The following is an 87,241-nucleotide window of genomic DNA, read 5'->3' as shown; positions in this document are numbered from 1 at the left end:
CTGCGCGGTGAGGTCAAGGACGTCCTGCTGCTCGACGTCACCCCGCTGTCCCTGGGCATCGAGACCAAGGGCGGCATCATGACCAAGCTGATCGAGCGCAACACCACGATCCCGACCAAGCGCTCCGAGACCTTCACCACCGCCGACGACAACCAGCCGTCGGTGCAGATCCAGGTGTTCCAGGGCGAGCGCGAGATCGCCGCGCACAACAAGAAGCTCGGCATGTTCGAGCTCACCGGCCTCCCGCCGGCGCCGCGCGGCATGCCGCAGATCGAGGTCACCTTCGACATCGACGCCAACGGCATCGTGCACGTCTCCGCCAAGGACCTCGGCACCGGCAAGGAGCAGTCGATGACGATCACCGGCGGCTCCGCGCTGCCGAAGGACGACATCGAGCGGATGGTCAAGGACGCCGAGGCCCACGCCGACGAGGACAAGAAGCGTCGCGAGGAGGCCGAGGCCCGCAACCAGGCCGAGACCCTCGTCTACCAGACCGAGAAGGTCCTCAAGGAGAACGACGAGAAGCTGCCCGGCGAGGTCAAGGACAAGGTCAAGTCCGCGATCGACGAGGTCAACGAGGCGCTCAAGGGCGAGGACGTCGCCGCCATCTCCGCCGCGGTGGAGAAGCTGGCCACCGAGTCCCAGGCCCTCGGCCAGGCGCTCTACGCCGACGCCGGTGCCAACGCGGCGGCGGGTGCCGGTGCGCCGGGCGCGGGTGCCGCGGACGACGCCGCGGGCTCGAAGGCCTCCGGTGCCGATGACGTGGTGGATGCCGAGATCGTCGACGACGAGGACGAGAAGAAGAAGTGACAGCGGACCGGTCCGAGATGTCGCGCAACGAAGGCGAGCAGGAGCCGGTGGTGGTCCGGGATCGGCGTCGCATCGACCCCGAGACCGGCCAGCGCCGGGCCCCCGCTCCGAACGGAGAAGAGGCGCAGGTGCCCGACAGCATCTCCGGCACCCTCGACGAGGCCGTCGCCGAGGCCGGGACGGCTGCGGAGTCCGACTCCGCCGCCGAACCGGCGCAGGGCGAGTCCGCCGGTCTGCAGCAGCAGGTCGACGAGCTCACCGCCGACCTCAAGCGGGTCACCGCGGAGTACGCGAACTACCGCAAGCGGGTGGAACGCGACCGCGAGTCGGTGATCGCCGGGGCCAAGGCCTCGGTGGCCGGTGACCTGCTGACGGTGCTGGACGACCTGGAGCGGGCCGAGGCGCACGGCGACCTCAACGGTGCGTTCAAGGCCGTGGCCGACAAGCTGGTCACGACGTTGAACTCGGCCGGTCTGGAAGCGTTCGGCGCGGAGGGCGACGAGTTCGACCCGTCCGTGCACGAGGCGGTGCAGCACAGCACCTCCCCGGAGGTGAGCGGCCCGACCGTGACCGCCGTGCTGCGTCGCGGCTACCGGTTCGCCGACCGGGTGCTGCGGCCGGCCATGGTCGCGGTGACCGACCACGAACCGGCGGCCGCCGCCGACGAGAACCAGGCCGAGCAGGGTTGATCAGGAGCGAGAGAGGAGGCGTCCGGTGAGCGCCAGGGAATGGCTCGACAAGGATTTCTACGCCGAGCTGGGCGTCTCCTCCGACGCTTCGGCGGACGAGATCAAGAAGTCGTACCGGAAGCTGGCACGGGAGAACCACCCGGACGCCAATCCCGGCAACGCCCGGGCGGAGGCGAAGTTCAAGTCCGTCTCCGAGGCCTACGGCGTGCTGTCCGACCCGGACAAGCGCAAGCAGTACGACGAGGCCCGTCGGCTGTTCGGTGCCGGCGGGTTCGGCGGCGGTGCCGGGCACGGCGGGTTCGGCGGGTTCGGTGGCGGCGGCCAGGGCGGCTTCGACATCGGTGACCTCTTCGGCGGTGCCGGTCAGGGCGGCGCCGGTGGGCTGGGCGACCTGTTCGGCGGCTTGTTCGGCAACCGCCGGCCCGGTTCGACCACGGCCAACCGGCCCAAGCGCGGCGCCGACGTGGAAACCGAGGTCCGCATCGACTTCACCGAGGCGGTGCGCGGTGCCACCGTGCCGCTGCGGCTGTCCAGCCCGGCGACCTGCCAGACCTGCCGCGGTTCGGGGGCCAAGCCGGGCACCCGGCCGCGCACCTGCGGAACCTGCTCGGGCACCGGGCTGGTCACCCGCAACCAGGGCGCGTTCGCGTTCAGCGAGCCGTGCCCGGACTGCCGCGGTCGCGGCCAGCTGATCGACGACCCGTGCCCGGACTGCGCCGGTGAGGGGGTCAGCACCCGCAGCCGCACGCTGACGGTGCGGATCCCGGCCGGGGTGTCCGACGGGCAGCGGATCAGGCTGGCGGGCCAGGGCGAACCGGGCAGGCAGGGCGCTGCCTCCGGTGATCTCTACGTGAAGGTGCACGTCAAACCGCACCGGGTGTTCGGACGTTCCGGTGATGATCTGACGATCACGGTGCCGGTGACCTTCCCGGAGCTGGCGCTGGGCACTACGTTGACGGTGCCGACGCTCGACGGGAAGGTCTCGCTGAAGGTCCCGGCCGGGACCAGCAGCGGCCGGACCTTCCGGGTGCGCGGCAAGGGAGTGGGCAAGAAGGACGGCAGCAGCGGGGATCTCCTGGTCGCGCTGCAGGTCGCCATCCCGTCCAAGTTGGACGACAAGGCGGCTGAAGCGCTGGCGGACTACGCGAAGGCGACCGCCGACCACGATCCGCGTCGGGACCTGAACGAGTTGCTCGGAGGGTAGTCATGGCCGGTCGCCGCACAACCGATCCGGGCTTCGGGTTCCCACCGGGGGCGGACGAGGACACGCCGATGTTCGTGATCTCGGTGGCCGCCCAGCTCTCCGGCCTGCACGCGCAAACCCTGCGCAGCTACGACCGGCTGGGCCTGGTGTCGCCCGGCCGGACGCCGGCGGGCGGCCGTCGCTACTCCCTGCGCGACATCGCGCTGCTGCGCGAGGTCCAGCGCCTCTCCCAGGAGGAAGGCGTCAACCTGGCCGGGATCAAGCGGATCATCGACCTGGAGAACGAGGTCGACGCGCTGCGCGCGAAGGTCCAGGAACTGGCGGAAGAGGTCGCCGCGGCGCACGTCGCGGCCGAGCAGGCGGCGGCCCAGATCCACGCCTCCTACCGCCGGGACCTGGTCCCGGTCCGCCAGGAGACCGCGCTGGTCGTCTGGAAGCCGAACCGCAAGAAGCGCTGACGAAGCCACGATCGCCCCACCGCCGGACCGAGGCGGTGGGGCGATCGCACGTCTGGAGCACGGTCAGGCGGCGTCAGTCGTTTTCGGCAGTGCGACTCGCCCTCGCACTGCCGTCCGGGACGAGGCCGGGACTCAGTCCAACGTGAACGGGTCGTAGCGGATTCGGTCGAGGGGCGTGCCCGCGACCAGCATCTGGGAGACCGTTGCGCGGAGCATCCCCGGCGAGCCGCTGACCAGGACGTCCCAGTCCTGCCAGGCGCCGAAGCGGGTGACGACCTCGGGGAGCGTGCCGTGCTCGACGCCGGTGATGTTCGGGTCGTCCTCCAGCACCGGCGTGATCGTCAGCCACGGGTTGTGCATCGCGATCCGCTGGAGGTTCTCCAGGTCGTAGAGGTCCTCGCGGGTGCGGCCGCCGTAGAACAGCTGGACGCGGGGGTTCTCGCCGTACTGGGCCAGCTCGTCGACGATCGCCCGCATCGGGGCGACGCCGGTGCCGCCGGCGATCATCAGCACGTCCGGGGAGGTCTCCCGGTCCACCGTCATCCGGCCCATCGGCGAACCGATCCGCCACTGGTCGCCGATGCGGGCGTGCCCGACCAGCGCGCGGCTCACCCAGCCGCCCTCCACCGAGCGGACGTGGAACTCCATGATCCCGTCCTCGGCGGGCGCGTTGGCCGGGGTCAGGTAGCGCCACAGCCGGGGCCGCTGCGGCACCTCCACGCTCACGTACTGCCCGGGCAGGTAGGGCACCGGGTGGTCGGTCTGGACGCGGATCACCGCGACGTCCCAGCTCAGCCGCTCGTGGTGGATGATCTCGCCGGTGTACCAGGCCGGACCGTCGTCGGCGGCGGCCGCCTCGGTCATGGCCGAGGCCATCACCGTGTAGGCCTCCGCCCAGGCCCGCTCGACGGTGTCGTTCCAGGCGTCGCCGGCGTGCTTCTTGATCGAGGCCAGCAGCGCGGTGCCCACCGCCTCGTAGTGGTCGGCGACCACGCCGAACTTGCGGTGGTCGCGGCCGAGCTGGTGCAGGAACGGCAGCAGCTCATCGGGCTTGTCGACCATCTGGATGACGTGCACGAGCGCCCGCAGCAGGCGGCTGCGCTGCACCTCCATGTTCACCGCGAACAGCTCGCGGGTGGCCGGGGAGAGGCTGAAGAGCATCCCGTAGAAGAACTTGGCGACGTCGTCGATCTGCGGTTCGACGACCTCGAAGCTCTCCCGGATCAGGCGGACCATCTTGCTCACACCTGATGAGGACGGCTCGTTCGGGGATGGTCCGGGGCTCAGTACGGCGTTCGCTGTCATGGTTCGGGTGCAGTCTTCTCCACGTTGGCGGCGGTACCCGGCACAGGTGCACCGCTACTGGCTTGCGTCCCCCGACACTGGGCCGACCCTAACCCGGGGCCTTGGGAACGTCTGCCTTGATGCCACTTTTGAGTGTTTCTTAACTACTACTCGTAGATAGTGCAATAACCGGTCGGGGGAACCTAGTATCCACCTCTGTGAGTGGAGAGGAAGGCGTGACACGGTGAGCCGCGTGAGCCCCGACCCGACCCCGAGCGGTACCGCCGATGAGGCGCTCTTAGCCCTGGAGCTGTCCGACGAGCCCGCCCGCAAGCCCTCCTGGCAGGGCACCACTCCCCTCCAGCACCACTCGTTCGACGCCGTGCCCCGCGACCCGTTCGTCGAGGAAGAGCACCAGGTGCAGCTGCCCGGTTCGAAGGGCGAGCACCTCCTCCAGCGGGCCTACGGCAGCGAGAAGCGCGCCCGCAAGTTCTACGACGACCAGGTCCTGGACCACCTCAACCCGCAGATGAAGGAGTTCATCGGGCGGATGGACATGGCCTTCATCGCCACCGCCGACGCCCGCGGCGAGTGCGATTCGAGCCTGCGCGCAGGCACGCCCGGCTTCATCGAGGTGCTCGACGACCGGCACGTCTGCTACCCGGAGTACCGCGGCAACGGCGTGCTGGCCAGCCTCGGCAACATCAGCGAGAACCCGCACATCGGCATCCTGCTGGTGGACTTCGTGACCGACCTGATCGGCCTGCACCTCAACGGCAAGGCCCGCATCGTCGAGGACGCCGACCTGCGCGCGATCCACCCCGCGCTGCCCGCCGACTTCGCCCGCGGCCGCACCCCCGAGCGGTGGGTCGTCGTGCAGGTCGAGGAGGCCTACATCCACTGCCGCAAGCACATCCCGCGGATGGTCCCGGTGCTGCGCCAGCGGAGCTGGAGCACCGACGACGGCAAGCGCAAGGGCGGCGACTACTTCGAGGCCAAGGGCACGCCGCGGCCCTGGCACCACGCCGAACCCGTCTGGGCCGGCTGATCGCCGGTGGGCCGCAGGAGTTCGAGCACGGCCTCCTAGAGTGGGGCGAAACGGACTACCGTGGGGCTTCATCGGTGCTGCGGGTGTGCCTTCGGCAGGTGGAGGCGCGGGCGGGAGAGCTGTGATCGAGCAGGACGAGGCGCGGGCGACCGACGGGGTGCGCGAGGAAGGCGTGGACCGGCGCTCCGCGGCGGAGACCGTCGAGCGCGAGCTGGTCATGATGTTCCGCCGCGCCCGCAACCTCTCCACCACGGTGGCGGCGCACGTGCACCCGGATTTGGACCCGGCCTCCTACAGCCTGCTGCTGATGATCGACGACGCGGGACCGCTGCGCGGCATGGACGTGGCCGGCCGCACCGGCCTCGACAAGTCGACGGTCAGCCGCCAGATCGCGACCCTGGTGGAGCTGGACCTGCTGGAGCGGGTGCCGGACCCGGACGACGGCCGAGCCCGCCGCATCCAGCTCTCCGACCTCGGCCGCGAACGCCTGGCCCAGGTGCGCGCCGAACGCCGCAAGCACCTGCACGGCCAGTTCGCCAGCTGGACCACTCAGGACCTCAAGGACCTGGCCCGCCTGCTGGCCAAGCTCAACGCGATGATGTGACGCCCGATCTCGTCCCGCGCGGGCGCCGAGACCCGGTTCCGCGCCGGATCGGCCCTGCTGGGCGCACCGTTTCCGCTGGTTGCAGGCCGTGAGTGTTTTGTGGGGCTATGGCACCCCAAAGTGCTCACGGGCGCTGACCAGGGGAAACGGAGCCGATCGCAGTGCCGTCGACCTCGCGGATGCGGCCCGCGGGCGGCTGGTCCTCGTTCGACGGGATGATCCGCTGCCGCACCGGCGGTCCTCCCGGTAGCGCGTCCTCGCGCGTCTCGACGAAGGCCGCTTCGTCGAGCTTGCGGGTGATCACCCGGCTCAAGACGGCCAGCGCGTGCTGCACCTCCAGGTGGTCCAGCCCGTCGATCTCGCCGGTCAGCAGCGGGCTGTCGCCGCTCAGCGTCGTCCACCCGTGATCGCGGCCCAGCCGGACGGTGATCGACTCGCCGGTCGGCAGTGCGACGACCACGTCGGCCCGCTCGGCCGCGGCGTCCCTGCCGCGGTGCAGCGCGGAGCGGTGGAGGTGGTCGGTCCGCTCGGCGAGTTCGTCGGGGTCCTGGCTCGCCGCCAGCTCGCGATGAGCTGCGCGGGTGATCGAGGCGCCCGTGTCCGCCAGCCCGTGCATCAGCTCGGTCCGCGTCCAGCCCGGGCCCTGGTCGGTGGGCGGGTCCAGGGCGTCGGCCACCGCTTGCAGGGCTCGGCCGGCGCTGGCGGTGATCTGGGCGAGCCCGTCGTCCGGCGCGCGGCCGTACGCCGGGCGGGCCACCGCGTCGACGAGCTGCGCGAGCGGGCGCACGGACTCCGCCTGCAGCGGTGCGCCCGGAACCGCCGTGCTGACCGGGTCTTGGGCGCGGGCCGAGGTGTCGATGTTCCGGGCTTTGAGGTCGGCGTAGATGGTGTCGCGCGAAACCCGCGCCAGCCGGGCGAGTTCCGCGACGTTGCGGGAGCCGCTGCGCCACGCGGCGGCGACGAGGTCGGCGCGCTCCTCGGCGAAGCGTTCCCGGCGATCCGCCCACCCGATGAGGGCGGAGAGGGCGGCGAGGCGTTCGGTCTCCCGGGCGTCTGACATGCCGGGATCGTATGTCGAAGCAGTCGACATGTCGAGTGACTCGACATCGGTGCTCGGGGTCACAGGCAGACAAGTTGCGTGCTACAACCAAATGAGGTTATGGTTGCGTGCAGCAACTAAAGGATTGGGTTCGCATGGGACCGACACTCGAGACCTGCGGTGAACTGCTCCGCCCGCTCCGGGCGTTGATGGGGCTCAAGCAGGTTGCTCTGCAACGGGGGTACTTCGGCGATCAGGAGGTGCCCTACGCCGCGGCCGGGTTGCTCGCCGAGCTCGTCTTCCGCGGTGAATGCCGGGCCTCCGACCTCGCCCACCACCGCATCGTCGACGCCTCCGTGGTGAGCAGGCAGGTGGGCCAGCTCGAACAGGCCGGCTTGATCAGCCGCCGACCCGACCCCGCCGACCGGCGGGTGTCGCTGCTGCGCGCCACCCCGGAGGGCGAGCGCGCGGTGGCCGAACTCGAACGCAGGAAGGCGGAGTGGATCGCCAACGCGCTGGAGGGCTGGGAGGACGCGAAGGTCCGCGAGCTCGGCCGGCTGCTGGGGGACGCCATGGACGACATCCGCCGCCACACGATCGACGAGGGGATCTGCCACGCAGACCCCGCTACCAGGGAAGGAACTCGATGACGAGCTCGACGGAGACGGTGCGGGACGCGCCGGCCCGACGGGATGCGCACGGGTCCGCCGACGAATCGCCGATGTCGCACCGGCAGATCATGGAGGCGATGTCCGGGCTGATGCTGGCGCTGCTGGTCGCCATCCTCAGCTCGACCATCGTGTCCAACGCGCTGCCGCGCATCATCGCCGACCTGAACGGCACCCAGGGCCAGTACACGTGGGTGGTCACCGCGATGCTGCTGACCTCCACCGCGTCCACCCCGATCTGGGGCAAGCTCTCCGACCTGTTCAGCAAGAAGCTGCTCTACCAGCTGGCCATCGTGATCTTCACGGTCGGCTCTGTGGCGGGCGGCTTCGCGCAGTCGATGGAGACGCTGATCGGCTTCCGGGCCCTGCAGGGCATCGGCATGGGCGGTCTGCAGGCGCTGATCCAGGTCGTGATCGCGGCGATGGTCTCGCCGCGCGACCGCGGCCGCTACAGCGGTTACATCGGCGCCACCTTCGCGGTGGCCACGGTCAGCGGCCCGCTGGTCGGCGGCGTCATCGTGGACACCGCCTGGCTGGGCTGGCGCTGGTGCTTCTGGGTGACCGTGCCGATCGCGGTGATCGCGTTCATCGTGCTCGGCCGCACGCTGAAGCTGCCGGTCATCAAGCGCCCGGTCAAGATCGACTGGTTCGGCGCGCTGTTCCTGGTCGGCGGCGTGAGCCTGCTGCTGGTGTGGGTCTCGCTGGCGGGCAAGTCGTTCGAGTGGTGGTCGGCGGAGACCGCGGCCTACGTCGGCGGCGGCGTGCTGGCGCTGATCATCGCGGTGATCATCGAGTCGCGGGTCAGCGAGCCGATCGTGCCGCTGCGGATGTTCCGCAACCCGACGGTCACGCTGGCCACCATCGGCACCGTCGCGGTCGGCACCGCGATGTTCGGCGGCTCGGTGTTCCTCGGCCAGTACTTCCAGATCTCGCGCAGCATGACGCCGACCGAGGCCGGGCTGATGACGCTGCCGATGGTCGGCGGGATGTTCCTGTCCTCGACCATCTCCGGCCAGGTGATCTCCCGGGTCACCGGCAAGATCAAGCCGTTCCTGGTGGCCGGGTCGGTCGTGATGGTCGCGGCGATGTGGCTGCTGAGCACCATGGACCACGAGACGAACCTGTGGCTGGTCGGCGTCTACCTGTTCCTGATGGGCACCGGCGTCGGCATGCTGATGCAGAACCTGGTGCTGGCGGTGCAGAACGCGACCAGCGCGCGGGACATGGGCTCGGTGACCTCGGTGGTCACCTTCTTCCGGACCCTGGGCGGTTCGGCGGGCGTCTCGGTGCTCGGCGCGGTGCTGGCCACCCAGGTGTCGGATTACATCGTGCAGGGCCTGGCCAAGATCCCCGGCGCCGCGCAGGCGGCGGGTGGCAGCGGCGGCGGCACGCTGAACATCGACGGCCTGCCGGAGCCGATCCAGGTCATCGTCCGGGCCGCCTACGGCGACGCGATCGGCGACATCTTCTTCATCTCCGCCTGCGTCGCGGTGGTCACCTTCGTGGCGGTGCTGTTCCTCCGGGAGACGCCGCTGCGGACCACGATCGACAGTCACGAGGAAAGGGAGGCGGTTGCGGTGGCCGCGCACGAGAACGCTGTGGACAACCCCACCCGCCCTGTGGACAACTCGGCCGCGACCAACGGCTCTCCGCAGGTGCCACTGAACGCCGAGCCTGTGGACAACTCTGTGGACAGGCGCTCCGAGGCCTGGTCAGAGCCGGTGGCGCCGCGTCGCTACGCAACCAACGGCAGGCATCTGGCCGGTGAACTCGGCGGTGCCGGGCTGCACGTGCACGGCACCGTGCAGGACTCCGCGGGCAGCCCGGTCGGCGGCGTGGTGCTCACCCTCACCGACGCCAACGGGCGGCAGGTCGAGCGGGCCCGCACCGACCAGGACGGGCAGTTCCAGCTGTCGGTGGCGCACGGCGGCACCTACGTGCTGATCGCCTCCGGCGGCAGCTACCAGCCCACCGCGTCGATGGTGGTGGTCGGCGACCGCCCGGTGCGCCACGACGTCCAGCTGCTCGGCGCCGGCCGCCTCGTCGGCCTGGTGCACGTCGGCGGCGTCGGCGTCGCCGGGGCGATGGTGGTGCTCACCGACGTGCGGGGCGAGGTCGTGGCCACCACGGCGACCGCCGCGGACGGGCACTACGCGTTCGGCGACCTGGTGGGCGGCTCCTACGCGCTGACCGTCACCGCGCCGAACTACCGGCCGGTGGCCAGCTCGGTCACCGTGGCCGACGGCGAGCAGACCACGGCGGACGTGGTGCTGCAGAGCGGCGCGCAGCTGACCGGCGTCGTCCGGTCGGCGAGCCTCGGCGTCGCGGTGCCGGACGCGCGGGTGACGCTGCTGAACTCCGGCGGTGCGGTCGTCGGCGCGGCCACCACCGACGTCGACGGCAACTACACCTTCACCGACCTGCCCGACGGCGAGTACACGGTGATCGCCACCGGTTATCCGCCGGTCGCCAGCTCGCTGCGGCTCGCGGGCGAGGCGAGCACGCACGACGTCGAGCTCGGCTACCCGGAGACCGACTGAGCGAACGGTGGTGGGGCCGCCGGCCCCGCCACCGCCCGATCTTCACGCTCTTAGGAGATGTTCTCGATGGATCTCGGCCAACAGCAGGCCGGTGGCGCCGGTGCGGTCACCGCGACCGTCCGCGGCGGTGACGGCTGGCCGGTCCCGGAGGCGGTGCTGACCGTCATCGACGGCACCGGCACCCAGGTCGCCCGCGTGCAGGGCGACGCGCAGGGCTCGGTGGTCGCCGCCGGGCTGTCCTCCGGCGCCTACACCGCGATCGTGACGGCGGTGGGGCACGAACCGGTCGCCCGCACCACGCTGGTGCACGACGGGACCGCCGCCACGCTCGGCGAGGTGGAGCTGCGCCGCGCGGGCGGCGCGGACCTGCCCGCACCGGGGCTGTGGCGGATCGACCCGGTGCACTCGTCGATCCAGATCACCGCCCGGCACCTGGGGATCAGCAGCATCCGCGGCCGGTTCAACGAGTTCGCGGGCGAGATCCGCATCGGCAACCCGGTCGAATCGTCCACTGTGGAGGCGGTGATCGCCGCGGCAAGCATCGACACCGGCAACGGGATGCGCGACGACCACCTGCGCACCGCGGACTTCCTGGACGTCGAACGCCACCCGGAGATCGCCTTCCGCTCCACCGCGCTGCGCCAGCGCGGCGGCGACCGCTGGGACCTGGACGGCGAGCTGACGCTGTGCGGGCTGACCCGCCCGGTGCGGCTGGACACCCGCTTCGCGGGAGTGGGCCCGGACCCGTGGGGCGGCACCCGCGCCTCGGCGACGGCGACCACCCAGCTCCGCCGCGAGGACTTCGCGATGAACTTCAACCAGGCCCTGCAAACGGGAATCGCGGCCATCGGCACGACCCTGAAGGTCGAGATCGACATCCAAGCCGCCCGCGAGGACTGAGTCCCCCACGAAGCCCGAACAGCCCGCGAGGACTGAGCCCCACGACGTCCAGACCGTCCGCGAGGACTGAGTCCCCGCAATTTCAATGGAACTTTTCCCTGCGATTTCAATGGAAGTTGCGCACGGTGTCGGTGTGTCGGGGTTCCGACACGCCGGGGGTGCGTCGGGTTTCGTGCAATTTCAATGGAAATCGGAGGTCTGATTTCCATTGAAATTGCGGAGCCTCCGGCGTGTCGGGGAATGACACGCCGGAGGCTCCGGGGTTTCGCGCCGTCAGCGGGAGCGCTTCGGGACGCCGGTCAGACCTTCTCCTCGGCCGCTTCGGCCCTCGGGACCTCGCCGTTGCGGAGCTTGGTCTTGAAGCTGGCCAGCTCCTTCTTCACCACCGGGATCAGCAGGTACAGGCCCGTGATGTTGAACAGCGCCAGCGCGAACAGGACCGCGTCGGCGAAGTCGAGCACGCTGCCCAGGGTCAGCACCGAGCCGACCACGGTGAAGGCGCAGAAGACCACGTTGTAGACGCGCTCCTGGGTCTTGCTCTTGCCGAACAGGTACAGCCACGCCCGCTGGCCGTAGTAGCCCCAGGTGATGATCGTGGAGATCGCGAACAGGGCGACCGCGACGGTCAGCACGTACGGGAACCACGGCAGCACGGTGGCGAAGGACTCCGAGGTCACCGTGACGCCGTCCGGGGTCTCGCCGCCGTTGAGCACGGTCTGCTGCGCGTCGGTCCAGAACTGGGTCTTGGCGATGACGATGGTCAGCGCCGTCATGGTGCAGACGATGACGGTGTCGATGAAGGGCTCCAGCAGCGCGACGATGCCCTCGGTGGCCGGGTCCCTGGTCTTCACCGCGGAGTGTGCGATCGGGGCCGATCCCAGGCCCGCCTCGTTGGAGAACGCGGCGCGCTGGAAACCGATGATCAGCACGCCGATCAGCCCGCCGAAGCCGGCCTCCGGGGTGAAGGCGCCGGAGATGATCTCGCCGATGGCGCTGGGCACCGTGTCGTAGTTGACGCCGATGACGATGAGGCAGGCGACGACGTAGATCACGCCCATGGTCGGCACCAGGCGGCTGGTGACCGCGCCGATGGACTTGATGCCGCCGATGATCACCGCGCCGATCAGCACCGCCAGCAGGATGCCGAAGATCAGCGCCGCGCCGTCGGAGCCGAGCAGCCCGTCGTCGCCGCCGGTGACGTTGCGCAGCTGCGCGAAGGTCTGGTTGGCCTGGAACATGTTCCCGCCTGCGATGGCGAAGAACAGGATCATGACCGCGGCGAGCACGGCCAGCACCTTGCCCAGCGTCACGCCGAACGCGTTCGGGAAGCGTTCGGCGATGCCCTTGCGCAGGTAGTGCATCGGGCCGCCGGAGACGGTGCCGTCCTCGGCGATCTCGCGGTAGCGCACGCCCAGGGTGCACTCGACGAACTTGGTGGCCATGCCGAGCAGGCCGCAGACGATCATCCAGAACGTCGCGCCTGCGCCGCCGACGGTCACCGCCACGCCGACACCGGCGATGTTGCCGAGGCCGACGGTGCCGGAAACGGCCGAGGCGAGCGCCTGGAAGTGGGTGATCTCGCCGGGCGCGTCCTTCTCGCTGTACTTGCCGCGCACCAGGTCGATGGCGAGCTTGAAGGAGCGGATCTGCACGAACCCGAACACGAGGGTGAACACCGCGGCGGCGATCACCAGCCAGGCCACGATCCACGGGAAGGTCACCCCGAAGACGGTGAGCTCGCCGAAGACGATGCCGGAGAAGCCCTCGGAGATCGGGTTGAAGACCGTGTTGATCGCGTTCTCGATGCCTGAGAGCGCGCCGCCCTCTTCGGCAGCCAGGACGATCCGGTCGTCCGGCGCTGTCGTAGTGGTCATGGCGCGTTAGCTAAATCGGGTGAAATGTCCCGGACAAGTCCCTAAAGGGGGGTTTGCCTAAAAGTGCAATCAGTTTGTGACGCGCGCCATGTTCCCGAGGTTGAGCGGAACTCGCTCAACTTTTCTCACGTTGACAGTGGTAGACAAGCCTGGGACAGGGCAGGATGGACCAGGCAGGAGCCATCGGCGACGAGGTGAGGAATGGACGCGTTCAACCCGACGACCAAGACCCAGCAGGCGATCTCCTCGGCGGTGCAGGCCGCGACCGTGGCCGGCAACCCGGACGTCAGCCCGGCGCACCTGCTCGGCGCGCTGCTCGCCCAGGGCGACGGGCTGACCGCACCGCTGCTGACCGCCGTCGGCGCCGAGCCCACCGCGGTGCGCCGCGAGCTGGAGCAGCTGGTCAACGCGCTGCCCGCGGCCAGCGGGAGCACGGTGTCCGCGCCGCAGCTGTCCCGCGACGCGGTCCGGTCGCTCACCCACGCCCAGCGGATGGCCACCGAGATGGGCGACGAGTACGTCTCCACCGAGCACCTGCTGGTCGGGCTGGCCGCCGAGGGCGGCCGCGTCGCCGACCTGCTGAAGAAGCACGGCGCCACGCCCGAGGCGCTGACCGACGCCTTCGGCAACGTGCGCGGTTCGGCCCGGGTGACCAGCCCGGATCCCGAAGGCACCTACAAGGCCCTGGAGAAGTACGGCCAGGACCTCACCGACCGGGCGCGCAAGGGCGACCTGGACCCGGTGATCGGCCGCGACACCGAGATCCGCCGCGTCGTGCAGGTGCTCTCCCGCCGCACCAAGAACAACCCGGTGCTCATCGGTGAGCCCGGCGTCGGCAAGACCGCGATCGTGGAGGGCCTGGCCCAGCGCATCATCGCCGGGGACGTGCCGGAGTCGCTGCGCGGCAAGCGCGTGGTGGCGCTGGACCTCGGTTCGATGGTGGCCGGGGCGAAGTACCGCGGCGAGTTCGAGGAGCGGCTCAAGGCGGTGCTCAAGGAGATCACCGACTCCGCGGGGCAGATCATCACCTTCATCGACGAGCTGCACACCATCGTCGGCGCCGGGGCCAGCGGCGAGGGCGCGATGGACGCCGGGAACATGATCAAGCCGATGCTGGCGCGCGGTGAGCTGCGCATGGTCGGCGCGACCACGCTCGACGAGTACCGCAAGCACATCGAGACGGACGCCGCGCTGGAGCGCCGGTTCCAGCAGGTGCTGGTCGGCGAGCCGAGCCCGGAGGACACCGTGGCGATCCTGCGCGGGCTCAAGGAGCGCTACGAGGTGCACCACGGCGTGCGGATCACCGACGGTGCGCTGGTCGCCGCCGCCACCCTGTCCGACCGCTACATCACCGCGCGCTTCCTGCCGGACAAGGCGATCGACCTGGTCGACGAGGCCGCTTCCCGGCTGCGCATGGAGATCGACTCGCGCCCGGTGGAGATCGACGAGGTCGAGCGCGCCGTGCGGCGGTTGGAGATCGAGGAGATGGCGCTGTCCAAGGAGGACGACCCCGCCTCCCTGGAGCGGCTGGCCGCGCTGCGCGCCGAGCTGGCCGACCGCCGCGAGAAGTTGTCCGGGCTGACCGCGCGCTGGCAGCAGGAGAAGGAGTCCATCGACAAGGTCCGCGACCTGAAGACGCAGCTGGAGCAGCTGCGCGGCGAGTCGGAGCGCGCCGAGCGCGACGGCGACCTGGGCAAGGCCGCCGAGCTGCGCTACGGCCGGATCCCGCAGCTGGAGAAGGAGCTCGACGCGGCCACCGCCGCGCAGTCCGAGCGCAAGGCGATGCTGCAGGAGGAGGTCACCGCCGACGACGTCGCCGACGTGGTGAGCTCCTGGACCGGCATTCCGGCCGGGCGGCTGCTGGAGGGCGAGACGGCGAAGCTGCTGCGCATGGAGGAGGCCCTCGGCGCCCACGTGGTGGGCCAGGCCGAAGCGGTGCGAGCGGTGTCCGACGCGGTGCGCCGCACGCGCGCCGGGGTCGCCGACCCGGACCGGCCCACCGGCTCGTTCCTGTTCCTGGGCCCGACCGGCGTCGGCAAGACCGAGCTGGCCAAGGCGCTGGCCGGGTTCCTGTTCGACGACGAGCGGGCGATGGTCCGCATCGACATGAGCGAGTACGCCGAGAAGCACTCGGTGGCCCGGCTGGTCGGTGCGCCGCCCGGTTACGTGGGCTACGACCAGGGCGGGCAGCTGACCGAGTCGGTGCGCCGCAGGCCCTACTCGGTGGTGCTGTTCGACGAGGTGGAGAAGGCGCACCCGGACGTCTTCGACGTGCTGCTGCAGGTGCTCGACGACGGTCGGCTCACCGACGGCCAGGGCCGCACGGTGGACTTCCGCAACACGATCCTGGTGCTTACCTCGAACCTCGGCTCGCAGGCGATCGCCGACCCGAACCTGTCGGAGCGGGAGCGCGACGACGCGGTCATGTCGGTGGTGCGCAAGCACTTCAAGCCGGAGTTCCTGAACCGGCTGGACGACGTGGTGGTGTTCCACTCGCTGTCCACCGACGAGCTGACGTCCATCGTGGACATCCAGGTCGATCACCTGGGCCGCCGCCTGGCGCAGCGCCGCCTCACCCTCGACGTCCAGCCGGCGGCGCGGGACTGGTTGGCGCTCAACGGTTTCGACCCGGTCTACGGCGCGCGCCCGCTGCGCCGCCTGGTCCAGTCGGCCATCGGCGACCAGCTGGCGCGCAAGCTGCTGGCGGGCGAGATCCGCGAGGGCGACAAGATCAAGGTCGACACCACCGACGACAGCCAGGGGCTGACCGTCACCGCAGCGGAGAGCTGAGGTCGCGGTGGAGGGCATCTTCCCCCGGAGGTGCCCTCCACCGCGGATCAGGTGAGGATCAGCGTTTTGCCGACCGCGGTGCGGTTTTCGACGGCCGCGTGCGCTTCGGCGGCGCGCTCCAGCGGGAACGTCTGCCCGATCAGCGGGCGGAGGGTTCCCGCTGCCGCCTTCGCCATCATCTGCTCCGCCCACCGCCGCTGGTGGGGGCCGAAGTCGAAGAGCTGCTCGATGCCGAGCACCTCGACGCCCCGCTGGCGCGCTTCCTCCGCGGAGATCTCGGTGGCCGAGCCGCTGGACGCGCCGTGCACGGAGAAGCGCCCACCGCGCGCCGTCACGCCGAACGCGGCGCGCCCGATCTGCCCGCCGACGCCGTCGAACACGACGTCGGGCCCCTTGCCGCCGGTCGCTTCGAGGACCTGCTCTGCCCAGTTCGGCGCGGAGTAGTCGACCACCGCGTCGGCACCGAGCTCCCGGAGCACACCGAGCTTCCGGTCTCCGCGCGCCGCGCCGACGACCCGCGCTCCCGCCTCGCGGGCGAGCTGCACCAGCAGGCTGCCCACGCCACCGGCCGCGGCTTCGACCAGCACCTGGTCGCCCGGCCCGATCGCGGCCCCCTCCACCAGCCCCTGCGCGGTGCTGCCGTCGCTGAAGAGCGCGGCGGCTTCGGGCAGGCCGAGGCCGTCCGGCACCGGGAACAGCTCGTCGGCCTCGGCGAGCGCCTTCTCGGCGAAACCCCCGGTGTCCCCGAGCTCGGCCAGCACGCGCCGGCCCAGCCACTCCCGGTCCACGCCGTCGCCGACCGCGCCGACCTGCCCGGCGACCAGTCCGCCCGGCACGTAGGGCAGTCGCGGCCGCTCGTGCCACTCGTCGACGCCGCGCCGGATCTGGGTCTCGACGAACGTCAAGCTCGCCACCGCCACGTCCACCACGACCTGTCCCGGACCGGCCACCGGATCCGGCGCCGAACCGGGCACCAGCACCTCGGGGCCGCCGAAGCGGATCACCTCGACCACTCGCATGTCCTTCGCTCCCTCCGCCCGCCGACGCGGACGACCAGAGCCTCCGCCTTCGAGCTAGGTCGAAGTCAAGCGATCACCGGTGCAGGTAGGTGGACACCACCGCGAGCGCGGCGAACAGCGCCGCCGTCGAGGCGAAGACGACCGTTGCCGCGGTGAGGCCGAAGAACGTGCTCACCACGCCCAGCACCACGCTGGGCACGCTGGCCGACAGGTAGGCCACCACGTAGATCAGCGCCGAGGTGCCCGCGCGGTGCTCGGGCGAGGCCAGGCCGGTCAGCATGCGCATGCCGCCCATGAACATCACGCCCCAGCCTGCGCCCAGGACCGCTGCGGCGGTGAAGAACACGACCGGCTGGTGCTCGACGGTCGAGGTCGCCACGCCGGCCAGGCCGAGGACCATCACCGGCCCGCCGATCCGCACCGCGCGACGAGCGTCCACACCGGACAGGACCAGCTGCGAGAGCCCGCCGAACCCGGCCAGCGCCGCGACCGCCGCACCGCCGATCAGGTACGGGCTGCCCTCGACCAGGCCCTTGGCCACCGACGGGCCGAGGGACATGAACATCCCGCCGACGATCCAGGACGCCAGCAGCGTGGTGGCCATGAGCGCGAACGCCAGGCCCTTGCCCGCCGGGAGAGCAGGCCGCTGCGGGCGAAGCACCTCGCGCAGCTTGCTGCGCTGGGCGACCGGTTCGGGCATCGCCAGCACGCCGGCGATCGCCACCGCGAGGCCGAGCACGAGCAGCAGGTAGCTGGTCAGCGTCGGGCCGGGCACGTACTGCACGAGCGCACCGGCGAGCAGCGACCCCAGCGCCATGCCGAACGCCGCGGCCACCCCGTTGAGCAGCGAGCCGTGGTTGGAACCCGGCCGCTGGAAGTCCAGCAGCGAGCCGCTGATCGCGCTGGTCGCCACGCCGGTGGCCAGGCCTTGCAGCGCCCGGCCCGCGTACAGCCAGCCGACGGCGGGCGCGAAGGCGAGCAGCAGCATCGAGACGATCTCCAGCACGAGCGCGACCAGCAGCACCGGTCGTCGCCCGATGTGGTCGGACAGCGAACCGAACAGCAGCAGCGCGGCCAGGATCGCCACCGCGTAGACGGCGAACACCTCGGTGAGCACCGTGGTGGTGAAACCCCAGCGCTGCTGGTAGATCGAGTACATCGGGGACGGCGCCGTGGACGCCATCAGGAACAGGGCGTAGAGCGCGCCGACGAACCAGAACGAAGCGGACCGGGACAAGCCGCCGCTGCGCGACCGCGGGCGGACGAGTTCCGTGGTGGTCATGGTTGCTTCCCATCCTAGGATGACCGGAACGGATGATTCCGCACCTGCCAACCCAGTAGCGGAACGGATCATTCCGCTCCGCAGGTATCCTGTGGCCCACGACACCCTGGTGTCGGATCACCGCTCAACCGCACCCCAGGGGACTGCGATGCAACCCAGCCACGAGGAACCGCGAAGCGCGAGCACGACTCCCATCGCAACCGCCGCTGAAAATAGTGGAGAGGCGGACAAGGGGGAGGCGGGGCAGCGCAGGCACGACGAGTACGACGATCGGGTCATCCGGGCGGCTCGCGACGTGTTCGCCGAGCAGGGCTTCGCCGCGCCGATGTCCGAGGTCGCCAAGCGCGCCGGCGTCGGTGTGGCCAGCGTCTACCGCCGCTACCCGAGCAAGCACGAGCTCGTCGAGCAGGTGCGCATCGCCGGTTTCCGGCTGCTGCTGGCCGAAGCCGAGCAGGCGCGCGCCGAGGAGTCCGACCCGTGGGAGGCGCTGGTCCGGTTCATGCGGCGGTGCCTGCGGGAGGGCTCGGGCATCGGCACGGTGCTGCCGCCGATGGATCCGCAGCACGTCTACTCGGACGAGTTCCGCGGCCTCCAGCGGCGCGTGCCGAAGGCGATCGAGGAACTCGTCTCGGCCGCCCAGCGGGCCGGTGAGCTGCGCGAGGACGTCGACTGGCCCGACATCCTCCTGCTGCTCAAGCACCTCAACCCGCGCCTGCCCGCCACCGAGCAGCGCCGCGCCGAGCTGCGCTCCCGCTACCTCGGCCTGGTCCTCGAAGGCCTGCGCCCCGGTGGGCCGGAGCTGCCCGGCCCGCCGCCGGACCGGGCGGAGTGGCAGGCGCTCTGCGACAACCGGGCGATCAGGTAGCGCTCGGTCGAGCCGCTGTCCTAGTTCGACCCACCCGCGCGCCCCGGCCCTCGCCGGGGCGTTCGTGCTGTTCAGGGACGGTTTTGCCGGTTGTGGTCGACAAAGATCGTCGTATGGTTATCCTATGGTCATAGGTTAATAGGGATTGGAGCGAGTGCTTGATCGAGTTCCGGGTCGACACGGGATCGGGCGTGCCGCCGTACCGGCAGCTCGTGCATCAGGTCGAGCACGCCCTCCGGCTCGGGCAGCTGCAGGTCGGGGACCGGCTGCCCACCGTCAAGGAACTCGCGAAGAACCTGGTCATCAACCCGAACACGGTGCTGAAGGCCTATCGCGAGTTGGAGCACAAGGGATTGGCCAAGGGCCGCCCGGGGCAGGGCACGTTCATCGAGCGGGCCCTGACCGGACTGCCCGCGGAGAAGCAGGCCGAGCTGCGCGCGGGCCTGGAGTCGTGGTTGACCGAAGCGCACCGCGCGGGCATGGACGCCGACGGGATCGCGGCGCTCGTCGCGACGGTGCTGGCCGAATTTCGCCTGGAGGAACGGACTTGAACGACATAGCGATACGAACCAGCGGACTGGGCAAGCGCTACCGGCAGAAGTGGGCGCTGCGCGGCTGCGACATCGAGGTGCCGGCGGGGCGGGTGGTCGGCCTGGTCGGCCCGAACGGCGCGGGGAAGTCAACGCTGATGAACCTCGCGGTCGGACTGCTGGCGCCGACCGAGGGAACGCTGGAGGTGCTGGGCCGCGAGGTGCGGGCGAACACCGTGCTGCACCGGGTCGCCTACATCGACCAGGAGCACACGATGTACCGGAACTTCACGGTGCGCGAGATGGTCAAGACCGGCCGCAAGCTCAACGCGCGCTGGGACGACCGGATCGCGTTCGACCGACTCGCCGAGCTGAACATCCCGCTGGACAGCCGGATCGGCGCGCTCTCCGGTGGCCAGCGCGCGCAGGTCGCGCTCGCGGTGGCGCTGGCGAAGGAACCCGAGCTGCTGATCCTCGACGAGCCGGTGGCCAGCCTCGATCCGCTTGCCCGGCGCGAGCTGATGAGCGTCCTGATGGAGGCGAAGGCGGACTCGGGCTGCACGGTCGTGCTCTCCTCGCACGTGGTCTCCGAGCTGGAGCGGCTCTGCGACTACCTGATCGTGCTCGACCGCGGTCAGGTCAAGCTCGCCGACGACATCGACGATCTGCTGGAGCAGCACCACCTGCTGGTCGGCCCGGCGGCCGCGGCGGCCGACGTCGCGGGGGTCGTGCACCGCGAGGACCGCGGGGACCGGGTCTCGCTGCTGGTGCGCGGTGACCGCCCGGCACCGGGTTCGCCGTGGGACGTCCAGCACGTCGACCTGGAAACGCTGGTCATGCACTACCTGAGCGCGGCGGCTCCGACGCGGTTGCGGGAGGTCGCCGCATGACCTGGCTGGCTTGGCGGCAGCACCGCCTGGGGCTGGCCGGGTTCGCCGCGGTCTTCCTCGGTGTGGCCGCGATCTACGGGTTCTCCGGGGCGCTCGACGCCGATGCCCGCACCGTCTACACCGCGGCCTCCGGGTTCTCGCGGCTGGTCAAGTTCGGCGAGGACATGAGCACCTATCTGCAGCCGCTGCCGCTGCTGGTCGGCATGTTCGCCGGTGCTCCGCTGGTGTCGCGGGAGCTCGAACACCACACCTTCCGCTACGCCTGGACGCAGGGGGTGTCCAGGGGGCGCTGGTTGCGCGGCAAGGTGATCCTGGTCGGCGGTGCGATCCTGGTGCTCAGCGCGCTGCTCTCGGCCGCGCACATGTCCTGGTTCGCGCCGATGGCCCCGGAGCGGGGCTGGTTCCAGCTGTTCAACCAGTCGATCCTGGTGTTCCCGGCGACCTGCCTGTTCACCTTCGCCCTGGGGATGGCGATCGGTGCGCTGGTCGAGCGGATCGTGCCCGCGATGGCCATCACGCTGGTCGCGGCCGGCGCGGTGTTCATCCTGTTCGCCGCGGTGCTGCGGCCGAACTACAGCACGCCCGTGGTCGTCTCCCAGCCGACCCTCGGCGGTGGCTCCCCGGAGGAGCTCGCCCGTTCCTACTACCTCGGCAGCAGCGTCCGCGGTGACCTGACGGAAATCAGCTACCACCCGGCCGACCGGTTCTGGACGTTCCAGTTCGTCGAAGCCGGCTGCTACCTGGCGCTGACCGCGGCCCTGCTGGCGCTGACCTTCTGGTGGCTGAGCCGCAAGCTCAGCTGAACCCCGTTCCGGGCGCAATCGAAAACCCTTACCAGGGCGCGGAAAACGCGTCCCGACGAATGCTGCCCGGAGAACTCTTACAAGGAGTTGCGCATGTTCTGGTTGACCTGGCGGCAACACCGGGTTGCCGTCCTGTCCACCGCCGCGGTGTTCCTCGGCCTCGCCGCGTGGTTCTTGCTGATCGGCAGCGGAACGCGGGGTTCGCTGGCACCGTCGGCGTTGTCCGACTGCATCGGGCTGCGTTTCGACTGCGGCGAGTGGCAGTCGTCGCTCATGCGGCTGCGCGACCTCGAACAGACCCTGCTGCCGCTGCTGCCCGCGCTGCTCGGGGTCTTCCTGGGCGCGCCGATGCTCTCGCGCGAGACCGAGCAGCGGACATTCCGCTACACGTGGACGCAGGGGATCACCCGCGGCCACTGGCTCAAGAGCAAGGTGTTCCTGCTCGGCGCCGTGATCGTGCTGCTCAGCACCGCCTTCTCGGGTGCGTACATGTGGTTGTTCGTCCCGGCCGTGCCCGACCAGGGCTGGTTCGACGCGTTCAACCAGGCGCTGCCGGTGTTCCCCGCGATGTGCCTGTTCGGCTTCGCGCTGGGGATCGTGGCCGGAGCGCTGACCCGGAAGCTGCTGGTGAGCATGGCGCTCGCGCTCGGCGGCTTCCTCGCGGTGTTCCTGCCGATCGTGATCTGGATCCGGGCCGCCTACCAGGCACCGCTGAGCATCCCGTTCGACGCGTACACCGCCGATGGCCAGAAGGGGTGGCTCGTCGAGTTCTACTTCCGGGACCGGGCCGGGGCCACCTACGACATCTGGGAAGCATCGCGGCAGGCCGGTCTGGACGTCTCCAGCGGTTTCGGTTCCGCGCAGCTCGAGCAGCTCGGCCGGGCCGGGTTCACCGAGTACGCGAGCTACCAGCCCGCCGACCGGTTCTGGACGTTCCAGCTCATCGAGACCGGGATCTACCTGTGGCTGACCGCCGGCTGCATCGCGCTGGCGTACTGGCTGCTGCGCCGCAAAACGCTGTGATGGAGAGAGGAAGAGGAATGCGAATTCGCACGTTGCTGGTCGCCGCCTTCGGCGCGGCGCTGGTCGGGGCTTCGACCGCCGGAACCGCGGGTGCCGTCGTCGGTGGTGGCCCCGCCGACGAGGCCTACCCGTTCATGGCGTCGTTGCAGATCCCGGGCGAGCCCCGATTCCACTGCGGGGCGACGCTGATCGACGAGGAGTGGCTGCTGACCGCCGCGCACTGCGTCGACTCCTTCGAAGCGGGCCAGCTGACCACCCGCATCGGCAGCCCGGACCGCACCGCGGGCGGTGAGGAGCGCGGGATCGCGGAGAAGGTCGTGCACCCGGACCACCGCAAGGAGTTCCTGGCGCAGTACGACTTCGCGCTGCTGAAGCTGGACCGGCCCGTCGACCTGCCCACCGTGGCGATCGCGGAGTCCGCGCAGCCGCCGGGCAAGGACGTCCGGGTGATCGGCTGGGGTCGTGAGTGCAGCGAGTTCGACTGCGGCACGACGCCGGTCTTCCCGCACCGGCTGAAGCAGTTCGACTCGGAGGTGGGCGCCGATACGGAGTGCCACGACACCGACGGCAGCGTCGACACCTGCGTGCGCGGGATCGGCGATGCGTCGGTGTGCAACGGCGACTCCGGCGGTCCGGCGTTGATCCGCAACTCGGCGGGGCGCTGGGAGCAGATCGGCATCACCAGCCGGTTCGGCGGCGCCGAACCGGAGCAGATCTGCGGTGACGAGCCCGACATCTTCGCCGACCCGGTCGCGGTCCGGGACTGGATCGGGCAGCAGCTCGGATCCTGACCCGCGCAACGCCCGGCCGACCCGGGGGCGGCCGGGCGTTTCCGCAGGTCAGGATCGGCCGATGGGGTGGTTCGGCGGTGGATCTCCAGGTGATCTTCGTCTTCGCCGGTGATCGGACTACCCTGCGCAGTGTGGGCATACCTGCGTGGCTCTGGTTCGTCGTCGCCGTCCTCGCCATCGGCGCGGGCGTGGCGCTGCTGATCGCTGACCGGTCGCAGCGCGTCTCGAACAACCGGGAGCGGCGGCGCTGGGCCGCGCTGCGCGGTTGGCAGTTCGCCGAGGCCGACCAAGTCCTGCCGACCCGCTGGGAGCGCGGTGCGCTCGCCCAGTACGGCAGCCCGACGGCCACCGACGTGGTCGCCGGATCGACCTTCACCGCCGACGGCCGCCGCCAGGTCTACGTGATGGACCTGACCGTCAACGGCCGGACGGCGACCGTGCTGGCGGGCATCCGCTGCCGCCGGTCGGTCCCCGCCACCATCGAGCTGTGGCTGCCCGACGTGCCGGTGCCCCAGGACTCCGAGCTGGACCTGCTCGGACCGGTCGGCTCCCGCTACGCCTTCGTCACCGAGGTGGCCGCGGCCCGGCCGCTGGTGACCCCGGACCTGGTCGACGCCACCGAGGAGATCGGCTCCGACGTCACCGTGGTGTGGCTGGAGGACGACTGGGTGCTGGCCGCCCTGGAGCCGGGCCACGCCGACCCGGCCCGCCTGGAGCGCCTGCTCCGCGACCTCGGCGACCTCGCCGACCTGGTCGACCCGTTCGACACCGACCCGAACGAGCAGGAGACCGCCGCGGAAGCCGAGTCCACCTCCACGGAGCACTCCACTCGCTGACCGCCGCTGTTTCGGCAGGTGGTGGGCCGTGCGCGTTTCGGGGCGTCATAGCACCCCAAACCACTCACGGAGGACGGCGCGGGTCGCACGGTAAGTTCGGGCGCATGCCTACCGCACTCGTCACCGGAGCCACCGCGGGGATCGGGCGCGCCTTCGCCCGCCGACTCGCCGCCGAAGGCCACGACATGGTCCTGGTCGCCCGCGACGCCGATCGGCTCGCCGAACTCGCCGACCGGTTGCAGTCCCGGCACGGGGTGCGCGCGGAGGTGCTCCCGGCCGACCTGGCCGACGCCGACCAGCGCGCGAAGGTCGAGCAGCGCCTCGCCGACGCCGAGCGGCCGGTGGACGTGCTGGTCAACAACGCCGGGTTCGGCACGGCGGGCAGCTTCGCGGAGACCTCGACCGCCGAGCTGCAGCGGCAGCTGGACGTCAACGCGGGCGCGGTGCTCGCGCTGACGCACGCCGCGGTGCCGGGCATGTGCGAGCGCGGCCGCGGCGACGTGATCAACGTGTCGAGCGTGGCGGGGTTCTTCCCGGTGGCGGGTTCGACCTACGGCGCGACCAAGGCGTACGTGACCGCCTTCTCGCAGGGCCTGTCGGTCTCGCTGACCGGCACCGGCGTGCGGGTCATGGCGCTGTGCCCGGGCTTCACCCAGACCGAGTTCCACCAGCGCGCCGGGCTGGAGATGGGCCGGCTGCCCAAGGCGTTCTGGCTGCAGGCCGACCAGGTGGTGCACGAAGCGCTGGCCGACCTCCGCAGCGGCAAGGACGTCTCGGTGCCGGGCGCGCAGTACAAGGCGCTGGTCGCCATCGGCCGCCTGGTCCCGCAGAAGCTCCAGCGGATGATCGTCGCCCGCACCGTCCCAGGCCGCACCTGACCACCTGCCCGGGTGACCTGTGTGCAATTTCAATTGAAATCGCATCGTCGATTTCAATTGAAGTTGCACGTCCCGTCGGCGTGTCGGGAACCCGACACACCGGCGGTGGGTCGGGATCCACGCGATTTCAATGGAAATCGGAGGTTTGATTTCCATTGAAATCGCGTTGCGGGCGGCGCGCCGGGACCGGCATGCACCCCCGCGAGCACCGGGCCGTATGCTGAAAACTCGTGGTCACAGTGGATGAACAGCAGCGCTCCGAACTCGCCCGCCTGGTCCAGGACATCGCCGTCGTGCACGGCAAGGTGACGTTGTCCTCCGGCAAGGAAGCCGATTACTACGTCGATCTCCGGCGCGCGACGCTGCACCACCGGGCGGCGCCGCTGATCGGCCGGTTGCTGCGCCAGCTCACCGCGGACTGGGACTACGTCGCCGTCGGCGGGCTCACGCTCGGCGCCGACCCCGTCGCGACCGCCATGATGCACGCCGAGGGCGCGCCCCTGGACGCCTTCGTGGTGCGCAAGGACGCCAAGGCGCACGGCATGCAGCGGCGCATCGAGGGCCCGGACGTCACCGGCCGCCGGGTGCTCGCGGTCGAGGACACCTCCACCACCGGCGGCAGCGTGCTGACCGCCGTCGAGGCCCTGCGGGAGGCGAACGCCGAGATCGTCGGCGTGGCGACCGTCGTCGACCGGGACACCGGCGCCCGCGAGAAGATCGAGGCGGCAGGCCTCCCGTACCGCTCGCTGCTCGGCCTCGCCGACCTAGGCCTGGCGTGAGCGGCCCGGGGCCAACCGAGTCCGGCCCGGGGGCCGACCCCGGCCTGCGCAACCGCACCCCAGAGGACCGTGACGCAGCCCAGCCACGCGAAACCGCGAAACGAGAGATCGCTCCCGAACGCGACCACCGCTGTGAATCGCAGGGCGGCGGGGCTATCGGGCCCACCGAGTGGGGCACCACGGTCGGTGTCGGCCCGTGGGAAGGCCCCTGGCCGACCGATGAGCGCTACGACCCCGAGCTGCTGGAGCACGGCGACCGGCGCAACGTGGTCGACCACTACCGCTACTGGCGGCGCGAGGCGATCGTCGCCGACCTGGACCTGCGGCGGCACGACTTCCACGTGGCCATCGAGAACTTCCAGCACGACCACAACATCGGCACCGTGGTGCGCACCGCCAACGCCTTCGCCGCGAAGGCGGTGCACATCGTGGGCCGGCGGAGGTGGAACCGGCGCGGCGCGATGGTGACCGACCGCTACCAGCACGTCCACCACCACCCGGAGCTCGCCTCGCTGCGCGAGTACGCGGCCGAGCACGACCTCGCGGTGGTGGCGGTGGACAACACCGCGGGCGCGGTGCCGATCGAGCGCACGGCCCTGCCGCGCCGCTGCGTGCTGCTCTTCGGCCAGGAGGGCCCCGGCCTGCGCGAGGAATCGCGGCTGGACGCCGACCTGGTGGTCTCCATCGCGCAGTACGGCTCCACGCGGTCGATCAACGCGGGCGTGGCGGCGGGAGTGGTGATGCACACCTGGATCCAGCAGCACGCGGATCCCGCTGCGGCCTGGTGATCGACCGGCGATGAGTTCGCGGCCCCCGGCTGGTCTACCCCGGTGAATTCGCCGTGATCAGGGAGGGGCCGACATGTCCGCCAACGCACTACCGCCCGTCGTCGACGCCGAGACCTGGCAGCGGCAGCTCGACGAGCTGCGCGCCCGGGAGAAGGCCGCGACCCGCGAGCTCGACGCGATCGCCGCGCAGCGCCGCCGCCTGCCGATGGTCGAGCTGCCCGACTACACCCTCGAGGGCGAGGACGGGCCGGTCCGGCTGGTGGACGTCTTCGACGGCAAGACGCAGCTGATCGTCTACAACCACATGTGGTTCCCGGGCCAGGAGTGGCAGTGCGGGGGCTGCACCATGTTCACCTCGCAGTTCACCCGGCTGGAGTTCCTGGCCGACTACGACGCCCGGTTCGTCATCGTCACCCAGGGCCCGATCGACGAGGCGCTCGCCTACAAGCGGCGCGTCGGGAACCGGATGACCTGGTACTCCACCGCGAACAGCCGGTTCGGGGAGGACGTGGGTGCGCCGCCCGGTGGAGGATTCGCGATCAACGTTTTCCTGCGCGACGGCGACACTGCCTACCGCACCTGGCACAGCAGCGGCCGCGGCACCGAGCAGCTCAGCCACACGTTCGCGCTGATCGACCTGCTGCCGTACGGGCGGCGGGAGGAGTGGCAGGACTCGCCCGCGGGCTGGCCGCAGGAGCCCGCCTACAGCCGGTGGCCCGGTTCGAAGGACATCGCGGCGCGCTACGGCGAGTAGGCCCGGAAAGCAGTCGCGCGGACCCGATCGGGATCGGATCCGCGCGACGGTGGCGACTCGGTCAGCTCGCGGCCTTGCGGGCCTTCTCGCGGCGGCCCTTCAAGTACTCGATGACGATCGGGATGACCGAGATGACGACGATGAGGATGGCCATCGCTTCGAGGTTGTCGCGGATCCACGGGATGTTGCCGAGGAAGTAGCCGAGCAGCGTCATGCTCACGATCCAGGCGACGCCGCCGATCGCGGAGAAGCTGAAGAACTTCTTCTGGTCCATCTGCGCGATGCCCGCGACCGCGGTGATGAAGGTGCGCACGATCGGCACGAACCGGGCCAGGATGATCGCCCGCGCGCCGTACTTCTCGAAGAACTCGTGGGTCTTGTCCACGTGCTCGCGCTTGAACAGCTTCGAGTCCGGCTTGTTGAACATGGCGGGCCCGACCTTGCGGCCGATCCAGTACCCGGTCACGTTGCCCACGAAGGCGCACAACGTCAGCAACGCGCAGACCAGCCAGATCGGGGTGTCGATCGCACCGGCCGCGACGAACAGGCCGGTGACGAACAGCAGGGAGTCACCCGGCAGGAAGAAGCCGATGAGCAGGCCGCACTCGGCGAAGATGATCAGGCACACGCCGATCAGGGCGAACGGGCCGAGCGACTGGACGATGTTCTCGGGGTTGAGCCAGTCCGGCAGCAGGGCCAGCGCGGTGGTGTTCGCGGCGGCGTTGACAATCGCGGGCAGTTCGGTCGTCACGGTCGCCAACGGTACCGCGAGGCCCTGGAGCCCGATCCGCGGGCGAGTGACCCGCCGTGCACGCACCACGTTCGGCCGATCACCCGGTGGAACGGCGAGGCCGGAGCGCGAGCACGTTCCGCGACGAGCTGAGGCGGCCGCCGGGCGTCAGATCCGCCCGGTCGTGCTCACCAGAAGTACCGGGCGGCGACGGTCATACCGGCCATGAGAACGCCGGTGACCAGCCCGAGGACCACGGCGAACACCAGCACGCCCACCACCGGCAACCGCTCCCGCCGCGGCGGCGCCGCAACCGGGCCCTGCGGCGCCGGGCCTTGCGGGGCCGAGCCCTGCGGGGCTGGGCCTTGCGGCGCCGGGCCCATCCCGGGGCTTCCCCCGGCCTGAGCGCGCAGCGCCGCGGACAGCAGGTGCTGAGGATCAGGAGAAGTCACTCCCCGAGCCTAACCACTCGGTCGACCAGGTCTCCGGACCCGAGGCCCGCAATTTCAATTGAAATCGGACCTCCAATTTCAATTGAAATTGCGCCGATCCCGGCGCACCACCGGTGTGTCGGGCACCCGACACACCGGTGGTGCGGCAAGTTCAATTGAAATCGGAGGTGCAAGTTCCATTGAAATTGCCGAGCCGTCGGCGTGTCGGGGTCCGACACGCCGACGGTCGCGCGGTCAGCGGGGATCGACGGCCCAGGTGCCGTCCTTGAGGACTCCGGTGAGCCGCAGGTCGGTGTCCAGGACCGCCAGGTCGGCCGCGAGGCCGGGCCGGATCGAGCCGATGCGGTCGTCGAGGCCGAGCAGCTGGGCCGGCTTGGTCGATGAAGCCGCCACCGCCGCCGGGACGCTCTGCCCGCCGGACTCGACCAGGTTGCGGAACGCCACGTCCATGGTCAGCGTGCTGCCCGCCAGCGAGCCGTCCGCCAGCCGCGCCTCCCCGTTGGCCACGGTCACCGGGAGCTTGCCCAGCTCGTAGGTGCCGTCCCCGGCGTCGGTGGCGCTGATGGCGTCGGTGACCAGCACCGTCCGCCCGGTGCCCGCGTGCGAGGCCGCCAGCTGCACGATCGCCGGGTGCAGGTGGACCAGATCGCAGATCAGCTCGACGGTCACCCGCTCGTCCTCCAGCAGCACCCCGATCGGGCCGGGCTCGCGGTGGTGCAGCGGGCGCATCGCGTTGAACAGGTGCGTGGCCACCGTCGCGCCGGCCTCCACCGCGGGCACCACCTGCGAGAGCACCGCATCGGTGTGCCCGACGGCGGCGATCACCCCGTGGTCGACCAGCTGGCGGACCGCCTCGACCCCGTTCGGCAGCTCCGGCGCCAGGGTGACCATCCGGACCGTTCCGCGACCCGCGTCCAGCACCTGCTGGACGGCGGAGGCCTCCGGGGCCCGCAGGATCGCCGGGTCGTGCGCGCCGCAGCGCGCCGAGGACAGGAACGGGCCCTCCAGGTGGATGCCGGCCAGCTCGCCGTCCACCACGAGGTCGCTGAGCGCGCTGATCTGCTTGGTGAGGTCGGGCAGCGGGGCCGAGACCAGGCTGGCCAGCATCGTCGTGGTGCCGTGCAGGCGGTGCGCGGCGATCGCGGCCCGCGCCTGGTCGACCTCGATGCTGGTGAACGAGCCGCCGCCACCGCCGTGGCAGTGGATGTCCACGAAACCGGGCACCAGCCACTGCCCGCGCAGATCCACGACCTCGCCCGCGGCGGTCGGTCCGGTGCCGACCTCGGCGATCTTCCCGCCGGAGATCCGGACCCAGCCCTGGTCCAGCACTCCGTCCGGGGTGACGACCTGCCCACCGGCGAGGATCAGTTCGGGAGCGTTCACTTTGTTCTCAACCCTTCCGTCGCCAGCAGCGCTGCCCCGAGGCAGCCCGCGGTGTCGCCGAGTTCGGCCAGTTCCAAGCGCGGGCGGCGGTGGTACGCCGCCAGCATGCCGTCGAGCCGGTCGCGCAGCGGCTCGGTGAGCAGGTCGCCGGCCTGCGCGAAGCCGCCACCGAGCACGATGCACTCGGGTGCGGCGATGGTGACCAGCACCAGCAGCCCCTTGGCCAGTGCGTCCACCGCTTCCTGCCACACAGCTTGCGCGTCCGGGTCGCCCGCGCGCACGGCCGACGCCACTTCCGCGCTGCTGCGCTCCACGCCGGTGCGCTCCTGGTAGCGGCGCGCCACGGCCGCGGAGGACGCCAGCGCTTCGACGCAGCCGGTGCGCCCGCAGCCGCAGGGCTCGCCGTGGCCGATGTCGACGTGCCCGAGCTCGCCGGCGAACCCGCCGCCGGAGTGCAGCTGCCCGCCGAACAGCAGGGCCGCGGCGATGCCGGTGCCGATCGGCAGCACCACGACGTCGCGCATGCCGCGCGCGGCGCCCAGGCGGGCTTCGGCGAGGCCGCCCGCGCGCACGTCGTGGCCCAGGCTCACCGGCAGGTCGATGCGCTCGGCGAGCATGTCGCGCAGTGGTACGTCGCTCCAGCCGAGGTTGGCCGAGTAGACGCCGATGCCGCGGTCCTCGTCGACAGCGCCCGGCACGACGACGCCGACGGCGTCCGCGGACGCGCCCACGCGCAGCTCGGCCACCAGCTCTGCCACGGCGGCCACCACCAGCTCCGCCGTCTCCGCGCCGTCGGCTCCGCGCGGTGTCGGGCGTCTCAGCCAGCGCAACGGCTCCGCGCGGTGCCGGTCGACGGCGACCAGCGCGGCCTTCATCTCGGTTCCGCCGACGTCGACGGCGATGGCGTTTGCGGTCACGCCGACGATCCTCCGCTACCGGACGCCTATTGGTCTACACCAAACGGGTGTGTTGTTCGCGGAAGGTTTTCGCGGACTTCCCGGGCCTCAACTGCCCATCAGCTTCTGCAGCGCGTCCAGCGCGCGGCTCGCGGTGGACTTCACCGTGCCCCGCGAAACCCCGGTGGCCTCGGCGATCTCCGCTTCGGACAGGTTGCCGTAGTAGCGCAGCACGAGGACCTCGCGCTGCCGCCGCGGGAGCTTCGCCAGCGACGCCACCACGGCCTGGTGCTCGGCGGTCAGCATCGCCAGCGACTCCGCCGAACGGGCGTCGGCCTGGTGCGGCGGCTGGTACTCGCGGGCCGTCTTGCGGCGGCGCAGGACCGAGCGGCTGCCGTTGACCACCGCGGTCCGCAGGTAGCCGATCGCCGCCCGCGAGTCGCGCAGGCCGGACCAGTTGCGGTACAGACCGGTGAACGCCTCCTGCACCACGTCCTCGGCAGTGGCCGGATCGTCGACCAGCAGGATCGCCAGCCGCACCATCCGCATGCGCTGCTGTCGGTAGAGGTCTTCCAGGGTCAGCGGAGCTGACTCGTCGGCCGCTGCGCCGTCCAATGTGCGCAGGTGGCCGAGGGTCTGCTCGACGCTCCGTTCGACTCCGCGTGAATCACCGGCCATGATCGGACAAGCTACCGGTTGTCCCCCGGTCGGTGTGGTCCGGCCGGGTAGCGTGCGCATCGATCGTGATCGGGAAGACGGAGGTTCGGCATGGCCAGGTTCGTGGTCGATTTGGTCTACGGCGAGGACCAGGAGCACCGCTTGCAGGTGCGCCCGGCGCACCGCGAGTACTGCCGCGAGCTGGCGGACCGCGGCGTGCTGCTGGCCGGTGGCCCGTTCACCGACGGCGCGGGCGCGCAGATCGTCTACGAGGCGGCCGACCGGGACGAGCTGAAGGCGGTCCTCGACGCCGACCCGTACACCGAGGCCGGGGTGATCGCGCGGACCACCGTCCGGGAGTGGGACGTCCTCGTCGGCGCCTGGCTGTAAGAACTGGTCTGACGAACTCGTTCTGCGTGGCGGTGCGGGTGGCGGAACCTCGGCGTCCGCCTGGACCGCGGGTGCCCGGCTTCAGGCATGACCGATGCACGGCGGCCGGGCCGTCCTCGCCAGGCGAACGCTGAGAATCCGCGGCGGTGCGAGCGCCGAGGGCGGGTCGAGCGGCTGCGCCGTTTCAAGATCAAAAACGATGACCCCTTCGGAGGGTGAAACCGCAGCGTGTGAGGATGTACACAGGATTCGTCCGGTTCTGAATCCTGTCACCGGCTTTCAAAACCGGCCCGGCTCGGGCACTGTGACGCGAAAGTGTGGCGCCGAGCCGGAACGGCCCGCTGGTGGCCTGCCGCGGCTCGTAGGATGCTGCGCAACTCCCCGTCACCAAGACTGAACTCCATGCGAGGAGGACGACCGATGCCCATCGCGACCCCCGAGGTCTACGCGGAGATGCTGGACCGGGCGAAGGCTGGCGAATTCGCCTACCCGGCCATCAACGTGACCTCGTCGGAGACGCTCAACGCGGCGCTGCGCGGGTTCGCGGAGGCCGAGAGCGACGGCATCATCCAGTTCTCGACCGGCGGCGCCGAGTTCGCTTCCGGCACCAAGGTCAAGGACATGGTCACCGGCGCCACCGCGCTGGCCGAGTTCGCGCACGTCGTCGCCGCGAAGTACCCGGTGAACATCGCCCTGCACACCGACCACTGCCCGAAGGACAAGCTGGACGGCTTCGTCCGGCCGCTGATCCAGATCAGCCAGGAGCGCGTCGACCGCGGCGAGAACCCGCTGTTCCAGTCGCACATGTGGGACGGCTCGGCGATCGACCTCGACGAGAACCTGGAGATCGCCCAGGACCTGCTGGCGGCCGCCCACAAGGCCAAGATCATCCTGGAGCTGGAGGTCGGCGTCGTCGGCGGCGAGGAGGACGGCGTCGCCAACGACATCAACGAGAAGCTCTACACCGCGCCCGGCGACTACGAGAAGACCGTGGACGCCCTCGGCAGCGGCGAGAAGGGCCGCTACCTGCTGGCCGCGACCTTCGGCAACGTGCACGGCGTCTACAAGCCGGGCAACGTCAAGCTGCGCCCGGAGATCCTCAAGCAGGGCCAGGACGTGGTGTCCGAGAAGCTGGGCCTGGCGGCCGGTTCCAAGCCGTTCGACCTGGTCTTCCACGGCGGTTCGGGCTCGCTGCTGGAGGAGATCCACGAGGCGGTCTCCTACGGCGTGGTGAAGATGAACATCGACACCGACACCCAGTACGCCTTCACCCGCCCGGTCGCGGACCACATGTTCAAGAACTACGACGGGGTCCTCAAGATCGACGGCGAGGTCGGCAACAAGAAGACCTACGACCCGCGCAGCTACCTCAAGGTGGCGGAGCAGGCGATGGCGGCCCGAGTGGCGCACGCCTGCGAGAACCTCAAGTCCGCGGGCCGCATGCTCGCCGGCTGACACCCAGCTCGTTCGACGGCCCGTCCGCCAGGTGCGGACGGGCCGTCGTCGCACCTGACAGGATTGGGCCATGACGAGGAACCTGTTGGAACCGCCGGAGACGCTGCTGCCGGAGAGCCCGGAGGCGCAGTCCGAGCTCGACGCGGGCACCGACCCGACCGTGGTCGCCGCGCACCACCCGGCCTTCAGCGCTGCTTGGGCCGCGCTCGCCGAGGGCGCGCTCGAGTCCGGCCAGAACATCGCCGCCTACGCCTACGCGCGCACCGGCTACCACCGCGGGCTCGACGCGCTGCGCCGCGCGGGCTGGAAGGGCTTCGGCCCGGTGCCGTGGCGCCACCAGCCGAACCAGGGCGTCCTGCGCTCCATCGCGGCGCTGGCGAAGGCCGCGCAGTCGATCGGCGAGGACGAGGAGTTCGACCGCTGCCGCCAGCTGCTCGCCGACAGCGACCCGGCCTCCCTCGAAGCCACCGGCCTGGCCTGATCCCCCGTTCGGTCGTCACCCGGGTACGGGTCGATTTCGGGCGAAATCGACGCAGGCCCGGGTGACGGCACCGTGAGCTGCGGAGTCGGTCGAGGATCACTGCCCTGGCGCTCGGATCGCGGGACGATCTGACGGACAATGTCCGGTGTGCACAGACTGCGCGAGGAAGTGACCCGGCGACTGCGCCGGCTGATGCGCACCGGCGTACCCATCGTGCAGTGCGCCGTCGCGGCCGGGCTCGCGTGGTTCCTGGCGCGGCACCTGTTCGGGCACCCGCAGCCGTTCTTCGCGCCGATCGCGGCGGTCATCTCGCTCGGCGTCTCGCTGGGCCAGCGGATGCGGCGCGCGCTGGAGCTGGTCGTCGGCGTGAGCATCGGGATCGGCGTCGGCGACGTGCTGATCTCGTTCATCGGCACCGGCACGTGGCAGATCGCGCTCGTCGTCGCGCTGGCCATGAGCACGGCGGTGCTGCTGGACAGCGGTGTCGTCATCGTGCTGCAGGCCGCCTCGTCGTCGGTGCTGGTGGCGACCCTGCTGCCGCCGGCGACCGCGGGCGGGCTGACCCGCATGCTCGACGCGGCGATCGGCGGCCTGGTCGGGTTCGTGGTCGCGGCGCTGCTTCCCGCCAACCCGCTCGCCGTGGCGCACCGCAACGGGCGGCTGGTGCTCGGTGCGCTGGCCGATGCGCTGCGCGGCGTCGCCGGGGCGGTGGCGCGGCAGGATCCCGAGATGGCCGGTGACGTGCTCGCGGACGCCCGCAAGAGCCAGAAGTCCGTCGAGGAGTTCCGCACCGCGCTGGAGGCCGGGCAGGAGATCGCCAAGTTCGCGCCGATCCGGTGGCGGCGGCGCCGCGACCTCGAACGCTACGAGACCGCCTCGACGCCCATCGACCGGGCTCTGCGCAACACCCGGGTGCTGGCCCGTCGCGCGCTGGCCGCGCTGCGCGACGGCGAGCCCGTGCCGCGTCCGCTGCCGGGCCTGCTGGAGGAGCTGGCGGGCGCGGTGGTGCTGCTGCGCGACGAGCTCGCCAGCGGCGTCGATCCGCTGCAGACCCGCGAGGCGGCCCGCTCGGTGGCGAAGAAGTCCACTGTGGAACTGCTCGGGGAGGGCGACTTCTCGATGCAGGTGGTCGTCATGCAGGTCCGCTCGATCGCGGTCGACCTGCTGCAGGCGACCGGGCTGAGCCGCACCGAGGCCACGGCAGCCCTCCCGCCGCTGTACCCCGAGCCCAGGGACTAGTTTGAGGCGGCTCAGCCCGCCCTCGGCGCTTGCACCGCCGCGCGGAACGAGCTCGCCGAGCAGTTCTAGGGCCGGTTCAGGACTGCTGCCAGAGCCGTGTGCAGGGCTTCGTGGTCGCGCGGGTCGTGCAGGTGGCAGTCCGCCGCGGAGATCCGGTACCACTCCTCGGCACCGGCGTAGCGGATCCACACCTCCACCGCTCCGTCGACGCACGTGGTGGCCAGATCCAGCGCACCGGTGATGACGCCGACCTCGTCGGTCATCACCCCACCCGGTGGCGCGGCGATGGACGAGCGCAGTTCCGGCATGGCCCTCTCCTCTCACGACCTCCCGATGATCGCGTCGAGCGCCGCGAGGTGCGACTCGTAGGCGCGGCGGCCCAGCGGCGTGGCGCTCAGCCAGGTGCGCGGGCGGCCGTCGACGTTGCCCTTGCGCACCTCGACGTAACCGGCGGATTCCAGCGTGGAGATGTGCTTGGACAGGGCGGAATCGCTGACCTCGACGGTGTCGCGGACGCGCCGGAACTCGGCCTGCTCGGCAGCGACCAGCAGGGTCATGATCGAGAGCCGGACCGGGGAGTGGATCTCGCGGTCGAGCAGGTGCCGGGGATGCTCCGGCCGGCTCACTTCGGACGGCCTTCGGGCGCGGCGATCTCGATCTTGCTCATCCCCGCAATCTCGCAACCGCTCGCCGGTGTGTCAAGCGGCGCCCGCCGGGTGAGCGGGCACCGCCGACCCGGCTCAGCAGCCGTCGAGGGCCTTCTGCAGCGCCGACTTCTCCGCGTCGGTGATGGTCAGCTCGTACTTGTGCTTGCTGCCGATCCACATCGAGGCGTACTCGCAGTGGTAGTCCGCCAGCGGCGGCATCCACTGGTCCGGCGTCTGGTCGCCCTTGGTCTGGTTGACGTTGTCGGTGACCGCGATCAGCTGCGGGCCCTCCAGGTCGTTGGCGAACTGCTGGCGCTTCTCCTGCGTCCAGTCCGCCGCGCCGGAGCGCCACGCGGCGGCCAGCGGCACCACGTGGTCGATGTCCACATCGGACGGCTGCGTCCAGGTGTCGCCGTCGTAGGGGCTGTACCAGCTGCCGGAGGTCGGGTAGCAGTCCGAGCCGACCTGCACGTCCTTGCCGTCCCGCTTGAGCACCGCCTCGCGGGTGTTGCAGTTGTCCGGGCCGTCGATCCAGTGCGGGAACTTCTCCCGGCTGTAGCCGTCCATCGAGCCCTCGGGGGCGACCTTGAGCTCGTCGAGCTGGGTCTTGGCGGTCGCCGGGTCCGGGATGCCCGGCGGCTCGGCGCCAGCCGGCGCGGCCAGGCCGAGCCCCAGAGCGGCCGCGAGCGGCAGGGCGGTCAGGGTCGCGCGCAACGTTCGGTGGCCTGTCATGGCTTCCTCCGCGTGGGCGTCTCGCCGTTGTCGGATTTCGACCATTGCCCACGCAGGTGGCCGGATCAATGCCAGTGCGTGGCCAGCGGGTGACTTGGCGTGAAATCGCCACCGATCGTGTCATCTTCTGGTGAATTTCGCACCGGCCTGGTTCCGGTAGCCGCTCCCCGAACGGGTGATCTCAGTGATTTCCCAGACATTTCACCCGCTATCGCGCGAACTGCAGGTCCTCGGTGTGCCGGTACCAAACCCACTTCTCCGCCGGGCGCGGGTGCCGCATGCCGTCGTGGACGACCGTCGCCGAGCGGAACGACGCCTGCACCGCGCGCCCTCGCGTCACCTCGCTGCGGCGGCGCAGCAGGCCGCGGCGCACCGTGGTCACCAGCAGCCCGTCCATCGCGGGGTCGAGCATCGCGTTCATCGGGTCCGGCGTGGACTCCGGCAGCGGCTCGGCATCCGGGTCCGGCGAGATGGTGATCTCCAGCGCGCTGCCGTTGAGCACCTGCTCGTCGTCGCAGTACACCTGACCGGTGATCGGCACGATCGTGCCTGCACCGAGCAGCACGCCGCCCGAATCGTCGCGGATCAGCGCGGACGGGCGCGGCGCGGCGGTCAGCGCGCGTTCGAAGTCGCCGGCCCGCAGCCCCCACAGCCGCGCCGCCGGGGAGTCGGTGACCGGCACGTAGCCCACCACCAGGTCACCCAATCGGTTCTTCCGGAGCAGGCGGAGCACTACCGAGGCGAAGTCGGCGTCGGTGCCGTGCACCACCAACCGCTCCGCGGTCTCGGCGAGCAGCGGATCCAGGTCCTGGCGGGTCGGGGTGACCGGCAGGTCGAACCATCGCACACCGTCACCGGACGGACGCGCTGCGCGGTCGACGTTTCCGCAGGACAATGCGGTCGTACTCACGTTTCGCTCCTGGTTTACCCTGATCGACCGGCATACCCCGTGGTGGGAGCGGGCGAAGCGTGCGGTCACGCTGGCTACCACCCAGTCCAGGTTGGAGTTTCACATGCCGGCGATCGTGCTGATCGGCGCCCAGTGGGGCGACGAAGGCAAGGGTAAGGCGACCGACCTGCTCGGCGAGCAGGCCCAGTGGGTCGTCCGCTACCAGGGCGGCAACAACGCGGGTCACACCGTGGTGCTGCCCGACGGGCAGGACTTCGCGCTGCACCTCATCCCGTCCGGGATCCTGACCCCGGGGGTGACCAACGTGATCGGCAACGGCGTCGTGGTCGACCCCGGCGTGCTGCTCGAGGAGCTGGCCGGGCTGGAGGAGCGCGGCGTGGACACCTCGCGCCTGCTGCTCTCCGCCGACGCGCACCTGATCATGCCCTACCACGTGGCCATCGACCGGGTCACCGAGCGGTACCTCGGCAAGAAGCAGATCGGCACCACCGGTCGCGGCATCGGGCCCTGCTACCAGGACAAGATCGCTCGCGTCGGGGTCCGCGCGCAGGACCTGCTGGACGAGAAGATCCTCCGGCAGAAGGTCGAGGCGGCCCTCGACGTGAAGAACCAGATCCTGGTCAAGGTGTACAACCGCCGCGCCATGGACGTCGACGAGGTCGTCGACACCGTGCTGGCGCAGGGCGAGAAGTTCGCGCACCGGATTGCCGACACCAAGCTGCTGATCAACCAGGCGCTGGAGCGCGACGAGACGGTGCTGCTGGAGGGCTCCCAGGGCACCCTGCTCGACGTCGACCACGGCACCTACCCGTTCGTGACCTCGTCGAACCCGACCTCCGGCGGCGCCTGCGCCGGCTCCGGCATCGGGCCGACGAAGATCGGCGCGGTGATCGGCATCCTCAAGGCCTACACCACCCGCGTCGGCGCCGGTCCGTTCCCGACCGAGCTCACCGACGAGGCCGGCGAGAACCTGCGCAAGCAGGGCGGGGAGTTCGGCGTCACCACCGGCCGCTCGCGGCGCACCGGCTGGTTCGACGCGGTGATCGCGCGCTACGCGACCCGGGTCAACGGCATCACCGACTACTTCCTGACCAAGCTGGACGTGCTGTCCGGGCTGGAGACCATCCCGGTCTGCGTGGCCTACGACGTCGACGGCGAGCGGGTCACCGAGATGCCGATGACGCAGACCGGCGTGCACCACGCGGTTCCGGTGTACGAGGAGATGCCGGGCTGGTGGGAGGACATCAGCGGGGCGCGCAGCTTCGAGGACCTCCCGGCCAACGCCCGCGCCTACGTCGAGCGCATCGAGGAGCTCTCGGGCTCCCGCGTCTCGGCGATCGGCGTCGGCCCCGGCCGCGACCAGACGATCGTCCGTCACACGATGGCCTGACCCGCCCAGGGGACTCCCGACTCCGCTCGGGAGCCCCTGGTCAGTCGCAATTTCAATGGAAATTGGACGTCTGATTTCCATTGAAATTGCACGTCCTGCGGCGTGTCGGCACCCGACACGCCGCAGGTGGCGCAAATTCAATGGAAATCGAAGGTCTGATTTCCATTGAAATTGCGTCAGCGGTTGCGCCAGGAGCTGTCGAGGGCGGCTTCTTGGAGGTCGAGTTCGCGGAGGACGCGGCGGAGGACCTCGTCGTCGAGGTTGCCCGCGTCGCGCTCGTCGGCCATCGTCGAGCGCTGGACCTCCAGGAGATCGCGGCGCAGGTCGGAGAAGCCCCGGCTGCTGGTGTCCTCGCGCTCGGCGGGCGTCCGGCCGACCTGCTCGGCCGCCGCCATGCCCTGGTGCTCCACCAGGGCCTTCATCCGGGTGATGATGCGGTCGAAGCGCTCCGGGTCGGTGTGCAGGTCCGCCGGCGTGAGTCCGTCCAGGTAGCGGAGCGCCGCGTTGGTCGCCGTCACCCGCGCTTCGGCTTCCTCGTGGTCGTCGCGGGCCGCCTCGGCCGGGTCGATGACGTCGAGCTTGCGGATCAGCCAGGGCAGCGTGGTGCCCTGCACGAGGATGGTGGCGACCGTGATCACCGACGCGACGAACTGGATCAGGTCCCGCGCCGGGAACGGTTCGCCGGTGCTGGTGGTGAACGGGATCGCGCCGGCCGCGGCGAGGGTGACCACACCGCGCATCCCCGCCCACGAGATCACCGCCGTGCGCCGCCACCGGCCGCCGGGCCGGTGGCCCGGGCTCAGCAGGTGCGACAGGCCGGGCAGGTAGTTCGAGCTGAACATCCACAGGATCCGGAAGCAGACCGTCGCGGCGAAGATCGCCAGCGTCGCCAGCAGCAGGGAGCTGATGTCGCGCCCGGAGGCGATCAGCGCGTCGACCACCGCCTTCAGCTGCAGCCCGATGTAGGCGAACACCAGGCTCTCCAGCAGCAGGTTGATCGAGGCCCAGACGGTGTGCTCCTGCAGGCGGCCTGCGGCGCGGGCGCGCGGCTGGTTGTGGCCGACGTAGAGCCCGGCGGTGACCACCGCGAGCACCCCGGAGCCGTACAGCTCCTCGGCCGTGAGGTAGGCGATGAACGGCACCAGCACGCCCAGGACCGTCGCGACCTGCACGTCCGGGATGCGGGTGCGCGCGGCTTGCGCGAGCACGCCGAACACCAGTCCCAGCCCGACGCCGAACACCACGGCCAGCACGAACACCAGCACGCCGTGCGCGAGGGTGGGCGTGGCCCCGACGACGGCGGCGATCGCCATCCGGTAGATCGTCAGCGCGGCGGCGTCGTTGATCAGGCTCTCGCCGCCGAGGATCGTCATGACGCCGCGCGGCAGCTTGAGCTGGCGGCCGATCGCGGAGGCGGTCACCGCGTCCGGCGGGGCGATCACCGCGCCGAGCACGATCGCCGAGGTCAGCGGCAGTTCGGGGATGAGCGCGTAGGCGAGCCAGCCGATCACGAACGAGGTGGCGATCACCTGCAGCACGCCGTGGTGCGCGATCTTGCGGATCTGGGCCCGGAAGTTCGTGTAGGAGCTCTCCAGCGCCGCGGCGTAGAGCAGCGGCGGCAGCACGACGGTGAGCAGCAGTTCCGGGTTGATGTTCAGCTCGGCGGTACCGGGGATCAGCGACACCAGCAGCCCGACCAGCACGAGCAGCAGCGGAGCCGCGATCTCGCGGCTGCGCGCCAGCGCGGTGACGAGCAGTGCGCCGACCAGCACGAGCAGCAGTTGAACCACCGGATGCCACCTCCGTCCACCATGGACAGGTTAGGCGGCGCCCGAACCGCACCGCTCGGCACCGATGCTCAGACCGGGCGCGCGTTTCGGCAGGTGGTGCCCCGTGAGTGCTTTGAGGTGTCATAGCACCTCAAAGCACTCACGGGGCCTGAGCAGCGGAAACGGAACCGCTGTCAGCGGCCTGCGGCGAAGTCGTCGCGGGCGACCACGGCGATGTCCGGGTGGTCGGCGAAGATCCCGTCGATGCCGGTCTCCAGCAGCGCGCGGAGGAAGCCGAAGACGTCGCCGAAGGCGGCCGGGTCCTCCGAGGAGCGGAAGTCCTTCGGCAGGAAGCTGTTCTCCGCCCGCACGGTGTAGGGCACGACCTCCAGGCCGGCCGCGTGCGCGTCGTCCACCACCGGCGTCGGCTCGGCCAGGTACCCGTCTTCCTTCACCGGCAGGATCACCCTGGTGTCCGGCCCGATGACGTCGGCGTAACCGGCGATCTCCTTCAGGCCCTCCGGCGTGACCAGGTCGGCGTAGGTGCGCGGGTCACCGGACTCGACGAAGTCCTGCGGGGCGCCGCTGTTGCTGATCAGCTGCACCAGGTCGACCTTCAGCGACTCGTTCAGCTCCTTGAGGTTGGCCACCTCGAAGGACTGCACCGCGACCTTGGCGTTCGGCCGGTTCAGCCCGTTGCGGGTCAGCGCCTGCACCACGCCGGGCTCCAGCGGCAGCCCGATCGAGGCGAAGTAGCTCGGGTGCTTGGTCTCCGGCGCCACGCCGATGTCCCGCTTCAGCTCGCGGGACAGCCGGGCGCGCAGGTCCAGGACCTCCTGGAACGTCGGCACCTCGTAGCGGCCGTCGTAGATGGTGTTGTTCGGCCGCACCTCCGGGATGCGCTCCTTGGCGCGCAGCGTCTTGAGCTCGGCCAGCGTGAAGTCCTCGGTGAACCAGCCGGTCAGCGTCTCGCCGTCGATGACCTTGGTGGCCTTGCGCTCGGCGAACTCGGGGCGGTCGGCCACGTCGGTGGTGCCGCCGATCTCGTTCTCGTGCCGCGCGACCAGCACGCCGTCCTTCGTCGGCACCAGGTCCGGCTCGATGAAGTCGGCGCCCATCCGGGCCGCCAGCTCGTAGGAGGCCAGCGTGTGCTCCGGGCGGTATCCCGAGGCCCCCCGGTGGCCGAAGACCGACACCAGTTCGGCGTCGGCCTGCGGGTTCGGTGCGGCGATCGCGGGCGCGGTGACCAGCCCGAGCGCCGCCGCGCCCGCGACGGACAGCGCCGTCAGGCGTACCCGAATCGTCAATGTGCCCTCCCGTGTTCCGCAGCGCGTCGATCAACGCTGCACATTCGGGCAAAACACTGGCCGCCGCAATCGACCATTCGCGCAAGCCGGTGCGACGTCCGGTCGACCGGCAGGTGAACGCCGGGTTGGACCCCGTGGGCGCTGTCGTGCGCCAGCGGGCGGCGCCCGGCGAAGCGGTCAGGTACCGCCGAGCGACCGCCCGAGCAACGCAACCACCACTAGGCCTATTGGCGGGGGCAGGTCCGGCGTGGCCTGTCGCACGCTCTACGCTGCGGTTCGTGCGAATCCTCGTGATCGGTGGTGGCGGCCGGGAGCACGCGATCGCCTTGGCCCTGTCCCGCGATCCCTCCGTCACCGCGCTGGCCTGCGCGCCCGGCAACGCCGGCACCGCTGCGCTGGCCGAGAACTACGGCGTCGACGTCGCCAAGCCCGCCGACGTGGTCAAGCTGGCCACCGAGTGGCAGGCCGACCTGGTCGTGTTCGGCCCGGAGACGCCGCTGGTCGCGGGTGCGTCCGACGCGGTCCGCGCGGCGGGCATCGCCTGCTTCGGCCCGTCCCGGGCGGCGGCCCGCATCGAGGGCTCGAAGGCCTTCGCCAAGGACGTCATGCTCGCCGCCGGCGTGCCGACCGCGCACAGCGAGGTGGTCGACAACCCCGCCAAGCTGGACGCCGCGCTGACCCACTTCGGGCCGACCTGGGTGGTCAAGGACGACGGTCTGGCCGCGGGCAAGGGCGTGCTGGTGACCAGCGACTTCGACGCGGCGCGGGCGCACGCGCTCAAGCTGCTCGACGGCGGTCACCCGGTGCTGCTGGAGTCCTTCCTGGACGGCCCGGAGGCCTCGCTGTTCTGCCTGGTCGACGGCACCGCGGTGGTGCCGCTGCTGCCCGCGCAGGACTTCAAGCGCGTCGGTGACGACGACGCGGGCCCCAACACCGGTGGCATGGGCGCCTACGCGCCGCTGCCGTGGGCCCCGGAGGGCCTGGTCGACGAGGTCGTGCGCACCATCGTGCAGCCGACCGTGGACGAGCTCGCGCGCCGCGGCACCCCGTTCTCCGGCCTGCTCTACGCCGGTCTCGCGCTGACCTCCAGCGGCCCGCAGGTGATCGAGTTCAACTGCCGCTTCGGCGACCCGGAGACCCAGGCGGTGCTGTCGCTGCTGAACACGCCGCTGGCCTCGCTGTTCAACGCGGTGGCCAACGGCACGCTCGCCGAGCAGCCGCCGCTGGAGTGGGAGTCCGGTGCCGCGGTGACCGTCGTGGTGGCCGCGGAGGGCTACCCGGGGCGGCCGCGCGTGGACGACGTGATCCAGGGCAGCGACGGGCAGGGCGTGCTGCACTCCGGCACCCGGCGCCGCGAGGACGGCGCGGTGCTCTCGGCGGGCGGCCGCGTGCTGTCGGTGGTGGCCACCGGCGAGGACCTGGCGGCGGCGCGCGAAGCGGCCTACCAGCGCGTCAACGGCGTGCACCTGCCCGGTTCGCACTACCGCACCGACATCGCGCTGCGCGCCGTGCGCGGCGAGATCACCGTTCCGACCGCCTGATCGATCGGACATTCCGGCGAAAACCGCCCGGTGGCAGGGAAAACCCGCCACCGGGCGGTTTTTTCTGGTGTTCTTGGAGTGAGTGTTCCAGTGGCTGGTTCGCGGCGGTGCCGGTGGCGGAACCTCAGCGCCCACCTGGACTGCACGACCGATGCACGGCGGTCGGGCTGCCCTCGCCAGGCGAACGCTGAGAACCCGCGGCGGTGCGAGCTGCGAGGGCGGTCATGCGCATGCGATCGCCTCCGGGCCGCGGCCTGCTGATCGCCGCGGCTGCGGCCGCTGACCAGGATGAAGGGCTCGGGGAACCGGGTGGAGGAGGGGTCGTGACGCAGGCTGGCTACAACTTGTCGGCGCTGGAGGACTGCCGCGCGGAGCTGGACGGCAAGGCGGGCCCGGTCGGCGCCGTCGGTGACGGTTTCGAGGGGCAGCACGTCGACGCCGCGATCTTCGGTGAGCTGGACGCCGCCGGTGATCTCGCCGCCGCGATCACCGCGCTGGACGCCGCGGGCAAGAAGCAGTTCGACGCCGCCGAGCAGCTGCTGCGCAGCGCCAGCGGCGCGCTCGACGCGGTGCGGAGCAGCGTCGACGAGATCGACCAGGCCAACGCCGAATCATTCCGATGAGGTCTCCGGCCTCGTTTCGCGTGGCGGTGCGGGTGGCGGAACCTCAGCGCCCGCCTGGACTGCGGGTGCCCTGACTGATGCATGACCAATGCACGGCGTCAGGGCCGTCCTCGCCAGGCGAGCGCTGAGAACCCGTGGTGGTGCGAGCTGCGAGGGCGGCTGCCGTCCACAGACAGGATGAAAAACGCTCACTGAAACTGGGGATCTGATGGGGATATCGGGAGAAGTGGCGGGCAAGCCCGGCGGTGGGAAGCTCGCCGAGCAGCTGCGCAAGATCGAGGACAGCAGGCCGGAGGACGTCCGCGCGATCGCTGCGCGCTGGCGCGACGCGGCCGGGCAGGCCGATGGCCACGGCAACGCCCTGGTGCAGACGGTGAACGGCCTCGACGGCGCGTGGGAGGGCGGCTCCGCGGACGCCTTCGTCGGCTACATGGGCAAGATCAACGACGGGTTCGGCAAGGCGCGCGAGGCGCTGCAGGCCTCCGCCGACGTGCTCGACCGCGCGGCTCAAGCGGTGCAGGTGGCGAAGGACGAGGTCAGCTCGATCGGCGAGCGGGCGCTGGCCGACGCGCGCCGCGCCGAGCAGGCGTACGAGAAGGAGATCTCCGGTGCCGACGATGCTGCCAAGGAGGCGGCGGCGAAGCGGCGCGACGAGACCATCGCGAAGGCCATGCAGGAGCACGCCGCGGAGGCCGAGGGCAAGATCTCCGAGGCGAACGCCGGGCTCAGCGCTGCGCTGGGTGAGCTGCGCAGCGCCGCGGCCGGGCTCGACGACGTGTTCTCCGCGCTGCCGAAGGCGGGCGAGCAGCCGTTCACGCCCGCCCAGGGCCGGAAGGTCGACTGGGAGATGACGATGCCCTCGGCGACGAATCCGCAGTCCGCGCCGCCCGGCGGTGAGTCCTCCGGCGGATCCGGTGGCTCCGGCTCCGGGGGCTCGGGCGGCGGCTCCGGCGGTGGCGAATCCGGTGGTGGCGGCGGCGGTGGCCTCGGGCCCAGCGGTGGCCCGCCCGCGGGCCCGCCGCCCGGCAACGTGCAGGAGTGGATCCGGGAAGCGATCAAGATCCTGCAGGCCAACGGCATCCCGGTCACCGAGGACAACATCGACGAGATCTGGACGATCATCCAGAAGGAGTCGGGCGGCGACCCGCACGCGATCAACGACTGGGACTCGAACGCGGCCAAGGGCACCCCGTCGAAGGGCCTGATGCAGTGCATCGACCCGACCTTCCAGGCCTACAAGCTGGCGGGGCACGACGACATCTGGAACCCGGTGGACAACATCATCGCGGGCGTCCGCTACACCTTCGACCGCTACGGCGGCTTCGACGGGCACCCCGGTCTGAAGTCCATGGCCCAGGGCGGCGGCTACCAGGGCTACTGATCCGGCGGGGGTTCCCGGCGCGCACCGCGTTTGACAGTCTGAACGCATGGTCGATCCTGCTGTTCTGGGCGTCGCGCAGCGCGCCGATGTGGCTCCTTTCCAGGTCATGGAGGTGCTGACCGCCGCGGCGGAGCGGCAGCGGGCGAAGGGCGACGTGGTGTCGCTGGCGGCGGGCCAGCCGTCCACGCCCGCGCCGCGCGCCGTCCGCGAAGCCGCCGCCGCTGCCCTCGAAGGCGACTCGCTCGGCTACACCGAGCAGCTCGGCCTGCGCGCGCTGCGGGAAGCCATCGCCGGGCACTACGGCGAGCTTCCGGTGCGGGCCGACGACGTGGTCGTGACCACCGGCGCGTCCGGTGCGTTCCTGCTCGCGTTCCTCGCCGCCTTCGACTCCGGGGACCGGGTCGCGCTGGCCCGCCCGGGCTATCCGGCGTACCGGAACATCCTGTCCGCGCTGGGCTGCGAGGTCGTGGAACTGCCGTGCGACGCGACGACGCGCTTCCAGCCGACCGTCGCGATGCTGGCGGAGCTCGACCGGCCGGTGGACGGGCTGATCGTGGCGAGCCCGGCGAACCCGACCGGCACGGTGCTCTCCGGCGCCGAGCTGGCCGAACTCGCGGAGTGGTGCGAGGCCAACGGCGTGCAGCTGATCAGCGACGAAATCTACCACGGGCTCAGCTACGGCGACCCGCTGCACTCGGCGTGGGAGTTCTCCCGCGAGGCGATCGTGGTGAACTCCTTCTCCAAGTTCTGGTCGATGACCGGCTGGCGGCTGGGCTGGATGCTGGTGCCGCCGCGGCTGCGGCGCGCGGTCGACTCCCTGACCGGCAACTTCACCCTCTGCCCGCCCGCGCTGTCCCAGCACGCGGCGATCGAGGCCTTCTCCCCGGACGCCCTCCGGGAGGCCGCCGGGCACGTCGAGCGGTACCGGCAGAACCGCGAGCTGCTGCTCGGCGGGCTGGAATCGCTCGGCATCACGCGGGTGGCCCCGGCCGACGGCGCGTTCTACGCCTGGGCGGACATCGGGGACCTCACCGACGACACCACGGCGTTCTGCCGCCGCCTGCTGGACGAGACCGGGGTGGCGGTGGTGCCCGGCGCGGACTTCGACCCGGAGCTGGGCAACCGCTACGTGCGGATGTCCTTCGCGGGCAGCACCGAGGACATCGCCGAAGCCCTCGACCGCCTGAAGGCCTGGCTGCCCACCACCCGCTGACCCGGCCGAGGCGTCGGTGACGCGGGATCCGGGGAGCCCTGAGATTTCCCGGGTGTGCGCGTCGGGTGGGACTAATCGGGCATCGGATCTGGCAGGCTTGGGATAACGAGTTGCTGCGGTCGAGCTGAGGTGCGTGCGATGTTGTGGAAGGTGATCGGCGGACTGCTGGTCCTGTGGCTGGTGATCTCGGTCGCGGGGGTCGTCATCAAGGGCCTGTTCTGGCTCGCGGTGATCGGCGGCGTCCTGTTCGTCGCGACCGCCGCGGTCGGCTGGGCCCGCGACCGCAAGAAGATCAAGTCCTAGCTCTCCCGCTCCACCCGGTGGAGTGGTGGGTGAAGGGCGCCTTTCACCGGCTTGGTCGGCGAAGGGCGCCCTTCATCGCGAGAATCACCTGGTCAGGTGGGTTTGGAGGAGTGAGCGGGCGGCTTCGGCGCCGGACCAGAGCTCCGCGCCCAGGCCTGCTTCGCGGGCCGCGTCGACGTTCTCCTGGCGGTCGTCGAAGAACAGGCAGTCCGCCGGTTCGGCGGCGAGGGTCTCCAGCAGGGCGCGGTAGATCCGGGCGTCCGGTTTCGCGAGCTTCAGGTCACCGGAGAACACCAGGTGCTTGAACAGCCGCGCCCAGTCGGTGCGCTCCACCGCGCGCCCGAACGACGCCGGGGCGTTGGACAGCAGGGCCAGCGCGACGCCCTGCTCGTGCAGGTCGTCGAGCAGTCGGCGCGAGCCCGGGTCGGTCTCCAGCCAGCCTTCGACGTCGGCGCTGGTCAGCCGCTCGGACAGGTCGGCGTCCACCTGTCGGCCCAGCCGCGCGCCCACCGACCGCCAGTAGTCCAGGTCGGGGCAGCCCCAGTCGTAGGCCTTGCGCTCGGCGAAGTACGCCGCCTCGAACGCCTCGGGGTCGGCGTCGAGCATCGCCGCGATCCCGGGCAGCGCCGCGGTTCGCCTGCTGATCACCTCGCCGTAGTCGAAAACGACCCAACGAACCACGTGCACCTCCTGGTCAGAGCCCGTTTGCCGAGGCGCGGACGGCTTCGCCGACGGCGCTCTCAGAGCCCGGCTTCCTCGATCCGGCGCAGTGCTTCCCCGATGTCGGCCTTGGTGACGTCGCGGTGCGTGACGAACCGGATCTGGCCGCTCATCGAAACCGCTCGCACGCCGATCGCCGTCAAGCGTTCCAGAGCGAGGCCCACGTCCGGCACCGCCGCCAGGACGATGTTGGTCTGCGGTGTCGTCACCGACCAGCCCTGCTCGGCCAGGCCCTCGGCGAGCAGCCGCGCGTTGTCGTGGTCGGTGGCCAGCGCGTCGATGCGGTCCAGCGCGACGAGCCCGGCCGCGGCCAGCACACCGCCCTGCCGGACGCCGCCGCCGAGCATCCGCCGCACCCGGCGCGCCTCGCCGATGAAGTCCGCGCCACCTGCGATGACGGACCCGACCGGAGCACCGAGTCCCTTGCTCAGGCACGCCTGCACGCTGTCCGCGCCGACGGTCAGCGCCGCGGGCGGCAGCCCGAGCGCGACGGCGGCGTTCCAGATCCGGGCGCCGTCGAGGTGGATGCGCAGGCCGCGCTCGCGGGCGGCGGCCGCCAGCTGCGCGTGCTCGTGCGGCGGCGTCACCGCGCCACCAGCGCTGTTGTGCGTGTTCTCCAGGCACAGCAGCGTCGTGCGCAGCGTGTCGTAGCTGGACTCGCCGTGCGCGCGCACCGTCTCCGGCGTCGGTCGGCCGGGCCCGGCGTTCCACTCCAGCGGTTGCGGCATGCCGCCGGCGAGCCAGGCGGCGGAGCCGAACTCGTAGGCCAGCACGTGCGCACCGCGCGGCGAGAGGAACCGGTCGCCGCGCTGCAGGTGCAGCATCAGCGAGATCAGGTTGCCCATCGACCCGCTCGGCACCCAGAGGGCGGCGGCGGTGCCGAGCAGCTGGGCGACGCGTTCCTCGAGGGCGCGCATCGTCGGGTCGTGGTCGAGCACGTCGTCGCCGACTTCGGCGGCCGCCATGGCCGCGGACATCTGTGCGTCGGGACGCGTGACCGTGTCGGAGCGGAGGTCGATCGGTGCCAGCTTGGTCACGAACGGATCACATCACACCGCACCCGGGGGAGGGCAACAGCCCGGCGCGGCCCGCTGCGGGGATTGCGGTATCAATCACGGGGTGGATTGCCGCTCCGGCGCGTGCAACGGTTGGACGCGGGAATCCCGTCCTGGACGTGCAAGCACTTGACGAGCGGAGAGTTCCGCGTGGACCAGCGCGAGGAGCAGGAGTTCGCGGAGTACTTCGCGGCTCGGCGGGAGGCGGTGCGTCGGATGGCGTACATGATGTGCGGTGACTGGCACCGCGCGGACGACCTCGCCCAGACCGCGTTCATCTCCCTGCACCGGCACTGGCGGAAGGTGCGCGACAAGGGCGCGCTGGACGCCTACGTGCGCCGGACCCTGACGCGGGCGGTGATCGACGAGTCCCGGCGCCCGTGGCGGCGGGAGCGGGCCGCGGAGGTGCTGCCGGACCGACCGGTGGACAGCCCGGACGTGGACGACTCGGTGGCGACCAAGCAGACCCTGCTCGCGGGGCTGCAGAAGGTGCCGCCGAAGCAGCGCGCGGTGCTGGTGCTGCGGTTCCTGGAGGGGCTGGACGTCGCGGGCGTCGCGGCGGTCATGCGGTGCAGCGAGGGCAACGTCAAGAGCCAGTCCGCCCGGGGTCTCGCGGCGTTGCGCGAGGCGCTGGGCGATCAGCTCGGTGATCTGCGGTCGGCGTGAGGAGGTGCGGGTAAGTGGACGAGCGCAAGCTCGAAGAGCTGTTTCGTGATTCGGTGCAGTCCGTTCCTCCGGCGTCGTTCGACGAGCACGACGTGGCTCGGGCGTCGCGGCGGATCACTGCTCGACGCCGGATGACGGCGCTCGGGGGAACGGTGGCGGTCGCCGCCGTGCTCGCGGGCGGAGTCGTCATGGTCATGCCACCGGAGTCGAGCGTCACCAGCAAGCAGGCGCAGCCCGAGGTCTCGACGGCCTCGCCGCGCAGCGAGGACGGGCCGGGCATCCTCACCGACCGCGGCGGTCGCTGCGGGCCGGACGCGCAGGTGGCCGCGGCGGTGACCAAGGAGCTGCCGGAAGCCGCGTCGACGGCGCCGGTGGCGGCCCCGGACTGCCCGTCCGGGGCGAAGGTGGCGTCCTTCGTGCTGCGCGAGGGTGCTGCGGCGGGCAGCGTGACGGTGATCGTGAGCCCGGCGGGCACGGTGCCGCCGGAGCAGTCGAAGACGGGCGACACGCGGCATCCCGACGGCACCGAGCAGTCCGTGCGGCAGGCGCGCAGCGGCAAGCTGGTCGTCGTGCGCAGCGACCCGGACGAGGGCTCCCCGGCGGCGCCCTACCGGACTCGGCTGCCCTCGATCGCCGGAGGCATCGCAGGCCAGTTCTGACCACGCTGAGCTGGGCCTTCGCCGCCGCGGAATCGCGCGGTGACGGGCCCCGCCCACGACCTGTCCGGTCATGCACCAGGCGGGCACCCGCGGTGCGGCCAAGCACCCAGGTTCCGCTAAGGACCAGGTGCGCAGACCGGCTGCCAACAGGCTCTTAGGATCGGCAGGCATGACAGCGGCCAGTACTCCGAAGGGCGAGCGGCGGCGGCAGGCGTTGGTGGTGGCCGCCGCGGAACTGCTCGTCGAGGGCGGTTTCGAGGCCGTCCGGCACCGCGCGGTCGCCGAGCGCGCCGGGTTGCCGCTGGCCTCCACCACCTACTACTTCTCCTCGCTCGACGACCTGATCGGCGCCGCGGTGGAGCACGAGTCGCGGCAGGAGCTGGCAGCGGGCCGCGCCCGCCTGGAGGAGCTCGCCGACCAGCCGCGCAGCACGGAGGCGGTGATCGAACTGCTGCTGGACATGCTGCTGGGCCGGGACTCGCGCGACGGCGGCGCCGAGGCGGTGCTGCTGCGCTACGAGCGGCTCGTCGGCTCGCCCCGCCGCCCCTACCTCGCGCCGCTGATGCGCGAGCTCGGCGCCGAGCTGCACGAGCTGCTGGCCGAGATCTTCGCCCGCAGCGGCGTGGAGGTCGGCCGGGAGCGGCTGCTCGAACTGATCGCGCTGGTCGACGGCACCGTGGTCAACGCGCTGATCGAGAGCGACCCCGACCCGCGCGGCGCGGCCCGCCGGATGCTGCGCTCTCAGCTCGGCTGAGCCACCCGGTAGAGCTCGGCGTAGGAGCCGCCTGCGGCGAGCAGCTCGTCGTGGCTGCCCAGCTCCACGATGCGCCCGTCCGACATCACCGCCACCCGGTCGGCGTTGCGCGCGCTGTGCAGCCGGTGTGCGATGGCGATCACCGTCCGGCCGTCCAGCAGCGTGGCCAGCGCCTGTTCGAGCTCCCGCGACGTGGCGTTGTCCAGCAGCGAGGTCGCCTCGTCCAGGACCACCGTGTGCGGGTCGGCCAGCAGCACCCTGGCCAGCGCGAGCTGCTGGGCCCGCGAGGCGGGAACGGGGTGGCCGCCCGCGCCGAGCACGGTGTCCAGCCCGTCCGGCAGGCTCCGCAACCACTCCTGCAGCCCGACGGCCTTCAGCGCGTCGGTCAGCTGGCCGTCGGTGAAGTCCTGGTCCGGCAGCGCCAGGTTGTCGCGGAGCGTGCAGGCGAAGATGTGCTGCTCCTGGGTCAGCAGCACCACCTCGCCGCGCAGCTGCTCGGGCGGCAGGTCGGCGATCTCGGTGCGGCCGAAGGCGACCGAACCGGAGGTCGGGCGGCTGATGCCCGCGATCAACCGGCCCAGCGTGGACTTGCCCGCACCGGACGGGCCGACCACGACCAGCCGCTGACCGGCGGGCACGGTCAGGTCGATGCCGTGCAGCACCTCGCGGTCCTCGCGGTAGGCGAAGCGCGCGTCGCGGACGACCAGGTCGCGCGATCCGTCGAGCTCCTGCCGCTCGGCGGCGGCGGTCGGCACCTGGTTGACGCCGAGGATCCGCTGCAGGGCGGTGTACCCGGTCTGCAGCTCCTCCAGCCGCCGGAACAGCTCGTCGAACGGGTTCGACATCGCCTGGGCGTAGAGCACGACGGTGATGACCGTGCCGATCTCCACCGATCCGCCCCAGTAGGCCCAGCCGCCGATCAGCAGGATCGCGCCGATCGGCAGCACGTACGACAGCTCCAGGCAGGGCAACCAGACGGTCAGCAGACCGCGGTGCCGGCACTCGGCCGTCACCGCGCTGTCGAGCGCCTGCTCGTTGCGCGCGATGCGGCGCCCGCCCAGGCGCAGCGCGGCGACGGTGCGCGCGCCCTCGACGGACTCGTGCGTGCTCGACTGGACGTCCGCCCAACCGGCCATGACCCGGCGCAGCGTCGGCAGCGAGCGCGGGTAGTACCACCGGGTGCTGAACACCATCAGCGGTACGGCGATGAGCATTCCGCAGGCCAGCAGCGGTGAGGTGAGGACCATCGCGGTGCCGGTCAGCAGCACGGTGATCAGCGCGGTGGTGATCTCCGGCGCGGCGTTGCGGATGGCGAAGTCCAGCCGGTCGACGTCGGTGGTCGCGCGGCTGAGCAGGTCGCCGGTGCCCGCGGATTCGACGGTGCCCAGCGGGAGGCGCAGCGCGTGCCCGACCACGCCTTCGCGGGACTCGGCCAGCAGGTGCTCGCCGAGCAGCGTCGCGCGCATCCGCGCGGCCCGCAGGAGCAGCGCGTTCGCCACGAGCACCACGAGGAACGCGCCCGCCAGCAGGTCGATGCGCTCGGTCGTGGTGCCCGCGACCACGCCGTCGACGATCCGGCCGAGGATCTGCGGCCCGACCAGGCCGACCACGGTGGCCAGGCCGAACAGCAGCATCATGGCGGCCAACCGGCCGCGGTGCGCTCGGAGCGTCTGCCACGCCCAGCGCCGGGCGGTGCGCCCGTCGGCCAACGGCAGCTTCACGTCTCCGCCCCCATGTCCAGCTTCCGGTCCGCCACCGATGTCCAGAGTGGACTCTGGCTGAGCACGATCGTGGTGCGACCGGCGCGGAACTCCTTGACCCGCGCCACGATCCGCGCCTCGGTGTGCGCGTCGACCGCGGACGTCGGCTCGTCCAGGATCAGCACGTCGGCGTCCGCGCACAGCGCGCGGGCCAGCAGCAACCGCTGCCGCTGCCCACCGGAGAGCGAGCGGCCGCGCTCGTCCAGCACGCCGTCGGCGGGCAGCGCGGCCAGCACGTCGTGCGCGTCCGCGGCGTCCAGCGCGGCGTCCAGGTCGACCCCGCTGCCGAGGTCGATCTCGGTGCGGACCGGGCCGGCGAACAGCAGGTCCTGGTTGTGCGCCAGCAGGATCCGCTGCCGGATCTCGTCCGGGTCGACCTCGCGCAGCGGCACGCCACCGGCGTGCGACTGCCAGGCCAGCCGTTCGGCGACGGCTTCGGCCCGCTCCCCGGCGTCGATGACGGTCAGCTCGCCCGCGGCGATCCGCGTCCCGGTGGCCTCGTCGAAAAGGTCCAGCGGCCCGGGCGGCAGCGCTCGCGGGTGCTCCGGTGCGGGCGGTTCCGGCCGCACCTGGAGCAGCCCCTGCGCGCGGCCCGCTGCGACCATGCCGCCGGCGAAGGTGTAGGCGGCTTCGGAGGCCGTGCGCACCGGGATGACCAGGAACGCCGAGACGCCGTAGAACGCGACGAGCTCGCCGACGCTGATCGTGCCGTCGAGCGCGAGGCGCGCGCCCAGCCAGGTCACCAGCACCGTGACCAGGCCGGTCAGCAGCACCTCCGCGCCGACCAGCCAGGACTCGATCCGCCCGGCCTCGATCCCGGCGGTGCGCACCCGCTGGCTGGCGGTGGTGAACCGCCGGTGGAAGCGGGGCTCGCCGCCGACGCCGCGCAGGATCCGCAGGCCGGAGACGATGTCCGCCGCCTGCGCGCTGACGTGCCCCAACTGCTCTCGTTGCACCTCTTCGCGACGGCGCAGCGGGCCCAGCAGCGGGCTGATGCCGAGCGTCGCCAGCGGCACGCCGACGAGCACCACCGTGCCGAGGAGCGGGGAGATCAGCAACAGCAGCACCGCCGCGACCGCGAAGGACACCAGCGCCCCGGTCGCCCGCCCGACCACCTCGAACACGTTGCCCACGCGGTAGATGTCCGAGGCGCCGATCGTGACCACCTCGCCGGCCCGGACCTTGCGCGTCAGCACGCCGCCCAGCCGCGTCACGTGCGCCAGCACGAGGCGCTGCGAGCCCGCCGCGCCGTGCAGCCAGATGGTGTGCGTCGTCCACTGCAGGGCACCCGCGGCGATCATCTGCACGAGGCCGAGCCCGAGCACCACCAGCGCCCAGCCCAGCAGCGTGCCGACCTCGTGCGGGCGGATGCCGTCGTCGACCGCGGCGCCGATGGCCAGCGGCATCAGCGCCGTCGGGAGCATCCAGAGCGAGCCGGCAGCGGTAGCGGTCAGCAGCAGTCCGGGCCGTTGTGCGAGCAGGGACCACAGGAAGCGGAGGGAACTTGCGGCAGCCATGGCCAGATCGACGTTAGCTCCCGGCAATTCCGATGGCGATCTCTTTTCCGGACGCGTCCCCGCCCGGCCGCCCGCCGGTGGATCCGGTAGTCAAAAGTCCCAGGTGGTTTCGGTGAACTCGCCTTCGGCGATGCGTTCGGCGCAGTCCGGGCACTTGTCGGTGATGGGCTTCGAGCGCGGGTCGCGGCCGATCGGGGTGGGCTGCGGGATCTTCAGCTCGGTCGCGCACAGCGCCGGGACGACCTGACCTGCGTACACCGCGCCGGGGCGCATGGTGGTGGCGTGCCGCTGGGCCAGGCCCAGCCCGACGATCCAGAACACGTCCTGCCGCTCGTCGCCGAACACGTCGATTTCCATGCTGTTGCGCCCTCGCTCCTAAGTCGCCGCTGACCAACGATATTGGTCTGGACGTTGCCATGGCCACCACCGCCGGAGGTATTGAGGTCCGCTTAAAGCGACGCACAGCCGGTTTTGCGAACCGGAGCGCTCCTTTCCCGCTTCGCATCCGAACGGGTGATCGACCGTGCAACCCCGCGCGGATCGGCTGCGTATAGAGCGGCGGGGCGCGGAAAGGGGACGAGCTCTATGCGAGCCGAACAGGAACGGGCGTTCCGCGAGTTCGCCGGGGAACGCGCGCTGTGGTTGCGCCGTTCGGCGTACCTGCTCTGCGGTGACTGGCACCTGGCCGAGGACCTCGTGCAGAACACGCTGCTCAAGCTCTACCGGGCGTGGCGCCGCGTGGACATGTCCACAGTGGATTCGTATGCGCGCCGGACCCTGCTGCGGGTGTGGCTGGACGAGCGCCGCCGACCGTGGCGCCGAGCCGAGCGGAACGACGTCGATCCACCGGAAACGGGCGACACCGCAGGCGATCCCGCCGTGCTCGGCCAGCGGGCGTGGCGCCGCGACACCGTGCTGCGCGCGCTGGCCGAGGTCCCGCCGCGGCAGCGCGCGGTGCTCGTCCTGCGCTACTGGGAAGACCTGCCGACGGCCGAAGTCGCCGCCGCGCTGGGGTGTTCCGAGGGCACGGTCAAGAGCCAGGCGTCGCGCGGGCTGCAGAACCTGCGCGCCGCGATCGCCGAGTCCGATCCGGACTTGGCCCGGGCGGCTGCGAAGAGGAGCCGGTGATGTCGGAAGAACTGCTGCGCGAGAGCCTGCGAGCCGCCGTCGCGGACGAACCGCCGCTGGGCGTCGACCCCGACGCCGTGGCCGCCGAAGGCAGGCGGCGGCAGCGCAGACGACGAGCCGTCATCGGCGCGGCGGTGGCCACCCTGATCGTCGCGGCGGGGGCGGTGGCGGTGCCCGGCACGATCGGTCAGCAGGACATCGCCCCGGCGGTGCCGCAGGTCAGAGCGATCGAACCGATCGACTGGCCGCCGGTGGGCGCGGTCCGAGTGGAGCTGTCCCAGGCGCAGCTGGTCGCGCAGGGCGAACAGATCGAGCGCTACCTCGACGAGGCGATCGTCCGCGACGTGCCCGGTGCTCGCGCCGTCGACGTCTCGCGCCGGGGGCCGGTCCAGATCCAAATCCCGTCGTCGGTCATCGTGTCCGCCCCGTTCGACCGGGCTGCGGTGGGAGGCCAGGACTGGCCGGTCCTGCTGTCCTTGCGGGTGTTCGCGCCGGGCGCGGTAGATCTCTCACCGGCGCAGGAGTGCGAGTCGTCGAAGCAGTTCGGTGCGCGCTGCTACCAGCACGTCCAGGACGACGGGTCCATCGTCCTGGTCCTCACGTCCCGCCCCGCCATGAGCGGGGGAGGCGAGAAGAACGAGGTCCGGCACTACCGGACGGACGGGACCGTGGTGATGGTCAACGCGTTCTTCAACCCCAGAGACCCGGCCACGGTCGCCGCGGTCGCCGAGCTGCGTGAAGGGCCGATGGATCTCGCCGAGCTGACCGCGCTGGCAACCGATCCGCGGTTCGCGCTGATCGGCTGAACACGCTGAGAGGAAACGAGATGAGCTCTTCAACCGCACGCCGCTCCGGACTGGCCGCCGCATTCGCGGTGACCGCGGCGCTGCTGGCCACGCCGGTCACCGCCGCTGCCGCCCCCGCCGACGTCCCGGACATCCAGTGGCCGCCGGTCGGCACCACGCCCCCGAACCACACTCCGGAGGAGATCGACCGGATCGCGACCGAGCTGCGGCAGCACGCGCAGGACGTCTTCCCGGACGTGGTGCCGCAGGCGGTGGGCCCGACGACGAGCAAACCGGAGGTGATCTTCGACGGCGCCCTCTACGGCAACACCGAGTTCCGCGTTGCGGAGGGCCGCACGGCGGTGACCTACCAGTACAACGCGCCGGGCGTCTTCTACAAGTCACCGAAGCAGACCTGCGAGCAGGGCAATCTCGCGCTCTGCGAAGGCACCCTGCTGGACGACGGTTCGGTGCTGCTGCACCAGATCTACCCGGAGGCCGCCGACGACCCGTTCCGGGTGGCCACGTCGACGCACTTCAAGCTCGACGGCAGCGTCACGATGGTCAGCAGCTACAACTACGACCCGATCCTCGACGACCAGCAGGACCCGAACCCGCGGCCGGAGGTCGCGGTCCCGTTCGACCAGCTCGACGTGCTCGCCACCGACCCCGAACTCGCCTACCGCTGACCGGTGCGCCGGGTGGCGGTTCCGAGCGGAATCGCCACCCCTCCTGGCGGCACCCGGCGGGAGGTGGGGTGGGCCGAACGGCGGCAATGCGCCGGTATCCTGCGTGTTCGTGACGGTCAAGCCCAGCATTCCGAACGTCCTCGCCGCCCGCTACGCCTCGCCCGAGCTGGTCGAGCTGTGGTCGCCGCAGCACAAGATCATCCTGGAGCGCAAGCTGTGGCTCGCGGTGCTGCGCGCCCAGGCCGACCTCGGCATCGAGGTCCCCGAGTCGGCGCTCGCCGACTACGAGCGGGTGCTGGAGCAGGTCGACCTGGACTCCATCGCCGCGCGCGAGCGGGTCACCCGGCACGACGTGAAGGCCCGCATCGAGGAGTTCAACGCCCTCGCCGGTCACGAGCAGATCCACAAGGGCATGACCTCCCGGGACCTGACCGAGAACGTCGAGCAGCTGCAGATCCGCCGCAGCCTGGAGCTGGTGCGCGACCGCACCGTCGCGGTCCTGGCGCGGCTGGGGCAGCTCGCCGCCGAGCACGCCGAGCTGGTGATGGCCGGGCGCTCGCACAACGTCGCCGCCCAGGCGACCACCCTCGGCAAGCGCTTCGCGACGGCCGCCGACGAGCTGCTGGTCGGCTTCCACCGGCTGGAGGAGCTGCTCGCCCGCTACCCGCTGCGCGGCATCAAGGGCCCGGTCGGCACCGCGCAGGACATGCTCGACCTGCTCGGCGGCGACGCCGGGAAGCTCTCCGAGCTGGAGCGCCGGGTCGCCGGGCACCTGGGCTTCGGCCGGACGCTGACCAGCGTCGGCCAGGTCTACCCGCGCTCGCTGGACTTCGAGGTGCTGTCCGCGCTGGCGCAGCTGGCCGCCGCGCCGTCCAACGTGGCCACCACGATCCGGCTGATGGCCGGGCACGAGCTGGTCACCGAGGGCTTCAAGCCCGGCCAGGTCGGCTCCAGCGCGATGCCGCACAAGATGAACACCCGGTCCTGCGAGCGGGTCAACGGCCTCGCGGTGATCCTGCGCGGCTACGTCTCGATGACCGGCGAGCTGGCCGGTGACCAGTGGAACGAGGGCGACGTGTCCTGCTCGGTGGTGCGCCGGGTGGCGCTGCCGGACGCGTTCTTCGCCTTCGACGGGCTGCTCGAGACGTTCCTGACGGTGCTGGACGAGTTCGGCGCGTTCCCGGCGGTGGTGGCCCGCGAGCTGGACCGCTACCTGCCGTTCCTGGCGACCACGAAGGTGCTGATGGCGGCGGTGCGGGCCGGTGTCGGCCGGGAGACCGCGCACGAAGCGATCAAGGAGAACGCGGTCGCGGTGGCGCTTGCCATGCGCGAGCAGGGCGCGGAGCGCAACGACCTGCTCGACCGGCTCGCCGCCGGCGACCGCCTGCCGCTGACCCGCGACCAGCTGGAAGAGCTGCTGGCGGACCGCCTCGCCTTCACCGGCGCGGCGGCGGCCCAGGTCGGCGAGGTGGCGGCGCAGATCGAGGAGATCACCGCCCGCTACCCCGAGGCCGCGGCCTACCGCCCCGCCGACATCCTCTGAGCCCCGTCGTGAGCGCTTCGGGTGGCGCCCCGAAGCGCTCACGACCAGTGGGCGTTGAAGAAGTCCAGCTCGCAGCGGGTGGCCTGCTGGAACAGGCGCAGGCAGCGGGCCCGTTCGCGCTCGTCCAGCTCCGCGCCCACCCGGTCCAGCTCGCCGCGCAGCCAGCGCACCCACGCCTGGAAGTCCGGGTTGTTGTGCAGCGTGATCCACTCCGCGTGCACGAAGTCGTCCGGCAGCGCATCCGGCGCGCGCACGGCCCACTCGAGGTAGGACCACTCCGCGACGGTCAGCACCGTCAGGACCTCGGCGTAGCTGCCGCGCTCGTTGGCGTCCTGCATCAGCTCCCGGAACGCCACCGTCGCCTCGTCCAGCTCCGGGCGCACCCGGTCGGACTCGCCGACGTCCAGCGCGTCGAACGCGCGCCGGAAGTAGGTGTTCTCCTCGCTGGTGACCACTCCGACGCTTCCCGCGATCGCCAGCCGGGAGGAGTAGCGGTCGGCCTTGGCGATCCCGGAACCGAGCAGCGCCAGGAAGTCGTCCACGAACTGGAAGTCCTGCACCAGGTAGGAGCGCATCGCATCGGCCGGCACCTGCCCGGTGAACAGGGCCTGGGTGAACGGGTGCTCGATCACCCCCGTCCAGTCGGGCTCGCTGCGCTGGCGGAGCCAGTCGGTGAAGGTCTCGGTCACGGAAGTCCTCCTGTCCGCCGGGCGTCCGGCGTGGTGCGTCCACTACGCCACGCCGCGGCTGTCCTCGCCAACTCGTACCACCGGCGGGAGCCCGCGGACTGGTGGGGGAGAATCAGCACGTGGTTGCACTCGCCGATTACCCCCAGATCGCAGCGGGCAAGGTCCGCCAGCTGCACGCCGTGGACGACGAACACCTGCTGCTGGTCGCCTCCGACCGCCTCTCGGCGTACGACCACGTGCTGGACACGCCGATCCCGGACAAGGGCCGGGTGCTCACCGCGATGAGCGTGTACTGGTTCGAGCTGCTCGCCGACCTGGTGCCGAACCACCTGGTCAGCGCGGACGACCCGCGCATCCCCGGTGAGGTGCGCGGTCGCGCGCTGCTGGTGCGGCGGCTGGAGATGCTGCCGGTCGAGTGCGTCGCGCGCGGCTACCTCACCGGCTCCGGGCTGGCCGACTACCAGCGCACCGGTGCGGTGTGCGGGGTCGAGCTGCCCGCCGGGCTGGTCGAGGCCTCGCAGCTCCCGCAGCCGATCTTCACCCCGGCCACCAAGGCGGAGCTCGGCGACCACGACGAGAACATCAGCTTCGACGCGGTCGCCGCGCAGCTGGGCGCGGAGCGCGCCGAGCAGCTGCGCGAGGTGACGCTGCGGGTGTACGAGCGGGCGGCGGAGCACGCGCGCGGCCGGGGCGTGATCCTGGCCGACACCAAGTTCGAGTTCGGCCTGGCGCCCGACGGTTCGCTGGTGCTGGGCGACGAGGTGCTGACGCCGGACTCCTCGCGCTACTGGCCCGCCGACGGCTACCGGCCGGGCCAGGTCCAGCCGTCCTTCGACAAGCAGTACGTGCGCAACTGGCTGACCTCGCCGGCCTCCGGCTGGGACCGCGCCTCGGACACCCCGCCGCCGTCGCTGCCCGCCGACGTCATCGCGGCAACCCGCGACCGCTACGTCGAAGCCTACGAACGCATCACCGGCCGCTCCTTCGCCGACTGGCCCACCCCAGCCGCCTAACCCTCCCAACCCAATCAACAAACCCCACCCCCAACCGGGCGCTGACCCCCGGCCGGACCCCGACTCCCTTCATCCGGGTGTCGGCTCCTTCGGCCGGGTGCCGACTCCCCGGCCGGGTGCCGACTCCCCGGCCGGGTGCCGACTCCCCGGCCGGGTGCCGGTGGGGTGCAATTTCAATTGAAATTGGCGGTCTGATTTCAATTGAAATTGCGGGAGACACCGGCGTGTCGGGTGGCGACACGCCGGAGGAGTGCAAGTTCCATTGAAATTGGATGTTCAATTTCAATTGAAATTGCGTGGGGTGACTTGTGTTGGGGTGGTGGGTGGGGGTTGGGTTCGGTGTGGAGGTTCTCCGGATTTGCGCCGGGGGGTCATCTCGTCGTCAGGTGGCGGACATCCGGAGCGGGCGCAATGAGTCCTCGTGAGCCCGCCGCTGGTGGTGTCGTTGTCCGGACTCGACGTCCAGGTGCTGGACCGGTGCGTCGAGTTCGGCGCCGACCTGGACCGGCGCGCCGTGCCGTTGTCGCTGCTGATCCCGCCGCGCCCCGCCCCGCCGAGTGCGGTGCTGGACTGGATCGCCGGGCGGGTGGCCGGTCGTGACGTGGTGAGCCTGCACGGATTCGCCCGCACCGCGCCGGGACTGCGGGCCCGGCTCGCCCCGGCCGCCGGGCTGCCCGCGCACGAGGCCGGGCTGCACCTGGTCGCCGCCGCCGCGGTCCTGGAACGGCTCGGACTGCGGACCAAGACCTTCATCCCGACGCGGTGGTTCGGATCGCCGGGCACCATCACCGCACTGCGGCGGCGCGGTTTCTCGGTGTGCGCGGACGCGATGGCGGTGCGGGAGCTCGCCACCGGCAGGGTGCACCGGGGACGCATCCGCATGATCGGACCGGGTGAGCGCGCCGAGCCCTGGTGGTGCCGCGCACTGGTGCTCGGCGCCGGGCGGGCGGCCCGGCTGGGACGTCCGGTGCGGCTCGCGGTGGACTCCGCCGTGCTGCGCAAACCCGCTGCGCGGCAAGCGGTTCTGGACGCGATCGACCTGGCGCTGCACCACGGCGCGCGACCGGTCACCTATGCCTCGTTCGGAGCGCCCGGCGGACTGTGAAGGCCGATGAGGATCCCTTCATCGGGCCTTCAGGGCCGCCTCACGCTCGGCACCGAAGCTGGTTTCAGTCAAGGAGAGAGCCGAACGAGAGGCGGAACGATGCGGACGATGAAGCGGACCTGGCTGGTGGCGGGCGCGGCGGTGGCGGTGCTGGGACTCGGCGGCACGGGCGTGGCGCTGGCCGGCGCGGCGGAGCAGGCCCCGGCCCCGGCACCGCTGCCCACGGCCCCGGCGCAGGTGCCGAACCCCGACCAGCCGGCCCCCGTGTGCGTCGACGACGACCTGGACGACCAGTTCGACGACCGGGACGACCGGTTCGACGACCGGGACGACCGGTTCGACGACGATCGCGACGACCGGGACGACCGCTTCGACGACTGCGATGACCAGTTCGACCACGACGACGTCGATGACCACGACGACGCGGACGACCGCGACGACGTGCACGACGTCGACGACCGCGACGACGACTGAGCCGCGGCGACCGCTCAGAGGCCGGTCGGGGTGCCCTTGGTGAGGACCTCGACCGCCGTGCCCTCCGGGCCGAGCTGCTCGAACATCCGGTAGTGCATCTGCGGCACGGCCAGCACCGCCTCGTGGATCGGCACCGCCGTCCGGGGCGCCACCGCGCGCAGGAAGTCGATCGCCTCGGAGAGCTTCAGCCACGGCGCCGCGGTCGGCAGGCCGAGCACGTCGATGCGCTGCTCCGGCACGAAGAACGAGTCGCCGGGGTGGTAGAACGCGCCGTGGTCTACGACGTAGCCGATGTTGTCGACCACCGGGATGTCCGGGTGGATCACCGCGTGCTCGCCGCCGACGACGTTGACCGCCGCGCCGCCCAGCTCGATCGCGTCACCGGGCCGGGCGGTGGTCGCCGACAACCCGCGTTCGGCGATCGACGCCGCCGAACCCGGGTCGACCACCAGCCGGGCGTCCGGGTTGGCCGCCAGCAGCGCGGGCAGCCGCTCCAGGTCGAGGTGGTCGGGGTGCTGGTGGGTGACCAGCACGGCGTCCAGCTCGCGCAGGCCCTCGAAGTCCGCGGAGAAGGTGCCGGGGTCGATCAGCAGTCGCGCCGATCCGGTCTCGACCAGCACGCACGAGTGTCCGAAGTGGGTGATCTGCACGGTGTTCCTCCTCGAGAGCCGGTGCCCCGACCACTCTCGCACTCCTCACCAGAGCCGGTGCGGCAGCGTGCCGAGCAGCTCGGTCTCCTCGACCGGGGTCAGCCCGGCCTTGCGCTCGCGGTCGACGCCGCGCGTGCGCTCGCTCTCCAGCGCGGCCGCCACCGTCTCGGCCAGCGGCCGGATGCGCAGCCCGGCGGCCAGCGAGGGCGCGGCGTCGTGCGAGGCGAAGCCGTCGTAGCCGTCCGGGATCCACAGCGGCAGCGACTTCGGCCCGCTCCAGCGCTGCACCCCGGCTTCGTCGAGCGCCTCGGGCGCGACGGCCGCGAGCTCGGTACCGGCCGGCGCGACGACCCGGGCGATCTCCTTCAGCAGCGCGTCCAGCGTGGTGGCCGGGCCGATGCCGTCGAAGGTGCCCGCGAGGCCGCGCTCCGCGGCGGTGACGATCCAGTCGGCCAGATCGCGCACGTCGATGTGCTGGGACGGCGTGCCGGGCGTGTCCGGCACGAGCACCCGCCCGCCGCGCGACATCCGCAGCGGCCAGTAGCCGAAGCGGTCGGAGGGATCGTTCGGCCCGGTGATCAGGCCGGGGCGGACCACGAACGCGCGCTCGCCCATCGCCTCCCGCACCGCGTTCTCGCAGGCCACCTTGATCCCGCCGTAGGACTCGGGAGTGCTGGTGTCGGCGGAGTCGGTGATCGGCTCCAGCAGCGGCGCGTCGACGCTCTGACCGGTCGCCGCGTTGTTCGCGTAGACGTTGATCGTGGACACGAACGTCCAGTGCCCGGCGTCCACGGCCTCCAGCGCCTCGCACACCCACCGGTAGTTCCGCGCGACGTCGACGACCGCGTCGAACCGCTGCCCGGCCAGTGGGCCGAGCCCCTCCGCCCGGTCCACGACCACCAGCTCCGCGCCGTCCGGCACGTCGCCGCTCGTGCCGCGCGCCGCGCAGACGACGTCGTGCCCGCGCTCCAGGGCCGCCGCCGCGACGGCGTGCCCGACGAAGACCGTTCCACCCAGGACCAAGATCCGCATGGCCAGCACACTTCCGGAAAAACCCGGGCGGGGCGACGGATCTCGCTACCGGTGAACGCCGTGAGCGCTTCGGGGCGTTCCGGCGCCCCGAAGCGCTCACGACCCGCGCTCAGCCGGTGACGGTGATGGTCATCGTCGGCCCGGCCCCGCCGCCGATGCGGGTGTGCACCGAGTACTGCCCGGGCGGCACGTCGGCGATGGTCGCCACCGCCTCGGCGACGCCGTCGCGGTCGGCGACGACCTCGGCAAGGCCCTCGTCGGCTCCCACCGGGTGCTCGCGGTTGCGCACGAACGCGGCGGAGGAGATCCAGCTCACGCCCTCCAGCCCGTGGTCGAGCCGCATGACCAGCGTGTTCCCGGCCCGGACCTGGGACTTGTCGGCGGTGAACCGCGGCTGCTCGGCGACCCGGACCGCCTCGGTGCTCGGCGCGGCGGTGGCCGGGACGGTCGTGGTCAGGGCGAGTCCGGCGAGCAGCGCCGCCCCCAGCAACGTCTTGAATGTGCGCATCGGAATGCGTTCCCCTCAGTGACTTTCGATCAACACCGGGCACCTCCCCTCGGCGCCCTCCCTGATAGACGGCATTCGGGGCCAAAGGTTTAAACAATGCGTGAAATTTGTGACGGAAGACACAGCGCGGGTAGGATGTGGTGAGCCACACCGCACCCGCCGCCCCTGCCCGGCACGGTGAACTCCCAGCTCAGTTACGCTGCGCCAGTACTGCTGGCCATCCGCCGGGGTCCTGGCGGATCTGCACTGAAACCGGGAGCAGCACCCGTGGCCCGAGTCGTTGTCGACGTCATGCCGAAGCAGGAGATCCTCGACCCGCAGGGGCAGGCGGTGGCCAATGCGCTGCCGCGGCTCGGGTTCGAAGGGATCGCCGAAGTCCGCCAGGGGAAGCGTTTCGAGCTGGAGGTCGCCGACGACGTCGACGACGACACGCTCGCCAAGATCGCCGAAACGCTGCTGGCCAACCCGGTCATCGAGGACTGGACCGTCCGGCGGGTGGACGCGTGAGCGCGAAGATCGGCGTCATCACCTTCCCCGGCACCCTCGATGACGTCGACGCCGCCCGCGCGGTTCGCCGCGCCGGTGCCGAGTCCGTCGCCCTCTGGCACGCCGACCACGACCTCAAGGGCGTCGACGCGGTGGTCGTGCCCGGCGGCTTCTCCTACGGCGACTACCTGCGCTGCGGCGCGATCGCCAAGTTCGCCCCGGTGATGGCCGAGGTGGTCGAGGCCGCCCGCAAGGGCATGCCGGTGCTCGGCGTGTGCAACGGCTTCCAGATCCTGTGCGAGTCCGGGCTGCTGCCCGGCGTGCTGACCCGCAACGCGGGCCTGCACTACGTCTGCCGCGACCAGTGGTTGCAGGTGGAGAACAACAGCAGCGCGTGGACCACCCGCTACGAGGCCGGTGCCGAGCTGCTGATCCCGATCAAGCACGGCGAGGGCAACTACATGGCCGACGAGGCCGTCCTCGACGAGCTGGAGGGCGAAGGCCGGGTGCTGTTCCGCTACGCGGGCGAGAACCCGAACGGTTCGCAGCGCGGGATCGCGGGCATCACCGACGCGCGCGGCCGGGTGGCGGGCATGATGCCGCACCCCGAGCACGCGATCGACCCGCTGACCGGCCCCACCGACGACGGCCTCGGCATGTTCCTGTCCGTTCTGGATGCACTGGTGGCAGCGTGACCAACATCGACACCGTCGAGCAGGCGAAAAGCACTCCCGAGACCGACCAGCCGTACCGCGAGCTGGGGCTGAAGGACGACGAGTACGCCCGGATCCGCGAGATCCTGGGCCGCAGGCCGACCGACGCCGAGCTGGCCATGTACTCGGTGATGTGGAGCGAGCACTGCTCCTACAAGTCGTCGAAGGTGCACCTGAAGTACTTCGGCGAGACCACCACCGACGAGATGCGCGCGAAGATGCTCGCGGGCATCGGCGAGAACGCCGGCGTGGTGGACATCGGCGACGGCTGGGCGGTGACGTTCAAGCTGGAGAGCCACAACCACCCGTCCTACGTCGAGCCGCACCAGGGCGCGGCGACCGGTGTCGGCGGCATCGTCCGCGACATCATGGCGATGGGCGCGCGCCCGGTCGCGGTGGCCGACCCGCTGCGCTTCGGCCCGGCCGACGCGGAGGACACCAAGCGGGTGCTGCCCGGTGTGGTCTCCGGTGTCGGCAGCTACGGCAACTGCCTGGGCCTGCCGAACATCGGCGGTGAGGTCGTCTTCGACGAGTGCTACAGCGGAAATCCGCTGGTCAACGCCATGTGCGTGGGCGTGATGAAGGTCGAGGACCTGCACCTGGCGCACGCCAGCGGCAAGGGCAACAAGATCATCCTGTTCGGTGCGCGCACCGGGCTGGACGGCATCGGCGGCGTGTCGGTGCTGGCATCGGAGACCTTCGACAGCGACGAGACCGGTGCGGGCCGCAAGAAGCTGCCGAGCGTCCAGGTCGGCGACCCGTTCGCCGAGAAGGTGCTCATCGAGTGCTGCCTGGACCTCTACCACGCCGGCCTGGTCGTGGGCATCCAGGACCTGGGCGGCGCGGGCCTGTCCTGCGCCACCTCGGAGCTGGCCTCGGCCGGTGACGGCGGCATGCGCGTCGACCTGGACCAGGTCCCGCTGCGCGCCACCGGCATGACGGCCGCCGAGATCCTCTCCAGCGAGTCGCAGGAGCGGATGTGCGCCGTGGTGGAACCGTCCAACGTGGACGCGTTCCTGGAGGTCTGCCGGAAGTGGGACGTCACCGCCACCGTGATCGGTGAGGTCACCGACGGCGAGAACCTGGAGATCTACTGGCACGGCGAGCTCGTGGTGGACGTGCCGCCGCGCACCGTCGCGCACGAGGGCCCGGTCTACGAGCGCCCGGTCGAGCGGCCCGCCGAGCAGGACCTGATCGCCGCGGACAGCGCGAGCACGCTGGCCCGCCCGTCCACGAAGGACGAGCTGCGCGAGACGATCCTGCGGATGGCGGCCTCGCCGAACCTGTGCTCCCGCGCGTGGGTCACCGACCAGTACGACCGCTACGTCCGCGGCAACACCGTGCTGGCGCAGCCGTCGGACGGCGGTGTGCTGCGCATCGACGAGGAGACCGGTCGCGGCATCGCGATCTCCACCGACTGCAACTCCCGCTACACCCGGCTCGACCCGTACGCGGGCGCGCAGCTGGCGCTGGCGGAGGCCTACCGCAACGTGGCGACCACCGGTGCGACGCCGGTGGCGGTCACCAACTGCCTGAACTTCGGCTCGCCGGAGGACCCGGGCGTGATGTGGCAGTTCCAGCAGGCGGTGCGCGGTCTGGCCGACGCCTGCCAGGAGCTGGGCATCCCGGTGACCGGCGGCAACGTCAGCTTCTACAACCAGACCGGCTCCAAGGCGATCCTGCCGACGCCGGTGGTCGGCGTGCTGGGCACGATCGACGACGTGACCCGCCGCATCCCCACCGGCATCGGCGGCGAGGACGGCGAGACGCTGCTGCTGCTCGGCGAGACGCGCGAGGAGTTCGGCGGCTCGGAGTGGGCTCGCGTGGTGCACGACCACCTCGGCGGGGTGCCGCCGAAGGTCGACCTGGCGCGGGAGAAGCTGCTGGCGGAGATCCTGGTCGCGGGCTCCCGCGACGGCATGATCTCGGCGGCGCACGACCTCTCCGAGGGCGGCCTGGCGCAGGCGCTGGTGGAGACGGCGCTGGTCGGCGAGTGCGGTGCCCGCGTGGTCCTGCCCGAGGGCGCGGACCCGTTCGTCTGGCTGTTCTCCGAGTCGGCGGGTCGCGTCCTGGTGGCGGTCCCGCGCAGCGAGGAGACCCGCTTCACCGACATGTGCACGGCCCGCGGTCTGCCGTGGTCCAAGGTCGGTGTCGCCGACGCGGGCGAGAAGTCCCTGGACATCCAGGACGTCGCGAACATCCCGCTGCCGGAGCTCCGCGAGGCCTGGGAGGGCACCCTCCCCAAGCTGTTCGGCTGATCCTCTCCACGGCGAAGGGCCTCTTCGAGTCGCCTCGAAGAGGCCCTTCGGCTCACAGGCGGGTGAGGTCGAAGGCCTCCGCGCGGGCGGTTCCGTCGTAGCCGCCGGCCGGGGCCGGGAGGTCGAAGAGGGCGCCCAGGGTCGGGGCGACGTCGACGGTCCGGGCTTCGGCCGCGGACGTGCCGGTGCGGATCGCCGGGTGGCCGCCGGTGATGAAGAACGGGATCGGTTCGGTGGCCGGGTGGCCGTGGTTGCCCGGGATCGGGTTGGAGACGACCTCCGGGTCCGCGAAGCGCCAGCCCGGTTCGCAGTAGACGACCAGGTCGCCCGCCTCGGGCCCCAGCCGGAGCTCGGCCGGATCGTGGGCGGAGTGGACGCCTTCGGTGGCCGCGGCCAGTTCTCGGAGCCGGGTCACCGCGGCTCCGCGCTCTGCCGCCGGGCCGGTGAAGTACAGCAGTTCCGCGCCGCCGTTCGGCGCGATCCGCACGCGGCCGGTCAGCAGCGGGTCGTTCTCCACCGCCCTGCTCAGCGAGATCACCCGGTGCGCCCACGACCAGTCCATCGAGTGGTCGGCGCAGATCAGCAGCACGCTGGAGGACCAGCGGTCGGTGCGGACGAGGTGGTCGACGAACCGGCCGACCTGCGCGTCGGCGGAGGCCAGCGCCGCGGCGCGGGCGGCCCGCAGCGTGGTGCCGGTCAGGTCGGCGTGGCCGAGCCGGTCCACGTCGCCGAAGTTGGCGAACACCAGGTCCGGATCGGAACTGTCCACCATGGACACCAGCGCGCTCGCGGTGAAGATGTCCGGGGCGTGCCCGCTGATCGGGACGATCGGCCGCGGCTCCCACCGCACGCTGGCCCGGGTGCCGAAGATCCCGTGCAGGTACTCCTTGCTCAGCACGCTGCCGGTGACCTTCCCGCGGGCGTGCAACCGGTCCAGCAGCGTGTCGAACCGCAGGTCCGACGCGCGGTCGAGGGTGCGGATCTCGCCCTGCGCCGCGTCGTAGACCGAGTTCGCGGGCACGCCGGAGCGGTCCGGCCGCACGCCGCTCATCATCATCACGTGGTTCGGGATCGTCTCCATCACCGGCAGCGACCGGGCCTGCGGGAAGGACGTCCCGGCCTCGCGCAGCTCGTGCAGGCGAGGTGTCAGGTGCGGGGTGATCTCGTCGGGCGAGCAGCCGTCGACGACCAGCGAGTAGACCCGCAGCGGCTTGTCGCCGCCGGATGCCCACGCGGTGGGAGCCGCGGCGGACAGCAGCACGCCGGTGCCTGCGACCTGGAGGAAACTGCGTCGGTCGAGGGAAGTCATCGCACGGGCTCCTGCACCTGTTCGATCTGCTGGGTTCCGGTGCGCACTGCGTAGGAGGTCGAGTGGTGCGCGGCGCTGTCCGGGGCGGTGCGGTCGGTGAGCGCGTACCAGTCCATCTGCGCCCGTTGCGGGGTGAGGTCCAGGACGCAGAAGCCGTGCGAGTCGAGGTCGACGTGCTTGATGTGCGGGTTGTTCACCCGGATCGCCCCGACGATCGCCCGCGAGGCGGTCTGCGGCCGGACGCGCAGGATGTCGTCGATGTTGTCGCTGGTCACCGACGTGCAGACGAACTCGACGCCGACCGATTCGCGGTCCAGGGGATAGCTGCGGGTCGAGCTGGGCAGCTCCGCGGCCCACGCGGAGTGGATGTCGCCGGTCAGGAAGACGGTGTTCCGGATGCCGTGGTCGCGCAGCACCGCGAACACCGCGTCGCGGTCGGCGGTGTAGCCGTCCCACTGGTCGAGGTTCAGCGGCAGGCCTTGGACGAGCGGGGTGCCGGTGAGCTCGCCGAGTGCCCGCCGCCGCTCGATCGACAGCGTGGACGGGAACCGGACCGGCGCGATCATCACCGGGTTGCCGATCAGCTTCCACTGCGCCCGCGACCGCGCGAGTCCGCTGGTCAGCCAGCGCAGCTGCGCGTCGCCGGTGATGGTGCGCGCCGGGTCGTGGACGTCGTGGTCCAGCCTGCTGCCGACCTGCTCGCTGCGGTAGGAGCGCAGGTCCAACATGGACAGCTCGGCGAGCGCGCCGAAGGCGAACCGCCGGTAGAGCACGCCGCCGGGCTCGTAGCGCACCGGCATCCACTCGGCGTACGCGCGCTGCCACGCCCGCTTCCGGTCCGCGTAGGAGCCTTCAGCGCCTTCGGTGTGGTTCTCCGCGCCGTCGGCCCAGGCGTTGTTGGCGGACTCGTGGTCGTCCCAGGTCGTGATGAACGGGACGCGCGCGTGCAGGGCCTGCAGGTCGGGGTCGGTCTTGTACTGGGCGTGCCTGCGCCGGTAGTGCGGCAGCGTGATGACCTCGGTCGGCGGGTCGTGCGGCCGCACCACGACGTCGCGCGCCTGGTACTCGCCCGGGGCGTACTCGTAGAGGTAGTCGCCGAGGTGCAGGACGGCGTCGAGGTCGTCGCGGTCGGCGAGGTGGCGGTACGCCGAGAAGTACCCGGCCTGCCAGTTCGAGCAGGACACCACGCCGAAGCGCAGCCGCTCCACGGAGGCGCCGAGCGCGGGAGCGGTGCGCGTCCGCCCCACCGGCGAAACCGCGCCCGCAGCCCGGAACCGGTACCAGTACCAGGTGTCGGGTGCCAGGCCCGCGACGTCGACCTTGACCGTGTGGTCCCGCGCGGCGCCGGTCGTCGTGCTCCCGCTCGCCACCACTCGCCGGAACCGCGGATCGGTGGCCACCTCCCACCCGACGGCGCAGTCCGGGCCGATGCCGGAACCGGGAGACGCGCTCGGGCCGGGGGTGACCCGGGTCCAGAGGATCACGTTGCTCGGGGTGGGATCGCCGGAGGCGACCCCGTGGACGAAGACGTCCGACGGGGCGGCCACCGCGACCTCGGCGCTGCTCAGGGCGATGGCGGCCACGCCACCGGCTTTGAGCAGGGTTCGACGGCGAAAGCTCACCCTAGAAACGTGATGGATCTTCGCCTTTTTGCACACCCCGTCCGGCACAACGTTGCGGATTCGTTCGGCGGGCGGTGTCCGGACCGGAATCCGGAATTCACCGCTGCGTCAACGACTCGCGGAGCGCGATCGGGAGCGCGCGGAGAGTCGAGTCCGATGTGCGTGTAGCGGAACTGCGGCCAGAGATCGCGCCACGGCATGTTCGGGTCTTCGGCGAGCCAGATCGGAGCGCCCCGGTTGATGGCGCCAGGCCCGCTCCACAGTGGACACGCGCTCGACGCTGCCGAAGTGGCGGCGCAGCGATTCCTCGTCGAACCCGACGAAGAGCGCGGTGCGCGTTCCTTCCGGCGGGGAGCCGAAGTACCAGTGCCCGCGACTGCCGCTGTACACCTCCGGGATGCCCGCGGCCGGTCCGAAGTGCTGGATCGCGCTCGCCGTCCATGGCCAGCGCCAGCAGCGGCTGCTGGTCGGCGTACCGCCAGGCCAGGTGGTCGCCGGCGGCGCGGAAGTACAGCTCGTCGCCGAAGTAGCCGTACTGCGAAGCGGCGATCGCGAGCACTGCGGGAGCACGCCGGAGATCAGCAGGACCGGCCTCATCGCCAGCGGCGCGGGTGTTCGCGGAACGGCGCTGAGCGGCGGCCTGAGCCCGATCGCCTGCTGTTGTCCGTGCATGATCGTTCAAACGCACGTGGGCGGCGAACGGGTTTCCGCGTGCGAGCCGGGGCCCACCGAGCGGCCCTCCCGGCGGGCATTTTCGGCGGACCAGCTGGTCAGCGGCCCCTCAGCGGGCTGCGGCCGCCCAGCCCTCCGGCAGGACGACGTCGTGGTCGGGGCTCGTGGTGATGCCGTCGTTGCGCACTTCGCCGCGGAAGGTGGTGCCGGACATGTCGACGTCGTGCTCGAAGCACGCCTCGCGGAAGTCGGCCTCCCCGTGGAACTCGGCGCCGGCCATCGACAGCGCGTTGCCGAAGCGGCTCTTGTCGAACTTGGTCGTGCCGGTGAACCGGGTGCGCCGGAAGGTCGCCCGGCCGCTGAACTCGGTGCCGGGGAACCAGGCCAGCTGGTGGAAGACCGCGTCGTCGCAGCGGAACCGCCCGTACAACCGGCCGGGCCCGATCGTCGCGGCGGTGAACCACACCTTCCCGTGGAACTCGCACCGGCTGAAGTTGTTGTCGCTGAACAGGCGTCCGTAGCGCAGCGTCAGCGTGCCGATCTTGCGGTCGCTGAGGTCGAAGTACTCCAGCGTCGCGCCGGTCAGGTCCAGGTCGTAGGCCGGAGCGTCGGCGTCGTCGACGCGCGGCAGCAGCTCCTCGATCAGCCGTTGAGCCGTCAGCCGCACCTGCAACTTCCGCTCGGCGTTGTTCCTGGCCGATCGATCGGGCCAATCGCCCCCGTAGCGCGGGTGCTCGAAAGGACGGCGCAGGTAGGAGCACAGGACGTCGAGCACGGTCTGGGTGTAGTCGGGGCGGTTGCGGGCGAGCCCGGCCAGCGCGTGCAGCGCGCCGACGCGGACCTGGTCGGTCTCGTGCCCGAGCAGCTCGATCGCGCGGGCGAAGCGCTCGTCGGCGATCCGGTCCCGGTCCAGCTCCACGCGCCGGTCCTCCAGCTCGTACCGCTCGCGTTCGACCTGCTGCCGCTGCTCCTCGGTGCGCCGCCGCCGGTCGTTGAGCCACAGCGCGTAGAGCGCGACGACCGAGCCCGCGGCCAGCCCACCGGTGCGCAGGGCGTCGGCGCCGGTGGTGCGCGGGTCGAAGACCAGCAGAGCGGCGCTCACGCCGAGCAGCACCACCACCGCGATGGCGATCGTCGCGACCAACCAGATCCTGCGCTCACGCATGCGCTTCCTCCTGCTGGTGCGAGATGCGCGCTCGGTTCGGCGCGGCCAGCGGTTCGAGCTCCCAGCCCTCGGGGAGGGCGTTGTCCACAGCCGCGTTGACCTCGGTGTTGTGCAGCGCAACCCCGGGTATCGGCGGCTTCGCCCTGAGATCGACCCCGTGGTCGAAGCGCGCCCTGCGGAGGTCGCAGGGCGCGAAGAAGGCCGCCTGCTCGAAGGAGACGTGCTCGGCGAACCGCGCCTCCTGCAGGTTCACCTCCGCGTGGAACTCCGCGAGCTCGAAGCCCACCGGCGCACGGCTCTTCGCGCAGGTCAGGATCAAGCGGTCGTGGAACACGGCCTTCCCGGCCTGGAGCGGGTGCAGGAACGTGGCGTCGTGCAGGTCGACCTTGCCGTGGAAGACCGCGCCCTCCAGGTTCGTCCGGTGCCGGAACCGGCACGCTTGCGCGTCGAGGCGGCCGACGACCCGGCCGGACAGGTCGAAGCGGTCCATGGAGGCCGCCGCGATGTCGAGGTCGTAGCGGGGCGGGTCCACCTCGTCGGTGGTCGGCAGCAGCGACACCACGAGCTTGCTGGCGGTCTGCCGCACCGTCCGCTCGCGCTGCAGCTCCTCGGGGATCTTGCCCGGCACCGGATCGCCCGTCCACTTCGGATGGTCGAACGGGCGGCGCAGGTACGAGCACAGCACGTCGAGGACCGTCTGCGCGTAGTCCGGGTTGTTGCGCGCCAGCCCGGCGAGCGCGTGCAGCGCGCCGACGCGCACCTGGTCGGCCTCGTTGCCGAGCAGCTCCACCGCCCGCGCGAAGCGCTCGTCGGCGGCCCGGACGTGGTCCTGCGCGGTCCGCCGGTCCTCCAGGGCCTGCCGCTGCTGTTCGAGCGCGTAGCGCTCCCGGTCCAGCTCCTGGCGCTGGGTCTCCAGCTCCTGCCGCTTCTCCTCGGTGCGCCGCCTGCGGTCGTTGAGCCACAGCGCGTACAGCGCGACGACCGAGCCCGCGGCCAGTCCACCGGTGCGCAGGGCGTCCGCACCGGTGGTGCGGGCGTCGAAGACCAGCAGGGCGATGCTGACGCTGACCAGCACCACCACCGCGATGGCGATCGTCGCGACCAGACCGATCTTGCGCTCACCCATGCGCGTGATTCTGCCCGGCGCCGCCGCGGTTCTGGGCGCGCACGGGAGAACCCGCGGTGCCGTCGGGAGCGGCACCGCGGGTTCCCGGAGGTCAGCCGTTCGCCAAGGCCTGCAAGCGGTCGTAAGCGCCGTTGAAGGTGTTCTTGTCGATCGGCGAGGAGGTGTACTGCCAGATCGTCCAGATGCCCCAGTTGTACGGGAGCTGGCCGACCGTGCTCGCGTAGCGGGCGACCCACAGCGGGTTGGTCGAGCTGAAGTCGCCGTCCACGCACTGGTTCCACCAGCTGGTGGAGGTGTAGATGACGGGCCAGCGCCCGGTGCGCGAGTGGTAGGTGTCGCTGAAGTCCTTGATCCATGCCGTCATCTGGCTCTTGGACTTGCCGTAGCAGGTCGAGCCGTACGGGTTGTACTCCATGTCCAGCGCGCCCGGCAGGGTCTTGCCGTCCTTGGACCAGCCGCCGCCGTTGTCCACGAAGTAGTTGGCCTGGGCCGCGCCGCTGGAGCGGTCCGGCAGGGCGAAGTGGTAGGCGCCGCGGATCATGCCCACGTTGTAGGAACCGTTGTACTGCTGGGCGAAGTACGGGTTCTTGTAGCTGGTGCTCTCGGTCGCCTTGACGTAGGCGAACCGCATGCCCTGGTTGTACCAGGACTTCCAGTCCACGTTGCCCTGGTGGCTGCTGACGTCCATGCCCGCCACCGTGGCCAGCGGCGCGATCGCAGGCACGGCCTGCTCCTCGCCGCCCTCGTGCTTGCGGATCTGCGAGCCCATCGGCGTGTCGGTGACCGGTTCGGTGCTGGTCTGGCCCATCGCGGAGTCCCTTCCGGGAAGGGGAGTGCTGGCCAGCGCGGGCGCGCACAGGAAGAGGGCACCTGCGCAGAGCACCGATGTTAAGGAGAACAGGCGTAATCGGCGACCACGTCCACTCGGACGGTTCATCGGGGCCTCCATGGTGTTGGTTGCGCCGCGTCGTCGGGGGACTGCGCGGCTTGCCCCGGAAGTGTCGCGAATCGTTTTCGTAAGAAGTAGATCCTGTGTTAGTTTTTAACCGGATTGGCTCAATCCGGACAGCTGAGGGTGAACTGCTGGCCACCGACGGGTAGTTCAACGCCGTGCACAACCTCTCGGCCGGGCTGAGCGTCAACACCAGCAGATCGATCATGACAGCCGTACTCGAGCGATCACGTGGTTGCGGACGGTAATCGATCGTCGTGTGAACCACGCGGATGGCCTGCTCGGATGAGGTTACGGCTTACCCCGGGTGCCGCACATGATGTTCGACCGCCGGACCGATCCGGTCGTATGCTCCGAACGAGAACGGGCGAGGCGAGTACGAGTGGAGGGCGCCCCAGGCATGACTGGCTGGACCGCGCCGGTGCCAAGCGCTCACGAGGTGACCGCCGAGGTGAACCGAGCCGACCGACGCCGCTTCGCGGCGGCCTGGGCGCACGTGCTCATGGGTACCAGCTACGTGCCCATGACCAGCGCCGAGATCGAAGGCCGCCTGTACGGCTACACGGACCGAATGGTCGATGCGCTGCTCAGCGACCCGTTCGACGCGGCGGCCGCGCGCGAGGTGGGCGTGGACCTGGTCGCCGTGCACTTCACCAGCGCCGAGTCGCTGGCCCGTACGGTGAACCTGATCGGCGAGGAGATGCTCGACGCCCTCGGGCTGGACAGCAGTCCCAGCTGGCGCAACCGGGTCGCGGCGCTGCAGGGCGCCCTGTGCTCCGGGTTCGTGCAGGCCGCGCGCAAGCGCACGCTCGACGAGCAGGAAGCCATCCGGCAGGCCGTGCTCGACGCCCGCGACGCCGTCGAGCAGGCGCTGCGCACCAGCGAGGCGCGGTTTCGCGCGATCTTCGCCGAGGCCGCCATCGGCATCGGCATCGGCGACATGGGCGGCCGGATCCTGGAGGTCAACGACTCGCTGACCCGGATCATGGGCCGCTCCGGCGAGGAACTCCGCACCATGCTGGTGTCGGACATGATGCACCCGGCCGACCCGGACAGCGTCTGGCGGATGTACCAGGAGCTGGTCCGCGGCGAGCGCGACCAGTTCCGGGTGGAGAAGCAGTTCATCCGCCCGGACGGCAACACGGTGTGGACCGAGATGATCGTGTCCCTGGTCCGCGGCGAGGACGGCCTGCCGCTCTACCAGGTGGCGCTGATCGAGGACGTCACCGACCGGCGGATGCTGCAGGAGCGGCTGCGGCACCAGGCGATGCACGACCCGCTGACCCGGCTGCCCAACCGCGCGCTGTTCCTGGAGCGGCTCACCGACGTCCTCCGGCAGGACGAACCCGGCGCCCGGGTCGCGCTGTGCTACATGGACCTGGACGGCTTCAAGGTCATCAACGACAGCCTCGGCCACCACGTCGGCGACGACCTGCTGGTCGCGGTCGCCGACCGGCTCGCCGCCGTGGTGCACGGCGACGACCGGCTCGTCGCGCGGATGGGCGGCGACGAGTTCGTCATCCTGCTGCAGAACTCGCGGAACATCGGCCAGGCCGTGGACGTCGCGAACATGGTGCTGAACGCGCTGGAGGAGCCGTTCCGCGTCGGCGGCCACGAGCTGTCGGTGGGCGCGAGCATCGGCATCGTGGAGCGCCCGGTGCCCGGGCAGACCGCCGCCGAGCTGATGCGCGACGCCGACGTGACGCTGTACTGGGCGAAGGCCGAGGGCAAGGGCCAGTGGGCGCTGTTCGACCCGGAGCGCAACGCCACCGAGGTCGCGCAGTTCCACCTGTCGGCGACGATGCCCGCCGCGCTGGAGCGCGAGGAGTTCTACGTCGACTACCAGCCGCTGATCGGCCTGCGCGACCACAACGTGGTCGGAGTGGAGGCGCTGGTCCGCTGGCAGCACCCGGAGCTCGGGCGGCTCGGCCCGGACAAGTTCATCGGGCTGGCCGAGGAGACCGGCCTGATCGTGTCGCTGGGCCGGTGGGTGCTGCGGCAGGCCTGCCTGCAGGCCCGGCGCTGGCAGGACCGGTTCGGTTCGGCGGCGCCGTTCGTCAGCGTCAACCTGGCGGTCCGGCAGTCGCGCGATCCGGCGCTGGTCAACGACGTGGCGGCGATCCTGGCCGAGACCGGGCTGGAACCGTCCCGGCTGCAGCTGGAGCTCACCGAGAGCGCGATCATGGGCACCGCCGACGAGCCGCTGGACGCGCTGCGCGCGCTGTCCCAGATGGGCGTGCGGATCGCCATCGACGACTTCGGCACCGGCTACTCGAACCTGGCCTACCTGCGCCACCTCCCGGTGCACGAGCTGAAGATCGCGGGCTCGTTCATGGAGGGGCTCCGCGACGCGGAGCGGGCCGACCCGGTGGACGCCCGCATCGTGTCGACCCTGGTGGACCTGGCGCACGCGCTCGGCCTGACGGTCACCGCGGAGGGCGTGGAAACGCTGGCCCAGTCCCGCCGGATGGCCGACATCGGCTGCGAAACCGGCCAGGGCTACCTCTTCGCCAAACCCGGCTCCCCGGCCGACATCACCCGGTTCATCGCCGACAGCCTGGACTGAGCCGATGCCCTGGCAGTGGCGGAAGTTCCGCAGCTGACCAGCCGGAACCGGTGCGTCAGGCGGATTTTCCGTTCCGCCTGCTCCGCTGGGCACGGGTGAGGCCGCCGTAGAGGACCGCAGCCGAGTTCACCAGGGCGAGGTGGCTGAAGGCCTGCGGGAAGTTGCCGGTGAAGGAACCGGTCTCGGCGTCGTACTCCTCCGCGTACAGGCCGACGTCGTTGGCCAGCGCCACCAGCTCGCCGAACAGCTTCTCGGCCTCGTCGCGGCGGCCGATGCAGGCCAGCGCGTCGACCATCCAGAACGAGCACGCCAGGAACGCGCCCTCGCGGCCGGACAGGCCGTCGACCTGGTTGCGGGCCGCGTCCGGCGTGTAGCGGTCGACCAGCACCCCGTCGTGCTGGAGCTCGCGCTGCACGGCATCCACCGTGCGCACCACGCGCTCGTCGTCGCCGGGCAGGAAACCCACCGACGGCATCAGCAGCGACGACGCGTCGAGCGCGGTCGCGCCGTAGTACTGGGTGAACGCGCCGCGCTCCGGATTCCACGCCTGCTCCAGGACTTCCGCGTGCACCTCGTCGCGGATCTCCCGCCAGCGGCGCACCGGTCCGGGCAGACCGTCCTCCTCCGCGGCGCGCACCGCCCGGTCGAAGGCCACCCACACCATCACACGGGAATGCGTGAAGAACCGGTCGGGCCCGCGCACCTCCCACATGCCGCGGTCCGGCCGCCGCCAGATCTTCTCCAGGTGGCGCAGCATCCCGCGCTGCAGCGCCCAGGTCTCCTCGTGCTCCGGCAGCCCGCGCTCCCTGGCCAGGTGCAGCGAGTCCATGACCTCGCCGTAGACATCGAGCTGGAGCTGCCGGAAGGCCGCGTTGCCGAAGCGCACCGGCCGGCAGCGGCGGTAGCCGGGCAGCCAGTCGGCCTCCCACTCCAGCAGGTGCCGCTCGCCGCCGATGCCGTACATGATCTGCAGGTCGGCCGGGTCACCGGCGACCGCGCGCACCAGCCAGGCGCGCCAGGCCTCCGCCTCCGAGGAACAGCCGAAGTCGTCCAGCGCCAGCAGCACCAGGGTGGCGTCGCGCAGCCAGCAGTAGCGGTAGTCCCAGTTCCGGTCGCCCGGCACCGCTTCCGGCAGCGAGCTGGTCGGCGCCGCGATGATCCCGCCGGTCGGCGCGTAGGTCAGCGCCTTGAGGGTGGCCAGCGAGCGGTACACGGCGTGCGCGTGCGGCCCGGAGTAGCAGATCTTCGTGGTCCACTCCCGCCAGAACTCCTCGGCGTCGCGGACCTCCTGCTCCGGGTCGACCGGCGCGGGCAGCTCCTCGGCGTCCGGGGACCACTGCATCACCCACGACAGGGTCTCCCCGGCGCGCACCGTGCGGACCAGCTCGTGCGCCCGCTCGCCCTCGCAGCGCTGCGGCAGGACGTCGCCGCGCAGCACCGCGGTGTGCGGTCCGGCGATGGCCAGGATGAACTCGTCGAGCACCGGATCGCTTTCGCGCACCCGGCGCACCCAGGGCACCGCGTCGCCGTAGGCGAACCGCACCACCCAGCGCATCCTGACGTCGACCTCGCCGGAGATGCCCTGCACGACCCGCACCAGGCACGGCTGGGCGCGGTGGTAGTGCTCGTGCGGCGGCATGCAGTCGATCAGCCGCAGCACCCCGTCGTCGGTGTGGAAGTCGGTCTCCAGCACCAGCGAGTTCGCCCGGTACCGGCGGCGCACCTCGCGGACCGGGGAGCTCGGCGCGATCTGCCAGTGGCCGTCCCGGTCGCTGCCGAGCAGCCGGCAGAAGCAGGACGGCGCGTCGAACCGGGGCAGGCACAGCCAGTCGATCGAGCCGTCCTTGCCGACCAGGGCCGCGGTGCGCAGATCGGAAAGCAGGGCGTAGTCCTCGATCGCCCCTGGGCGGCCGTGCTGCTGATCCCGGTTCACCCAGCCGAGACTAGGCACATCCCCGGGTGATCACAGTTCCGCGGAGTCCGCGGTGGCTGGCTTGCTCGGCAGGAGCGGGCGAGGAGCGCGTGGCAGCTGCGGGATCACGCCCGTTCGGCGGCGGTCTGCTCCAGGACGCTGTGCGGGATGATCGCCTGGACCGCTTCGTGCAGGTTGATGCCGAGCGCGAGGCCGTTGAGCAGCTCCGGCAGCGCGCTGCCCGGGACACGGCGGAAACCCGGCCAGTCGTCCGGCACCCGACCGGCGGAGGTGCACGCCGGGAGCAGCTGGCTGCCGTCGGACATCTCCGCGGTGTAGAGCATCTGGTCCTCCGCGCTCGGCGCGTAGAGCAGCAGCTCGGCGTCGAGGATCGCCGCGGGCAGCGCGGAATCGGACATCCGGCCTTCGGCGATCTCGACCAGCACCCGCTCCAGCTCGTTGGTCGGCTCCGGCCGCTCGGTGACCATCGCGGAGGGCTGGTAGCGGTCGTTGACCTGGAACTCCTCGTCGATCTCGCCGTCCGGGCCGATCCGGTAGGCGCCCACGATGCCCTCCGGCGGCACCTCGCCGCCGTCCGCGGCGTAGCCGGGATCGGTGATGTAGAGCCAGCTGTTGGGGTTCTGCTCGGCGTGCGCGCGCATCTCGTCGGTGATCGGCGGGACGGGCAGGGCGGGTTCGGACATCGCGGGCTCCGTGCTGTTGATCGTCGCGCCCAGCTGCTGCCGGGCACTCCCCGAGGGTGCCACCCGGTCCGGGACCAGCCGTTGTCGAGGTGCCGTCGCGGCCGGTCCGGGTGGAGACTGGCGGAGGGTTTCGGGGAGGGGAGGCGGCGATGATCGGTCAGCGGGAAGCGTTGCGGATGTTCGGGTGCGAGGTGTTCGACCCGGCCGGTCATCGGATGGGGATCGTCGGCCAGCTGTTCGTCGACGACGACACCGAGCAGCCCGCCTGGGTCACCGTCCAAACCGGACTCTTCGGCACCAACGAGAGCTTCGTGCCGCTGGCGGGCGCCGCCTTCGACGGCGACACGCTCACCGTCGCGGTGGACCGGGAAGCGGTCCGGCTGGCGCCCCGCGTCCTGCTCGACCAGGGCGATCTGCCGCCTGCGCAGGAGCGCGCGCTCTACCTGCACTACGGGCTGGTCCCCGACGGCGCCGCCGACGATCTCGGGCCGGAGCACGCGGAGGCGGCCAGCCTCCGGTTGCGCCGCTGGGTCGCCGCCACCTGATCGTGGTTCCGCTGCTCACTCCGTGAATACGACCTGAGCTCACCCGACGCGCTCAATATCTGGGAAACAAGGATGTAACGGTAATTTCACCGCGCCCGCCGCTGTTCGCGGCGGGCGCGATTTTGCCTGCTCATTCCCGGTAGGCCAGGCAGAGATGGGAATTCGTTCACCCCTCCGCCCGATTGTGTGGCGACAAATCGCCAACATCACCCGTACGAGTGTTTTCCCTGGTTACGTTCCGCCGTGAAACACCTTCGCTCGGCCCCACCCGAGCGCATTTGAAGGAGGGGACACATGAGGAAGCTGCTCTACGGCACCGGGGCAGGCGTTGCCGCAGCGGCGCTCGTGTTCGCCGGAGCTCCCGCCGGCGCACAGCCGCAGATCGACCTCGCACCGCTGATCCTGCACCCGCAGGCCAAGGTGGCGAGCGCCGACGACGCGGACGTCTACATCGTCAACCTCAAGAACGACATCGCGGCCCAGGGTGTCGCCGAGGAGCTCGGCGTTCAGGCCCGCAACGTCTACGACTCGGCCCTCAACGGGTTCTCGGCCAAGCTGAGCCCCGAACAGCTGGAGAAGGTCCGCGCCAGCGCCAAGGTCGAGAACGTCTCGCAGAGCTACCGCATCCAGGTCGAGCCGGCCAAGAAGCAGGCCGTCGAGTCCTGGGGCCTGGACCGGATCGACCAGCCGGACCTCCCGCTGGACGGCAACTACGCCCCGTCCGGCTCCGGTGAGGGCGTCACCGCCTACATCATCGACACCGGCATCGACCCGTCGCACCCCGACTTCGGCGGTCGTGCCGAGGTCGGCTTCGACGCCCACGGCGGTGACGGCACCGACAAGCAGGGTCACGGCACCCACGTCGCCGGCACCATCGGCAGCACCACCTACGGTGTTGCCCCGGGTGCGAAGCTGGTCGGCGTCAAGGTGCTCGGCGACGACGGCAGCGGCACCACCGAGCAGGTCGTGTCCGGCATCGAGTGGGTCGCCGAGAACGCCAGCGGCCCGTCGGTGGCGAACATGTCGCTGGGTGGCCCGAAGGACCCGGCGCTGGACGAGGCCGCGACCAACCTGGTCAACAAGGGCGTCTTCCTCGCGGTGGCCGCCGGCAACGAGAGCCAGGACGCCGAGAACGTGTCCCCGGCCAGCGCCGAGGGCGTGTTCACCACGGCCGCCTCGGACGAGAACGACGGCTCCGCGGAGTTCACCAACTTCGGCGCCAGCGTCGAGGGCTACGCCCCCGGCGTGGACATCGTCTCCACCGTCCCGGGCGGTGGCACCGAGGCCCTGAGCGGCACCTCGATGGCCAGCCCGCACGTGGCCGGCGTCGCCGCGCTGTTCCTGCAGGCCAACCCGGACGCGGCTCCCGCCGACGTGATCTCCGGGCTGCAGGGCCAGGCCGCCACCGGCAAGATCCAGAACGCGCCGTCGGGCACGATCACCGACCTGCTGCAGATCGGCGAGCTGTGATCCGGTAGCACGATGCGAACCGCGGGCCCTTCCTGACGATGATCGGGAGGGGCCCGCGTCGCGTCCGCTGCTGCATTCGGGGGACGCCGGGGTGCGGCCGAACGGGGTCAATCCAAGGTCGCTGCGCGCCATCGTGCGAAAGTCGGTTCCAGCGATCGTTCCCGGTGGTTACGTTGCCATCAACGGGGGTGTTCAGTGTCCATTCGCGGTGCCGGTGCTGATCGGTGCTGCCGGGGCACACGAGGAGGGGTGTGCCGTGCTTCCCGGATACACCGAGGACCTGGCCCATGCGTCGACCGCGGTCGACGAGCCGACGAGGGAGACAGCGGCCACCGAGCCGCTCACCGAACGGGCTGTGCAGGCGCAGGTCGCGTCGGTCGCCCGCGCCGCCCGGGCGCAGTCCGGCAACGGCGGCGTGCTGCAGGTGGTGCACGGAGCCAAGCGGGTCGGTTGGGCTGCTTATGAGCTGCAGCGCAACGCCGCGCACCTGGTCCAGGGCGTGGCCAAGCCGCCGTACGTGACGACCGGCCCGCTGGACTCGCTGGAATCCCGCAAGCTCGCCGAAGGCGTGCAGTACCAGGTGCTCTACGACCGTTCGGCGCTGGCGCTGCCGCCGCAGCTGGACATCACCACCAAGCTGGTCGCGCAGGGCGAGCAGGCGCGGGTGATCCACGTCGCGCCGACGAAGCTGATCATGGTGGACAACGAGATCGCGCTGATGCCGCTGACGGTGAGCGAGAACACCGTGGAGAGCGCGGTGGTGGTGCGCAGCTCGGCGATGCTGGCCGCGCTCGGCCGGATCTTCGAGGACATGTGGCGCTTCGCGGCGCCGTTCACCGCGGCTCAGGACCTGTCCGGCCAGGAGATGCAGCCCACCGAGGAGGAGCGGTGGATCCTGTCCCTGCTGGCCTCGGGCGCGACGGACGACACGATCGGCCGGCTGATGGGCTTCAGCGCCCGGACCGCGCACCGCAGGGTCCGCGAGCTGATCGCCCGGCTGGGCGTCGAGACCCGCTTCCAGGCGGGCATGCAAGCGGTCAAGCTCGGCTGGTTATAGGTTTCCGCTGGTCAGCTGCCGTGAGTGCTTTGGGGTGTCATAGCGCCCCAAAGCACTCACGGTCTTTGACCAGCCCGGACGGAGCTCCACGAGGGGCCGTCGGGGCGCTTTCGTAGGCTTGCCGCATGGCCAGCCGACGTGCCGTTGATCCCGCCGAGATGCGCGAAGCCGTCGTCGCGGTGCAGCCCTGGCTGGACGACGACGCGCAGCGCCCCGCCAGGCCCGAGCTGGCCGCGGCGGTGCGCCTGAGCCTGCGCACGCTGGAGCAGATCGCGCCGGGCAACAGCGTCGAGGTCCGCGTCCCGCCGTTCGCCGCGGTGCAGTGCGTCGCGGGTCCCCGCCACACCCGCGGCACCCCGCCCAACGTCGTCGAGACCGACGCGCGCACCTGGCTCCAGCTCGCCACCGGCCGCCTGACCTGGCCCGAAGCGCTCGACCGAGGAACCCTCACGGCCTCCGGGACCCGAGCCGACATCTCCCAGTGGCTCCCGCTGCTCCGAATCGACACCTGATCACCGACACCGAGTCACGCCGGGGCGACCCGCGGCGATGAGACGGTCGCCACCACTGGGCTGGCGTTCGGCGGGTTTCCCGCTGTTTACACTGAGGTGCAACTCCGGCTTCGTCCTTCAGGGAGTTCTCGGTGGTCACCGACCGGCCCGAACCGGCCAACGCAAGCGCCCGCGCGGACCTCTCCGGTCCCGCCGGCGATCCGATCGAACGAGACGTCCCCCGCGAGGAGTGCGGCGTCTTCGGCGTGTGGGCTCCTGGCGAGGAAGTCGCCAAGCTCAGCTTCTACGGTCTCTACGCCCTCCAGCACCGCGGCCAGGAAGCCGCCGGGATCGCCGTCGGCGACGGCTCGCAGGTGCTGGTCTACAAGGACACCGGGCTGGTCAGCCAGGTGTTCACCGAGCAGACCCTGGCGTCGCTGCGCGGCCACGTCGCGGTCGGGCACGCCCGGTACTCCACGACCGGCGGCGGTACCTGGGAGAACGCCCAGCCCACCTTCCGCACCACGGTCACCGGCAGCGGCCTGGCGCTCGGCCACAACGGCAACCTGGTCAACACCGGTGAGCTGCTCGACCGCATCAACGCCGAGGGCGTGGACACGGTGTCGGCCAACAGCTCCTCCCCGGCCAACGCCTGCGACCGCGCCACCACCGACTCCGACCTGGTCACCGGGCTGCTCGCGGCGCGCGCCGCGGACCTCGGCGTCGAGCAGGCGGCGATGGAGCTGTTCCCGACGCTGCGCGGCGCGTTCTCGATGGTCTTCTGCGACGAGGAGACGCTCTACGCGGCGCGCGACCCGCACGGCGTGCGCCCGCTGGTCCTCGGCCGCCTCGAACGCGGCTGGGTGGTGGCCAGCGAAACGGCCGCCCTGGACATCGTGGGCGCCTCGTTCGTCCGCGAGGTCGAGCCCGGCGAGATGCTGGCCATCGACGGCGACGGCCTGCGCTCCCAGCACTTCGCCAACCCGAAGCCCAAGGGCTGCATCTTCGAGTACGTCTACCTGGCCCGCCCGGACACCACCATCGCCGGCCGCTCGGTCAACGGCGCCCGCGTGGAGATCGGCCGCCGGCTGGCCAAGGAGCACCCGGTCGAGGCCGACCTGGTGATCCCGGTGCCGGAGTCGGGCACGCCCGCGGCGATCGGCTACGCGCAGGCCTCCGGCATCCCCTACGGCCAGGGCCTGGTGAAGAACTCCTACGTGGGCCGCACCTTCATCCAGCCCTCGCAGACCATCCGCCAGCTCGGCATCCGGCTCAAGCTCAACCCGCTGCGCGAGGTGATCCGCGGCAAGCGGCTCGTCGTGGTGGACGACTCGGTGGTGCGCGGCAACACCCAGCGCGCCCTGGTCCGGATGCTGCGCGAGGCGGGTGCCATCGAGGTGCACGTGCGGATCGCCTCGCCGCCGGTGAAGTGGCCGTGCTTCTACGGCATCGACTTCGCCTCCCGCGCCGAGCTGATCGCCAACGGCCTGGACATGGACGGGGTGCGGCGCTCCATCGGCGCGGACAGCCTCGGCCACGTGTCGCTGGACAGCCTGGTCGCGGCCACCGAGCAGCCCCGCACCCGGTTGTGCGCGGCCTGCTTCGACGGCGAGTACCCGATCGAGCTGCCGGACGACGCCAAGCTCGGCAAGTACGTGCTGGAGGGCCAGTCCGAACGGGGCGTGGCGGGCCCCGCCGAACCGGTGCTGCCGGTCGGCTACGGCGCCGCCGAAGCACTGCAACGGCCCTGATCCGCCCGCAACAGCCCCCGAGGTTCGCCGTCGACGCGTAGCGTTGTCCGTGCTACACATGCGCGTCCGGCGAATCTCAAATCGCACCAGAATGTGGAGCCAGTCGTGTCCGAAGACCTGCTCGCAGGGTCTGCCCAGCCCGAGAGCCCGAAAGCCACCTACGCCGCTGCGGGGGTGAGCATCGAGGCCGGTGACGAAGCGGTCGAGAAGATGCGCCCGTGGGCGCAGCGCGCTACCCGGCCCGAGGTGCTCGGTTCGCTCGGCGGCTTCGCCGGCCTGTTCCAGCTCAAGCTCGACCGCTGGAAGGAACCGGTGCTGGCCTCCTCCACCGACGGCGTGGGCACCAAGCTCGCCGTCGCGCAGGCGGTCGACAAGCACGACACGGTCGGCATCGACCTCGTCGCGATGGTCGTCGACGACCTGGTGGTGTGCGGTGCGGAGCCGCTGTTCCTGCAGGACTACATCGCCGTCGGCAAGGTCGTGCCGGACCGGATCGCCGAGCTCGTCAAGGGCATCTCGGAGGGCTGCGTGCAGGCCGGCTGCGCGCTGCTGGGCGGCGAGACCGCCGAGCACCCCGGGATGATGGCGCCCGGCGAGTACGACATCTCCGCCACCGGCGTCGGCGTGGTCGACGCGGACTCGATGCTCGGCGCGGACAAGGTGCGCCCCGGCGACGTGGTGATCGCGATGGGCTCCTCCGGGCTGCACTCCAACGGCTACTCGCTGGCCCGGCACGTGCTGCTGGACATCGCCCGGATGCCGCTGGACGGCCAGGTCGAGGAGTTCGGCCGCACCCTCGGCGAGGAGCTGCTGGAGCCGACCCGGATCTACGCCAAGGACTGCCTGGCGCTGGCCGCCGAGGCGGGCGTGCGGACGTTCGCGCACGTCACCGGCGGTGGCCTGGCGGAGAACCTGGCGCGGGTCATCCCGGCAGGCCTGACCGCGGTGCTGGATCGCGGCAGCTGGACGCCGGCGCCGGTGTTCCGGATGATCGCCCAGCGCGGCCGCGTCGAGGCCGAGGAGATGGAGCGCACCTTCAACATGGGCATCGGCATGGTCGCGGTGGTGACGGCCGAGGACGTGGACCGCGCCCTGGCGGTGCTCACGGCCCGCCACGTCCCGGCCTGGGTGCTCGGCGAGATCGCCAAGCAGCCCGCGGTCGAGGACGCCCGCGAGGAGGACCGCGTGATCCTGCGGGGCAACCACCCGCGGTTCTGATCCCGAACGCCGGGCGCGGCTCCTCGGACACCGTCCGGGAGCCGCGTTCGCATTTCACCCGGCCGGGCGGGAATCCCCGGAGCAGCCGGTTCGTTGTACGGGGAGCCGGCGTGCGCGCGTGCCCCCGGGCCCCAACCAGAGCCTGCGAGGAATACCGTCCGGCTGGAGCCTCACAGCGCCATCCGCCGAGAGGCGGCCCGCGCACGCCGGCGTCTTCCTGTGTTCTTCCGGGCTCGTCCTGCGTGGCGGTGCGGGTGGCGGAATCTCAGCGCCCGCCTGGGACTGCGAGTGCCCGACTTCATGCATGACCACGGCGGCCGGGCCGTCCTCGCCAGGCGAACGCTGAGAACCCGCGGCGGTGCAAGCTGACAGCGTGAGCTGTGCGCCTGCGGCGCACGCGACACCTTCCGATCGGTGAGGGTCATGCGTCGCGGTCGGCCGTCCAAGGCTGGAACCTCAGCGCCCGTCCACGCGCACGGCCGGTGGAACCTGTCCAACGCAACGAGCCGAGCGGTGCTTCACCGCTCGGCTGTTGACGTGCCCGAGGAGTAGACGCACGTGAGTGGCGCCACCGGTTTCCCGGCGACGCCACTCCCGTGAGCTCCTCCTATGTGGGACTCCGCGAGTTCGTCAATTCCCACCTTTTCGGCAAGACGAACGACTTGCGACGCATCCGTTCACCGAGCGCGCAGCGTTCAGCTGCCGTCCTCGGTGGAGATGTGCTTCAGCGTCGGCCGTAGTCGTAGTCGTCATACCCGTCGTCGTGCGAGTCATCGCGGTCCTCGTTGGACCACTCGCCGGACTCCGGGACGGACAGCTCTCGCTGCAACGCCTCGATGTCCATGGACGGGGAACTGTACTTCAGCTCGCGGGCCACCTTCGTCTGCTTGGCCTTAGCCCGGCCGCGCCCCATGGCTCGACCCCCTCGCACAGGGTGTGCGGGGCGGACAGGGGAAAGTCGGCCCCGCATGATCTCGACAACTTTTCCTGTAACTACCGTACCGTGTCGAGGCGGTTGAACGCGACGTGGTGCCGGGTCTGAGTGGCCGTGTCTTGGGTGACGTCGCCCTCCCCACCGTTTTCCGACGTCCGCGAGTCGCCGGAGGACCCGCTCGGGCGGTCTGGCACGATGCAGCTGTGCCTGAGCCGTTCGTCGCCTATCTGAGGGTGTACGAGCCCTTGTCGTCCTTCGACGCACCGCTGCACGAGGAGCTGGCGGCGGTGGTCGAGCGAGGGCCGGTCGACCCGTTCGACGCCGGTCTGCGGGAGCAGGGCGTCTGGCTGCGCAGCCAGCTCGCCGCACCGCCGCGCCTGCTGCCCGGCGAGAACGCCGACGGCGAGGTCCAGGGCGTCGGAGACGTGCTGGTGCTCGATCCCAAGGAAGTGCCGAGCGGGCCCGCGGCCACGGTCGGCCCCGGGCCGCTGGTGTGCCCGCTGGACCTGCGCGGCCGGTCCGCGGCGGCGCTGGTCGGGTTCCTGGGCGACTCGGAGCTGCCGCTGCGCACGGCGGCGCTGACGGTGCCGGTGGAGCAGGCCAAGGTGCGCGCCAGCGCGGTGGTCAGCGAGCTGGCCGGTGGCGCGGTGCACGTGCTGTCGTCGACCTGGACCGTGCCGCTGCCCTGGTTCGTGCTGGTGGACCCCGAGGAGCGGTGCGTGTTCACCGAGCCGGACCGGCGCCGGGTGTGCTGGCGGGTGGCGATGGCCGACGCCCGCCGCCGGGTGGCCCGGGCGCACTCGATCGCCCGCCAGTCGATCGGCGATGACGGGCCGACGCGGATCCTGCGCGAGACGGGCCGCTGGCTGGAGCGCTTCCACCCGCACTCGGCGGTGGA

Annotated in this window: 85 protein-coding genes and 1 pseudogene (1 of these 86 only partly in view); 52 read left to right on the top strand and 34 right to left on the bottom strand. The window is 71.2% G+C overall.

Annotated elements, in window-relative coordinates:
* The 4 genes from C4T78_RS27225 to C4T78_RS27210 all read left to right on the top strand — a co-directional run.
* On the top strand, positions 1–810 hold an 810-nt coding region (locus C4T78_RS27225; protein ID WP_181138264.1), incomplete at its 5' end, for an Hsp70 family protein.
* A 17-nt stretch (positions 811–827) separates the two neighbouring features.
* Positions 828–1,499, top strand: coding sequence for a nucleotide exchange factor GrpE (gene grpE, locus C4T78_RS27220; RefSeq protein WP_235863889.1), 672 nt, complete (start codon positions 828–830; stop codon positions 1,497–1,499).
* Between the two features lie 25 nt (positions 1,500–1,524).
* Entirely contained in the window at positions 1,525–2,703 is a 1,179-nt protein-coding gene (gene dnaJ, locus C4T78_RS27215; protein ID WP_093358300.1) for a molecular chaperone DnaJ, read from the top strand.
* A 2-nt stretch (positions 2,704–2,705) separates the two neighbouring features.
* Positions 2,706–3,161 (top strand): heat shock protein transcriptional repressor HspR, encoded by a 456-nt coding sequence (locus C4T78_RS27210; RefSeq protein WP_093358298.1) that lies wholly within the window; start codon positions 2,706–2,708, stop codon positions 3,159–3,161.
* Between the two features lie 132 nt (positions 3,162–3,293).
* Here C4T78_RS27210 and C4T78_RS27205 read toward each other — a convergent pair whose 3' ends face one another.
* Positions 3,294–4,397 (bottom strand): FAD-binding oxidoreductase, encoded by a 1,104-nt coding sequence (locus C4T78_RS27205; protein WP_093358327.1) that lies wholly within the window; start codon positions 4,395–4,397, stop codon positions 3,294–3,296.
* 430 nt (positions 4,398–4,827) lie between these two features.
* Here C4T78_RS27205 and C4T78_RS27200 point away from each other — a divergent pair, with 430 nt between their 5' ends.
* Both C4T78_RS27200 and C4T78_RS27195 read left to right on the top strand, forming a co-directional pair.
* Complete coding sequence (locus tag C4T78_RS27200; RefSeq protein ID WP_374703907.1) at positions 4,828–5,493, top strand: pyridoxamine 5'-phosphate oxidase family protein; 666 nt, start codon at positions 4,828–4,830, stop codon at positions 5,491–5,493.
* Between the two features lie 121 nt (positions 5,494–5,614).
* Positions 5,615–6,097 carry a MarR family winged helix-turn-helix transcriptional regulator gene (locus tag C4T78_RS27195; RefSeq protein ID WP_093159055.1) on the top strand — a complete coding sequence of 161 codons (483 nt, stop codon included), beginning with the start codon at positions 5,615–5,617 and terminating at the stop codon, positions 6,095–6,097.
* 124 nt (positions 6,098–6,221) lie between these two features.
* Here C4T78_RS27195 and C4T78_RS27190 read toward each other — a convergent pair whose 3' ends face one another.
* Positions 6,222–7,157, bottom strand: coding sequence for a hypothetical protein (locus C4T78_RS27190; RefSeq protein ID WP_093358296.1), 936 nt, complete (start codon positions 7,155–7,157; stop codon positions 6,222–6,224).
* Between the two features lie 134 nt (positions 7,158–7,291).
* Between C4T78_RS27190 and C4T78_RS27185 the strand changes: the two genes are divergently transcribed.
* From C4T78_RS27185 to C4T78_RS27175, 3 genes are all read left to right on the top strand, one after another.
* Positions 7,292–7,786 (top strand): MarR family winged helix-turn-helix transcriptional regulator, encoded by a 495-nt coding sequence (locus C4T78_RS27185; protein ID WP_093159061.1) that lies wholly within the window; start codon positions 7,292–7,294, stop codon positions 7,784–7,786.
* A 71-nt stretch (positions 7,787–7,857) separates the two neighbouring features.
* Positions 7,858–10,344 carry an MFS transporter gene (locus C4T78_RS27180; RefSeq protein WP_491572064.1) on the top strand — a complete coding sequence of 829 codons (2,487 nt, stop codon included), beginning with the start codon at positions 7,858–7,860 and terminating at the stop codon, positions 10,342–10,344.
* A 66-nt stretch (positions 10,345–10,410) separates the two neighbouring features.
* Positions 10,411–11,244 carry a YceI family protein gene (locus tag C4T78_RS27175; protein ID WP_093358292.1) on the top strand — a complete coding sequence of 278 codons (834 nt, stop codon included), beginning with the start codon at positions 10,411–10,413 and terminating at the stop codon, positions 11,242–11,244.
* A gap of 299 nt (positions 11,245–11,543) precedes the next feature.
* On the opposite strand, the gene C4T78_RS27170 is transcribed toward C4T78_RS27175, so the two are convergent.
* Complete coding sequence (locus C4T78_RS27170; protein ID WP_093358289.1) at positions 11,544–13,118, bottom strand: alanine/glycine:cation symporter family protein; 1,575 nt, start codon at positions 13,116–13,118, stop codon at positions 11,544–11,546.
* A 201-nt stretch (positions 13,119–13,319) separates the two neighbouring features.
* Here C4T78_RS27170 and clpB point away from each other — a divergent pair, with 201 nt between their 5' ends.
* A complete protein-coding gene (clpB, locus tag C4T78_RS27165; RefSeq protein WP_093358287.1) occupies positions 13,320–15,908 on the top strand; it encodes an ATP-dependent chaperone ClpB in 2,589 nt (862 codons plus the stop codon).
* 47 nt (positions 15,909–15,955) lie between these two features.
* On the opposite strand, the gene C4T78_RS27160 is transcribed toward clpB, so the two are convergent.
* Together C4T78_RS27160 and C4T78_RS27155 are read right to left on the bottom strand one after the other, a co-directional pair.
* Positions 15,956–16,927, bottom strand: coding sequence for a zinc-binding dehydrogenase (locus tag C4T78_RS27160; protein ID WP_093358283.1), 972 nt, complete (start codon positions 16,925–16,927; stop codon positions 15,956–15,958).
* Positions 16,928–17,000: 73 nt separating this feature from the next.
* On the bottom strand, positions 17,001–18,209 hold the full coding sequence (locus C4T78_RS27155; protein ID WP_093358281.1) for an MFS transporter: 1,209 nt from the start codon (positions 18,207–18,209) through the stop codon (positions 17,001–17,003).
* Between the two features lie 148 nt (positions 18,210–18,357).
* Between C4T78_RS27155 and C4T78_RS27150 the strand changes: the two genes are divergently transcribed.
* From C4T78_RS27150 to C4T78_RS27100, 11 genes are all read left to right on the top strand, one after another.
* Positions 18,358–19,074 (top strand): TetR/AcrR family transcriptional regulator, encoded by a 717-nt coding sequence (locus C4T78_RS27150; protein ID WP_093358279.1) that lies wholly within the window; start codon positions 18,358–18,360, stop codon positions 19,072–19,074.
* A 158-nt stretch (positions 19,075–19,232) separates the two neighbouring features.
* Entirely contained in the window at positions 19,233–19,625 is a 393-nt protein-coding gene (locus C4T78_RS27145) for a GntR family transcriptional regulator (RefSeq protein WP_093358276.1), read from the top strand.
* Entirely contained in the window at positions 19,622–20,494 is an 873-nt protein-coding gene (locus C4T78_RS27140) for an ABC transporter ATP-binding protein (protein WP_093358274.1), read from the top strand. The genes C4T78_RS27145 and C4T78_RS27140 overlap by 4 nt, the downstream gene beginning before the upstream one ends.
* The gene (locus C4T78_RS27135) at positions 20,491–21,297 is read left to right on the top strand and encodes an ABC-2 membrane transporter-related protein (RefSeq protein WP_093358271.1); all 807 of its coding nucleotides are present in this window, start codon (positions 20,491–20,493) and stop codon (positions 21,295–21,297) included. Before C4T78_RS27140 ends, C4T78_RS27135 begins: the two co-directional genes overlap by 4 nt.
* 93 nt (positions 21,298–21,390) lie before the next feature.
* Positions 21,391–22,320 carry an ABC-2 membrane transporter-related protein gene (locus C4T78_RS27130; RefSeq protein ID WP_093358269.1) on the top strand — a complete coding sequence of 310 codons (930 nt, stop codon included), beginning with the start codon at positions 21,391–21,393 and terminating at the stop codon, positions 22,318–22,320.
* 17 nt (positions 22,321–22,337) lie between these two features.
* Complete coding sequence (locus tag C4T78_RS27125) at positions 22,338–23,111, top strand: S1 family peptidase (protein ID WP_093358265.1); 774 nt, start codon at positions 22,338–22,340, stop codon at positions 23,109–23,111.
* A gap of 131 nt (positions 23,112–23,242) precedes the next feature.
* Positions 23,243–23,947 carry a TtfA family protein gene (locus tag C4T78_RS27120; protein ID WP_374703904.1) on the top strand — a complete coding sequence of 235 codons (705 nt, stop codon included), beginning with the start codon at positions 23,243–23,245 and terminating at the stop codon, positions 23,945–23,947.
* A gap of 104 nt (positions 23,948–24,051) precedes the next feature.
* Positions 24,052–24,825: an SDR family NAD(P)-dependent oxidoreductase gene (locus C4T78_RS27115; protein ID WP_093358263.1), complete on the top strand. Its 774-nt coding sequence runs from the start codon at positions 24,052–24,054 to the stop codon at positions 24,823–24,825.
* 230 nt (positions 24,826–25,055) lie between these two features.
* Positions 25,056–25,604: an orotate phosphoribosyltransferase gene (pyrE, locus tag C4T78_RS27110; RefSeq protein WP_093358261.1), complete on the top strand. Its 549-nt coding sequence runs from the start codon at positions 25,056–25,058 to the stop codon at positions 25,602–25,604.
* Positions 25,605–25,711: 107 nt separating this feature from the next.
* On the top strand, positions 25,712–26,392 hold the full coding sequence (locus C4T78_RS27105; RefSeq protein WP_093358321.1) for a TrmH family RNA methyltransferase: 681 nt from the start codon (positions 25,712–25,714) through the stop codon (positions 26,390–26,392).
* Between the two features lie 73 nt (positions 26,393–26,465).
* The gene (locus tag C4T78_RS27100; protein WP_093358259.1) at positions 26,466–27,146 is read left to right on the top strand and encodes a DUF899 domain-containing protein; all 681 of its coding nucleotides are present in this window, start codon (positions 26,466–26,468) and stop codon (positions 27,144–27,146) included.
* Positions 27,147–27,207: 61 nt separating this feature from the next.
* Here the strand turns inward: C4T78_RS27100 and C4T78_RS27095 are convergent, their stop codons facing one another.
* The 5 genes from C4T78_RS27095 to C4T78_RS27075 form a co-directional block, all read right to left on the bottom strand.
* Positions 27,208–27,897 (bottom strand): DedA family protein, encoded by a 690-nt coding sequence (locus tag C4T78_RS27095; protein WP_235863886.1) that lies wholly within the window; start codon positions 27,895–27,897, stop codon positions 27,208–27,210.
* A gap of 167 nt (positions 27,898–28,064) precedes the next feature.
* A complete protein-coding gene (locus C4T78_RS27090) occupies positions 28,065–28,328 on the bottom strand; it encodes a hypothetical protein (RefSeq protein ID WP_093358254.1) in 264 nt (87 codons plus the stop codon).
* 234 nt (positions 28,329–28,562) lie between these two features.
* The gene (gene nagA / locus C4T78_RS27085) at positions 28,563–29,711 is read right to left on the bottom strand and encodes an N-acetylglucosamine-6-phosphate deacetylase (RefSeq protein WP_093358252.1); all 1,149 of its coding nucleotides are present in this window, start codon (positions 29,709–29,711) and stop codon (positions 28,563–28,565) included.
* Positions 29,708–30,628, bottom strand: a complete 921-nt coding sequence (locus C4T78_RS27080; RefSeq protein ID WP_093358250.1) for an ROK family protein — start codon at positions 30,626–30,628, stop codon at positions 29,708–29,710. The genes nagA and C4T78_RS27080 overlap by 4 nt, the downstream gene beginning before the upstream one ends.
* An 87-nt stretch (positions 30,629–30,715) precedes the next feature.
* Entirely contained in the window at positions 30,716–31,285 is a 570-nt protein-coding gene (locus tag C4T78_RS27075; protein WP_093358248.1) for a SigE family RNA polymerase sigma factor, read from the bottom strand.
* A gap of 90 nt (positions 31,286–31,375) precedes the next feature.
* On the opposite strand from C4T78_RS27075, the gene C4T78_RS27070 reads away from it, so the two are divergent.
* The 4 genes from C4T78_RS27070 (at position 31,376) to C4T78_RS27055 (ending at position 34,829) form a co-directional block, all read left to right on the top strand.
* Positions 31,376–31,654, top strand: a complete 279-nt coding sequence (locus C4T78_RS27070) for a YciI family protein (protein WP_093358247.1) — start codon at positions 31,376–31,378, stop codon at positions 31,652–31,654.
* Positions 31,655–32,074: 420 nt separating this feature from the next.
* Positions 32,075–33,109, top strand: a complete 1,035-nt coding sequence (gene fbaA / locus C4T78_RS27065; RefSeq protein WP_093358246.1) for a class II fructose-bisphosphate aldolase — start codon at positions 32,075–32,077, stop codon at positions 33,107–33,109.
* 70 nt (positions 33,110–33,179) lie between these two features.
* Complete coding sequence (locus C4T78_RS27060; RefSeq protein ID WP_093159117.1) at positions 33,180–33,590, top strand: DUF3151 domain-containing protein; 411 nt, start codon at positions 33,180–33,182, stop codon at positions 33,588–33,590.
* A gap of 138 nt (positions 33,591–33,728) precedes the next feature.
* On the top strand, positions 33,729–34,829 hold the full coding sequence (locus C4T78_RS27055; RefSeq protein ID WP_177247816.1) for an FUSC family protein: 1,101 nt from the start codon (positions 33,729–33,731) through the stop codon (positions 34,827–34,829).
* Between the two features lie 65 nt (positions 34,830–34,894).
* Here C4T78_RS27055 and C4T78_RS27050 read toward each other — a convergent pair whose 3' ends face one another.
* The 4 genes from C4T78_RS27050 to C4T78_RS27035 form a co-directional block, all read right to left on the bottom strand.
* A complete protein-coding gene (locus tag C4T78_RS27050) occupies positions 34,895–35,137 on the bottom strand; it encodes a hypothetical protein (protein WP_093358245.1) in 243 nt (80 codons plus the stop codon).
* Between the two features lie 12 nt (positions 35,138–35,149).
* Positions 35,150–35,455: a winged helix-turn-helix domain-containing protein gene (locus C4T78_RS27045; RefSeq protein WP_235863885.1), complete on the bottom strand. Its 306-nt coding sequence runs from the start codon at positions 35,453–35,455 to the stop codon at positions 35,150–35,152.
* 114 nt (positions 35,456–35,569) lie between these two features.
* Positions 35,570–36,208: an HNH endonuclease family protein gene (locus C4T78_RS27040; protein WP_093358244.1), complete on the bottom strand. Its 639-nt coding sequence runs from the start codon at positions 36,206–36,208 to the stop codon at positions 35,570–35,572.
* A gap of 208 nt (positions 36,209–36,416) precedes the next feature.
* Positions 36,417–37,118 (bottom strand): hypothetical protein, encoded by a 702-nt coding sequence (locus tag C4T78_RS27035; RefSeq protein WP_235863884.1) that lies wholly within the window; start codon positions 37,116–37,118, stop codon positions 36,417–36,419.
* Between the two features lie 103 nt (positions 37,119–37,221).
* Here C4T78_RS27035 and C4T78_RS27030 point away from each other — a divergent pair, with 103 nt between their 5' ends.
* A complete protein-coding gene (locus tag C4T78_RS27030) occupies positions 37,222–38,508 on the top strand; it encodes an adenylosuccinate synthase (protein WP_093159127.1) in 1,287 nt (428 codons plus the stop codon).
* 176 nt (positions 38,509–38,684) lie between these two features.
* On the opposite strand, the gene C4T78_RS27025 is transcribed toward C4T78_RS27030, so the two are convergent.
* Positions 38,685–40,298, bottom strand: coding sequence for a Na+/H+ antiporter (locus tag C4T78_RS27025; RefSeq protein ID WP_093358242.1), 1,614 nt, complete (start codon positions 40,296–40,298; stop codon positions 38,685–38,687).
* 173 nt (positions 40,299–40,471) lie between these two features.
* The gene (locus tag C4T78_RS27020) at positions 40,472–41,578 is read right to left on the bottom strand and encodes a glycerophosphodiester phosphodiesterase (RefSeq protein ID WP_093358314.1); all 1,107 of its coding nucleotides are present in this window, start codon (positions 41,576–41,578) and stop codon (positions 40,472–40,474) included.
* A 284-nt stretch (positions 41,579–41,862) separates the two neighbouring features.
* On the opposite strand from C4T78_RS27020, the gene purD reads away from it, so the two are divergent.
* The 5 genes from purD to C4T78_RS36550 all read left to right on the top strand — a co-directional run bounded on the left by purD (position 41,863) and on the right by C4T78_RS36550 (position 46,645).
* Positions 41,863–43,125, top strand: coding sequence for a phosphoribosylamine--glycine ligase (purD, locus tag C4T78_RS27015; protein WP_093358241.1), 1,263 nt, complete (start codon positions 41,863–41,865; stop codon positions 43,123–43,125).
* Between the two features lie 323 nt (positions 43,126–43,448).
* Positions 43,449–43,748, top strand: coding sequence for a hypothetical protein (locus C4T78_RS27010; RefSeq protein ID WP_093358240.1), 300 nt, complete (start codon positions 43,449–43,451; stop codon positions 43,746–43,748).
* A 208-nt stretch (positions 43,749–43,956) separates the two neighbouring features.
* The gene (locus tag C4T78_RS27005) at positions 43,957–45,129 is read left to right on the top strand and encodes a WXG100 family type VII secretion target (RefSeq protein WP_093358239.1); all 1,173 of its coding nucleotides are present in this window, start codon (positions 43,957–43,959) and stop codon (positions 45,127–45,129) included.
* A 46-nt stretch (positions 45,130–45,175) separates the two neighbouring features.
* On the top strand, positions 45,176–46,342 hold the full coding sequence (locus tag C4T78_RS27000) for an aminotransferase class I/II-fold pyridoxal phosphate-dependent enzyme (RefSeq protein ID WP_093358238.1): 1,167 nt from the start codon (positions 45,176–45,178) through the stop codon (positions 46,340–46,342).
* Between the two features lie 138 nt (positions 46,343–46,480).
* Complete coding sequence (locus tag C4T78_RS36550) at positions 46,481–46,645, top strand: hypothetical protein (protein WP_170210241.1); 165 nt, start codon at positions 46,481–46,483, stop codon at positions 46,643–46,645.
* Between the two features lie 84 nt (positions 46,646–46,729).
* On the opposite strand, the gene C4T78_RS26995 is transcribed toward C4T78_RS36550, so the two are convergent.
* Entirely contained in the window at positions 46,730–47,326 is a 597-nt protein-coding gene (locus tag C4T78_RS26995; RefSeq protein ID WP_093358237.1) for an HAD family hydrolase, read from the bottom strand.
* A gap of 59 nt (positions 47,327–47,385) precedes the next feature.
* Positions 47,386–48,402 carry a threonine aldolase family protein gene (locus C4T78_RS26990; protein ID WP_093358236.1) on the bottom strand — a complete coding sequence of 339 codons (1,017 nt, stop codon included), beginning with the start codon at positions 48,400–48,402 and terminating at the stop codon, positions 47,386–47,388.
* A 168-nt stretch (positions 48,403–48,570) separates the two neighbouring features.
* On the opposite strand from C4T78_RS26990, the gene C4T78_RS26985 reads away from it, so the two are divergent.
* The 3 genes from C4T78_RS26985 (at position 48,571) to C4T78_RS26975 (ending at position 50,499) form a co-directional block, all read left to right on the top strand.
* Positions 48,571–49,086: a SigE family RNA polymerase sigma factor gene (locus tag C4T78_RS26985; RefSeq protein ID WP_093358235.1), complete on the top strand. Its 516-nt coding sequence runs from the start codon at positions 48,571–48,573 to the stop codon at positions 49,084–49,086.
* A 14-nt stretch (positions 49,087–49,100) separates the two neighbouring features.
* Positions 49,101–49,745 (top strand): hypothetical protein, encoded by a 645-nt coding sequence (locus C4T78_RS26980; RefSeq protein WP_093358234.1) that lies wholly within the window; start codon positions 49,101–49,103, stop codon positions 49,743–49,745.
* A 169-nt stretch (positions 49,746–49,914) separates the two neighbouring features.
* Positions 49,915–50,499 carry a TetR/AcrR family transcriptional regulator gene (locus C4T78_RS26975; protein ID WP_093358233.1) on the top strand — a complete coding sequence of 195 codons (585 nt, stop codon included), beginning with the start codon at positions 49,915–49,917 and terminating at the stop codon, positions 50,497–50,499.
* Here C4T78_RS26975 and C4T78_RS26970 read toward each other — a convergent pair.
* From C4T78_RS26970 to C4T78_RS26960, 3 genes are all read right to left on the bottom strand, one after another.
* Positions 50,487–52,220, bottom strand: a complete 1,734-nt coding sequence (locus tag C4T78_RS26970) for an ABC transporter ATP-binding protein (RefSeq protein ID WP_093358232.1) — start codon at positions 52,218–52,220, stop codon at positions 50,487–50,489. The two genes, C4T78_RS26975 and C4T78_RS26970, sit on opposite strands and share 13 nt — an antisense overlap.
* Positions 52,217–53,776, bottom strand: coding sequence for an ABC transporter transmembrane domain-containing protein (locus tag C4T78_RS26965; protein WP_093358231.1), 1,560 nt, complete (start codon positions 53,774–53,776; stop codon positions 52,217–52,219). The genes C4T78_RS26970 and C4T78_RS26965 overlap by 4 nt, the downstream gene beginning before the upstream one ends.
* A gap of 90 nt (positions 53,777–53,866) precedes the next feature.
* Entirely contained in the window at positions 53,867–54,133 is a 267-nt protein-coding gene (locus tag C4T78_RS26960; RefSeq protein WP_177242095.1) for a hypothetical protein, read from the bottom strand.
* A 228-nt stretch (positions 54,134–54,361) separates the two neighbouring features.
* Between C4T78_RS26960 and C4T78_RS26955 the strand changes: the two genes are divergently transcribed.
* From C4T78_RS26955 to purB, 4 genes are all read left to right on the top strand, one after another.
* Positions 54,362–54,904 (top strand): RNA polymerase sigma factor, encoded by a 543-nt coding sequence (locus tag C4T78_RS26955; RefSeq protein ID WP_093358230.1) that lies wholly within the window; start codon positions 54,362–54,364, stop codon positions 54,902–54,904.
* The gene (locus C4T78_RS26950; protein ID WP_093358229.1) at positions 54,904–55,710 is read left to right on the top strand and encodes a hypothetical protein; all 807 of its coding nucleotides are present in this window, start codon (positions 54,904–54,906) and stop codon (positions 55,708–55,710) included. Before C4T78_RS26955 ends, C4T78_RS26950 begins: the two co-directional genes overlap by 1 nt.
* Before the next feature lie 20 nt (positions 55,711–55,730).
* On the top strand, positions 55,731–56,378 hold the full coding sequence (locus C4T78_RS26945; RefSeq protein WP_093358228.1) for a hypothetical protein: 648 nt from the start codon (positions 55,731–55,733) through the stop codon (positions 56,376–56,378).
* Positions 56,379–56,487: 109 nt separating this feature from the next.
* Entirely contained in the window at positions 56,488–57,921 is a 1,434-nt protein-coding gene (gene purB / locus C4T78_RS26940; protein WP_103908167.1) for an adenylosuccinate lyase, read from the top strand.
* 38 nt (positions 57,922–57,959) lie between these two features.
* Here the strand turns inward: purB and C4T78_RS26935 are convergent, their stop codons facing one another.
* Positions 57,960–58,610, bottom strand: coding sequence for a TenA family protein (locus tag C4T78_RS26935; protein WP_093358227.1), 651 nt, complete (start codon positions 58,608–58,610; stop codon positions 57,960–57,962).
* 119 nt (positions 58,611–58,729) lie between these two features.
* Here C4T78_RS26935 and C4T78_RS26930 point away from each other — a divergent pair, with 119 nt between their 5' ends.
* The 3 genes from C4T78_RS26930 (at position 58,730) to C4T78_RS26920 (ending at position 61,202) form a co-directional block, all read left to right on the top strand.
* Positions 58,730–59,623, top strand: coding sequence for a phosphoribosylaminoimidazolesuccinocarboxamide synthase (locus tag C4T78_RS26930; RefSeq protein WP_093358226.1), 894 nt, complete (start codon positions 58,730–58,732; stop codon positions 59,621–59,623).
* Positions 59,624–60,044: 421 nt separating this feature from the next.
* Complete coding sequence (locus C4T78_RS26925; RefSeq protein WP_093159169.1) at positions 60,045–60,728, top strand: DUF2334 domain-containing protein; 684 nt, start codon at positions 60,045–60,047, stop codon at positions 60,726–60,728.
* 108 nt (positions 60,729–60,836) lie between these two features.
* Positions 60,837–61,202 carry an ATPase gene (locus C4T78_RS26920; protein ID WP_177247815.1) on the top strand — a complete coding sequence of 122 codons (366 nt, stop codon included), beginning with the start codon at positions 60,837–60,839 and terminating at the stop codon, positions 61,200–61,202.
* 14 nt (positions 61,203–61,216) lie between these two features.
* On the opposite strand, the gene C4T78_RS26915 is transcribed toward C4T78_RS26920, so the two are convergent.
* From C4T78_RS26915 to C4T78_RS26905, 3 genes are all read right to left on the bottom strand, one after another.
* The gene (locus C4T78_RS26915; protein ID WP_093358224.1) at positions 61,217–61,852 is read right to left on the bottom strand and encodes an MBL fold metallo-hydrolase; all 636 of its coding nucleotides are present in this window, start codon (positions 61,850–61,852) and stop codon (positions 61,217–61,219) included.
* A gap of 45 nt (positions 61,853–61,897) precedes the next feature.
* A complete protein-coding gene (locus C4T78_RS26910) occupies positions 61,898–62,884 on the bottom strand; it encodes an NAD-dependent epimerase/dehydratase family protein (RefSeq protein ID WP_093358223.1) in 987 nt (328 codons plus the stop codon).
* 109 nt (positions 62,885–62,993) lie between these two features.
* On the bottom strand, positions 62,994–63,392 hold the full coding sequence (locus C4T78_RS26905) for a hypothetical protein (RefSeq protein ID WP_093159177.1): 399 nt from the start codon (positions 63,390–63,392) through the stop codon (positions 62,994–62,996).
* Positions 63,393–63,659: 267 nt separating this feature from the next.
* Between C4T78_RS26905 and purS the strand changes: the two genes are divergently transcribed.
* Genes purS through purL form a run of 3 tightly spaced genes read left to right on the top strand, consistent with a single transcriptional unit; the run spans position 63,660 to position 66,849 of the window.
* Positions 63,660–63,899, top strand: coding sequence for a phosphoribosylformylglycinamidine synthase subunit PurS (gene purS, locus C4T78_RS26900; RefSeq protein ID WP_093159179.1), 240 nt, complete (start codon positions 63,660–63,662; stop codon positions 63,897–63,899).
* Positions 63,896–64,573: a phosphoribosylformylglycinamidine synthase subunit PurQ gene (gene purQ / locus C4T78_RS26895; protein WP_093358222.1), complete on the top strand. Its 678-nt coding sequence runs from the start codon at positions 63,896–63,898 to the stop codon at positions 64,571–64,573. Before purS ends, purQ begins: the two co-directional genes overlap by 4 nt.
* The gene (gene purL / locus C4T78_RS26890; protein ID WP_093358221.1) at positions 64,570–66,849 is read left to right on the top strand and encodes a phosphoribosylformylglycinamidine synthase subunit PurL; all 2,280 of its coding nucleotides are present in this window, start codon (positions 64,570–64,572) and stop codon (positions 66,847–66,849) included. The genes purQ and purL overlap by 4 nt, the downstream gene beginning before the upstream one ends.
* 52 nt (positions 66,850–66,901) lie before the next feature.
* Here the strand turns inward: purL and C4T78_RS26885 are convergent, their stop codons facing one another.
* The 6 genes and pseudogenes from C4T78_RS26885 to C4T78_RS26860 form a co-directional block, all read right to left on the bottom strand.
* On the bottom strand, positions 66,902–68,158 hold the full coding sequence (locus C4T78_RS26885; protein WP_093358220.1) for an alkaline phosphatase family protein: 1,257 nt from the start codon (positions 68,156–68,158) through the stop codon (positions 66,902–66,904).
* Positions 68,155–69,780 (bottom strand): alkaline phosphatase D family protein, encoded by a 1,626-nt coding sequence (locus C4T78_RS26880; protein WP_235863883.1) that lies wholly within the window; start codon positions 69,778–69,780, stop codon positions 68,155–68,157. Before C4T78_RS26880 ends, C4T78_RS26885 begins: the two co-directional genes overlap by 4 nt.
* Before the next feature lie 436 nt (positions 69,781–70,216).
* Positions 70,217–70,377, bottom strand: a pseudogene (locus C4T78_RS37455) (ArnT family glycosyltransferase); the annotation flags it as partial.
* 184 nt (positions 70,378–70,561) lie between these two features.
* Positions 70,562–71,617, bottom strand: a complete 1,056-nt coding sequence (locus C4T78_RS26870) for a pentapeptide repeat-containing protein (RefSeq protein WP_093358218.1) — start codon at positions 71,615–71,617, stop codon at positions 70,562–70,564.
* The gene (locus tag C4T78_RS26865) at positions 71,610–72,743 is read right to left on the bottom strand and encodes a pentapeptide repeat-containing protein (RefSeq protein ID WP_093358217.1); all 1,134 of its coding nucleotides are present in this window, start codon (positions 72,741–72,743) and stop codon (positions 71,610–71,612) included. The genes C4T78_RS26870 and C4T78_RS26865 overlap by 8 nt, the downstream gene beginning before the upstream one ends.
* A 91-nt stretch (positions 72,744–72,834) precedes the next feature.
* Complete coding sequence (locus tag C4T78_RS26860; RefSeq protein WP_093358216.1) at positions 72,835–73,551, bottom strand: lysozyme; 717 nt, start codon at positions 73,549–73,551, stop codon at positions 72,835–72,837.
* A 595-nt stretch (positions 73,552–74,146) separates the two neighbouring features.
* On the opposite strand from C4T78_RS26860, the gene C4T78_RS26855 reads away from it, so the two are divergent.
* The gene (locus C4T78_RS26855) at positions 74,147–76,261 is read left to right on the top strand and encodes a putative bifunctional diguanylate cyclase/phosphodiesterase (RefSeq protein ID WP_258958364.1); all 2,115 of its coding nucleotides are present in this window, start codon (positions 74,147–74,149) and stop codon (positions 76,259–76,261) included.
* A gap of 55 nt (positions 76,262–76,316) precedes the next feature.
* On the opposite strand, the gene C4T78_RS26850 is transcribed toward C4T78_RS26855, so the two are convergent.
* Positions 76,317–78,194 carry a glycoside hydrolase family 15 protein gene (locus C4T78_RS26850; RefSeq protein ID WP_093358215.1) on the bottom strand — a complete coding sequence of 626 codons (1,878 nt, stop codon included), beginning with the start codon at positions 78,192–78,194 and terminating at the stop codon, positions 76,317–76,319.
* 104 nt (positions 78,195–78,298) lie between these two features.
* Positions 78,299–78,877: a type VII secretion system-associated protein gene (locus tag C4T78_RS26845; protein WP_093358214.1), complete on the bottom strand. Its 579-nt coding sequence runs from the start codon at positions 78,875–78,877 to the stop codon at positions 78,299–78,301.
* A gap of 149 nt (positions 78,878–79,026) precedes the next feature.
* Between C4T78_RS26845 and C4T78_RS26840 the strand changes: the two genes are divergently transcribed.
* The 6 genes from C4T78_RS26840 (at position 79,027) to purM (ending at position 85,409) form a co-directional block, all read left to right on the top strand.
* Positions 79,027–79,422 carry a PRC-barrel domain-containing protein gene (locus tag C4T78_RS26840; protein WP_093358213.1) on the top strand — a complete coding sequence of 132 codons (396 nt, stop codon included), beginning with the start codon at positions 79,027–79,029 and terminating at the stop codon, positions 79,420–79,422.
* A gap of 294 nt (positions 79,423–79,716) precedes the next feature.
* Positions 79,717–80,892 (top strand): S8 family peptidase, encoded by a 1,176-nt coding sequence (locus C4T78_RS26835; RefSeq protein ID WP_093358212.1) that lies wholly within the window; start codon positions 79,717–79,719, stop codon positions 80,890–80,892.
* Between the two features lie 256 nt (positions 80,893–81,148).
* Positions 81,149–81,949 (top strand): helix-turn-helix domain-containing protein, encoded by an 801-nt coding sequence (locus tag C4T78_RS26830; protein WP_093358211.1) that lies wholly within the window; start codon positions 81,149–81,151, stop codon positions 81,947–81,949.
* A gap of 125 nt (positions 81,950–82,074) precedes the next feature.
* Positions 82,075–82,461, top strand: a complete 387-nt coding sequence (locus C4T78_RS26825) for a sterol carrier family protein (protein ID WP_093358210.1) — start codon at positions 82,075–82,077, stop codon at positions 82,459–82,461.
* Between the two features lie 203 nt (positions 82,462–82,664).
* A complete protein-coding gene (gene purF / locus C4T78_RS26820; protein WP_093358308.1) occupies positions 82,665–84,191 on the top strand; it encodes an amidophosphoribosyltransferase in 1,527 nt (508 codons plus the stop codon).
* A gap of 105 nt (positions 84,192–84,296) precedes the next feature.
* A complete protein-coding gene (gene purM, locus C4T78_RS26815) occupies positions 84,297–85,409 on the top strand; it encodes a phosphoribosylformylglycinamidine cyclo-ligase (RefSeq protein WP_093159215.1) in 1,113 nt (370 codons plus the stop codon).
* 724 nt (positions 85,410–86,133) lie between these two features.
* On the opposite strand, the gene C4T78_RS26810 is transcribed toward purM, so the two are convergent.
* Entirely contained in the window at positions 86,134–86,322 is a 189-nt protein-coding gene (locus tag C4T78_RS26810) for a DUF3073 domain-containing protein (RefSeq protein ID WP_093159217.1), read from the bottom strand.
* Positions 86,323–86,546: 224 nt separating this feature from the next.
* Here C4T78_RS26810 and C4T78_RS26805 point away from each other — a divergent pair, with 224 nt between their 5' ends.
* Positions 86,547–87,241, top strand: partial view of a DUF8083 family protein gene (locus C4T78_RS26805; RefSeq protein WP_093358209.1) — the 5' portion only. It continues 184 nt past the right edge of the window; only the first 695 of its 879 coding nucleotides appear in the window; its start codon is at positions 86,547–86,549; its stop codon lies off the right edge, out of view.

The sequence above is a fragment of the Saccharopolyspora kobensis genome, from assembly GCF_900108315.1.
Taxonomy (GTDB): Bacteria; Actinomycetota; Actinomycetes; order Mycobacteriales; family Pseudonocardiaceae; genus Saccharopolyspora; species Saccharopolyspora kobensis.
This window is presented reverse-complemented; position numbering and strand designations above follow the sequence as displayed.

Bases quoted from the DNA above. Each gene is read 5' to 3' on its own strand.
- grpE (WP_235863889.1), top strand. From the start codon at position 828: ATGTCGCGCAACGAAGGCGAGCAGGAGCCGGTGGTGGTCCGGGATCGG.
- C4T78_RS27210 (WP_093358298.1), top strand. From the start codon at position 2,706: ATGGCCGGTCGCCGCACAACCGATCCGGGCTTCGGGTTCCCACCGGGG.
- C4T78_RS27205 (WP_093358327.1), bottom strand. From the start codon at position 4,397: ATGGTCCGCCTGATCCGGGAGAGCTTCGAGGTCGTCGAACCGCAGATC.
- C4T78_RS27190 (WP_093358296.1), bottom strand. From the start codon at position 7,157: ATGTCAGACGCCCGGGAGACCGAACGCCTCGCCGCCCTCTCCGCCCTC.
- C4T78_RS27185 (WP_093159061.1), top strand. From the start codon at position 7,292: ATGGGACCGACACTCGAGACCTGCGGTGAACTGCTCCGCCCGCTCCGG.
- C4T78_RS27180 (WP_491572064.1), top strand. From the start codon at position 7,858: ATGTCGCACCGGCAGATCATGGAGGCGATGTCCGGGCTGATGCTGGCG.
- C4T78_RS27175 (WP_093358292.1), top strand. From the start codon at position 10,411: ATGGATCTCGGCCAACAGCAGGCCGGTGGCGCCGGTGCGGTCACCGCG.
- C4T78_RS27170 (WP_093358289.1), bottom strand. From the start codon at position 13,118: ATGACCACTACGACAGCGCCGGACGACCGGATCGTCCTGGCTGCCGAA.
- clpB (WP_093358287.1), top strand. From the start codon at position 13,320: ATGGACGCGTTCAACCCGACGACCAAGACCCAGCAGGCGATCTCCTCG.
- C4T78_RS27160 (WP_093358283.1), bottom strand. From the start codon at position 16,927: ATGCGAGTGGTCGAGGTGATCCGCTTCGGCGGCCCCGAGGTGCTGGTG.
- C4T78_RS27155 (WP_093358281.1), bottom strand. From the start codon at position 18,209: ATGACCACCACGGAACTCGTCCGCCCGCGGTCGCGCAGCGGCGGCTTG.
- C4T78_RS27150 (WP_093358279.1), top strand. From the start codon at position 18,358: ATGCAACCCAGCCACGAGGAACCGCGAAGCGCGAGCACGACTCCCATC.
- C4T78_RS27135 (WP_093358271.1), top strand. From the start codon at position 20,491: ATGACCTGGCTGGCTTGGCGGCAGCACCGCCTGGGGCTGGCCGGGTTC.
- C4T78_RS27130 (WP_093358269.1), top strand. From the start codon at position 21,391: ATGTTCTGGTTGACCTGGCGGCAACACCGGGTTGCCGTCCTGTCCACC.
- C4T78_RS27125 (WP_093358265.1), top strand. From the start codon at position 22,338: ATGCGAATTCGCACGTTGCTGGTCGCCGCCTTCGGCGCGGCGCTGGTC.
- C4T78_RS27115 (WP_093358263.1), top strand. From the start codon at position 24,052: ATGCCTACCGCACTCGTCACCGGAGCCACCGCGGGGATCGGGCGCGCC.
- C4T78_RS27100 (WP_093358259.1), top strand. From the start codon at position 26,466: ATGTCCGCCAACGCACTACCGCCCGTCGTCGACGCCGAGACCTGGCAG.
- C4T78_RS27075 (WP_093358248.1), bottom strand. From the start codon at position 31,285: ATGGCCGGTGATTCACGCGGAGTCGAACGGAGCGTCGAGCAGACCCTC.
- C4T78_RS27070 (WP_093358247.1), top strand. From the start codon at position 31,376: ATGGCCAGGTTCGTGGTCGATTTGGTCTACGGCGAGGACCAGGAGCAC.
- fbaA (WP_093358246.1), top strand. From the start codon at position 32,075: ATGCCCATCGCGACCCCCGAGGTCTACGCGGAGATGCTGGACCGGGCG.
- C4T78_RS27060 (WP_093159117.1), top strand. From the start codon at position 33,180: ATGACGAGGAACCTGTTGGAACCGCCGGAGACGCTGCTGCCGGAGAGC.
- C4T78_RS27055 (WP_177247816.1), top strand. From the start codon at position 33,729: ATGTCCGGTGTGCACAGACTGCGCGAGGAAGTGACCCGGCGACTGCGC.
- C4T78_RS27050 (WP_093358245.1), bottom strand. From the start codon at position 35,137: ATGCCGGAACTGCGCTCGTCCATCGCCGCGCCACCGGGTGGGGTGATG.
- C4T78_RS27040 (WP_093358244.1), bottom strand. From the start codon at position 36,208: ATGACAGGCCACCGAACGTTGCGCGCGACCCTGACCGCCCTGCCGCTC.
- C4T78_RS27030 (WP_093159127.1), top strand. From the start codon at position 37,222: ATGCCGGCGATCGTGCTGATCGGCGCCCAGTGGGGCGACGAAGGCAAG.
- C4T78_RS27005 (WP_093358239.1), top strand. From the start codon at position 43,957: ATGGGGATATCGGGAGAAGTGGCGGGCAAGCCCGGCGGTGGGAAGCTC.
- C4T78_RS27000 (WP_093358238.1), top strand. From the start codon at position 45,176: ATGGTCGATCCTGCTGTTCTGGGCGTCGCGCAGCGCGCCGATGTGGCT.
- C4T78_RS36550 (WP_170210241.1), top strand. From the start codon at position 46,481: ATGTTGTGGAAGGTGATCGGCGGACTGCTGGTCCTGTGGCTGGTGATC.
- C4T78_RS26975 (WP_093358233.1), top strand. From the start codon at position 49,915: ATGACAGCGGCCAGTACTCCGAAGGGCGAGCGGCGGCGGCAGGCGTTG.
- C4T78_RS26965 (WP_093358231.1), bottom strand. From the start codon at position 53,776: ATGGCTGCCGCAAGTTCCCTCCGCTTCCTGTGGTCCCTGCTCGCACAA.
- C4T78_RS26960 (WP_177242095.1), bottom strand. From the start codon at position 54,133: ATGGAAATCGACGTGTTCGGCGACGAGCGGCAGGACGTGTTCTGGATC.
- C4T78_RS26955 (WP_093358230.1), top strand. From the start codon at position 54,362: ATGCGAGCCGAACAGGAACGGGCGTTCCGCGAGTTCGCCGGGGAACGC.
- C4T78_RS26950 (WP_093358229.1), top strand. From the start codon at position 54,904: ATGTCGGAAGAACTGCTGCGCGAGAGCCTGCGAGCCGCCGTCGCGGAC.
- C4T78_RS26945 (WP_093358228.1), top strand. From the start codon at position 55,731: ATGAGCTCTTCAACCGCACGCCGCTCCGGACTGGCCGCCGCATTCGCG.
- C4T78_RS26920 (WP_177247815.1), top strand. From the start codon at position 60,837: ATGAAGCGGACCTGGCTGGTGGCGGGCGCGGCGGTGGCGGTGCTGGGA.
- C4T78_RS26910 (WP_093358223.1), bottom strand. From the start codon at position 62,884: ATGCGGATCTTGGTCCTGGGTGGAACGGTCTTCGTCGGGCACGCCGTC.
- C4T78_RS26905 (WP_093159177.1), bottom strand. From the start codon at position 63,392: ATGCGCACATTCAAGACGTTGCTGGGGGCGGCGCTGCTCGCCGGACTC.
- C4T78_RS26885 (WP_093358220.1), bottom strand. From the start codon at position 68,158: ATGACTTCCCTCGACCGACGCAGTTTCCTCCAGGTCGCAGGCACCGGC.
- C4T78_RS26870 (WP_093358218.1), bottom strand. From the start codon at position 71,617: ATGCGTGAGCGCAGGATCTGGTTGGTCGCGACGATCGCCATCGCGGTG.
- C4T78_RS26865 (WP_093358217.1), bottom strand. From the start codon at position 72,743: ATGGGTGAGCGCAAGATCGGTCTGGTCGCGACGATCGCCATCGCGGTG.
- C4T78_RS26860 (WP_093358216.1), bottom strand. From the start codon at position 73,551: ATGGGCCAGACCAGCACCGAACCGGTCACCGACACGCCGATGGGCTCG.
- C4T78_RS26845 (WP_093358214.1), bottom strand. From the start codon at position 78,877: ATGTCCGAACCCGCCCTGCCCGTCCCGCCGATCACCGACGAGATGCGC.
- C4T78_RS26840 (WP_093358213.1), top strand. From the start codon at position 79,027: ATGATCGGTCAGCGGGAAGCGTTGCGGATGTTCGGGTGCGAGGTGTTC.
- C4T78_RS26835 (WP_093358212.1), top strand. From the start codon at position 79,717: ATGAGGAAGCTGCTCTACGGCACCGGGGCAGGCGTTGCCGCAGCGGCG.
- C4T78_RS26825 (WP_093358210.1), top strand. From the start codon at position 82,075: ATGGCCAGCCGACGTGCCGTTGATCCCGCCGAGATGCGCGAAGCCGTC.
- C4T78_RS26810 (WP_093159217.1), bottom strand. From the start codon at position 86,322: ATGGGGCGCGGCCGGGCTAAGGCCAAGCAGACGAAGGTGGCCCGCGAG.